Below are 114,196 nucleotides of genomic sequence, written 5' to 3'. Positions count from 1 at the left end.
GCGTTGTCCGCCAAGGAGTTCGCCCGCCGCGTCACGCTGCTGACCCAGTCGCGCCCCACGCCCGGCGGCGTACGGGTGCGCGACGTCGTGGGTTACGGACGGCATCCGCACCGCGGCCGGTTCGGCTCCGGCGACCCGGAGGGCACGGAGATCGTCGAACGGGCCATGCGCCGCACCGGTGTCGCGGACATGGCCGCGCGCCCGGTCGGCGAGCTGTCCGGCGGGGAACTCCAACGGGTCTGGCTCGCCACCTGTTTCGCCCAGGACACCGGCGTGGTGCTGCTCGACGAGCCGACCACGTTCCTCGACCTGCGCTACCAGATCGAAACCCTCGACCTGGTGCGCGAACTCGCCGACGAGCACGGCGTCGCGGTCGGCGTGGTACTGCACGACCTCGACCAGGCCGCCGCGGTGGCCGACGAGCTCGTGCTGCTGTGCCGCGGCGCGGTGCGCGCCACCGGCCATCCGGCCGAGGTGCTCACCCCCGAACTGCTCACCGAGGTCTACGGCCTGCGCATCGACGTACACGTCGACGACGACGGGCACGTACGCACCCGGCCGGTCGGCAAGCACACCACCCGTGCCCGGCCGGCCCGCTCCGCCTGAAAGTCCGGCTCTGCCGAACCCCGTTCGTCCAACGACCGAAGGAAACCGCCGTGTCCCCGCTCCCCCATCCGGCCCGCAGACCGTTCGCGGCGACCGCCGCCGCGCTGGCCGTGCTCCTCGCCACCGCCTGCGGCACCACCGAAGCCCCGGCCGGCGCCGACGGGTCCTCCGCGGCCGCGAAGCCGTCCGGCCCGGTCACGATCACCGACGAACGCGGCACCGTGCACCTGCCCGCCCCCGCGACCAGGATCGTGTCACTGGAGTGGGGCCTGACCGAGAACCTGCTGGCGCTGGGCGTGCAGCCGATCGGCGCGGCGGAGGTCAAGGACTACAACGCCTACGACAAGGTGGCCCCGCTGCCGGAGTCCACCCCGGACGTCGGCACCCGCGCCGAACCGAGCACCGACGCGATCATCGCGCTGCACCCGGACCTCGTGGTGACCACCACCGATCTGCCGGACAACGTCATCGGGCAGATCGCGGGCAAGGTGCCGGTGCTGGCGCTGCGCGGATCGGACGCCGCGGACCCGATCGGCTACCTCCGGCACACCGTCACCACGCTGGCCGAAGCAACCGGAACCCGGCAGCAGGGCGGCAAAATCCTCGCCGGCCTCGACGCGAGCCTTGCCGCGGGGAAGGACAAACTCGCCAAGGCGGGCAAGGCAGGCGCTCCGTTCACGATGGCCGACGGCTACGCCACTTCCGGCACGGTCACCGTCCGGATGTACACGCCGGGCTCGTTCCTCGGCGGCATCGCGAAGGAACTCGGGCTGGCAGGCCAGTGGACCGGCGGCGGCGACAAGGACTACGGCCTGGCCTCCACCGACGTCGAGGGCCTGACCAAGATCACCGACCCGGACACGACGTTCCTCTACCTGGCGAACGACTCCGAGGGTGACGTGTTCGAGCAGGACCTCGCGCAGAACGCCGTGTGGAAGCAGCTGCCCTTCGTGAAGGCCGGGCACGTGCACCGGATTCCGGACGGCATCTGGATGTTCGGTGGTACGAAGGCAGCGTCCGCCTACGTGGACGCCGTCGTCGACGCACTCACCTGATGCCCGTCTCGGTGCAGACACGGGAACAACCGCCCGCCTCCCGGATCCGGCTGGGCGCGCCCGCGGTGTTCCTGGCCGGGATCGCAGCACTGGCCGTGCTGTCGGCCGTGCACCTGCTGCAGGGCAGCGCGCAGATCGGCGTCGGTGAGCTGCTGCACGCGATCCTGCCCGGGACCGGCGACGACGCCAGGACCGAGGCCGTGGCGGTGCTGCTGGCGAGCAGGCTGCCCCGGCTCGCCGCCGCGCTGCTGGTCGGGCTGGCACTCGGGTTCGCAGGCGGTGTCCTGCAATCCGTCGCACGCAATCCGCTCAGCTCGCCGGACACCTTGGCGGTCAACGCGGGCGCGTACCTGACGGTGGTTGCGGTCGCCGCGTTCGGCGTCTCGCTGCCGTTCTACCTCAACGGTTCGGTGGCGTTCGTCGGCGGTCTGGCGGCGGCCGGGCTCGTGCTGCTCGTGGCACGCGGCGGCGTGGGCGGATCGGCCAGGCTGGTGCTCGCGGGTTCGGCGATCGCGCTCGCACTCAGCGCGCTGACGTCCGTGCTGCTGATGGTGTTCCAGGAGAAGACCGCCGGGCTGTTCGCCTGGGGCAGCGGTACGACCGTCCAATCCGGACTGGGCCAGGTCCGGCTCGCCGCACCCGTGGTCGGCGCCGGGATCCTCGGCACGCTCCTGCTCGCGCGGCGGCTCGACGTGCTCGGCCTCGGCGACGACCAGGCCCGCGTGCTGGGCGTCGACGTGCGCCGGGTCCGCGTCGGATCGGTGCTGTCCGCCGTGCTGCTTTCCGCGATCGCGGTGACCGTGGCCGGGCCGATCGGGTTCGCCGGGCTGTGCGCGCCGGTCATCGCCAGGCTGATCGCCGGCCGGGTGCCGGGGCTCGGCAAGCATCCGCTGCTGCTGCCGCTCGCGGGCCTCACCGGGGCGCTCGTCGTGGTCACCGCCGACGTGCTGCTGCGCGCACTCGTGCCCGCGGACCTGGCGACCGCGGTGCCGACCGGCGTGGTGACCACACTGGCCGGGGCGGTCGTGCTGGTGTGGCTGGCCCGCCGCAGGCTCAGCGGCGACGTGCGCACGCCGGGTACGCACGGGACGGTCCGTTCGGGCCGCTGGGTCGCGGTGACCGGCGTGGTGCTCGGCGTCGCGGTCGCCGGCGCGTTCGTCGCGGCCCTGCTGCTCGGCGACCGGCTGGTGCTGCTCGGTGACGTCGCGAACTGGTGGCGCGGCGTTTCCGGCACCGAGGTCACGTTCGTGCTCGATCTGCGCTGGCCGCGCGTGCTCGCCGCGCTGCTCGGCGGCGCGGCGCTGGCCGTGGCGGGCGCGATCGTGCAGGCGGTGTGCCGCAATCCGCTCGCCGAACCGAGCCTGCTCGGGGTCACGCCCGGTGCGAGCGTCGGCGCCATCGCGGTGGTGATCCTGGTGCCGGGCATCGGGATCTGGCCGGTGATGGGTGCCGCGACGGTGGCCGCGCTCGCGACCTTCGCACTCGTCTACCGGCTCGCCGCCGGCGGCCGGCTCTCGTCGGACCGGCTGGTCCTCATCGGCGTCGGGGTCAGCGCGGCGGCCGGTGCGATCACCACGCTCGTCGCGGTGCTGGGCTCGCCGTGGAACACGAATCTCGCGCTCACCTGGCTTTCCGGATCCACCTACGGACGCGAGCCCGGTCAGCTCGTCCCGGCGGTGCTGTGCCTGCTGCTGGCGCTGCCGCTCGCGCTTTCCGGGGCCAGGACACTCGATCTGCTCGCGCTCGACGAGGACGTGCCCCGCGTCCTGGGTGTGCCGATGGACCGGGCGCGCTTCGCGTTCATCACGCTCGCCGCGCTGCTCACCGCGGCCGCCGCGTGTGCGGTCGGTGCGCTCGGCTTCGTCGGATTGGTCGCCCCGCATGCGGCACGGGCACTGGTGGGTGCGCGGCATTCCCGTGCGATCCCGGTAGCGGCGGCGCTCGGGGCACTGCTGGTGAGCGTCGCCGACACACTGGGCCGTACCGTGCTCGCCCCGACGCAGGTGGCCGCCGGACTGGTGACCGCGCTGATCGGCGCACCGTACTTCGGCTGGCTGATGTGGCGTAGCCGCGCGGCTCGCTGAACACCTGCCGACTCCTCGGACAAGCTGAGGGGTGCGACGGCCCACTCCCTGCGCCAGCGGTCGCCGGCACTCCCGTAAGGTCGCCGGCGACCCGTCAGCCGACCGGAGAGGCGATCCGGCATGTCCCCCACGGTCCAGCGGCATCCGCTGGCCGCGCAGACCGCCGCGCACCTGTTGACGCGGGTCCGGTCGGGCGAGTGGCCGCTCGGGCACAAGCTGCCGGGGGAAACCGCGCTGGCCGCCCAGCTGGGCGTCGGCCGTTCGACGGTGCGGGAGGCGATCCGCGAACTGGCCGGCAAGGGAGTGCTGGACTCCCGGCAGGGCGCCGGGGTGTTCGTGACCGCGCTCGACGTCACCGAGGATTGGGATTGCGTCCTGCGGCGCGCTTCCATCGTCTCGGTGCTCGAAGCGCGGATCGCGATCGAAGCCGAGGCCGCCGCGCTCGCGGCACAGCGCCGTACGCCGGCCGACCTGCGCGCCCTCCGCCGTGCGCTGGCCGCCCGCTTGGCAGGCCGGCCGGAGGGCGAAGCGTTCGTGGACGCCGACACGAGATTCCACCGGACCGTGCTCGTCGCCGCGCACAACGACCTGCTGCTCGAGATGTTCGACAGCTTCGTGCCGCGGGTCCACCGCGCGATGACCGAACTGCTGCGGGTGCAGCCGATCCGCTCCCCACACGAAGACCACGCCCGGCACCAGCAGCTGGCCGACGCCATCGCCGCCGGTGACCCGGTGGCCGCCGCCGAACGGAGCCGGGCACACCTGACCACGGTGAAGGAGACGCTTTCATGAGCCCGGCCGAGGTGGTGCTGGAACTGACCGATGTGGTGTTCCGCAGGCAGGACAAGGAAATCCTGCATGGCGTGAGCTGCACCGTGCGGGCAGGCGAGCACTGGGCGCTGCTCGGCCCGAACGGCGCGGGCAAGAGCACCGTCCTCGGTTTCTGCGGTGCGCTCACGCATCCCACCTCCGGCACGGTGCGGGTGCTCGGCGGTCAGCTGGGCAAGGTGGAACTGCAGGCGCTTCGACGCGAAATCGGCCACGTCGATCCGCGGCATCCGCTGCGTTCGCCGCTGAGCGTCCACGACGTCGTGCTCACCGGCCTGACCGGCAGCGTCGACACCCCGCCCCGCTGGCAGCCCACCCCCGAACAGTCCGCACAGGCCACGGAACTGATCGAGCTGCTCGGGCTCACCGCGCTGGCAAACGAGCGGTGGCCCACGCTGTCGCAGGGCGAACGGGGCCGAGCGCTGATCGCCCGCGCACTCATCGGCGAACCCCGGCTGCTGCTGCTCGACGAACCGTCCACCGGACTGGACGTCGCCGCCCGCGAACAGCTGCTGGAGACCGTCGACCTGCTCACCCGCAGTCATCCGGAGCTCGCCTCGATCCTGGTCACCCACCACCTCGAGGAGCTGCCGGAGACCACGACGCACGCGCTGCTGGTCTCCGGTGGTGCGGTGGTCACCGCCGGACCGATCGATCAGGCGCTGACCACTGCCAGCGTGAGCCGGGCGTTCGGGCACCCGATCCGGGTCGCCCGCCACGACGGCCGCTGGAGCGCCCGCGCGGCCCGCCGCGGCGGCGCCGATCCCGCCGAAGAGGTCGCCTGACGCCCGCTCAGCGCGTGCCGAGCACCCGCCGGGCGGCGAAGGCCAGCAGCACCAGTTCCACCGCCGAGAACCCGACGAACGCCACCGGACTGGACACCCACTCCAGCGCGAGCCCCACCGTGAGCACCGGAACCACCAGCCCGGCGTAGCCGGCGAGGAACAGCGCCGCGAGGACCTCGCCGCGGGCGTCCGGATCGGCCAGCGCCGCGACCGTCCCGACCGAGGCACGGAACCCCAGCCCCACCCCGGCGCCGCCGAGCAGGGCGCCGACGAGGAACACCGGCAGCGACGCGAGCAGGGCTGCCACGGAAATCACCGCCAGCCCGACCGGCATCAGGGTGTACCCGATGCGCAGCTGAGCCCGCGACGGCAGTGACGAGAACACCAGCTGTGCGAGCGCGGCGGCACCGAGCAGGGCGAACACCGCGAGCCCCGCCAGCAACGACCCCGGTTCATGCAGCCCCTTGGCGAGCAGCGTCGGGGCCAGTGCGGTGAACAGCCCGGTGATCGCCAACGCGGCGAAGGCACCGATCGCCGCACCGGCGAACACCGGCCGCGCCCCGGACGGCAGCGACACGCGCTGCGGCCGGTACGCCGGGCGTTCCTCGCGCCGTTCGACGGTCTCCGGCACCAGGCTCACCGCCAGCGCCGCCACCAGCAGTGCGCCGAGGAAAGCCTCGAACGTGGTGGTCAGCGGAACGGATGCGTACTCCGCGAACAGCCCGCCGACCAGCGGGCCGAGACCGAGCCCGCCCATGTTCACCACAGTGGCGACCAGTCCGGCCCGGCCACCGTCCTCGTCCGGACGGGAGACCGCACGCAACTCCGACAGATGCGCGGTCGCGGTGGCGGTCAGCGCACCGATCCCGGCCCCGCACACCAGCCGCGCGATGACCAGGCCCGGCACCTCCGGCCAGATCAGGAACAGCGCGGCGGCGAGCGCTTCGGCGAGGGTGGCAGCCAGGATCACGCGACGGCGGCCCAGCCAGTCACTCACGTGGCCGGCGAAGTAGAGGCTCGCTATCACGCCGACCGCGTAGGCGGCGAAGATCACCGTGATCATGAACGTCGGAAACCCGTCGCGGCGCTGGTACAGGGCGTACAGCGGGGTGGGCATGGTGGAAAACGCCAGCGACACGGCGAAGGCGACGGCGATGACGCGGAACCCCCAGCCGTGGCTCAAGCGCGGAAGCCGCCGGGACGGGCGCATGCCGGCCGGGGTGGCGTTGCGAGAGGTTGTCTGCACCCTCTCGACGATCCGCAGTCCGACTGATCCCGTCCAACGAAAAGTACTGGTCACAGTTATCGCCATGAGCGATAATCGGAAGGGTGGAGACCCGTCAGCTGGAGTGTTTCGTCGCGGTGGCCGAGGAGCTGAGCTTCACGCGCGCTGCGCAGCGCCTGTTCGCCACGCAGTCCACCGTGTCCGCCACGATCCGCACGCTGGAGACCGAACTGGGCACCACGCTGTTCGACCGCTCGACGCGAAGGGTCGCGCTGTCCGAGCCGGGCACGTTGTTCCTGCCGGAGGCGAAGGCCGCACTGGAGGCCGTGGAGCGGGCCCGCGCGGTGGTGCAGGAGGCCGCCGCCGGGCTGCGCGGGAGCCTGCGGATCGGCACCATGACCACCATCGCCACGGTCGACCTGCCCTCACTGCTCGGTGCCTTCCACCGTCGCCACCCGCTGGTGGACCTGCACCTGACGGTGTCGATGACCGGCTCCACCGGCCTCGCCGCGGACGTCCGGCACGGCAGGCTCGACGTCGCGCTGCTCAGCCTGCCGGGGTCCGATCTCAGCGGACTCGTCGCACGCCGGCTGGCCGACGTGCCCTACCGCGCCGTGCTGCCCGCCGGGCATCCGCTGTCCGGGCGGGCCGAGCTCACCCTGCGGGAACTGGCCGGCGAGCGGTTCGTGGACAGCCCGCAGGGCTTCGGCAACCGGCTCGCGGTGGACCGCGCCTTCGCCGCACTCGGCATGTCGAGACGGGTCGGCGCCGAGGTGGGCGACATGCCCGCGACGCCGGACTACGTGGCCGCCGGACTCGGCGTCGCGGTGCTCCCGGACGTGCTGCCGATGGACACCAGGCAGGACGTCGTCGCGATCCCGCTCGCCGAACCCGGGCTGACCTGGCCGGTCACCGCGGTCGTCGCGGCGGGGCGCCCGCCGTCCCGCTCGGTGCGTACCTTGCTCGACCTGCTGGGCCCGGCGGAATAGACCGGGCCGTGGGAGTGTCTGCACCAGAGCACTGTGCATTCCGATCCGAACGGGAGACCGATCATGGCGACCGAGAAGGCGCTGCTGGCAGGCGGCTGTTTCTGGGGCATGGAAGAACTGTTCCGCCACCAACCCGGTGTCACCGCCACCCGCGTCGGCTACAGCGGCGGCGACACCCCGAACGCCACCTACCGCAACCACGGCACCCACGCCGAAGCCATCGAAGTCACCTACGACCCCGCGCAGACCGACTTCCGGGCCCTCCTCGAATTCTTCTTCCAGGTGCACGACCCGACCACCCGCAACCGGCAGGGCAACGACATCGGCCCCAGCTACCGCTCGGCGATCTTCTACACCACCGACGACCAGAAGAAGGTCGCCGAAGACACCATCGCCGACGTCAACGCGTCCGGACTCTGGCCGGGCACCGTCGTCACCGAGCTCACCCCGGCAGGCGATTTCTGGGCGGCCGAGCCCGAACACCAGAACTACCTCCAGCACTACCCGCACGGCTACACCTGCCACTTTCCCCGCCCCGGCTGGAAACTGCCCAAACGGGAGAACGCCTGACATGACCGGCCACCCGCCGTCGATCACCGAGACCGGCCACGTCGCACCGGTTGCCCGGCGCGTGCGGGCCGTCCTCGGTGGAGCGACCATTGTGGACAGCGTCCGCGCGAAGTACGTCTGGGAATGGCCGTACTACCCGCAGTTCGTCTTTCCACCGGAAGACGTGCGGGGCGCCGACCTGATCGACGAGGGGTGTTCGGAAGCCCGCCCGAACGGCACCGCCCACCGGCACGGGCTGCGCGCCGCCGGCGTCGAAAAGCCCGGCGCCGCCTGGGTTTACGGTCCGGACGCGGAATCCGGGCTGGCCGGGCACGTGCGGTTCGACTGGGCCGCGATGGACGCCTGGTTCGAGGAGGACGAACAGGTCTTCGTGCACCCGCGCAATCCCTACACGCGAGTGGACGCGCTGCGCTCGACGCGGCAGGTCCGGGTCCGGCTCGGCGGGGTGCTGCTGGCCGAATCGTCGTCGCCGGTGCTGTTGTTCGAAACCGGCCTGCCCACGCGGTACTACTTCAACCGCACCGAGGTCGACTTCGCGCACCTGGTCCCCGCCGAGACGGTGACCGCCTGCCCGTACAAGGGCCGGACCAGCGCGTACTGGTCGGTGCGCGTCGGCGATGTCCTGCACGAGGACCTGGCGTGGAGTTACGACTTCCCGGTCACCGCGGTCGCCCCGATCACCGGTTTGGTCGCCTTCTACAACGAGATGGTGGACATCGAGGTCGACGGCGAGCCACTCCCCCGGCCGGAATCGCCCTTCTCCCGCTGACCTCCCGCGCTCACCGGATGGCGACCAGGACGTGATCGTCGCCGGACTGCCACATCGGGGCCACGCTGCCGAACCCGGCGGCGCGCAACAGTCCGATGTGGTCCTCGGCGGTGAGTCCGTTGCCGTGGTGCCGGTGCTGCTGATGACTGTCGTGCCCGGCACCCGCCGGGCCGGCACCGTCCTGGCCCGTACCATCCTCGGCCGCACTGTCCTTTGCGGACTGCCGGGCGGCGCGGGCACGAGCGAGACCGGCGAACTGCGGGTCCGCGAGAATGGCGTCCCACCAGGGCAGCCATTCCTCGTTGTCCTGCACACCGGCTCGGGTGGCCCGGCGATCCCGGACGGCCAGTGCCAGCTCGTTCAGCCGTTCGTCGGCGAACCCGAGATGATCACCGTCGATCAGCACCCCGCCGGAGGGCATCCGGGCGGCCAGTGCGCGGTAGAGCCGCCCGAGGTCGTCGGCGGACAGCCAGTGCAGTGCGGTGGTGGACACCGCGGCGTGCACGGTGGCGGGCACCGCCGCCGCCCAGGAGTCTCCGCCGAGGTCGGCGTCGACCCATTCGACGGCGGTCCCGTAGTGCGCGCGGGCAAGGCCGAGCAGCAACGGGTCCGAGTCGATCCCGACGACCGTGGCCGACGGCAGGCGCTCCCGCACCCGCGCGGCCAGCGAACCCGGACCGCAGCCGAGGTCGAGCACGACCGGCTCGGCCACCTCCTGCACCGCCAGCTCGACGACGTCGCAGATCACCGCGAACCGTTCCTCGCGGTCCGCGACGTAGCGCTCCTGCTGGGCATCCCAGCGCTGCATCCAGGCAGCCGCCGCTGCGCTCGACACGGTCTCCGCCCCCATGCCGCACCTCCGTGACTGTCGATGAGAAGATTGCCAGTGACGACCCTAGGGTACGAGGAGATGACTGGTCAAGTGAACTTCGACAGTCACACCAGTGAGGTGGTCGCCGCCGCCGTGCTGGCGGTCAACGCACTCACGCCGGGGTACGCACGGGGCCGCGCATACTCCGCCACGGATCCCGCCGAGCAGCTGCGGGAACTGGCGGCCCGGACCCCCCGTCCTCGCCAAGCGTCCACCGCGGACATCGAACAGCTGCGCACGTACGCCGTGCGGTTGCGCGAGGTCTTCACCGCGGTCGACGACGGACGGATCGACGACGCCTGCGAACGGCTCAACGCACTGTTGCGGGACACGCTGGCCGCACCGGTGCTCGCCCGGCACGACGGCGAACCGTGGCATCTGCACTTCCACGCGGTGGACGCGGAATGGGCACGCTCGTGGGCCGCACCGATGGCGACCGGGCTCGCGTTCGTGCTCGGCACCCCGGACCACGACCGGCTCGGCGTCTGCACCGCACCGGCGTGCGACCGGGTGTTCGTGGACGTCTCCCGCAACGGCACCCGGCGGTTCTGCTCCACCGCATGCCAGAACCGGGTCAAGGCGGCCGCTTTCCGCGCGCGGCAACGGGACTGACCCCGAAGGCCGGTGGCACCAAGAGCGTTTCAGCCCAGCCGGTCGAACGCCTCGGTCACCGCGGCGGCCAGCCGGTCGCCGCGGGCAGAGTGGCCCGCGGGCACCGTCACGCACACCGTGAACCGGTCCGCCCAGGTCATCAGGCCGACCGCGACCGGAACCCCGGGGGCGAGCGACAGCACCGGGTACACCGTGCGCACCCGCGCACCGTTCAGCACCACCGGTGCGCGGGCTCCGGGCAGCACCGAGGCGATCACGCTGAACCAGGTGCCGCGGTAGACGAGCCGGGCCAGCCGGTGGTGCAGCCACGGCGGCAGGACGCCCAGTACGCGCACCACGGCGTTGCCCGCGCGCGGTGCCCCGCGGCCGACCTGGGCGGCCAGTAGCTCGTGGGTCGCGCGCACCCGGTCGGGCAACGGCATCGGGCCGGTCGGCAGATCCACCGACGCGGCGCCGGTGTGGTTGCCGAGCTGCCGGAACGTGCCGGTGTCGCGGATCGACATCGGGATCAGCACCCGCATCCGCTCCGGGGCGTCCGCGGCGAGCTCACGATGCAGTGCCTCGGCGACGAGCGCCAGCACGAGATCGGTGGTCGGCACCCCGATCCGCCGCGCGGCGGCCCGCACCTGCGGCGCGGCGAGATGAGCTCGCACGTAATGCCTTCGCGGACCGTCAATCCGCTTCTCCCACCGCACCCGGGGCGCGGCGCCTGCCTTGGCCAGCGCCCACACTCCGCGCGCCAGCTCCGCGGCCGCACCCCGGCGCACGCCGCCACCCGGCGCCGGTTCCGTCCGGGCGCGCACCCGCCGCAAGAAGTTCCGATCCCCGCCCCCCGGCACCGGCTCTCGCCAGGAGCGCAGCCGCCGCAGGAAATCCCGGCGCCGGGGGGCGGGGGGCGGTGCGACCACCGCGACCTTCCCCCTCGCCTGGCCGACCAGCGCGCTGATCACCGCGATACCGTCACTGGCCGCATGGTGCAGGGCGATCAGCAGCGCACCCTGTCCCCCTTCGATCCCGGTCACCAGACGAGCGCGGACCGGATGCTCCGGAGTGACCGCAACGGAGAAGAACTCGTCCATCGCCTCGGTCACCGCGGTGTCCAGCTCCGCGTCGGGACCGACCTGGACGTCGGTGAGCACGTCCGCCGCGGACCGCGCCGGGTCCTCCTGCCACTTCGGCCGCCACAACCCGCTGCCGGGCAGCAGCCGGGCACGCAGGCCGGGCGTCGCCGAGACCAGGTGCTCCGCGTCCGCGCGGGTCACCGGTGAACCGTCGGCCTTCGGATCGAACAGCAGTACCGCGCCGACCTGTTGCGGTACCTCGGGCGTGGCGACGTGCAGGAACAGCGAGTCCTCCGCACGCAGCCGCCGCGGCGCCGGGTTCCGCGCCTCCGAAACGAGTGATTCCAGCGCCCGCACCAGGGGGGTCGCCGTCTCGCTGTGCCGGGCAGCCGCCTCGGCCATCGCCTTGAGCCGCTCCGGTTCGGACAGCAGTGCCCGCACCGTCGCGGTCAGTTCACCGTCCTTTTCGGACACCAGGGCGAGCCCGGCCGCGGCCATCAGCGCGGCGTTCGCCCGCCCGTGCGCGGCGATCGGCCGGTGCATCAGCAGCGGACGGCCACACGCCAGCGCCTCCAGCCCGGTCGCCCCGCCCGCGTTGGTCACCACCACGTCCGACGCGATTGTGTAGCGCGCCATTTCGTCGGTCCAGCCGAGCACGCGCAGCCGGGGTTCCGGCAGCGCGCGCAACCGCTGCGCGAGCGCCTCGTTCCGCCCGCAGACCACGACCGGCAGCACGTCCGGATCCGCGGCCAGCAGCTCGTGCACGGTCTCCTCGACGTCGCCGAACCCGAGCGACCCGCAGGACACGAGCGCGACGAACGCATCCGGCGGCAGATCGAGGTGCTGCCGGGCACCGGTCCGGTCCCCCGGCCGGAACTGCGCGCGCACCGGCGGCGCGGACACCCCGACGTGCGCCGCGGGCGAGCAGCGCAACGCAGGCTCCACCGCGACGTCGTGCATCACCATGGTCAGGTCCGCCGAGCCGTAGACCCAGAACGGATGCGGCGCGAAATCCGAGACCCACGCGCCGATCGGCGCGTCGAGCCTGCCGCGGCGGCGCAGCCAGGCCAGCCCCGCGGTGCCCATCGGATAGGTCGAGAGCACCAGATCCGGCGCGAACCGGGCGACCGGCTTCGCCAGCCGCCGCCCGCACCAGACCGCGGTGCACCAGCGGCTGGCCGCGGCGAACCAGGCGATCCGCCCGATCGCACGGTAGAAGAACTCGTACAGCCACGGGGTGGTCTCGACGTTCGCGACGTAGATGCGGCGGAACAGCGGCCCGAAGCCGGGACCGAGCGCCTCGAGTGCGTCGATCCAGCGCACGGTCGCATCCGGCCAGCGCTGCCGGACCGCGCCCTCCAGCGCCCGTCCGGTGGCGTTGTGCCCTTCCCCCATGTCCGCGGAGACGATCAGCACGCGCTCCACCGTGCCCCCTTCGACTAACAGGTGGACCCGGCCAGACCGTACCCGTCGTCCGGGTCCGATCCCGGGCGTTCCGCCTCGGTGTGTTCGGCGGATTCGCCCGGCTGGTCGACCGACAGGTGCGAGGCCCTCGTCGAGAGCATCGCGATGCCGATCACGATCACCAGGCCGCCCAGTGCCTCGCCGAACAGCGCGAGCGGTGTGCCGTTCGCCGACTCGCCCATCCAGGACAGCCCGATCGCGACCCCGACGAGCGGGTCCAGCGCGGTGATCACGGCGAGCGCCGGGGTGAGGAACCGGCCCTGCTGGAAGGTGTTCTGGCTGAGCAGGAACCCGAGCGGGCCGACAACGCACACGATGTAGAGCGTCCAGTGCTTGAACGGCTCGTCGATGCCCGCCCGGAACTGGCCCGCGACGACCTTCATCAGGCCCGCGGTCAGGCCGTAGAGCACGCCGGTGGCGACCGCGAGGCCGAGCACGCGCAGCGAACCGGACCGGCTGTAGGCGGCGAACCCGAGCCCGATCAGGGTGAGCGCGGCCAGCGCGATGCCCAGCGGCAGCAGCGCCGACCCGGTGAGCAGCACGTCGCCGTTGCCGCTGGGCCGGGCGACCACGAGGAACGCGGCCAGCCCCGCCACGCACAGCAGTCCGCCGAAGCTCATCACCCGGTCGGGACGCCGCCGCTCGAGCCGGGCGGAGAGGAAGCCCGCGAACATCAGCGACGTCACCAGCAGCGGCTGGACCAGCAGCAACGGACCGTAGGCGAGGGCGACGAGCTGCAGGACCAGCCCCAGCACGGTGGCCGCGATGCCGATCAGCCACAATGGTCGTCCGACGAGCCGCCGGAACAGCGTGAGGTCGAGCGGCTTGCCGGTCTCCACCTCCTTGGTGGCCCTCGCCTGTGCGGCGCTCGCGAGCCCCATGCACGCCGCACCCAGCACCGCGGCGGGTACGGCCACGAACAGCGACACCCCCGTGGCGGCAGTCATGGAATACTCACCTCACACCATTCCCATCCGGCGTGCCTATGCTGTGGACGTGCCGGAGCCGTGGAGGGGACCGGTCGACCCGCGCACCGGAGGTAGCTGACACCGCATGCGACACCATCTGACGATCGACCTCCCCTCGTTCCGCAATCTCCTGGTGGGCGGAGGCCGGCATCTCCTGGAGTCGACGCTGGTCCCGGCCGGCCTCTTCTACCTCCTGCTGACCCTGGTGAGCTTCGACAGCGGCGTGCTCGCCGCGCTGTGCTGGTCGGTCACCGTCGTGCTGACCCGGCTCGTGCTGCGCAAGCCGGTGCCCGCCGTGCTGCTGCTGACCACCGCACTGCTGGTCGCGCGCACCGTATTGGGCCTGGTCACCGGCAGCGCATTCCTGTACTTCCTGCAGCCGACCCTACAGAACTTCGTGGTCGCGAGCCTGTTCCTGGTGTCCGCGCCGTTCAACAAACCGCTGCTCGCGCGGCTGGCGGGCGACTTCTGCTCGTTCCCGGACACCCTGTCCGGCCACCCCGGCATGCGGCGGTTCTTCCAGCGGGTCTCGCTGCTGTGGGCACTCGTCTTCGCGGTGAACGGCGCGGTCACGCTGGTGCTGCTGGCGAAGGCCACGGTGGGCAACTTCCTGATGGTCAGCACCGCCGGTTCGTACAGCCTGGTCGGGCTCGCCATCCTCGGCTCGCTGTGGTGGTTCCGGCGTTCGCTGCGCTCGGAAGGCATCGTGCTGCGGATGGGCAGGCGGCCCGCGGCCCTGCCGGTCGGCTGATGCCCGGCTTCGGCACCGCACTGGTCACCGGGGCGTCCGCCGGCATCGGCGCGGCCACCGCGCGGATACTCGCCGCCGGCGGCACGCACGTCCTGCTGCACGGCCGCGACCGGGACCGCCTCGCCGCGCTCGCCACCGAGACCGGCGGTACCGCACTGGTCGCCGACCTCGCCGAACCGGGCGAGGCGACCCGGCTCGCGGACCGCGTGCTGGCCCTGTCCGGTTCGCTCGATCTGCTGGTGCACAACGCCGGACTCGGCTGGGCCGGACCGCTGCCCGAACTGCCCGCCGACCGGCTCACGCGGCTGGTCGCGGTGAACCTGACCGCACCGCTGGAGCTGACCAGGGCACTGCTGCCGTCGATGCTGGAGCGGCGCCACGGCCGAATCGTGTTCGTCACCTCGATCGCCGGGCGCACCGGGGTGGCCGGCGAAGCGGTGTACGCAGCCACCAAATCGGGCCTCGACGCGTTCGCCGACAGCCTCCGCTTCGAGCTCGACGGCACCGGGGTGACGGTGGGCGTGGTCGTGCCGGGAGTCGTCCGCACCGAATTCTTCGAACGCCGGGGCCGTCCCTACACCCGCAGTTCGCCGCGGCCGATCAGTGCCGAACGCGTGGCCGCTGCCGTCGTGCGGGCCGCCGGGAAACCCGGCGACTACTACCTGCCGCGGTGGCTGCGGGTGCCGGTGGCGCTGCGTGGCGTGGTCCCCGGCGCATACCGGGCGCTCGCGACGCGCTTCGGGGCGGAAAGCTGACCGGTCCACCGCACCTCCTCCCACGACGCCGGTTCGGGCATTCCTGAACTTAGCCCTGCTAAGCATCGGGGGCATCAGGGTTATTCCCCAGATCACGCGGGTTCGCCCGGATTTCCGGGTGGCCCCCAGCCCAGTGCCAGCAGCAGGGTGGCCCGCGACGCGGGATCGTCCAGCGACGGCCCGAACAGCTCGTGCAGCCTGCCGAGCCGGTAGGACACCGTCTGCGGGTGGATGTGCAGGTCCTCGGCCACCGCTTTGCGGTCACCCAGATGCAGCAGCCACGAGGTAAGCGTGGTGGACAGCCGTTCCCGCGACGAGTCGTTCAGCTCGGCCAGCGGGGCCAGCACCTGCTCGCGCAGCGCGTCGAGCAGCCGGTCGTCACGGTGCACGATGATCGCGTCGAGGTGCTCGTCGGCGAACACCGGATCGTCGCTGAGCAGGTGGTCCCGGCGCAGCCGGGCGGTGACCTCGGCGATCCGCAGGCTGGCGGGGAGCCGGTCGACCGGCACCGACGCGCCCACCACCGCGCCGGCGCCGCGCAGCGCCCGCGCCAGCCACGCCCGCCGTCCCGGCCCGCCCGGATCGGGCACGATCGTGACCAGCAGGCCAGGACGGCGCAACCGCAGGCAGGTGTCGTCGAGCCGGGACACCAGCTCCCGGCCCAGCTCGTTGTCGTCCTCCACCAGCACGACCGCCGCCTGGCGGGGCAGCCGCCACACCGCCCGCGTCGCGGCGGCCCGGACCGTGGCCATGTCCGCGCGGTCGGACAGCAGCAGTTCGGTCAGATCGTCGCGCAGGCGTTCGCGGACCCGCACCCCGTCGGACTGTTCCTGCAGGTACCCGCGCAACGACGATTCCGACAGCTGGTCCACGAGCGCGAACACGGTGGTGGCCAGCGAGGCGAACAGCTCGGCGGGCACCTCGAGCTCGAGTGCCACCTCCGACACGTGCCGCCACGCGATGCGCGCGCCGACCCGGTAGGCGGACAGCAGGCTGGTGACCCGCCGTCCCTGGCGATACTGGGTGCGGCCGATCTCCTCGAACACCACCTGCTCGACCCCGGAACCGAGCTCCGGCGGGTCCTGCTCGCCCGCCTCGGCGGCAAGGTTGATCAGCCGCCGCACGAACCCCGTGCTCGCGGTGACGATTTCGGCCAGTTCCTCGGTGAGGAATTCCGCGTAATCCGGGTGCTGGTCGACCAACTGGTCGCGGACCTCGTTGAGGATCGCCGGCAGCCGCCTGGTCACGACGGATTCCAGCTCGCCCATCCGGGTCACCTGATCTGGTCCCATCTCCTCCGGGCCGTCCCTCCGTCGATGCCTGCGGGTCCCCGAGCCGCCGCCCTATCCTCACCCCACTTTGTCGTCTCGTGCCAAGTCGAAGCCAGCAAAATTCTCCTTCCGGTTGCAGAAGACGCCCATCCGGGCGCGCCAGACTTGCTTCGATGACATCCACTTCACCCGGCCGTCACAGTCCGGATGCGGACGGTCTGCCGGCGAAGCGGCACGCGGAGAACTTCCCGGTCGCGCTGCGGCTTCTGCCGCGGCGGCTGCGCGACGACCTCGTCGCGGTCTACGGCGTCGCGCGCACCATCGACGACCTCGGCGACGAGGCCGAGGGCGACCGGGTCGCCCAGCTCGAGGCGTTCGACGAGGAGCTGTCCGCGGTGTTCGGCGGTGCCGAGGCCGCACATCCGGCGCTGCGCGCGCTGGTCCCGGCGATCCGGGCGGGGCGGGTCGAGGAGGAACCGTTCCGGCACCTCGTCCAGGCGAACCTGCAGGACCAGCACGTGCTGCGCTACCCGGCCTACGCCGACCTGCGAGCCTACTGCCGGCTGTCCGCCGATCCGGTCGGCCGGATCGTGCTTTCGCTGCTGGACGTGCACGACGAGAAGGCGACCGGGCTGTCCGACCGGATCTGCAGCGGTCTGCAGCTGGTGGAGCACTGGCAGGACGTCGGCGAGGACTACCGCGCCGGGCGGATCTACCTGCCGCAGGAGGACCTCGCCGCGTTCGGGGTCGCCGAGGAGGACCTGGGCGCCGCGCACGCGTCGCCCCGCTTGAAAGAGCTGATGCGCTGGGAAACCGACCGCGCCGCCGTCCTGCTGGGCAGCGGCGCGGATCTCGTCGGGCTGCTGCCGGGGTGGGGGCGGCTCGCGGTGAGCGGCTTCCTGGCCGGCGGGCTCGCCGCGGTGGACGCGCTGCGCGCGAGCCGCGGGGACGTGCTCGCCGCCCCGGCCCGCCCGAGCCGGGCCGGGGTACTGGGCTGGCTGGGCTGGCTCCAGGTGAGCGCGAGGACAGGGAGGCGGTCCGGATGACCACGGTCGAAGACGCGTACACGCACTGCGCGCAGGTCACCAGGGAACAGGCACGCAACTTCTACTACGGGATCCGGCTGCTGCCACCGGACAAGCGGTCCGCGCTGTGCGCGGTGTACGCGCTCGCCCGGATCATCGACGACATCGGCGACGACACCGAGCAGCCCGCCGAGGCGAAGCTCCAGGGCCTCGCCGGGGTGCGCAAGTCGCTCGGCGACCTGTCGGCGAGCACCGATCCGGTCCACCTCGCGGTCGCCGACGCGGCCCGCCGCTACCCGATCCCGCTCGGTGCGTTCGAGGAACTGCTGGACGGCGTCGAGATGGACGTGACCGGCCGCGAGTACCTGCGGTTCGAGGAACTGGTGGAGTACTGCCGCTGCGTCGCCGGTTCGGTCGGCAGGCTGTGCCTCGGCGTGTTCGGCAGCAGACCGGAACCGGATGCCCCGACCTACGCCGACGAACTGGGCATCGCCTTGCAGCAGACCAACATCCTGCGCGACATCCGGGAGGATCTGCTCAACGGCCGGGTGTATCTGCCGAAGGAGGAGCTCGACCGGTTCGGGGTCGGGCTTTCGGTCGGCGAAGACGGCAGGCTGGCCGATCCGGGCGGCGGCCTGACCGCGTTGATCCGGGAAAGCACCGCGCGGGCACGGGACTGGTACGCCCGCGGCCTGCGGCTGGTCCCCTCGCTCGATCGCCGCAGCGCCGCCTGCTGCACCGCGATGTCGGGCATCTACCGCACCCTGCTGGACCGGATCGACGAGCAGCCGTCCCGCGTGTTCGACCGACGGCTTTCGCTGTCCGGCCGGGAAAAGGCGGTGGTGGCGGTCCGCGCGCTCACCGGGATCCGACGATGAGCACCCCGGTCGCGGTGGTCGGCGGCGGGCTCGCGGGCATCGCCACCGCACTCGCCTGTGTGGACGCCGGGCGCCGGGTGACGCTGTTCGAGGCGCGCCCGCACCTCGGCGGGCTCACCCATTCGTTCAGCCGCGACGGCCTGCACGTGGACAACGGCCAGCACGTGTTCCTCCGCTGCTGCACCGCTTACCGCGCGCTGCTGGACCGGCTCGGCGTCGCCGACCGGGTGCTGCTGCAGCCACGGCTGGAAATCCCGATCCGTACGCCCGGTGCGCCGGAGGCGGCCTGGCTGCGCCGCGGTGATCTGCCCGCACCGCTGCACCTGGCGGGTTCCCTGCTGCGGTACGAGCCACTGCGTCCGCTGGACCGGGCCCGGTTCGCCCTCGCCGCGCTCGCGCTGCGCCGGGTGGACCCGGCCGACGATCGCACCGACCGCCAGTCGTTCGGGGAATGGCTGCGCCGGCACGGGCAGAGCGCGGCGGCGATCGAAGCGCTGTGGGACCTGGTCGGCGTGGCAACGCTCAACGCGACCGCGGACGAGGCGTCGCTGAGTCTCGCCGCCACCGTCTTCCAGGAGGGTCTGCTCACCGATCCCGCCGCGGCCGACATCGGCTGGTCGCTGGTGCCGTTGCGGGAACTGCACGGCGATCCGGCGCTCGCCCGGCTCACCGAGGCCGGCGCCGAAGTGCGGACCGGCACGAAGGTCCGCGAGCTCACCGCAGACGAGGGCGCCTGGCGGCTGCGCACCGATGCGGGCCCGGAAACGTTCGGACAGGTCGTGCTCGCCACGCCACCACCGGTCACCGAACGGCTCGCACCGCCGGGTGCGATCCGGCTGCCGGACGGCTGGTCCGGCGGGCTCGGCTCGTCGCCGATCGTCAACGTGCACGTGGTGCTGGACCGGAAGGTGCTCGACGAGCCGTTCGTGGCCGGGGTACGCACCCCGGTGCAGTGGGTGTTCGACCGCACCGCACAGTCCGGGCTGGCCGGTGGGCAGTACCTCGCGATGTCGTTGTCCGCCGCGGACGCCGAGATCGACTTGCCCGCCGCGACGTTGCGGGAACGGCTGCTGCCGGAGCTGACCGGGCTGCTGCCCGAGGTCCGTACCGCGCAGGTGCTGGATTTCTTCGTCACCCGCGAGCGGCACGCGACGTTCCGGCCGGGTCCGGGTACCGCGTCGCTGCGCCCGCCCGCGACGACCGCCGCGGCCGGGCTCTACCTGGCAGGCGCGTGGACCGCCACCGGCTGGCCCGCGACGATGGAGGGCGCGGCCCGCAGCGGTGCGGCCGCGGCCGTCGCCCTCCTCGAACAGAACGTGCCCGAGAAGAAGGAGGGAGTCGGAGCATGACCACCGGCGTGTTTTCTTCCGCGGAGACGGCATCATGACCGCCACCATGCGATCCGCAGCGGCCAGGGCGGTTCCGGACGTGCTCGGCCGCACCCGCGACGTGGTCCAGCCCGCGTTGCGCACCGCTGTCGACCGGCTGGACGAGACCAGCCGTGCGATCAGCGCCTACCACCTCGGCTGGACCGACGCACACGGCGTGCCGTCGCAGGGCAACGGCGGCAAGGCGGTGCGCTCGGCGCTCGCCGTGGTGTCCGCACAAGCCGCCGGCGCACAGCCGGAGACCGGGGTGCCCGGCGCGGTAGCCGTGGAGCTGGTGCACAACTTCTCACTCGTCCACGACGATTTGATGGACGGTGACACCGAACGCAGGCACCGGCCGACGGTGTGGTCGCTGTGGGGCTCGGCGAGTGCGATCCTCACCGGCGACGCCATGCTCGCGCTCGCCCAGGAAGTGGTGCTGGACAGTGGTTCCCCGCAGGCGGTGCCGGCCGCGCGGCTGCTGGCCGAGACCACCCGGCGGCTGATCAAGGGCCAGGTGCTCGACGTCGAGTTCGAACAGCGCGACGACGTGACGCTCGAGGAATGCGTGGAGATGGCAGGCGGTAAGACCGGTGCGCTGCTGTCCGGGAGTGCCGCGATCGGCGCGGTGCTCGCCGGCGCACCTGCCGAGGTGGTCGACGCGCTGGCGGTGTTCGGCGAGGAGATCGGGCTCGCCTTCCAGCTCGTGGACGACGTGCTCGGCATCTGGGGTGACCCCGTGGTGACCGGCAAGCCGGTGTTCTCCGATCTGCGGGCCCGCAAGAAGTCGCTGCCGATCACCTACGCCACGACGCACGGCGGCGAGCCCGGCCGGGAACTGGCCGGATGGCTCGCCGGACCGGAACCCGCCGACGAGACCGACCTGGCCCGCGCGGCCGCGCTCGTGCAGGCCGCGGGTGGCCGCGAGTGGGCCACCGCCGAGGCCGCGCGCCGGGTGGCCGGCGCCGAACAGGCGCTGGCCGCGATCCCGGCGGGACCGCGCGGCGAGCTGACCGACATCGCCCGTTTCATCGTGCACCGGGAGGCGTGATGACCCAGACCGTTCCGGAGACCACAGGCAGTCCCGTCCCCGCGCGGCGGACCCCCGAGCAGACCCTGGCCGCGGGCGTCGGGTTCCTGCGCCGCGAACAGCATCCGGCGGGCTGGTGGAAGGGCGAGCTGGCCACCAACGTCACGATGGACGCCGAAGACCTGCTGCTGCGCCATTTCCTGGGCATCCTCACCCCGCAGGTCGCCGAGGAGTCGGCGCGCTGGATCCGTTCGCAGCAACGCGCGGACGGCACCTGGGCGACGTTTCCCGGCGGGCCCGCCGACCTGTCCACCACGGTCGAGGCGTGGGTGGCGCTGCGGCTGGCCGGTGATCCGCCGGACGCACCGTGGCTGACCTCGGCCGCCGGGTTCGTCCGCGGGCACGGCGGGCTCGAGGGAACGCGGGTGTTCACCCGGATCTGGCTGGCGCTGTTCGGCCAGTGGTCCTGGGACGAGCTGCCGAACCTGCCACCGGAGCTGGTCTTCCTGCCGTCCTGGTTCCCGCTCAACGTTTACGATTTCGCGTGCTGGGCACGGCAGACCATCGTGCCGCTCACCGTCGTCGGCACGCTGCGGCCGGTGCGCGCCCTGCCGTTCGACGTGGCGGAGCTGCGGATCGGGAAGACCCCGGCGAAAACGCGCGCACCGTGGACCTGGGACGGGCTTTTCCAGAACCTCGACACCGCACTGCACGCGTACGCGAAACTGCCGTTCAACCCGGTGCGCAAGGTCGCGCTGAAACAGGCCGCGGAATGGATCCTGGCGCGGCAGGAGGCCGACGGGTCCTGGGGTGGCATCCAGCCGCCGTGGGTCTATTCGATCCTGGCCCTGCACCTGCTCGGCTACCCGCTGACGCACCCCGCGCTCAAGGCAGGGCTGGCCGGGCTCGAGGGCTTCACCATCCGCGAGGAAACCGAGCAGGGCTGGGTGCGCAGGCTGGAGGCGTGCCAGTCCCCGGTGTGGGACACCGCGCTGGCGATGAACGCACTGCTCGACGCCGGGGTCTCCGCCGGCGACGAAACCCTGGTGCAGGCCGCGGAATGGATGCTGGGCGAGGAAATCCGGGTGCCGGGCGACTGGGCGGTGCGCCGTCCGGCGCTGGACCCCGGCGGGTTCGCCTTCGAGTTCGCCAACGACAACTACCCGGACACCGACGACACCGCGGAAGTGGTGCTCGCGGTGCGCCGCATGGGCAAACCCGACCATCTGCGGATCAGGGCCGCGGTCGACCGCAGTGTGCGCTGGCTGGAGGGCATGCAGTCCGGCGACGGCGGATGGGGTGCCTTCGACGCGGACAACACCCGGGTGCTCGCCACGAAACTGCCGTTCTGCGATTTCGGCGCGGTGATCGATCCGCCGTCCGCGGACGTGACCGCGCACGTGGTGGAAATGCTGGCCGCGGAAGGCAAAACCGACAGCAGGCAGTGCCGGCGCGGGGTGCGATGGATGCTGGACAACCAGGAGCCCGACGGATCCTGGTTCGGCCGTTGGGGCGCGAACTACGTGTACGGCACCGGCGCGGTCGTGCCCGCACTGGTCGCCGCGGGCGTCCCCGGCCGTGATCCGCGGATCCGGCGGGCAGTGCAGTGGCTTGCCGAGCACCAGAACGCCGACGGCGGATGGGGCGAGGACCTGCGGTCCTACGACGATCCCGCGTGGGCCGGGCGCGGTGACTCCACGCCGTCGCAGACCGCGTGGGCGTTGCTGGCGCTGCTGGCCGCCGGTGAGCGCGAGTCCGAAGTGGTCACCCGAGGGGTGGCGTGGCTGTGCGACCGGCAGCGGGACGACGGCGGCTGGGACGAGGACAAGCACACCGGCACCGGGTTTCCCGGCGATTTCTACCTCGCCTACCACCTGTACCGCGTGGTGTTCCCGGTGTCCGCACTCGGCAGGTACCTGCGGGGCGGCTCGTGATCCCGGCGCTGGTCTGCACACCGTTGCGGATCGAGCAGCTGGCCGTGCGGGGCGGCGTGCACACCGGACTCGGCCCGCGCCGGTCGGCTGCTGCCGCGGCCCGGCTCCCGGCCGGGCCGCGGCTCGTGGCGGGAATCGGCGGCGGGCTGGCGCCACACGTACGCCCCGGCGACCTCGTGGTCGCCACCGAAGTACGCGCTCCGCAAGGGACGGTCCCGGTGCCGTCCGCCACCCTGCTCGCGGGCGAGCTGCGACGGCTCGGCCTGACCGTCCACACCGGACCGGTAGTCGGCAGCGACCACGTGGTGCGCGAGCGGGAACGGGTGGCGCTCGCGGAGACCGGTGCGCTGGCGGTCGACATGGAGTCGCCGTGGCTCGCCTCGCCCGGCGAACCGTTCGCCGTCGTGCGGGCCATTGTGGACACTGTCGGTGAGCCGCTGCTGCGGCCGGGCACGGTCGCGAACGGGCTCACCGGGCTGCGGCGCCTGCGTGCGGCCGCACCGGCGTTCGCCGCGTGGTCCTCGGCGCTGCGGCCCCGTGCGGTGCTGATGGCCAGCCCGCGGTCGTTCTGCGCCGGGGTGGAGCGGGCGATCGACATCGTGGAACGCGCGCTGGACAAGCACGGCGCGCCGGTCTACGTGCGGCGGCAGATCGTGCACAACACCCACGTCGTCCGCCGGCTGCAGGAGCGGGGCGCGGTGTTCGTGGACGAGGTCGCCGATGTGCCCGAAGGCGCAACGCTGGTGTTCGCCGCACACGGGGTCTCCCCCACCGTCCGGCGGGACGCAGCTGTCCGCGGACTGTCCGTGATCGACGCGACCTGCCCGTTGGTCACCAAGGTGCACAACGAAGTCCGCCGGTACAGCGGCCGCGGCGACACGGTTTTCCTGATCGGGCACGCCGAGCACGAGGAGGTGGAAGGCACCGTCGGCGAAGCACCCGACGACGTCGTGGTGGTCGGCGACGTGGCGACCGCGCGCACCGTCACCGCGCCGGACGCGGCGAAGGTCGCCTACACCATGCAGACCACATTGGCGCTCGACGAGGCCGAGGACATCGCGTCCGTGCTGCGCGAACGGTTCCCCGGGCTCGCCGCGCCCCGCAAAGACGACATCTGTTACGCCACCACCAACCGGCAGCAGGCGCTGCGCGCGATCGCACGCGAAGTGGATCTGGTGCTGGTGGTGGGATCCGGCAACTCGTCCAATTCGCGCCGGCTCGTGGAGGTCGCCGAGCGCGAGGGCACGCGGGCCGTCCTGGTGGACGGCAGTGCCGACGTCGACCTGCGCCTGCTGTCCGGCGCGGGCCGGATCGGCCTCACCGCGGGAGCCTCGGCTCCCCCGCACCTCGTGCGCGAGGTGGTCGCGGGCCTTGCCGGACTGGGACCGGTCACCGTCGCCGAAAGCCGGCTGACGGAAGAGGAAATCACGTTCACCCTACCTCGGGAGGTGCTCTGAGCCATGGCCATGCCGTTACGCCAGTCCATCCGGCTGGGCGGCTATCTGCTGAAGCAGAAGCTGCGGCGCAACGAGAAGTTCCCGCTGCTGGTCGAGCTGGAACCGCTGTTCGCGTGCAACCTCAAATGCGGCGGCTGCGGCAAGATCGCGCAGCCGCACACGCTGCTCAAGCAGCGGATGCCGGTCGAGCAGGCGGTCGGGGCGATCGAGGAGAGCGGCGCGCCGATGGTGTCCATCGCGGGCGGCGAACCGCTGATGCACCCGCAGATCGACGAGATCACCCGGCAGCTGCTGGACCGCAACAAGATCATCTTCCTGTGCACCAACGCGCTGCTGCTGTCCAAGCACATCCACAAGTTCAAGCCGCACCGCAACTTCGCGTGGATGGTGCACATCGACGGCCTCGAGGAGCGGCACGACGCCTCGGTGCGCAAACAGGGCGGGTTCCAGGCCGCGGTCGACGCGATCAAACTGGCCAAGGAAAAGGGTTTCCGGGTGATGACGAACACCACGTTCTTCACCGGGGACACCCCGCAGGACGTGATCGGCGTACTCGACTACCTCAACGATCTCGGCGTCGACAACATGCAGATCTCGCCCGGATACGCCTATGAGAAGGCCCCGGACCAGGACCACTGGCTGGGTGTGCAGCAGACGAGGGAGCTGTTCTCGAAGGCCTTCGGCGGCGGCAACCGCAAGCGGTGGCGGCTCAACCATTCGCCGGTGTTCCTCGACTTCATCGAGGGCAAACGCGATCTGGAGTGCACACCGTGGGGCATCCCGTCCTACTCGCTGCTGGGCTGGCAGCGCCCGTGCTACCTGCTCGACGACGGCTACGCGGAGACCTACCAGGAGCTGATCGAAACGACCGAGTGGGACAAGTTCGGCCGCGGCAAGGACCCGCGCTGCGACAACTGCATGGCGCACTGCGGTTACGAACCGACCGCGGTGATCGCCACGCTCGGTTCGCTGAAGGAGACGGTCCGGGCGGCCGTGGGCCACTGAGTTCCCGGCGTTCCCGGTGAAGGGCCGCGGGTTTCTTCCACCCGCGGCCCTTCACCGGACGCGGAGCAGGACGTCGTGCAGTGCCGCGCCGACGACTGCCGCGCCGGCGCGCGTCATCACGGTGCCCGCGTGGTCGGTTCCGGCGATGCGGCGAGGACGGCCCAGCACCGGCAGCGCTTCGCGGAATTCCGCGAGCGCCTCGGCGGAGTAGGCAGGCGGCGTATCCGCACCGGCACTCCACTCGGCACACACGAGTTCGGTCGGGGTGGCAAGAGCACGCCAGCGGTGTTCGCCGAAGAACACGTCCGTCGCGTCGGCCAGCACCGCTTCCCGGCCGAGCAGCACCCGGCCGTCGTCGAGATCGTGTTCGAGACAGTCGCGCAGCAGCGGATCCCGCGGGTCGAGCAGCGGATTGCTGTGGAGGAAGTACGCCAGGTACTCGTCGACGTCCGCCCAGCGCCGCGAGACCCGTTCCAGCTGCGGCGCGAACGCCGCCGGTAGCGCGTCCGGGGTCAGCCCGGCAGGCACCGCCATCGGCAGCCCGCCGTCGACGAGCACCAGCCCGCGCACCCGCCCCGGCCAGCGCGTGGCCAGCTCCACCGCGACGAAGCCGCCCATGGACATCCCGCACACCGCCACGACGTCCAGCTCCAGCGCGTCGAGCACCCGAACCAGATCTTCGGCGTGCCGGCGGACCGACGACCGCCCGGCGACCCGGTAACTGCCCGCCCGCCCCCGCAGATCCGGCATCACCAACGCGATTTCCGGCGCCTCCGCACGCAGCCAGTTCCACAACCGGCAGTTGCCCGTCAGGCCGTGCACCGCGAGCACCGCCCGCCGCCCGCCGCCGGCGACCTCCACCGCCAGCTCTCCACCCTCGACCGGCACCCGCACGGTCCTGTGTCCCGCCATACCCGCCACGGTAGCGGGTGAGCACAGTGGACGGTCCGGCACACCTCGGCCGTCCGCAGGCGGACACCCGGGCCAAGGCTTTGTCAGACCCCGCCCAGCCCCGAGACCGGCCCGCCGGTGTCCGTTGTGGACCTTCACGGTGGGAGTTCGGCAATCTTCCGGCTCGGGCCGTTCGGCAGTCCACTGGCCCAGGCCACGATCTCCGCCGGCTCGGCGCGCGCATCCGGTGCCGGCGACACCACGGCGACCGCCTCCTCGCCGAGCCGTTCGTCGAGCGAGAAATGGGACAGTTCGGCGAACGGCGCCGCACCCGGGGCCGCCTCGGCGTACGTGCGCGCCCGGCCACCCGCGCGTCCTCCGTCCCGGGTAGTTCGACGATCGAACAATTTGGGTCTAGAGTCGGACCCGTGCCCGACTCCGCCACCACCGGCTCGCCCGCCGCCGATCCTCCCACCGGCCGTACTCCCGCCGCTCCCGCCGGCCGGGGGAATCCCGGCGCCGCTCGCGCCGACCCTGCCTCGCCGGACCCTGCCCACCCCGACCCTGCCTCGCCGGACCCTGCCCACCCCGACCCTGCCTCACGGGATCCTGCCTCACCAGACCCTGCCCACGCCGACCCTGCCTCACCGGACCCTGCCGTGCGGGCGGTCCGCGCGCTGGCCAGGGCGTCCCGGGTGCTGGAGCGGTCCTCGGCCGATCTGCACCTCGCGCACTACCGGGTGCTGGCCGCGATCGCCTCCGGGGACGAGCGGGCCTCGCGGGTCGCGCAGCGGCTCGCACTCGGGCGGCCGGCGATCAGCGCTGCCGTGGACACGCTCACGAAGCGGGGCCTGCTGATCCGCGGGGACGTCGACGGCGACCACCGCGCCACCGCGCTTTCCCTGACCCCGCAGGGAGAACAGGTTCTCGCCGAGACCGAGACGCAGATGGTCACCCGGGTAGCCGATCTCGCCGCCCGCACGCCCGACCCCGACCGGCTCCTGCAGGCACTCGGCTGGCTCGGCGAGGCGATCGACGAGGCCGTCGCCGAGCGGAAGGCGGGCCGGTGACCGCACCGGCCGGTCCGGGCTGGCTGCGCCGGCTGTCGGGATACCTGCTGCGGCACCGCCGCGAAGTGGCGCTCGCCCTCGGCGCGGCGCTGCTCGGCAGCGCCTGCCAGACCGTCGTTCCGCTGCTGGAACGCGAGATCGTCGACAACGTGGTGCTGCGGGACACCCAGTCGCTGTGGCCGTGGCTGGCCGCGCTGCTCGCGGTCGCCGCCGCCGCGTTCGGGTTCGCCTACCAGCGCCGTTACCGCGGCGGCCGGGTCGCCCTGTCGGTGCAGTACGACCTGCGCAACGAGATGCACGCGCACCTGCAACGCCTGGACTTCGCCACCCTCGACCGGATGCCCACCGGACAGGTGGTCGCCAGGGCGACCTCCGATTCGGCGCTCATCCAGGGACTGCTCACGCTGCTGCCGACGATGACCGGCAACCTCCTGCTCGTCCTGCTCTCGCTCACCGTGATGCTCGTCCTCTCCCCGCTGCTCGCACTGGTGAGCCTGGTGATCATGCCCGTCCTGCTCGGGCTGTCCTACCGGATGCGCCGCCGGCTCTTCCCGGCCACCTGGACCGCGCAGCAGCGCGAGGGCGACCTCGTGCAGATCGTCGACGAGGACATCAACGGCGTCCGCGTGGTGAAGGCGTTCGGCCAGGAACACCGTGAGCTGAAGCGGCTCGCGAAAACCGGCGGCGAGGTGTACGGCGCGAACCTGCGGGCGGTCCGGCTGCAGTCGCGGTACCAGCCGCTGCTGCAGGCGATCCCGGCGCTGGGGCAGGTCGCGGTGCTCCTGCTCGGTGGCTGGCTCGCCCTGCACCACGGGCTCAGCCTCGGCACCTTCCTCGCCTTCTCCACCTACCTCGCCCAGCTGATGGCCCCGGCCCGCCAGCTCGCCGCGGTACTCGCGGTCGCACAACAGGCCCGTGCCGGCGTCGAACGGATCTTCCAGCTGCTCGACCTCGAACCCGCGATCGCCGATGCCCCGGACGCGGTGGACCTGCCCCCGGCCCGTGGCGAACTCGTCTACCAGGATGTCCACTTCGGACATTCCGCGGACGCACCCGTGCTGCGCGGGTTCGACCTGCACGTGGCCGCGGGCGAACGGGTCGCGCTCGTCGGTGCCAGCGGCAGCGGCAAGACCACCGCGACCATGCTCGTCTCCCGCTTCCACGACCCGGATTCGGGTGCGGTGCTGGTGGACGGCCACGACCTGCGGACACTGCGCGCACGTTCCCTGCGTGCACAGGTCGGTGTGGTGTTCGAGGAGAGTTTCCTGTTCTCCGACACCATCCACGCCAACATCGCCTACGGACGTCCGGAGGCCACCGCCGAGCAGGTGCGCGCCGCCGCGCAGGTGGCCGCCGCGGACGGGTTCGTTTCGGCGCTGCCACAGGGATACGAAACCGTGGTGGGCGAACGCGGCCTGTCGCTCTCCGGGGGCCAGCGGCAGCGCATCGCGCTCGCCCGCGCGGTACTCGCCGATCCCCGGATCCTCGTGCTCGACGACGCGACCAGTGCCGTCGACGCCGCCACCGAGGAGGCGATCAACGAGGCTCTCCGCACTGTCCTTTCCGGACGGACGACACTGCTGGTCGCGCACCGCCGCTCGACCCTGCACCTGGCCGATCGCGTCGTGGTGCTGGAGCACGGCCTGGTCGCCGACCAGGGCACGCACGAGGAGCTGTTCGCCCGCAGCGCCGGTTACCGGGCCCTGCTCACCGGTCTCGACGACGAGGCTGCCGAGCGGGTCGGCGACCGGATCGAAGCACTGTCCGAAATGGCCGGTAGAACCACGGATTCGGCGTGGCGCGCGGATGATCGGCAGCCGGACCGCGCTACCCGGGCCGTGCGGTCCACCGCGGCGAGTATCGGCGCGGGGCTCGGCGGCTCGGGTGGCCGCAGCTGGCGCGCCGCACTGCCGCCGACGCCGCAGCTGCTCGCCCGGGTGGACCGGCTCCCGCCGGTACGGGATTTCGCCGAACTGGACCTCGCCGCGGAATCCCGGCAGCAGCGCGGATTCTCGCTCGGCACGCTGCTGCGGGAGTTCCGTCGTCCGCTCGCGGCAGGCCTGCTGCTGGTGGTACTCGACGCCGCCGCGTCGGTGATCGGCCCGGTGTTCGTGAAGAGCGGCATCGACGACGGCGTGCTGAAGGGATCACAGGCCGTGCTGTTCGGGGCGGCCGGGCTGTTCCTGGTGATCACCCTGGTCGCGCTACTGGACGGGATGGCCGAGACGTTCGTGACCGGCCGGACCGCCCAGCGGGTGATGCTCTCGCTGCGCGTGCGGATCTGGGCGCAGCTGCAACGGCTCTCCCTCGACTACTACGAACGCGAGCTGACCGGCCGGATCATGACCCGGATGACCACCGACGTCGACCAGTTCGAGTCGTTGATCCAAAGTGGACTGCTGTCCGCACTCGTCGCGCTGGTCACCTTCGCCGGGGTGGGCGTGACGCTGGTGGTGGTGAACCCGGTGCTGGGGCTGTGCACCCTCTCCGTCGTGGTGCCGCTGGCGATCGGCACCGTAGTGTTCCGGCGCCGCGCGGCCCGGCTGTACGACGTGGCCCGTGACCGGGTGGCCGCGGTGAACGCCGACTTCCAGGAAAGCCTTGCCGGCGTACGGGAATCGCAGGCGTTCGCGCACGAGGACGAGACGGTGCGCCGGTTCCGCCTGCTGGGCCGGGACTATCTGCGGGCCCGGTTTTCCGCGCAGCGGCTGGCCGCCACGTACTTTCCGTTCGTGCAGTTCCTGTCCGCCGGCGCGGACGCGATCGTGCTCGGCGTCGGCGCCGGGATGGTCCGCTCCGGCACGTTGAGCGCGGGTGCGCTGATCGCCTTCATCCTCTACATCGACCTCTTCTTCTCGCCGATCCAGCAGCTGTCCCAGGTCTTCGACTCGTGGCTGCAGACCAGGGTGTCGGTCGACCGCATCGCCGAGCTGATGCGGCTGGAAACCCGCACCCCGGCCGCGGCCGCCCCGGTGTCGCCGGGCCGGCCGCGGGGCGCGATCGGATTCCACAGCGTGCGCTTCGCTTATCCGGCCGGCCCCGTCGCTTCGCCCGGTCGGCGCGGTCCCGCCGACCCACGGCTGATGCCCGGTGCGCTGGCCATCGCGAAACCACCGGAAGCACTGCGCGGGATCGACCTGGAAATCGAGCCGGGCGAAACCGTCGCGCTGGTCGGCGAAACCGGCGCGGGCAAGTCGACCGTGCTGAAGCTGCTGGCGCGCTTCTACGACCCGGACGCCGGCGACGTCCGCGTGGACGGCCATGACCTGCGCACCCTGGACCTCGCCGGGTACCGGCGGACGCTCGGGTACGTACCGCAGGAGGCGTTCCTGTTCACCGGCACCGTACGGGACAACATCGCCTACGGCCGGACCGACGCGAGCGACGCCGAGGTGGAGGCAGCCGCCCGCGCGGTGGGGGCGCACGAGTTCGTCGCGTCCCTGCCCGGCGGCTACCTGCACGAGATCGCCGAACGGGGCCGCTCGCTCTCCGCCGGGCAACGGCAGCTGCTCGCGCTGGCCCGCGCGCAGCTCGTCGATCCGGCGATCCTGCTGCTGGACGAAGCGACGTCGAACCTCGACCTGACCGCCGAGGCCGGGGTGTCCGCGGCCATGCGCACGGTGGCCGCCGGCCGCACGACCATCGTGATCGCGCACCGGCTGCACACCGCCCGCTCCGCCGACCGCATCGTGGTGCTCGACCGCGGCCGCGTCGCCGAATCGGGAAGCCACGCCGAACTGCTCGACCGGGGCGGCCGCTATCACGCAATGTGGTCGGCATTCACCTCGTTGAGCGGGGAACCGGGACCGACCGCCGCCTGAGCCCGCCGCCGGACGCTGCGCGAGCGGTCCGGACGTTGCCGGGTAACCAGGCAAAGGCTGCTCTTTGCCACCTGTTGACCTTTCCCCAATGCCGCGGTTATGGTCTAGACCACAATTCCATTCTTCGCTCGACTATCCTCCCCCACCGGACCGCCGCGCAGTGCGGTTCGCGGGTCTCGTCCTGCCCGTGCCGGGGAGGCGAGCACTCCCCGAAGGAGCTGCCATGAAAGCGAACCGGAAACTCGTCGCCGCACTGACCGGGGCCGCGCTCGCGCCGGCACTGGTGCTGATCAGCCCGGCGGGCATCGCCAGCGCGCACGGCTACATCAACTCCCCGCCCAGCAGGCAGGCGCAATGTGCCGAGGGCACCGTCGAATGCGGCCAGATCCAGTACGAACCGCAAAGCGTGGAAGGCCCCAAGGGCCTGCACGAGTGCGACGGCGGGAATGCCCAGTACGCCGAGCTGAACGACGACAGCAAGCCATGGGTGGCCACGCCGACCGGCACCACGGCCGAGTTCACCTGGACCTTCACCGCCCGGCACGCGACCACGAACTACGAGTACTACATCGGCGACGAGAAGGTCGCCGACATCGACGGCGGGGGCCAGCAGCCGCCGGAAACCGTGACGCACGAGGTGGATCTGAGCGGGCACACCGGCCGCCAGACCGTGCTGGCCGTCTGGAACATCGCGGACACCTCGAACGCCTTCTACTCCTGCATCGACCTGCAGGTCGGCTGACCGGAAGCCGGCACTGGAGTGGGCACGGGGCCCGGTGGCGTGGCGGCGCACACCGGGCCCCGTTCCCGTTTCACGGTGCCGGAGAGCCGCCCGGTATCCGGCGTCCCGCGGACGCGGTCCGATTCCGGACCTGCCACGAATGCGGGCGCAACGAAAGTCGTCATCCGAGTGGAGCAGGCACTCCCGTCGGCCACCGTGTCCGCGGGGAAAACCGGACCGCTGCGCCCACCGCAACGCCGGCGCACGGAAATCACCCGACTGGTCCAGACCCTTGCCCGTACCTCCGTTTTCCGGTCGTCATTCGCTGACCGAACGGGCAACTGCACCGTCACTCGTTGACCACGCCGGTGCCCGTGATTAGCGTTCCCGGCACCGAGCAACGGTGCAATCCGAGGAGGCGGTTTTCCTTGATTTCCCGGCGGACTTTCCTGGGCGCATCCGCGGCGGCGGTGACGTTTCCTTGGTGGGGCACGAATCTCGCCTCCGCCGCCACCCCGGACACGGTGCAGGTCGCCTTCGACGACCAGTCCGGCGCCGGCGAAAGCTACGCCTACATCACCGGAACCACCCTGGACAACCGGCTGGTGATCCTCCAGTCCGACGGCACGCCGTACTACCCGGCCGATCCCGGCGGCGAGATGACGCCGCTCGACCGGGACTGCGCGATCCCGCTGAAATCGATGGCGCAGGTGAGCGTCCCGAAGATGAGCAGCGGGCGGATCTACTTCGTGCTCGACGCGAAGCTCGATTTCTTCGTCAACCCCGGACCGGCCCTCGTGCAGCCGGACTTCCTGTCCTCGGGCGATCCCAACTACGGGCGCAACTGGTCGTTCGTCGAATTCACCTTCAACAACGACGAACTGTTCGCCAACATCAGCTACGTCGACTTCGTGGCGATCCCGATCGGGCTGCACCTGAGCACCAGCGGCTCCGGCGACCAGACCGTGCAGGGTCTTCCGGCCCGTTCCCTCGACGGCATCTGCGACGAGCTCGGGCAACAGGGCGGGGCGTGGGGCGAACTGGTGGAAGCGGGTGCGGACGGGAAGCCGCTGCGGGTGGTGTCCGCACAGCACCGCGCCGACAAGTTCGCCGGCTATCTCGACGACTACATCGGCCAGGTCTGGGACACCTACGCCACTGCGAAACTCACCGTCGACTCGCAGAACCCGGACATCGGCAAGCTCACCGGCCAGGTCGGTGCGGACGGCAACCTCACCTTCGACAACGGCGAGAGCTTCGCCAAGCCCGTCACCGCCGACGTGTGGAGCTGTGACAGCGGTCCGTTCGTCATCAAGGAGGGCGACAGCGACGCACGCAAGGCGATCATCCCGCGCCTGGCGGCCGCGCTGAACCGCACCACCCTGCTGGACAACCCGAACCAGCCGACCGACGAGGATCCGGCGAAGTTCTACCAAGCGGAGGCAACCAACCACTACGCCCGTGTGGTGCACAGCAAGCTGCCGGACAACCGCGGGTACGCCTTTCCCTACGACGATGTCACGCCCGGCCCGGATTTCAGCGGCGCGGTACAGGCCGGCGACCCGGACACGCTCACCGTCACGGTCAGCGCGCTGCGCTGATCCGGCAGCTCATCCGGTGAGGTCGCCTTCGCGTTCGTTCTCGGCCGCGTAATGGGCCAGCTTCTCCTCGTCCACCTCGACACCGAGGCCAGGGCCGTCGGGGACGCGAAGGCGACCGCCGGACAGCTGCAGCGGTGCGACGATGTCGTCCGCATGCAGGTAGTACATGCTGTCGATGGCACGCGAGAGCACTGGCGTACTGGCCACCACGGCGAGGTGCGCGGCGGTGGCGATGCCGAGTTCGCCGCCGCTGTGCAGGTTCATGCCCAGCCCGAACGTCTCGCAGTGCGCGGCGAGTGCCTTGGTCGCCGCGATCCCGCCCCACTTGTACACGTCACCGTGCACCACATCGACCGCACCGAGCCGCACGGCCGGGGCGAAGTCCTCGAACCGGACCAGACACATGTTGGTGCACAACGGAATCCGCACCTTCGACCGGACCTGGCTCATGCCCTCGAGGCCGGCGCACGGGTCCTCGAGGTACTCCAGGTCCAGCTCCTCCAGCGCAAGTCCGGCCCGGATCGAGTCCGGTACCGACCAGGCCGCGTTCGGATCCACCCGCAGCTCCACCTCCGGCAACGCCCGGCGCAGCTCGCGCAGGATCTGCACGTCGCCGCGGACGTCCCGGGTGCCCTTGAGTTTCACCGCGGTGAAACCGCCGTCGGCGACCACCTTCGCGGCGTGCCCGGCCAGCTCCTCGGCGAGTTCGGTGCCGTGCGCACCGGGTGCGTCGGCGCGGGTGATCAGTGCGGTGATCGGCACCTCGGTCCGCACCGGCCCGCCGAGCAGATCGGTCAGCGACTGTCCGGTGACGTGCCCGATCAGGTCCCAGCACGCCACGTCCAGCGCGGCGAGTGCGGCGTAGCCGAGGTAGCCGTGGAAGAACGGCACCATGTGGTGGCGCCGGTGGAAGGCCTCCAGCGCGAACGGGCTGGTGCCGATCATCTCCGCGCCGAGTTTCCTGGTCAGCTCCGCGACCGGGCGGCCCCACATGGTCTCGCCCCAGCCCTGTGCACCGGTGTCCGTGCGCAGCCGCACCACAGTGCGGGTCTCGCCGGTCTTGGTTTCGAACGAGCTGGTGAACGGGTTGGTCAACGGCAGGTTCACGACCCACACGTCGACTTCGGTGATCTTCATGCCGTCCCCTCGAGGTGCGCGTGACTTTCCCGGGTGGCCCGGTCGAACGCCCGGATCGCGTCGGCCAGCGCGGAAACCCGCCTGCCGAACAGTTCGGCACCGCCTGCGGTGCTCGCTTCGGTGGCATCGTCGGTGCTGCCGCCCGCGCGTGCCCATTCGCCGTGCCGCTCGACGGTGAGGCCCGGGTACGGCGGTTCGGCGAACAGCGGTGGCGGCGTGACCTCCGGCCGTGGCGCCGGTTCGCGTACCAGGTCCGGATGTGCGGCGAGCATCAGCGAGGTCTCGAACATCCCGGCGTGTCCCGGCGTTGCGGCGTCGGTGCCGAGGGAGAAGTACGAGCACGCGGCCAGCGCGACGTCGGCGCGTAGCGAGTACTGCTTGACCGCGAGCCGCATGATCTCGTCGTTGCCGCCGTGCCCGTTGACGATCAGCACCCGGCGGAACCCGGTGGTGGCCAGTGAATCCAGCACGTCGTCGAGTACCGCCTGCAGGGTCGCCGCGCGCAGCGACACCGCGGCGGCGAACAGATGGTGCGGGCTGTGCCCGAACGGCAGCGCGGGCAGCCGGACCACCTGCGGATCACCGCCGAGACCGGCGAGCGCGCCGTCCACCACGGCTTCCGCGAGCATCGTGTCGGTGCCCATCGGCAGGTGCCCGGAGTGCTGTTCCTGCGAGCCGATCGGCAGCAGCGCGATCGCGGTTCGCGCGGCGCCGCTCGTCTCGCGCCAGGTCATCCGCGTCAGTTCCGGCATCTGGGCTCCCCTCCGGCGTCGGCTCGTGGCATCGTGACCGCATGAGTTCCGGCGAACGCCCGGCCCTGCGGCTGGTCCCGGACCCGGCGCCGGGTCCGGCGGAGACCGTGCTCGGCGCGGTCGAGCTGCTGCCCGGCCGGGTCAGGGCCGCACTGCTCGACCTCACCGGTGCCGTGCGGTGGCGCGCCGAATCGGCCTACCCGCGGGAAACCACCGACCGGGCCGAGATCGGTGCCGCGCTGGCCGCGGCGGTCCGCTTCCCCAGCACCCCGGCCGGGGTGGGTGTGGCCGCCGCCGGGCTGGTCGACGCCGAGGCGGGCGTGATCATCGAGGTGAACGAGGTGCCCGCACTGCACGGGTACCCGGTTGCGACGGTGCTCTCCGACCTGCTCGGCGTGCCGGTGCACGTGGAGCACCGGGCCCGGCTGCAGGTGCTCGGCGACCGCTGGTTCGGGCCGGGACGCGGGCGCAGCACGTTCGCGTCGGTCTCCACCGGCGAGGTGCTCGGCGTCGGGCTGCTCTACGACGGCGAGGTGCTCGCCCCGCCCGGCGGACGCAGCGGCGCGCACATGACCGTCGCGGCGAGCGGCCGCCGGTGCACGTGCGGTGCCCGCGGCTGCTGGAAGACGGTGGCAACCACGCCGTGGCTGCGTGCCGAGGCCCGGCGTCGTGGCCTGGACGCGCAAACGGTGCGAGAGCTGGCCGGCGACCCGCTGCTCGACGAGTACGCCGCCAACATCGCGCTGGGACTGGTGAACATCCAGCAGCTGTTCGCCCCCGGCCTGTTCGTCCTGCACGGCGAGGCGGCCGAGGGCGGCGAACGCTTCCGCGCCCGCATCGAGCGACGGCTGCGTGAGGATTCGTCCTGGGCGACCGGCGCACAGCCCCCGCAGGTCGTGGTGAATCCCGGTCCGGCGGACGACGTCGCCCTCCTCGGCGGCGCGGGCCTGGTCCTGTCGCACCACTGATTCCGGCTTCACGGCACCACCCGCCGCGCCTGCCGCGGGTCCGGGTTCGGCACCGCGTCCAGCAACGCCCGGGTGTACTCGTGCTCCGGTTCGGTGAACAGGCGGCGGGCCGGGGCGAGTTCCAGCACCCGGCCCGCGCGCATCACCGCGACCCGGTCCGCGATCTGCTGGACCACCGCCAGGTTGTGGGACACGAACACGTACGTCAGCCCGAACCGGTCCTGCAGGTCGACCAGCAGGTCGAGGACCTGCGCCTGCACCGAAACGTCGAGTGCGCTGGTCGGCTCGTCGAGCACCACCAGCCGCGGCCGCAGCGCCAGTGCGCGAGCCACCGAAATCCGCTGCCGCTGGCCGCCGGAGAACTCGTGCGGGTAACGGTCCTGGACCTGCGGCGGCAGGCCGACCGCGTCGAGCAGTTCGCTCACCTGCTCCCGCAGCTTCGCCCGGCCGCGCCGGCCGCGCATCCCGCGCTCGTGCGTGACCAGTGGCTCCGCCACGACGTCGGTCACCCGCCAGCGCGGGTTCATGCTGGAGTACGGATCCTGCAGCACCACCTGCATCTCGCGGCGCAGTGCGCGCAAGCGTGCCGGCGGCAGCGAGAACAGGTCCGCGCCGTCGAAGCGCACACTGCCCGCGCTCGGTTCGGCGAGGCGCAGCAGCAGCCGGGTCAACGTGGTCTTGCCCGAGCCGGATTCCCCGACCACCGCCAGGGTTTCGCCGGTCTCCACGTCCAGGTCGACGCCGTCCACCGCGGCCACCGAACCGTAGTCCTTGCGCAGCCCGCGGATCTCCACCAGATTCGTCATGCCCGCTCCAGCTTCGGCGTGGCCCGCAGCAAATCCCGGGTGTAGTCCTCGCGCGGCCGTTCGAACACCGAGACCACGTCCCCGGACTCCACGACCTGCCCGGAACGCAGCACCACCACGCGATCGGCCACTTCGGCGACCACGCCGAGGTCGTGCGTGATCAGCACGATCGCCATCCCGTGCCTGCGTTGCAGATCCACCAGCAGCTCGAGGATCCGCGCCTGCACGGTCACGTCGAGCGCGGTGGTCGGTTCGTCCGCGATCAGCACCCGGGGCCGTCCGACCAGGGCCATCGCAATCATCACGCGCTGGCGCAGACCGCCGGACAGCTGGTGCGGATACTGCCCGGCCCGCCGTTGCGGGTCGGGGATCCCGGCCTCCCGCAACGCTGCCACCGCCGCCTCGCGGGCCGCCGCGCGCGAGGCGGACTGATGCTTCCGCACCACCTCGGCGACCTGCGCACCCACCCGTTTCAGCGGGTTGAGGCTCGTCATCGGGTCCTGGAACACCATCGCGACGTCGTTGCCACGGATCCGCCGAAGGTCCTTTTCGGACACTCGCAGCAGATCGCGGCCGTCGAGCAGCACCTCTCCCCCGGCGTACACGCACGGCGGTTCCGGGTTGAGCCGCAGCACCGACAGTGCGGTCGCGGTCTTCCCGCTGCCCGATTCCCCCACCACGGCAAGGGTTTCCCCGGCCGACACGGCGAGACTCACCCCGTCCGCCGCGGTCACCGTGCCGGTGGCCAGCCGGAATTCGATGCGCAGGTCGGTGATTTCCAGCAGCGGGCTCATGTGCGGTACGCCTTCGGGTCCGCGACGTCGCGCAGGACGTCTCCGGTGAGGTTGACGGCCAGTGCGGTGATCATCAGCGCCAGCCCGGGAAAGACCGCCACCCACCACGACGTGCCGAGGTAGAGCTGACCGTCGCTGAGCATCCCGCCCCAGGTGACGGTCTGCTTCGGCACGCCGAGCCCGAGGTAGCTCAGCGACGCCTCGGCCACGATCGCCGACGCGACCTGCAGGGTGCCGATCGTGGCCAGCGGAGCGAGCACGTTCGGCAGCAGGTGCCGCCGCATGATCGCCGGGTCGGTCACGCCGATCGCCCGTGCCTCGGTGACGAAATCCCTGGTACGCAAGGAAAGCACCTCGGACCGCAGGACACGGGCGTAGGACACCCAACCGGTCAGGCCGAGCACCAGCACCACGTACCAGAGCCCGGAGCCGAGGAAGCCCACGATGGCCAGCGCGAGCAGGATCGGCGGGAACGCCAGCTGGATGTCGGCCAGCCGCATCAGGATCCGGTCGAACCAGCCGCCGAGGAACCCGGCGACCAGCCCGATCACCGCGCCGAGCACCCCGGACAGCAGTGCCGCGCAAGCACCGACCAGCAGCGAGACGCGGGCGCCGTGGATGAGCCTGGACAGGATGTCCCGGCCGAGCTGGTCGGTGCCGAGCGGGTGCGCGGAACTGCCACCGGACGACCACGCCGGCGGGCGCAGCCGGACCAGCAGGTCTTGCGCGTTCGGATCGTACGGCGCGAGCAACGGCGCGAGCACCGCGGCCAGCACGACGAGCGCGAGGACGCTCACCGCGAGCACGCCCAGTTTGTTGCGCAGCACGGCACGCAGCAGTCCCGGCCGGGACACGGCGGCGGGCGCGGCAGTGGTGGTCACGGCAGTCACGACGTCACCCGCACCCTCGGGTCCAGCAGTGTGTAGGACAGGTCCACCAGCAGGTTCACCACCACGAAGGTGGCCGCGAAGAACAGCACTGCGGCCTGCACGAGCGGGAAATCGCGGTTCTGGATGGCTTCCACGGTGAGCCTGCCGAGGCCGGGCCAGGAGAACACCTGCTCGGTGAGGATCGCGCCGCCGAGCAGGGTGCCGACCTCCAGTCCCACCACCGTGACCACCGGCAGCGCGGCGTTGCGCATACCGTGTGCCAGGACGATCCCGCCGGTGCCGAGGCCCTTGGCCCGCGCGGTGCGGATGAAATCGGAGCCGAGCACGTCGATCAGCGACGAACGCAGCAGCCGTGCGATCACCGCCACCGAATACACCGCGAGCGTGACCGCGGGCAGCACCAGGTGTGCCGGCCCGCCGTACCCGGACGCGGGCAGCACCTGCCACTGCACGGCGAACACCAGGACCAGCAGGATGCCGACCCAGAACGCGGGCGTCGACTGTCCGATCAGGACACCGGTCATCACGCCGGTGTCGCCGGCCCGGCCGCGGCGCAGCGCGGCGAACGTGCCCGCGGGGATCGCCAGCAGCAACGCGATCACGAGCGCGGACCCGGCCAGCTCCAGCGTCGCGGGCACCCGCGAGAACAGCACCTCGGCCACCGGCTGGTCGTAGACGAGCGAGTTGCCCAGCTGCAGCCGCGGGAGCCCGCCGAGGTAGTCGAGGTACTGGGTGAGCAACGGCCGGTCCAATCCGAGGCTCGCCCGCAGCGTCGCTTCCTGCTGCCCGGTCGCATCCGGCGGCAGGATCAGCTTCACCGGGTCGCCGGAGAGCCGGACCAGGAAGAACGCCGCGGTGGCCACGAAAAACAGCACCACCACCGCGGTGACCACTTTGGACACGACCGCGCGCAGCACACCGGAGCCGGCCGCGGGCGGCCGGACGGCGGACACCGCGGGGGCGGTCACGAGCGCACCTTCGCCCCGGCCATGGCGAGCACGCCGACCACTCCCGGCTGCCACTGCGGCCGGGTGTCGACCGCGTAGATGTTGTCGATCTGGTAGAGGAACACGAACGGCGCCTCCTGCTTGAGCAGATGCTGGAGCCCGGTGAAGGCCCGTTGCCGGTCGGCAGGCGCGAGGGACTGTTCCTCGGCGTCCACGAGCCGGTCCGCCTCGGCGTTGTGCCACCGGCTCTGCCTGCGGTCGTGCCGGACGTTGGACTGCACCAGGCTTTCCGCGTCCAGCGTCCAGCCGGTGCTGGCGCCGAGGTAGATCGGGCCGAGCGCACCGCGGTTGGCCGAGGTCAGCCTGCTGCTGTAGGTGCCGGTGTCCACCAGCTCCACCCGCGCCCGCACGCCGGCTTTGGCGAGCAGACCGGAGATCGCCTCGGCGACGTTCGCGTCTGCAGTCTGCGCGGTGAGCGTGGTGTCGAAGCCGTCCGGGAAGCCGGCATCGGCGAGCAGCCGCTTCGCCAGCCCCACGTCCCGGGGGTAAGGCGTGATGGCCGGGTCGAAGCCGAACGACTCACGCGGGAACATCGTCGGCACCTCGCGCGCCTTGCCGTCGAGCACTGCTTTGATCAGCAGCGGCACGTCGACGGCGTGGTTGAGCGCTTGCCGCACCCGCACGTCGCGCAGCGGCCCCGCGGTGGTGTCCAGCGACAGGTAGAACGTGCGGATGCCCGGGTAGTGCTTGATCTCGACCCCGCGGTAGCCCTGGATCTGCAGTGCCGCGTCCGGGGTCAGTCCGGCCACGATGTCCACCTCGTCGCTCTGCAGCGCCGCCAGTGCCGACGACGGGTCCGGCATCGGCAGGAACACCAGCTCGTCGTAGTCCGGTTTCCCGCCCCAGTAGGCCGGGTTCGCGCGCATCCGCAGCCGGTGGTCGCGCTGGAACTCGCCGAAGGTGAACGGGCCGGTGCCCACCGGATGTTTCGCGAACCCGGCCGAGCCGACCTGCTGCAGATAGCCGGGTGGCACCGCGACCCCACCGAACAACGACACCTTCGCCGGGATGATCGGGTCCGGCTGGCTGCACTTCAGGTCCACGGTCAGCTCGTCCACGGCGACCGCCTCCCGTACGTAGCGCAGTTCGACGATCGGCGATTTCGTCGCCGGGTCGAGCAGCCGGTTCACGCTGAACGCCACCGCACGGGCGTCGCACCGCTCGCCGTTGTGGAACCGCACCCCCGGACGCAGCCGGAACCGCCAGGTGCGCGGATCGGGTGCGGACCAGGACAGCGCGAGGCCGGGGGCGAGCCGGTTGCCGGTGTCCCGCGTTGTGAGCGTGTCGAACATGTTGACCAGCACGTTCATCGACATCAGATCACCCTGGCGCTGCGGGTCGAGGGTCTTCGGGTCCGCGGTCTGGGCGACCCGCAGGACCCGGCCCGAGCTGCCCGTCGCGGTACCGCACGCGGTGAGCGCACCCGGCAGGGCCAGCGCGGGCAGCGCCAGGCCGCCGAGGCGCAGTGCGGTCCGGCGGCTCAGCGGCGAAGGTCCGGCCACGGGTCGTCCTTTCCGTGGATTGAAATTTGATTCCGTCAGATGGAACGCGATTGCGCTAAGGTAGGCGTCGTGAAGAAGGCTGTCAACGGTCCGCCCGAAGCCGGGCGGACCGAACCTCGCGGCGCGGTCGACAAAGCGCTCGAAATGCTGGCCACCCTCGTGCGGCCGGGCGAACCGCATCGGCTCGCGGACCTCGCACAGGCCTGTGACCTGCCGAAACCGACCGCGCACCGGATGCTGCGGACGTTTGCCGAATCCGGCTTCGCAGTGCATGCCGGCAACGGGAGCTACCGCGTGGGCCCACGGCTGCTCGGCCTGTCCGCCGCCGCGCTGACGGGCAGCCGGGCAATGCGGCCGGCACTTGCCGAACTGCAGCGGCGGACCGGGCACACCGTCCACTACGCGGTGCGCCACGGGGACCGCGCGATCTACCTCGAGAAGCTCGAGCCGGACCAGGCCTACCGGCTGAACACCCGCCCCGGCGGCGAGGTTCCGCTGCACTGCACCGGGGTCGGCAGGGCGATCCTCTCCCGGCTGCCCGCCGCCGAGGTCGCCGCAGTGCTCGACGCCGCACCGTTGCGCGCACTGACCCCGAAAACCCTCACCGATCCGGCCTCGATCCGCCGAGAACTGGCCGCTGTGCACACTCTCGGTTATCTGGTGGACGACGAACAGCACGAACAGCACGTCCGGTGCGTCGCCGCACCGGTGGTGGCCGCGGACGGTTCCGTTGCGGGCGCGGTGAGCGTGGCCGGGCTGACGTTCACGGTGCAGCCGGACAGCATCGCCACGATCGGCCCGCTCGTGGCCGAAGCGGCCAGCCGGATTTCCGCGGCTCTCGGTGGAGCCGCCGTGCGCCTGGTGTCCGATGAGGACTGATCTCGCACGAATCCTCCGGCGGGGCCGGGAAAATCAGGTGTACTCGGCGGCCGCGTGGTCGGTCGGCACCGCGCACGGCGTGCTCGGCCGCGGCCTGCTCGGCACCCGCTGGTGGGGTGGTCCGGAGGTGACCGAGGACAGCCGCTGGGACCTCGCGTCGGTGACCAAACCCGTCGTCGGGATCACGGTGGCCGCACTGGCCGAGCGCGGGCTGCTGTCCTTCGACGACCCGCTCGCCGGGCACCTGCCGGAGTACGCCGGCAGTGCCAAGGCCACCATCACCGTGCGCCGGCTGCTCACCCACACCTCCGGCCTGCCCGGCGCAACCCCGTTGTGGCGCAAGCATTCCACTCGTGAAGCCCTGCTGGACGCGATCCGCACCGGGCCGCTGCGCTCCCCTCCCGGCACGCGGGTCGAGTATTCGTCGCAGGGGTTCATCCTGCTCGGCCTGCTCGCCGAGGCCGCCGGGCGGGCCCCGCTCGACCGGCTCGTGGCCGAGCTGGTCACCGGCCCGGCCGGCCTCGCCTCGACCGGCTTCGGCCCGGTGCACGGCGCGGTCGCCACCGAGGACTGCCCGTGGCGCGGACACCTGGTGCGGGGTCAGGTCCACGACGAGAATGCCGTGGTACTCGGCGGAGTCTGCGGGCACGCCGGACTGTTCGCACCGCTGGCCGACCTCGAACGGCTGGGCCAGGTGCTCGCCGGCGGCGCGACTCCGCTGCTCAAACCCGGCACCCACGCCGAAATGACCGCCTCGCACACCGATGAGCTGAACCTGCGCCGTGGCCTCGCCTGGCAGGGGCTGGACGTACCGGGCTCGCCGGTCGGCACCGCGCCGGCCGCGGATTCCTTCGGGCACACCGGGTTCACCGGCACCAGTCTGTGGATCGAACCCCGGCGCGGCCGCTACTACGTGCTGCTGACCAACCGCGTGCACCCGAGTCGCGAGAAACCGGGCATCGAGGCCGTACGGCGTGAATTCCACGACGCGGCCGTGCGGGTATGAGCCACGCCATGGTTCGATGACCTTGAAACTATGGAGCGTGCGCAACTACTGTCGGAGCCGAGAGCACGTCCGTGCATGAAGTGCCCGACACCTCGGAGATGGCCGTATGAGCACCTTGTTCGAACCGTATTCCCTCCGGTCGCTCTCCGTGCCCAACCGGGTGTGGATGTCCCCGATGTGCCAGTACAGCGCAGCGCCGGAGGGGGCGGACACCGGCGCTGCGAACGACTGGCACTTCGCGCACCTGGCCGCACGTGCCGCCGGCGGCACCGGCCTGGTGTTCACCGAAGCCACCGCAGTCGGACCGGAAGCCCGGATCAGCCCGTACGACCTGGGCATCTGGAACGACGTCCAGGTCGCCGCCTTCCGCCGGATCACCGGCTTCCTGCGCGAGCAGGGCAGTGTGCCCGCCATCCAGCTTGCGCACGCCGGGCGCAAGTCGTCCGTCGAGCGCGCCTGGATCCGCCGCGGTGCGCCGATCCCGCCGGACGCGCAGTACGGCTGGGTTCCGCTGGCACCGAGTGCGCTGCCGTTCCACGAGGCTTCGAACACGCCGGAAGAGCTGACCACGGACGGGATCGCCACCATCGTCGGGCAGTTCGCCGACGCCGCGCGCCGTGCCCGCGCCGCCGGATTCGACGTGGTCGAGGTGCACGGCGCGCACGGCTACCTGATCAACCAGTTCCTGTCGCCGTTCACCAACCGGCGCACGGACGGCTACGGCGGCGATTTCGCCGGCCGCACCCGCCTCGCATTGGAGGTGGTCGACGCGGTGCGGGCCGAATGGCCGGACGAGCTGCCGGTGTTCTTCCGGGTCTCGGCAACCGACTGGCTCAGCGAAAACCCCGGCGACGGCCGCGAAGGCTGGACCGCTGCGGACACCGTGCGGCTGGCCAAGGAACTGCACTCCCGCGGCGTCGACCTGCTCGACGTGTCCACCGGCGGCAACGCCCCGGACGCGAAGATCACCACCGGACCGGGCTATCAGGTGCCCTTCGCCGAGCAGGTCCGCCAGGAGGCGGGCATACCGGTGGCCGCGGTCGGGGAGATCACCGAACCGGCACAGGCGGAGGCGGTGCTGACCGAAGGCCGCGCGGACGCGATCCTGCTCGGCCGGGCGCTGTTGCGTGACCCGTACTGGGCCCGGCATGCCGCCGCCGAACTGGGCGGCGAGGTCGCCACCCCGGTGCAGTACCACCGTTCGTGAACCGGAATTTCCGGTAGCCAGAGGAAAGCATTCACCACGCTCGGGAGGATCTCGATGCAATACCGTCGGCTCGGCCGGTCCGGTCTCCGCGTTTCGGTACTCGCCCTCGGTACCATGACCTTCGGCGGTGCGGGCCAGTTCGGACTGCTCGGCGCCACCGACGTGGCCGGCGCGCGGCGGCAGCTCGACCAGTGCCTCGACGCGGGCGTGAACCTCGTCGACACGGCAAATATGTACTCGGCCGGGCGATCCGAGGAGATCCTCGGCGAGGCGATGGCCGGACGACGGGACCGGGTGCTGGTCTCCACCAAGGTGCGCTTCCCGATGGGCGACGGGCCGAACGACGAAGGCCTTTCCCGGCACCACATCCTCGCGCAGGCCGAGGCCAGCCTGCGCCGGCTCGGGACCGACCACATCGACCTCTACCACGTGCACGAATGGGACGGGCAGACCCCGCTCGAGGAGACCCTCGAAGCTCTCGACACGCTGGTGCGCTCCGGCAAGGTGCGCTACCTCGGCGTGTCGAACTACTCGGGCTGGCAGCTGATGAAGGCGCTCGCGGTCGCCGACGCGCACGGGTACCAGCGGTTCGTCAGCAACCAGGTCTACTACTCGCTGGAATCGCGGGACGCGGAGTTCGAACTGGTGCCCGCGTCGCTGGACCAAGGGCTCGGCGTGCTCGTCTGGAGCCCGCTGGCGGGCGGGCTGTTGTCCGGCAAGTACCGCCGCGGACAGCAGGCCGCCGACGGCAGGCATCTCACCGAATGGTCCGAACCGCCGGTGCGGGACGAGGAAAAACTCTACGACACCATCGAAACGGTGGTCGCCATCGCGGACCGGCACGGTGTCTCCCCGGCCCAGGTGTCCCTGGCCTACCTGCTGGCGAAGCCCGGCGTGACGGCACTGGTGATCGGTGCCCGGCGCGACGAGCAGCTGGCCGCCAACCTCGGCGCCGCCGAACTGCAGCTCAGCACCGACGAGGTGGACCGGCTCGACCGGGTCAGCGCACCGGTGCTCAGGTATCCGTACTGGCACCAGGCAGCCGCGGCGGCCGCCCGGTTCGGCGAGCCCGACCAGGCCTGGTTCCGCCCCGCGCGTTAACCGGGCAACGCGGCCTCGACCACCCGGCGGATCGGAACCAGATCGACGCCGCCGACCGCCGGCCCCGGCACGTCCACCACCGCGTGCTCGACCCCGAACAGCGTACGGAACACCCGCGGCAGCACGGTCCGGCCGATCAGGTCCTCGGCCAGCGCGTCGGCGGCCGCACTGGCCAATTCGTAGTGTTCGGTGAGGTATCCGGCCAGCCGGGCGCGAGTGGCGCCGTACATCGCCTCGAAGTAGGCGAAGGCACTCGCCGGCTGACGCTCGGCTTCGGTCATGGTGAGCCGGGCCGTGCGCACCTGCGGTTCCCACACCATCAGCTGCAGGAACCGCCCGCAGAACCGGGTGACCGCTTCGGCCGGATCCGCCGCGTAGGCGTCCGGGGTCTGCAGCTTGCCCAGGTACAGCTCGCCGACGAGGTCGAGGACCGCGAGGAAGAGCTTGTCCTTGTTCTCGAAATGCGCGTAGAGCGAGCGCTTGGACGTGCCGGCACGGGTGGCGACCGCGTCCATCGAGGCCCGTTCGTAACCGGCCTCCAGGAACACTTCCTTGGCCACCCCCAGGATGTGCCGGCGCAACTGGTCGCCCCGCAGCTGCGCACCGCCTTCTCGCACCATCGGCCTTGCCTTCCCGAAAAGTAAACGGTACAGTGGAGTTTACTTGTTCCACTCCGTCCCGTCCGACTTGTTCCCGACCAGTTTCCCTCCCGGCGAGTTTCCTGGAGTACCGCCATGATCGTCGTCACCACCCCCACCGGCCGGATCGGCAGCCGTCTCGTCCCCCGGCTGCTCGCCGAAGGCAGGCCGGTCCGCGTGATCGCCCGCACCCCCGCTGCCCTGCCCGCCGACGTGCGGGCGCAAGCCGACGTCGTCGAAGGCTCGCACCGCGATCCCGAAGTGGTCGGCCGCGCCTTCGCCGGGGCCGAAGCGGTGTTCTGGGTCTGGCCTGCCGACCGCACCGCGGCCGGCCCCGAAGCCGCGTATGTCGAGCCCACCCGTCCCGCGGCCGAGGCCATCCGGCGGCTGGGCGTCCCCCGCGTGGTCAGCGTGTCCGCGCTGGGTCGCGGCACCCCGTACGCCGGGCGAGCCGGCAACGTCACCGGTTCACTGGCGATGGACGATCTGCTCGCCGACACCGGTGCCGCGTTCCGGGCGCTGGCCATGCCGACCTTCATGGACAATCTGGCACGGCAGGCACCGCTGATCCGGGAGAAGGGCGTGTTCTACGACGTGCTGTCCCCCGGCCACCGCGGTCCGGCCGCCGCCGCACAGGACATGGCCGCCATCGCAGCCCGGCTGCTCACCGACCCTTCGTGGACGGGCACCGAGGAGGTTCCGGTACTCGGCCCGGAAGATCTGTCCCAGGAAGACCTGGCCGCGATCGCCACCGACGTGCTCGGAACCCCGGTGAAGTACGAGCAGATCCCATTGGCCGCGCTGAAGGAACAAATGCGTGCCGGCGGCGCGTCCGAGGCGATGGCCCAGTCCATGGTGGACATGGCGATAGCCAAGGAAAACGGCCTGGACAACGGCATCCGCCGCACCCCACACCACGCCACCGAAGCCCCGACGACCTTCCGCACCTGGTGCACGAACAACCTAAGACCGGCAACACCCGGCTCCTGACCAACACACTCCCGACACCCACCTCCCACCACGCCACAGAACCCCCACCGCGACCCAACGCACCACCACACGTCCGCAGCACCCACCCCCACCACGCCACAGAACCCCACCGCAATCCAGCCCACCACCACACGTCGCGACATCCACCCCAACCCATCCCCCACCACGCCACAGAACCCCCACCGCGACCCAACGCACCACCACACGTCCGCAGCACCCACCCCAACCCACCTTCCACCACCACACGTCGCGACACCGACCCAACCTCCGGCACCAACTTCCCCGAGCCGAACTCCCTCCCCGATCCGACGTCCGGCGCCACACCCAATACCCACCCCAACCCCCAGCACCACGCCCACCCCGCCACTTGCACCCAACGACCGCCCGAACCCAGCTTCCGCTGCAGTTCCCCGGCACCCTCTCCCGCCCACTTCCCCACCAACCAACCCAGCCCGGACTCCACCACAAGTCCCAGCACCCGCCCCCGGTTCTGCTACCGCACCGCCCTCACCTCCCCGGCCCGCTCTCGGGCGCGGTTCCCGAGGTGCACCGCGGCGCAGCCCCTGCCACCACGGGGTCCCGGCAGCCGCCCCGACCCAGTCCCCCGGCAGTACCCCGACCGTCGCCGCGGGCCCGGCACCCACCGCCCCGGCCTTCCCATCCGGCCCCGCCCCGCGTCCCACCGCTAACTCGGCGCCGCCACACAATCCCGACGCCACCTGCATCCTGACTTCCACTACGACTCCCCCCGCACGGTTCGCACCGTCGGCCCGACTTCCACCACGACTCCCGGCCTGCCCCTCCCCCCCCGGCTCTCAGCGCAGTCCCCGCTACCCCGGCCGCCGGACCGGTTCCCGCACGGGACGCCACCGCCATCCACACCAGGGCTCGCCGGCGACTTCGCCACCTCGCCCCGCTCACCGTTCCGGCGCACTCCCGCCGAACACGGACTCACCTTCGAAGACGCCGCGTTCCCTTCCGTGGACGGAATCCCGCTCGAAGGCCGGTTCGTCGTCGCTGACGGCGCCGACACCGTGGTGATCGTGAACCACCCGCCGGTTCAGCAGCTCCGGTCTACCCGACTACCGGGGAACCCCGGCGCTCAGCAACCGCCCAACCGGCTCTACGGCTACGGCTACGGCTACGGCTACGGCTACGGCTACGGCTACGGCTACGGCTACGGCTACGGCTACGGCTACGGCTACGGCTACAGAAGTCGACCCCATCCCCCGACATCGCGATCCTGCGCCGCGCCGGATACCATGTACTCTCCTGCGGCCTACGCACCTTCGGCCATAGCGAAGCAGCGAGCGGCGGTCGCGCCTCAGGCAGCATCCTCGAAGTCCGAGATCTACTTAGCCCCTCTTGTACGCAGAGCGCGCTGCACTACACCAACTCCCGGCCGGACCTGCGCACGCGAAAATCGCACTGTTCAGCGGATGCCTTGGCGCGAAAGCGACCTTCTTCGCCATGACCCGCAACCCTTGCGGCCTTCCAGGACGTCCGCTGTCTGGTCGCCTGCCGGCCCCTGTCCCGCACACCGTGCCGGCAACAAACCCTCACGCGGCTTGGCCTGACCACCCACCTCGCCGAGCTGGGCCGCGAGATCCACCTGCGCACCGGCTTCGTCCTGACCGACACGTCCCCCGTGCCGCCGCCGTCCCCACCCTCGTCCGCTAAGGACGAGACGACCGGATACCCCACCCGCCGACGTCCAGTCCCGCTTCCACGCGTTCCCCACCCCGCTCCCGAAGGACCTCTTCGGATCCGCCCAGCCGGGAAGGCCACCTCCACTTCCAGCGTGCCCCCGGACCGAGTCCTCAACTGGCTGACCCACCTCGCCACCTGCCCGCCCCGTCCGCCACCCAGCCGACGCAGAACCCACCCACCGGGCCACCGGGCCACCGGGCCACCGGGCCAACGGGCCAACGGGCCAACGGGCCAACGGGCCAACGGGCCAACGGGCCAACGACACTATCCGACCCCACCGTCCGCCCCCAGCGCGACGGGTTCCCACCCACCGGCGGCACCCACCCCGGCCAACCCGGCCTCCGCGCCATCCGAACGCAGCGAACCACCGACCGCGCAACCAGCGGTGTGTCAGGTGGTGCAGGCACAAACCGGCGCGGCGCCCGTTCCGGCCTGCGGACCGTCAGCCTTCGCGGCGGAGGACCGTCAGTCTTCGCCGCGGAGGAGGTTCGCCAGGACTGCTGCCTGGCTGTGCGTGGGATCCTTGGTCGCCGTCAGCAGGGTCAGCGGACCGCGGGACGCGCGGGTGTGTAAGCCGGCCAGCGCCTTCGCAGCGGCGGGTTCGGCGAGTTCTGCCCGGTACCGGCGGGCGAATTCGGCGAAGCGCGCCGGATCGTGGCCGTACCAGCGGCGCAGTTCCGTGGACGGCGCGACGTCCCGGCACCAGTCGTCCAGGGCGGCCGCGGCCTTGGCCAGTCCGCGCGGCCACAGCCGGTCGACGAGGACTCGGTCACCACCCTCCGGCGCGGGCGGGTCGTACACCCGGGCCACCTGCACGTCGGGAGAGACCATGCGGCCATTGTGCCTTCCGCGGGCCCGCCGCCGCATGATCCGGTCACCGAATGGCACTGAGTGCACTTATCGTCCGGGCGGACGGCCTTCCGCCGCCCGAAGGGCCGCGCCGACCCGGGTGACCACCTCGTGCAGCGGGGTCTTCGTGCTCAGGACGGCCACCACGGCACCCGTCTCGTCGTCGGCAGCACCGGGTGCCGGCGCCGAAGGCTGGAACGCCGCCACGACCAGGGCGAACGCCTGTCGCGCACTGGCCGCGATGTCTTCGGTGCCTCCGCTGCGCAGCCAGCGTCGCAGGACGTGGTTGTTGGCGGCCGCGATCGCGGCCGCCGCGACGGCCGCGCGCAGGCTCGCCGTCTCGTCGCCCGCCGCGGCGAAGCGCTCGCCCAGGTATCGGGCCAGCACCCGCTGGTAGCGGTCGACGGTCGCGACTTCCTTGTCCCGCAACGAAGGCACCGTGCGGGTCAGGGTGAACCGCTTGAGCGAGACGTCCAGTTCCGCGGCGTAGGAGTCGAGCACCAGCGCGACTGCCGCGCAGGCCACCTCGACCGGATCCTGTGCCGGGTCCGCGGCGGCGAAGACCTGCTCCATCTCGGCGACGATCTCGTCGTGATTGGCGAACAGGACGTCGTCTTTGCTGTCGAAATACCGGAAGAACGTCCGCCGCCCGACGCCGGCGGCGGCGGCGATGTCGTCGACCGTGGTCGCCTCGTACCCGTTGGCCGCGAACAGATCCACCGCCGCGGTGGCCAGGGCACGGCGCAGCTGCCGCCGTCCGGCGGGCGTCGCCCCGGCCCGGGTGGCCGGACCACGGCGCGGCGTCTGGGTCATGACCGGGACGGTAGCAGGAGACTTGCTAGTGGCACTGAGTGCCGTTAGCATGGGGTGGCACCCCTCGTGAGCGGAAGGCGTCGACGATGACACTCGATCAGCAGTTGCGATCAGGCCGCGACACCGGCCCCGAACCCGCCGCCGCCTACTATGGTGGGCTGTTCGGCTGGACGATCCGGCGCCAGGAGACGCGGTTGTTCCTCGCGCTGGAAGGCGGACTGTGTGCGGTGACCCTGCCGAAGCTCACCGCGAGCCCGGCGCTCGCGCACCTGTCGTCGCTCGGTTCCAGGGGCCCGGCGCTGATCCTCCCGACCCCGCACGGCCCGCGGCTGGCCATCCTCGCCGACACGGACGGCCAGCTCCTGTTGCGCGGCACCCTCCCGGAAGACGTCGACGTCCTCGACTGCGGCGCGCTGCTCCCCCTGCCCTCCGGCGTGCACACCCCGGGCGCCGGCCCGGAATGGCTCACCCCGCCCGATCCGAGGCACCGGTGGCTGCCCAGCCTGAGCGCGGTACTGGCCGGAGTCCGCCGCCGCCCCTGACCCAGCCGGCTTCCGGCTTCCGGCTTCCGGCTTCCGGCTTCCGGCTTCCGGCTTCCGGCTTCCGAGGCCACTCGACGCCCCCTGTCTGCAGGCAGATGTCGGCTAACCCCGCTCTCGCCTGATTTCCCTGCGGCGGCTGAAGATCCCCGGCTGCTGCGCGCGGCGCGACGGACCGGTTCCGGCACGCTCCGGGTACCAGGGCAGGCGGTGAACGATCCCGCTACCCGGCGGTCCCGGACGGACGCTCCGAACGCGCAGTCCGCACCCGGCGGTGACAGCGCGCTCCGCGTACAAGAGTCCGGCGGTGATACCCGGCGGGCAGCACAAGCGACCTCGCACAGACTTCCCCGCCCGTCGCCTGGCTCGGCCCTTGACGAACCGGGATCAGGCCCATCCGCCGACGGACCGGGACTGCAGTGGCCGCGGCCGGTCCGACGACCCGGCACCCGCATCAGCCATCCCGAACCATCCCGAACCATCCCGAACGACGCGAACCGCCCCACGCCCGTGCCAAGCCGCCCCGGCACACCCGGCGTCAGCTCGGTACGCAGGCCGGTTCCAGTGCTGCGGTCGCGGCGGCTGCCAGTGCGTCCAGGCCGGTGACCAGGGTGTCGATCTCGTTGCGGCGGCGGCGGTCGCGGTCCGGGGCCGGAACGAGGGAGGTGCCCACGAGCAGCAGCAGGGTGTCGATCTCGTAGGCCAGATCGGCCAGGCGCAGCAACGGTACGTGGTCGCCGGTGCCGTGGCTGGCGGCATGGCGGCAGGTGGCGTGGCCGAGGCTGCGGCAGAGCTCCCGCAGGCGCGACCGGACGGCGTCGGCGTACGGGTCGGCCCTGGGACCGCCGGTGCGGATGTTCCACGCCACCGAGAGCAGGCAGCGGCCGGCGTCGTCCAGTGCGGTGTTCGTCACCGGGTGAGTCTGGGGGGCACCTCGCCCCGGCGGGGGACCCGACACGCGTGACTCACCGCATCGTGTGATCGTCCTCTGTGGACGGTCCGGCGAGCAGCAGCCGCACGGCCGCCTCGACCGGCAGTCCGTCGTCCGCCGCGTGCGCCAGTACGGCGCGGATCCGCCGGGCAGGCGGGGTCAGCTCGCCGGTGTCCTCGTTCACCTCCGCGCTGACCGCGGCCAGTGCGCCGAGACCCGCGTCGTGGTGCGCGTCGCGGACCGCGTTGCGCAGCACGGCCAGCTCGGCGGGCGACGGTCCGCGCTTCTCCTCCCGCAGCCGCGCCACGATCCGTTGCACCTGCGGGGAATGCGCGGCCACGGCCTGCCGTCCGGCGAACGACGCCACCATCCTCGGCGTCGCCCGCGTTTCCGGCGGCGACGGGGCAGCCGGGACCGCGGGCCCGGTCACCCGGAGGCTGTCCAGCGCGGCGGTACGCCGTCGTTCGCTTTCGCGGACCCGCGCCACCGGATCGGGCCTGCCGGTCGCGGCGATCTCCCGTGCCTGTGCCCGCGCCCGCTCCCCCGCCGCGGTCAGCCGCGACGGGCGGCGGTAACCGCCTTCGTCGAGGGTCTGCTTGCGCCTGCGGGCGAACCACGCCTCGAACGTCTGGCCCGGCCGCGGTGGTTCCCGCACCTCGCTCATCGCCGCACCGGGCTCGTCGCTGAACCAGCCGTTCAGCCGCGACCGCAGGAACTCCCCCGGCCGCTCGCCTGCCGAGCGCGGCCGCTGCCGTGCACCGCCGGGCAGCACGCCCACCGCGATCAGCAGTGCGTCCGGGCAATACCCGTTGCCGTACCAGAATTCCAGCTGCCGGTCGACGTCGTCGCGCTCGTCGGCGGTCAGCCGCGCGGTGACCCAGCCGAGGCGGCGGAACAGCACACCGGTCGCCTGGGCGCGTTCGTGCGCGTCGCCGGGCACGACCGTCGCCGGCCATTCCCGGTCCGGGATCCGCACCACGATCGCACCTCCTCGCCCCGGCAGACGGTACGGCGCCCGCCGGGACGCCGGTCAGCCGACACGCCGGAGCACGGTCATCGCGTTCGCCGCCACGATCACCCCGATCGCGGCGAAGGCCGCCGCGTCCAGCCGCTGGTCGAGCACGACCAGCCCGACCAGCGCCGCGAGCACCGGCTGCACACTCATGAACGCCCCGAAGAACGGCGCCGGAACCCGCCGCAGCGCCAGCAGATCCACCAGGAACGGCACTGCCGACGACAGCACTCCCGCGGTCAGCGACGCAAGCACCGCACCGGCCGACGGCGGATGGTGCAGGAACGCGAAAATCCCGACCGGCAGGTAGACCAGACCGGAGGCACCCGCTGCCGCGGCGGACCCCTGCACGCCGGGCAGCCGCCGTCCGACCGTGCGGTTGAGCAGGATGTAGCAAGCCCAGCAGGTGGCAGCGAGCGCCGCCAGTGCGATGCCGAGGTAGTCGGTGCTCGGCCGGGGCCGGGTCAGCACACCGACCGCGGCGGCCGCCGCCAGCGCGCACAGCAGGTCCACCCGCCGCCGCGAACCGGCGAGCGCGATTGCCAGCGGGCCGAGGAATTCCAGCGTCATGGCCAGTCCGAGGCCGATCCGGTCGATCGCGGTGTAGAGCGACAGGTTCATCAGGGCGAAGACCGCCGCCAGCCCGAGCACCGGACGCCACTGCCACGCGGTGAACTCGCGCAGCCTCGGGCGCCCCGCGGCGAGCAGCACCGCGGCCGCCACCCACTGCCGTACGGCCACCACCCCGGCCGGGCCGAGCACCGGGAACGCCAGCGCCGCCGTGGCCGCGCCGACCTGGTTGGACAACGCCCCGCCGAGCAACATCGCCGCGCCGGTCGCACGGGACTGCCGGGCCGGTTCCACCATCGTCATGGGCCGAGCGTGCCGCTCGGGCATCCATGCGCAAAATGCATTGAACACATCATCGATACGCTGGATGCATGGATCTGGAACTGCGTCAGTTGCGTTGCCTCGTCACGATCGTGGACGCCGGCACGTTCACCGACGCCGCTCGTGAACTGGGCGTCTCGCAGGCCGCGGTGTCGCGCACGCTGGCGTCGCTGGAGCAGGCGCTCGGCGTGCTCCTGCTGCACCGCACCAGCCGCAGCCTCACCCCGACCACGGCCGGGGTCCAGGTGCTCGCGCGGGCCAGGCACCTGCTCGCCGAGGCCGACGACCTGGTGCGCGAAGCCACCACCGGGCACACCCGGCTGCGCATCGGGCACGCGTGGTCGGCGATGGGCCGCCACACCGCGGAATTCCAGCGCCGCTGGGCAGCCCGCCACCCGGACGTCGAACTGCTGCTCGTGCGTACGAACAGTGCGACCGGTGGCCTCGCGGAGGGATTGTGCGACCTCGCCGTGCTCCGCACGCCGGTGCCGGCCGGCCGGTTCGCAGACGCCATCGTCGGGCACGAGGACCGCTACTGCGCGATGGCCGCGGACGATCCGTGGGCACGCCGCCGCAGCGTCACGCTGGCCGAGGTCGGCACCCGGGTGCTCCTCGTCGACCCGCGCACCGGTACCACCACCACCGACCTGTGGCCCGGCGACGTCCGTCCGCGGGTGGAGTTCATCCGGGACATCGACGACTGGCTGGCCGCCATCGCCACCGGACGGTGCGTGGGGGTGACCCCACACGGCACGATCACCCAGTACCGCCGCGACGGCATCGTGTACCGGCGGGTGCGGGACGCGCCTCCGGTGCCGGTCGGGCTGGCTTGGCGCCGCACCGATCCACACCCCGCCACGCACGCCGCGGTGGCGCTGCTCGGTGAGCTGTACCGGGGCGAGGTCCGTCCACATGCGACCCATCGGCGCGGGCGGCAGCGCTAAGGTGGGGACATGAAGGGGTTGCTGTTGCGTCTGTCCGCGGTCGACTCCGGCGCGGAAGCCGCGGTGCGGGTGATCGCGTATTTCGACGAACTCGTCGCCCGCCGCGCGACGCCGCCCGATCTTGTGCGCGCGGCAGCGTCACTCGCCGAATGCGCGGCCGGACTGCGCTACCGCGACCAGGCACCGCTGCGGTTCGGCCCGGCCGGGGAGGTCCCAGACACGCCCGGCGCGGCCGCGGTTCCCGACGGCGCACAGGTTCCCGACGGCGCGAGCGTGCCCGGCACCCAGGACCGGCCCGGTGACGACGTCGCGGCCGACGCCGCTGCGGCACCCAACCGCGCGAACGCACCCGTAGGCACAGTCCGGCCCGGCGGGGCGGACGTGCCCGGCGGGGCGGACGTGCCCGGCGGGGCGGACGTGCCCGGCGGGGCGGTCGTGGCGGATCTCGGCGGGGACGTCGCCGGGCAGGTGTGGCTCGAACCGGCGGGCGGTGCCGGACCGCTCGACGACCTCGTGCTGGAGCGGTTCGCGATCGCCGCCCGGCTGCTGGTGCCTGCGCAACCGCGGCCTGCCGCGCCGCACCTCGCCGATCCCGCGCTGGTCGAACTGGTGCTCGGCGAACAGGCCGCGGACGAGGACCGCGCACGGGCACTCGTCCTGCTCGGCCTTGACACCGCTCGGCCGGTGCGGGTCGTGGCGGTCGGCACCGGCGACGGGCGCGATCCGGGCGCCGCCGCGGTCGCACTCGTCGCCAGGGGCGGCAGCCCGCTCGGCGCGCGCGTCGCCGTGGTCGGCGGGGTCGCCGCGGTACTGCTGCAACCGCGCGAAGGCCCGGACTCGGTGGTCACCACCCTCCGCGAGGCGCTCGCGTCCAGGGCACGGGAACACGCGCTGCCCGGCACCGTGCGGGTGGGCGTCGGCGACACCGTCGACGGGCTCGAGGCCCGCCGTTCGTGGCTGCAGGCCCGGCTTGCCGAGCGGTTCACCGTGCCCGGCGCCGAGCCGTTGGCGGTCCACCACGACCTCGGCTCACTGACCCTGCTCGCGCAGATCCCCGCCGACCGGCTCCGCGCCCAGCCGGACGTGCAGGCACTGGACGCGCTCCGCGACACCGGCGATCTCGAAACGCTGGAAGCCTTCTGCCGCACCGGTTCCCTCCGCCAGGCCGCCGTCGCGCTGCACCGGCACCACAGCTCGGTGGCCGCCCGGCTGGCACACGTGGAAGACCTGCTCGGCTGGCACCTGGACGATCCGGCGGGCCGCTTCCGCGCCCGGCTCGCGCTGGTGGCGAGACGGCTGGCCGAAACCGCCTGACCGGCTGCGCCCGGCACAACCCGCCCGCCGTCCACGCCGAACGCCCGGCTCAGCCCGCCCGCACCCGGCTCAGTCTGCCGGCTGTTCCACCCCCAGCACCCGCGCCAGTACCGCACGCAGCTCGGCCGCTTCACGCCTGCTGACCGTGGCGTGCCGGATGAGCCCGGAGCCGTGGAAGGTGCCCGGGAACAGATGCAGCTCCGTGGGTACCTCGGCAGCCAGAAGTGCTTGCGCGTAAGCGATTCCCTCGTCACGCAGCGGGTCGAACTCCATCACCGAGACGTACGCGGGCGGCAGCCCGGACAGGTCGGTCGCGCGGGCGGGCGCGGCATACACCGGGACGTCGGCGGTACCGCGGCGGCCGTGGCCGAGGTAGGCGTCCCAGCTGATCTCGGCGGCCGGGAGGTTCCACAGCGGGGTGTCGGTGAACCGGCGCATGCTCGGCGTTTCCAGCCGGTCGTCCACTTCGGGCACGCCGAGGTACTGGAACGCGATCGCCGGGCCGCCGCGGTCGCGGGCGAGCAACGCGAGCCCGGCGCACAGCCCGCCGCCTGCGCTGACCCCGTGGAGCACCACCTGCTGCGGGTCGACGCCGAGCTCGTCGGCGTGTTTGACCGCCCAGCCGAGCGCGGCGTAGCAGTCCTCCAGTCCGCCCGGGTACGGCGTTTCCGGCGCCAGCCGGTAGTCCACCGAGACCACCACCACGCCGAGTTCGCGGGCCAGCTCCAGGTTCGACTCGTGGTCGAACTCGAGCGCGCCCATCACGAACCCGCCCCCGTGCACGTCGAACAGCAACGCCGACGTCGCGCGCCGCTCCGGGGTGTACACCCGGACGCGGACGTCGGGGCTGCCTTCCGGACCGGGCACGAACTCGTCCCGTACCGCCACACCGGTCTCGTCCACCTCGCCGAGCTGTTCGGCGAACAGCTCGGCCATCCGCGCACGCGCGGCGGGCAGGTCGGTCAGGTCGGACTGCGGAATCAGCGGGATCGCGGCGGCGATTTCAGGATCGTACGGGTAGCTCATCGGATCTCCTCCGGGAGTTCGGCCTCGTTCCCGTCATCCTCCCGGTTCGCCGCGGGCCCGGCACCCGCCACCCGTCGCGGTCCGGCCGGGTCCCGCCCGCCGAACGGCGCGGGGCCACCCGGCCTGCCACCGTCCACAAGGGACGAACACACCGTTCGTCCGGCAGGCGACGCCCGTGCGCCGCACCGGTCAACGGCCCGCCTTCTTCCAGATCAGCACCGCCCCCACCACCAGCACCAGCACCGCGGCGAGCACGATCAGCCCCTTGACCAGCAGATCGGCGAGCAGGTGGTGCAGGAGCTCGTGCCCATCGGCGAGCGCGGTCACCGACGGCCCCGCGGACGGTCGTCCTCGAGCCAGCGCACCGCTTCCCGCGCGACCTGCCCGCCGAGCCGCCCGCGGCCACCCCGCCGCCCGCGCTCGTCCATCGCACGGGCCGCGTGCCGGGCGAGCGCGCTCGCCCCGGCCCGCACCCGGTCGCCCTTGCCCCGCCGGCGCAGCCGGACGATCACCGCGAACGCGGCAAGGCCGAGGACCACGACCACGCCCGCGATGATCCCGAACCGGACCAGCAGGACGGTCAGCACCGTTTCCACCGTGCACCCCTTTCTGTCACACCTGTGATATAAAAATTGGTATCACGAGTGTGCTAGAAAAGTCCAGTGCCAAGGGTGGTGGACGGACAACAGCGGCGGGCGCACATCGCGGACGCGGTGCTGCGCCTGGCCGCCCGGGACGGATTGCACGCGGTGTCCCTGCGTGCGGTGGCTGCGGAAGCGGAGCTGAACATCGGGTCGGTGCGGCACTACTTCGACAGCCAGCACGACCTGATGCGGTTCGCGATGCGTGCCACGATCGACCGGGTGACGGCAAGGCTGGTCGAACGCAGGGAAACGACCGACCCGATCGGGCGCCTGCGTCCGGACGAGCTGGCGGACCGGCTCACCGGGTTCCTGGCCGAACTGCTCCCGCTCGACGAGCGGCGCCGCACCGAGACGACCGTGCTGGTCGAGTTCCTGCTGGCCGCGCGCGCCGATCCCGGCCTGGCCGACCTGGCGGGCGAAGCGATCCGCGGAACCGTGACGCTGGCCAGGCGGGTGCTCGACGCACTGGCTCGTACCGGCGCGTTCGCGGGCGACCCGGACGTCGAGGCCCCGCGGCTGGCCGCGCTGCTCGACGGGCTCGCCTTCCGCGCAGTGCTCCGGCCGGAGATCACCACCGGGGAGGAATGCCTCGCGGTGCTGCGTGCGCACCTGAGGCAGCTGACCCGGACCGGATGACGCCGGCGGGTGTGGCCGCCCCCGGCACCGGGTAACCGGCGATCCCGGGGTGGTGTGTGCCTGCTGTGTTCCCGAAGGGCCCGGACCGCCCCGGCGGTTCCGACCACCACGAGGAGACGGCAGATGACCCGACCAGACCCGGCAGGCACCCCGGCAACCACCACGGACGCCGGTATCCCGGCCGAGAGCGACGAGCACTCCCTCACCGTCGGCCCGGACGGCCCGATCCTGCTGCAGGACCACTACCTGATCGAGCAGATGGCCCAGTTCAACCGGGAACGCGTGCCGGAACGCCAGCCGCACGCCAAGGGCAGCGGCGCGTTCGGCCGCTTCGAGGTGACCGCGGACGTCAGCCGGTACACCCGGGCCGCGGTGTTCCAGCCCGGCACCCGCACCGAGATGGTCGCGCGGTTCTCCACCGTGGCCGGCGAACGGGGCAGCCCGGACACCTGGCGTGATCCGCGCGGGTTCGCGTTGAAGTTCTACACCACCGAGGGCGTGTACGACCTGGTCGGCAACAACACCCCGGTGTTCTTCGTGAAGGACCCGCTCAAATTCCAGCACTTCATCCGTTCGCAGAAGCGGCGCGCGGACAACAACCTGCGCGACCACGACATGCAGTGGGACTTCTGGACCCTGTCACCGGAGTCCGCGCACCAGGTGACCTGGCTGATGGGCGACCGGGGCATCCCGCGTACCTGGCGGCACATGAACGGCTACAGCTCGCACACCTACCTGTGGGTCAACGCCTCCGGCGAACGGCACTGGGTGAAGTACCACTTCAAGACCGACCAGGGCGTCGAATGCTTCACCCAGGAGGAAGCCGACCGGATGGCGGCCGCGGACGCCGACTTCCACACGCGCGACCTGTTCGAGGCGATCGAGCGCGGCGAGCACCCGAGCTGGACGCTGTACGTGCAGCTGATGCCGTTCGAGGACGCCGAGCACTACCGGTTCAACCCGTTCGACCTGACCAAGGTGTGGTCGCACCGCGACTATCCGCTGACCGAGGTCGGCCGGATGACCCTCGACCGCAACCCGACCGACCACCACAGCGAAATCGAGCAGGCGGCGTTCGAGCCGAACAACATGGTGCCGGGCATCGGCCCGAGCCCGGACCGGATGCTGCTCGGCCGGATGTTCGCGTACGCGGACGCGCACCGCTACCGCATCGGCGCGAACTACAAGCAGCTGCCGGTGAACGCATCGAAGTCGCCGGTGCACAGCTACAGCAAGGACGGGGCGATGCGCTACGCGAAGGTCTCCGACCCGGTGTACGCCCCGAACTCGAAGGGCGGCCCGCGCGCCGACGTCGAGCACTACGGCACCCCGGCGGGCTGGCACACCGACGGCGATCTGGTCCGTTCCGCCTACGTCGACCACGCGGAGGACGACGACTGGGGCCAACCGGGCACCATGGTCCGCGAAGTGCTCGACGACGCGGCCCGCGAACGTCTGGTGAACAACATCGTCGGCCACCTTCTCGACGGCGTCAGCGAACCGGTGCTGAAACGCGCCTTCGAGTACTGGCACAACGTGGACGCCGACCTCGGCGCCCGGGTCGAGACCGGAGTCCGCGCGAAGCAGGGTGAGCAGGCGTAGACCACGGGCGATCCGGCTGGGCCGGTGCAGCCGAACCCGGGCGGCGCCGGCTCAGCCGGGCAACCGCAGCTCCGCCCAGGTCGTGGCCTGGGTTCCGTTGGTGGTGGTGGACCAGGCCGAGGCCAGGTCTTCCAGCAGCAGACGGCCCCAGCCCCGTTCCGGCAGCGTCGAAGGGGGCGCCGGATGCGGTGGTTCGGTACGGGTGACCTCGATGCGCAGCCGCGGCGGGGCGGGCAGCAGGCCGAGACGCAGATCCCGGTGCGCGGCGCCGTCGCGGCTCGCGTCGGTGACCAGCTCGTCGAGCAGCAGCACCGCGTCGGCCACGAACGGGCCTTCGACGTGCGCGAGCATCGCTTGAAGCGTGGTGCGGGCTGCGTCGGCGGTATCCGGACCGGCGAACACGGCCATGGTGGCGGCGGGCGGGGATTGGTCGGCCATGGCCGTCCTCCTCGATAGGGGGGTGGCGACCCCTCAACTACCCAGCAGACCCTCGCGTCAACCGCTTCGCGCCTTATCCTTGGCCGGGAGGGAGGTGCGGACATGGCCGACGACCGGCGGACCTGGTCCGATGCGGACCGGGCGGCCTACCGCGAGTTCGTGCGCACCCACCACCCCGACGTCGGCGGCGACCCGGCCGAGTTCGCCGCCGGGCTGCGCCGGTTCCGCGACCGCACCACCACGACGGAGCAGGCGCCGGTGCCGGACGCGCCGGTGATCTTCGTTACCCGCCAGGGCGCGCTCCCCCGGCTCGTGTCCGCGCTCGCGGCGCGGCGCAAGCGCAAGCGGAACCCCCGCGTTCGCTGATCAGAGTCAGAGCGCGCCGGTCAGCGCCTGCAGCCCGAGACTGGACGCGGCGACCGCGATCCACAGCAGAGCACCCAGCAGCAACGGCCGGTGGCCGGCCGCGCGCAGCTCGGCCGGTTTGAGCGAAAGCCCGATCCCGGCCAGCGCCGTGGTGATCAGGAACGTGCCCGCGGTGGCCAGTGGTGCGTGCCAGCCGGCCGGGATCAGGCCGGCGCTGTCCAGCGCTGCGGCGGCGACGAACCCGATCAGGAACGGCGGCACCAGCCGGTGCCACGGCAAGGCGCGCAACGACATCCGGCCGGAGCCGGCGTTGCGGCGAGCGGCGAGCACGGCGAGCACGAGGACGACCGGGATCAGCATGAGCGACCGCGTCAGCTTCACGACAATGCCGTAGGACCCCGCGTCCCCGCCGTAGGCGTAGGCCGCCGCGACGACCGACGACGTGTCGTTCACCGCGGTACCTGCCCACAGTCCGAACGCGTGCGGCGACATCCCGAGCATGTGCCCCAACGGCGGGAAAAGCAGGACCGCGGCCACGTTGAAGGTGAAGATCGTGCCGAGCGCATAAGCGACGTTCGCATCCCGGGGTTTCAGCACCGCGCTCGTCGCGGCGATCGCGGAAGCACCGCAGATACCGGTGCCGACCCCGATCAACGTCTGCGTGTCACCGCGCACGCCCAGCAGCCTGCCGAGCACCCAGGCTCCGCCCAGTGCGACCGCCAGCGTGCCGAGCATGACCGGTAACGACTGCCCGCCCACTTCCAGCACCTGCCGCAACGACAATCCGGTGCCCAGCACCACGATCGACGCCTGCAGCACCGCCCGCGACGCGAACGCGTACCCGGGGCTCCAGCGCACCGCGCGCAACCCGGGCACGGCCGCACCGGCCAGCGCACCGAGCACGATCGCGAGCACCGGTCCGCCGACGACCGGGACGAACCGTCCGCCTGCCGTGGCCACCGCGGCGATCAGCACCGCGACCACCAGTCCCGGCACCGGACGACCGAGCTTCGCCCGCCAGTGCGCGAACACGGCCGGTCCGGCCGCGCCCAGTACGGCGCCGTCCGCAGGCATCCACCCACCTCCCAGATGTACGTACATTCACGCTACAAGATGTACGTACATCTGGCCAGCCCGGTCGGCCGGTATTGTTCCCTGGTCGGAGGAGGTGCCATGGGCGAACGCGAGCTGGACCGTTCCGGCGGGCAGCCGCTGTGGCGGCAGTTGCGGGAACGCCTGCTCGTCCGGATCAACGCCGGTGAGTTCGACGATGCGTTCCCCGGTGAGTTCGCGCTGGCCGAGGAGTACGGCGTGAGCAGGCAGACCGTCCGGCAGGCGCTGCGGGAGCTCCGCGCGGACGGCACGCTCGTCGCCGAGCGGGGCAGGCAGCCACGGGTGGCCACGGCGACCGAGATCGTGCAGCCGCTCGGCGCGCTCTACAGCCTGTTCGCCGCCGTGGAGGCCGCGGGACTCTCCCAGAACAGTGTCGTGCGCACATTGGACATCCGCGCGGACGCGGTGGTGGCCGAACGGCTTTCGCTCGAGGGGTCCACTCCCCTGCTGTATCTCGAACGGCTGCGGCTGGCCGGCGACGACCCGCTCGCGGTCGACCGGGTGTGGCTGCCCGCGGAGATCGCCCGGCCCCTGCTCGGTGCCGACTTCCAGCACACCAGCCTGTACGGCGAACTGCACCGCCGCGCCGGGATCCGGCTGGACCACGGTGAGGAGCAGATCCGCGCGGTGGTGCCCACCGCGGCCGAACGCGCACTGCTCGGCGGAGACCCGGGCACGGCCGCGTTCTCCATCTGCCGCCTCGGCACCAGCGCCGGCACTCCGGTCGAATGGCGGCACACCCTCGTGCGCGGCGACCGGTTCGCGCTCACCGCCGAGTTCTCCGGCCGCACCGGCTACCGGCTGGTCGGCACCCGCACGCTCGCCGCGCTCGGCTGAAAACCGGTCAGCCGAGCCGGATCCCGGCCAGCTGGGTGCCCTGGGCGACCAGCGCTCCGGTGCGGTCCCACACGTGACACGACTCGTCGACCCTGCCGTCGCCGACCAGGTGCGCCCGGTGCAGCACGCGCACCGGACCGGGTTCCGGGCGAGCCCGTACGTAGGAGGTCAGCTCGAGCGTCGGCACCCAGCCCGCGTTCGCCAGGTCGGCGGTCGCCGGAGGCAGCGCGTCGATCGCGAACAGCAGGCTGATCGGGTCGAACGGCTCCTCCGACGGCAGCGCGAGCCAGCCGCGGAGCTCACCGCGGCCGGTCGGTCCGTCGAGCACCGGACGGTCCAGCCGCAGGTCGATCTCGTCCATGATGGCCACCGGGAACTCCGCCGGCGACGAGGACACGCGTGCGCCTTTCGGTGTGTCGAACTGCGGATCCGGCAGGCCGTCCTGCCAGTACGGCTCGCCGTCGCCGAGGATGCCGAACGTGAGCAGGGCTTCGACTTGGGGCACACCGTCCTGCTGCAGCCGCCCGCGCAGCTGGCTCACCGTGCGGCCGGTGCGCACCGCCTCGATCACCACTTCGGCCGGACCGGGTGCCGGCGGACGCAGGTAGTGGGCACTCGCCGCGAGCACGTCGGGCTGCCCGGCGACCAGCCCCGCCGCCCGCGCGATCGTGGCCAGCAGATAGCCGCCGTTGGGTTTGCCACCGATGGTCCACGCCGCGCTGAGGTCGGCGTCGAAGGTGTCGGCCGACCGCTGCTTGACTGCCGACACCGCCGCGAACGTGGTCGTGGTCACGGGCCCTCCCAGGTGAGTCCTTTCCTGCAACCTAACCGGTCGCGACCGTTCCGTCCCGGTCACTGAGACTCACGCCACCCGCCGGGGCCACGGCGGTTGTACGAATCGTGTACGGAACGGCCCCAGACTCCGCCCGATTCGGTTCGCACGGATGAAGGGGAGACCGATCGTGGCCGCGAATGTACTGGTCCGGCGCACGGTGGCGGCGCTGCTCGCGGCGGGCGCCGTCACGGCCGGGAACGCCGTGCCCGCCGCTGCGGCTCCGGCCGGCAGCTGGCGAGTCGATCTGTCCACTGTCGACGGTGACGAGGTGAACGTCGTTGCGGCCGGTGGTGCGCTCACCCTCCGGGATTCCACTTGGCATCGCACGGATCTGCGCACCGCGGGCAGCGAGGGTTACCTGGTCTCGGCCGTGCGGCAGCTCGCCGCGCCGGTGAACCAAATCGGCGCGAAGGTGACCGCGGACCTGCCGAAGGGTACCGATGCCGAGGTCGACGTGCGTGGCCGTACCGGCGCCGGGGACTGGACGGAGTGGGCTCCCGCAGGCACCCGGCCGGCCGTGCTCGACCGTGTCGTGCAGGCGGTCCAAGCGCGGATCTCCTTGTCCAGCAACACGGACGGGCGCACCCCGGCCGTGCGGGAGGTCGATCTCACCGGCACGCTCGGCCCGCAGCCGAAGGTGCTCCGTGCCACCGCCCCGCTCGCCTACCCCATTTACGCCACCCGCGAGGGGCTGGTCGGCCACACCACGGCCAACGGGCACGTGATCACGAGCAACGACCACTTCGTCGCGCTTCCTTCCGGGAAATCCCTGGCCGGCAAGGGAACCGGCACCTACTCGGTGCGGGTGTGCAAGAGCGACGAAAGCCGGTGCGAGTACGCGCCGGTGTGGGATGTCGGACCGTGGAACACCAAGGACGACTATTGGAACCCGGCCTCGGTCCGCGCCGAGTACCAGGATCTGCCGCAGGGACAACCGGGGGCCTACGCCGCCTATCACGACGGCTACAACGGCGGCAAGGACGACCTCGGCTACCAGGTCGGCAACCCGGCAGGCATCGACCTCGCGGACGGCGTCTTCACCACCGGCCTCGGGCTCAGCGACAACACCACGGTGAAAGTGACCTACCTGTGGACCGGACCGGCCGCGGCCACCGGCGTGGTGGGCACCGCGGGCGATCCGGTGAACGTCCGGGCGAGCGCAAGCACGAGTGCCGCGGTCAAGGGCCTCGCGGCGAACTACGCCAAGGTGAACATCGAGTGCTCCGTCGACGGGGACAGCGTGACCGGCAAGTACGGCACCAGCAAGGTGTGGGACCGGCTCGGGCCGGGCAACTACATCTCCGACACCTACGTACAGCCCGAACCGGCCGAGACGGCGGCGCCGCCCTGCTCGTGATCCGCGGTTCGACCGCACCGGGTGGCGGCCTGCCGGTGACGGCCGGACTGGGTGACGGCCGGGCCGGTGGCGACCGGGTTAGTGGCGACCGGACTGGGCCACCACCAGGCCGGTGACGACCGGGCCGGTGGCGACCGGGCCGGTGGCGACCGCACTGGGCCACGACCAGGCCGGTGGCGACCGCACTGGGCCACGACCGGGCCGGTGGCGACCGCACTGGGCGGCGGCCGGACATCCCCGGCCGCCGCCTGCCGGATCACTTGCGGCGCAGCGTTTCCCTGCCTGCGTAGCGGGCTTCGGTGCCCAGCTCCTCCTCGATGCGGAGCAGCTGGTTGTACTTCGCCGTGCGGTCGGAACGCGACAGCGAGCCGGTCTTGATCTGGCCGCATCCGGTGGCCACCGCGAGGTCGGCGATCGTGGTGTCCTCGGTTTCCCCGGAACGGTGTGACAGCACCGCCGAGTAGCCCGCCTTGTGCGCGGTGTCGACCGCGGCCAGCGTCTCGGTCAGCGTGCCGATCTGGTTGACCTTGATCAGGATCGAGTTCGCGATGCCCCGCTCGATCCCGTCGCGCAGGATTTCCACGTTGGTGCAGAACAGATCGTCGCCGACGAGCTGCACCCGGTCGCCGATGCCGTCGGTGAGCTGCTTCCAGCCGTCGAAGTCGTCCTGCGCCAGTCCGTCCTCGATGGACACGATCGGGAACCGCTCGGTCAGCTCGGCCAGGTAGGCCACGTGTTCCTCGACGCTGCGCTTGCGGCCCTCGCCGGTGTAGTCGTAGACGCCGTCGCGGTAGAACTCCGACGCCGCCGGGTCCAGCAGCAGCGCGATGTCCTCGCCCGGCGTGTAGCCGGTCTGCTCGATCGCGCGGACCACGAACTCCAGCGCCTCGTCGGCGGAGCCGAGCTGCGGGGCGAACCCGCCCTCGTCGCCGACGTTCGTGTTGTGCCCGGCCTCGTGCAGCGACTTGCGCAGCGTGTGGAAGACCTCCGAGCCCATCCGCACCGCGTCGGCGAACGTGTTCGCGCCGACCGGGCCGATCATGAACTCCTGGAAGTCGATCGGGTTGTCCGCGTGCGCGCCGCCGTTGACGATGTTCATCATCGGCATCGGCAGCAGGTGCGCGTAGACGCCGCCGACGTAGCGGTAGAGCGGCAGGCGGTTCGCCGCGGCGGCGGCCTTGGCGACGGCGAGTGAGACGCCGAGGGTGGCGTTCGCCCCGAGCCGGGCCTTGTTCGGGGTGCCGTCGAGGGCGATCATCGCCCGGTCGACATCGCCCTGCGCCTGCGCGTCCAGCCCGCTGACCGCTTCGGCGATCTCGCCGTTCACCGCGTCGATCGCCTTGCGCACGCCCTTGCCGTGGAACCGCTGCTTGTCCCCGTCGCGCAGTTCGACCGCCTCGCGGGTGCCTGTGGAGGCGCCCGAAGGCACGGCCGCCCGCCCGGCCGACCCGTCTTCCAGTACCACGTCCACCTCGACGGTGGGATTGCCCCGGCTGTCGAGCACCTCGCGGCCCTTGACCCGGACGATGCTTGTCATAACGCTCCTCGGAATTCCGGCCGAAGCGCTCCGCACATCACCGTGGGCACCGCGGCAGCAGGCGGCACCACGGTGAGCCACACGTCCGGACGAAGGCTAGCAGAAGATCACTGAATCGATCCCGACGAGTACACCGGAATCCGTGGCTCCCGCCCACCTCGTCTCCCCCGGCGATCTCCCACGACCCCGGCGATCTCCCACGACCCCGCCGGTCCGCCTCGGCAATCCGGCAGCCGCGCGAACAGGCCACAGCCGCGGATCGGGCAGTCCGGGCAGGTCTTGCGACGGCTCGACGATGCCGCTCCCGGGGCCCGCCAACCCCTGCCCGGCGCACCCCCACAGTAAACATACCAACCGGTCCGTATGCTATCTTGAACGCCGAAGCCGGTGGCCCGGAAGGGAATTCCCCTTGCCGACCGCCGACCGCCGGCTGCTAGGAGTGTCGATGGATCGCACCGTCCCGCCCCTCGTGCTCGACCCGCTCGCGCGGGACACGCACGGTGAGGGCGCCCGGCTTCGCGCGCGCGGGCCGCTCACCGTGGTCGAGCTGCCGGGTGGCGTGCTGGCCTGGGCGGTGACCAGCCCGCCGCTGCTGCGGAAGCTGCTCGCCGATCCGCGGGTGTCGAAGGATCCACGGCGGCACTGGCCCGCCTACGTCGCCGGCGAGATCCCGGCCGACTGGCCGCTGCACATCTGGGTCTCGGTGCAGAACATGTTCACCGCCTACGGCGACGAGCACCGGCGGCTCCGCTCGCTCGTGTCGAAGGCCTTCGCCAGGGCGCAGATCGCCGAACTGCACCCGGTCGTCACCGAGATCACGCACGGTCTGCTCGACGACCTCGCCGCCGGAGGGGCCGATCCGGACCTGCGGGAAAGCTACTGCTACCGGCTGCCGATCGAGGTGATCTGCCGGCTGGTCGGCGTGCCCGAGCGGACCCGCCCCGGGCTGCGCACCGCGATCGCAGGCCTGTTCGCCACCTCGGCCAGTCCCGCGGACGCCTCGGCGAACGTCGAGCAGCTCTACCGGATCCTGGCCGAACTGGTCGGGCAGCGCCGGGCCGAACCGGGTGACGATCTGGCGACCGCACTCATCACCGCCCGCGACGAGGACGGTTCACGGCTCAGCGAAACCGAGCTCGTGGACACGCTGATCCTGGTGATCACCGCAGGCCACGAGACCACGGTGACCCTGCTGGACCAGTCGGTGGCCGCACTGCTCACGCACCGCGAGCAACTCCGTGAAGTCCTGGACGGCACCCGCCGCTGGAGCGACGTGGTGGACGAGACCCTGCGCTGGCAGTCCCCGGCGGCGCACCTGCCGTTGCGGTTCGCCCGCGAGGACATCAAGGCCGGCGGCACCGTGATCCACGCGGGCGACCCGATTCTCGCCTCGATCGGCCCGGCCGGCCGCGACGAACAGCACTACGGTCCGGACGCCGGCCGTTTCGACCTGGCTCGGGAGGACAAGGCCTCACTGGCCTTCGGACACGGCGTGCACTACTGCCTGGGTGCGCCGCTGGCCAGGATGGAAGCCGAAATCGCCCTGCCCGCGTTGTTCGCCCGCTTCCCCGGCCTGGTGCTCGCGGTCTCGCCCGGCGAGCTGCGGCCGTTGCCGTCCTTCATCACCAACAGCCACCTGGCCCTGCCGGTCCGGCTGTACGGCTGATCAGGCGTCCCAGCCGGTGAGCACCGCCTCGGTGTCCGCGCCGGCAACCGGCGGCGGCGACGGGATTTCCGGCGGAGTACGGGAAAACCGCGGCGCCGGGGCGGGCTGGAGCACCCCGTCGAGCTCGATCAGCCCGGAGCGCGCCGCGATGTGCGGGTGCTCGGCCACCTCGTCCGGCGCGAGCACCGGCGTGACGCAGGCGTCGGTGTCGGCGAACCGGGCGGCCCACTCGTCCCGGGTGCGGGTGAGGAACGCGCGGGTGAAGGCGGTACGCAGCACCGGCCAGCCCGCACGGTCCAGCTGTGGCGGCAACCCGGCGTCGGTGAGCTCGAGACCGGCCAGGAACAGCTCGTAGAACTGGGGTTCCAGCGCACCGACGGCAACGTACCGGCCGTCCGCGCAGACGTAGGTGTCGTAGAACGGGGCGGCGCCGTCGAGCAGGTTGGTGCCGCGTTCGTCGGACCACGAGCCGACGCCCCGCAACGCCCACACCATCTGCGCGAGCACGTTCGTCCCGTCGATCATCGCCGCGTCGACCACCTGGCCGAGTCCGGTGCGTTCCCGCTCCCACAGCGCCGAAAGCACCCCGGTGAGCAGGAACATCGAGCCGCCGCCGAAGTCGCCGACGAGGTTGAGCGGCGGCACTGGGCGCTCGCCCTCCCGTCCGATCGCGTGCAGCACGCCGGCCAGCCCGATGTAGTTGATGTCGTGCCCGGCCCGCTGCGCCAGCGGCCCTTCCTGTCCCCAGCCGGTCATCCGGCCGTAGACGAGCCGAGGGTTGCGCCGGTGACAGTCCTCCGGTCCGACCCCGAGCCGTTCCGCGACGCCGGGGCGGAGGCCCTCCACGAGGACGTCCGCCTTGGCCGCCAGCCGGAGCACGAGGTCACGGCCCTCCGGGGTCTTCATGTCCGCCGCCACCGACCGTCGCCCGCGCAGCAGCGGGTCCGGGCGCCCGCCGGTGAGGTTCAGCGATCCGGACGGCCGCTCCACCCGCACGACGTCCGCGCCGAGGTCGGCAAGCACCATACAGGCGTGCGGGCCGGGCCCGATCCCGGCCAGCTCCACGACCTTCAGTCCGTCCAGCGGTCCCGCCACGTGCCCTCCTCGGCTCCGGTGCCCGGCGGCGTCCGGCCGGCCGCCCGGTGCGCCCGACCCTACCGGCCGGCCGGTCCGCGCCTCTTCGCCCGCGGGGTAACCCACACGGTGCGGTAATCGGCCCTCGACCACGCTCCGCCTCACCCGAACCGGGGACCGGAGGTCTGGTCACCGAGCCGCGCGGGTACCCGGCTGATATCCAGGGCCTCGACGGTCACGAACCAATCAAGGGAGCACATCGTGAGCTTTTTCGACCAGGCCAAGGACAAGATCCAGGAACTCGCCGGGAAGAACCCGGACAAGGTCGGCGAGGGTGTCGACAAGGCCGCCGACTTCGCCGACGAAAAGACCGGCGGCAGCCACGGCGACCAGATCCACCAGGGCGCGGACAAACTGAAGGAACGCTTCGGCGGCAGCGGCGACGACCACGGTCAGCAAGGCGGCCCGCAGCAGGGCGGCGACCAGGGCGGCCAGTAACAGCCCGGCGGTCGGCGGCAGCGCGAGCGGCAAGGCGGCTGAACTACGGCGCCCCCCGTAGCGCTGCGGCCGGACTGCCGTCTCAACCAGCAAACCCGCTGCCACCACCCCGGCAGCGTTGTGGCCGGACTGCCGCCTGAGCGCAGGAAATCCGACGCCCGCGCGGCATTGCCAGCGGCGCGGCCGGACAGCCACCTCAACCACGGCAACCCGGCGCCCACGCGACACCGGCAACGCTGCCGCCGGACCGCCGCCTGAACCCAGGCAACTCGGCGCCGGTGCGGCACCGGCAACGCTGCGGCCGGACCGCCACCTGAACCACGACAACCCAACGCCCACACGACACCGGCAACGGTGCGCCCGGACAGCCGCCTGAACCCGAGCAACCCGGCGCCGGCGCGGCAGCGGCCGCACCGGCACCGTCGATCGGCACCGGCGGATCGCGGGCTGAACTGCGACGACCGGCGGCAAGCCGGCCGGGCACCGCAGCTGAGTGGCGGCCCCTCGTCCGGCCGGGGCCGCCACCGCCACCGCCTGCGCTCCCCCGGTATCGTGGCTGCGGCTCGCGCGGCGGTGGCCGGCGCGGGCCGGAGATGTGGGTCCAACCCCACGCAGTACCGCCCTAACCCGCCGGAGTGTCCACATCGGACCTATCCGCCCGGACGGGTGTGGTTCAGCCGGGCTTGCGTGCGGTGATCAGCAGGTGTTCTTCCGGTTCGGCGCCCGGTTTGTCCGGCGCGAAAAGCTCCGAACGGGTCGCGGTCACCTCCAGGCCGGTCGCGCGCACCCGCTCGACCAGGGCATCGGCGGAAAAGCTCGTGACGCGGATGAGGTGGCCCAGGAAGTCCACCGGCACGTCCTCGACGTCGGACGGCACGGTCACCAGCGCGAGCCGTCCGCCGGGCACCAGCCAGCGAGCGACGTCGGCCAGTACCGTCTCGGTGTCCGCACGGGGCATCTGCAGGAACGGGAAGAACGCGCACACCGCGTCCCAGCTCGCCGGGTCCGAATGCCACTGCCGTACGTCGGCGTGCACGAATTCGGCCTCCGGGACCTGCTCCCGGGCGATGCGCACCATCTCCGCGGACACGTCGATCCCGGTCACCCGGTTCCCCGCCGCGGCGAGGTCCGCGGCGACCGGGCGGCCGGTCCCGCTGCCGAGGTCCAGCACCCGCGCGGACGGCGGCAGCACGTCGATCAGCTCCCGCACCGCCGCGTCCACCATCGGCGGGCGGCCGAACGCGTCCTGGTATCCCGCGCCGATCGCGTCGAACAACTCGGCCGCGCCGGCGCTGCGGACCGGGTCGGTTCCGCTCATCGTCGTCTCCCCTCTTCGTTCGGGGGGTCACGGTAACCCGCGGTAAGTGGCGGCCGCGACCACCAGGTCCTCCCAGGCCATCCCGACGCTCTTGAACAGCCGTGGCCCGGCCGGAACCGGCACCCGTCCGGCCACCAGGTCGGCGAGCGGGACGATGTCCTCCTCGGCCAGCGCACCCGATCGCACTGCCAGCACCACGTCACCCGCCTCCCGCAACCCGGCGGTGACGGCTTCGACGACCACAGTGGACCGTGCGACGGTGGTGTCGTCGACCTCGCGGGCCTCCGGTTCGTGTGAACCGACCGCGACCACCGTGGCGTGTTCCGGCAGCAGCGCACCGTCGAACAGCGGGGTGCGAGCGGTGGTGCAGCACGCGACGAGGTCGGCTTCCGCGACGTCGTCCGGTGTCCCGGTCCTCGCGGACAGCTCGGCGTACTCCGCGGCGAAGGCCCGCGTACGCGCCGGATCACGGCCGACCACCACCAGCTCCCGCACCGGCCGCACCGCACGCAACGCTGCCACGTGGCTGTGCGCCTGCGGACCGGTGCCGAACACCACGAGCCGCGACGCCTCGGGCCGGGCCAGCACGTCGGCCGCCACCGCGGACACCGCGGCGGTCCGCACCGCGGTGATCGCGATCCCGTCCAGCAATGCCAGCGGGCTCAGGGTGGTCCCGTCGAGCAGCAGGTAGTGCCCCTGGATGCGAGGCAGCCCCCGTTCCGGATTCCCCGGTGCGACCGAGGCCAGCTTGACCCCGGCGAACCCCTCCCCGGAGGAGGGCATCAGCAGCAGCTGCCCGGCCGGGACCGCCGCCACCACGCGCGCCGGATCCGCCTCCGGGTCGAGCCCGCCGGCCAGCGCGGCGCGCAGCGCGTCGATGGCCTGGTACACCGTGGGTTTCGCATCCAGCAGCAGTTTCACGGAAACAATCCTGCCGGAAACGGGCCGGCCGGATCAAGGAAGTGCCGCGTGGTACCGGTCAGCCGGGCCGGCCCGGCTGACCGCGGGCACGACCGTCCACAGTGGTTTCCTCCGCTGAACTCGATACCGATTGCGGGAAGCCGGGTGCGACGGGGCAGTACCCGTAGCGACAGCCGGCGATCTCCGATGCACCGGATGATCCTGCTCCCCCACAGTGTCCATGATGGACAGTGCGGCAACGCGCCTTCGCTGGTTCTCCCGGCCGAACGGAATGCCGGTCCGGTTCCACGCCCGCCGGACGGTCGAGGCCCGGTCAGCATCGGACGGGAGCAGCGCGACGGCCTCATCGTGGTGAAACACCGCCGCAGCGCACGGCTCTTCGTGCCCGGAACGCAGGCACCGGGTCCGCCACCCGACCTGGTGCGCCGCCCGTCACAATCGCTTAGATACCAGCTTAGATACATGCTAGCGTCCCAGGCATGATCGCATCGAAACCCCGAGTGCCCGGCGCCGCCGAGCGTGCCTACGAACTCACCAAGGAGCTGGTGCTCTCCGGCGAGCTGCCCGGTGGCCATCTATTCAGCGAAGGCGAGATCGCCGAACGGCTCGGGGTCAGCCGCACGCCGGTTCGCGAAGCGTTCCTGCGGTTGCAGGTGGAGGGGTTGCTCAACCTGATCCCCAAGCGCGGCGCCGTCGTGGTGCCGGTGCCACCGGGCGAGGCCGAGGACGTGCTCGACGCGCGGGAGGCGGTGGAGGCCTCCGCGGTCCGCCGGCTGGCGCGCCGTCCCGAACTGATCGACGACGCGCTCACCCAGCTGCGCCGGGTCCTCGAAACCCAGCGCAGCCACGCGGAAACCGGTGATCTGCACGCATTCGCGGAGGCCGACGAGCTGTTCCACCGCACGATCGTCGCCGCGGGCGGAAACGCACTGCTGCTCGACTTCTACGCCACCCTCGCCGATCGCCAACGGCGGATGAACGTGCACGCGCTCGGCCCGATCAGGGCCCAGCTGCCGGAAATCGTCAGCGAGCACGAGCACCTGCTCGACATCGTCGCGGAGGCGGAGACCGGCGCCGAAGCGTTCGCGCCTGCACTGCGTGCGCACCTGGATCGGGTGCACCGCCGGTGACCGCGACCGCAGACCGCGCCCCCGCACCCGGGGTCACCGCCACCCGGCCCGCCTGGTTCCCCGCCGCCGCCGCGGTGTTCGTGTGCGGCTGGGGCGGCAACCAGTTCACGCCGCTGCTCGTGATGTACCAGTCCGCGGGCTACTCCGCGTTCACCGTCGACACACTGCTGGGCGCGTACGTGCTCGGCCTCGTGCCCGGCCTGCTGTTGTCCGGCAGCCTGTCCACCCGGTTCGGCCGCCGTCCGGTGATGCTCGCCGGCACCGCGCTCTCGCTGCTGGCGAGCATGCTGATCGCACTCGGCCCGCTCGGCGTCGGGTGGATCGCGAGCGGCCGGTTCCTGACCGGGGTGGCCGTCGCGGTCGCGATGGCCGTCGGATCCACCTGGATCAAGGAACTGGCGGAGCTGGACCCGCTGGCCGCGGGCGACCTCGGCACCCGGCGCGCCGCACTGTGCCTCACGCTCGGGCTCGGCGTCGGCCCGGGAGTCGCCGGGGTGCTCGCCCAGTGGGGGCCGTGGCCGATGGTCCTGCCCTACCTCGTCCACATCGGACTCACCATGGTCGCGCTGCCCTACGTCACGCGCGGCACGGAAACCGTCGCCGCCGGCCGGGCACCGGCGCGGCGCGGACTGCCCGGCACCACCCGGCATCCGCGCTTCCGGCGGATCATCCTGCCGATGGCGCCGTGGATCTTCGGCTCCTGCGGCGTGGCGTACGCGATCATGCCGCAGCTCGTGCACGACCGGCTCGGATCGTGGTCGCTCGGCTACTCGACGCTGCTCACCGTGTGCGCGATCGGCGCCGGGGTCGGCGTCCAGCCGATCGCCAAGCGGATCGACCGGGCGACCAGTGCCAGGGCCGTGCTCACCGGCATGACCGTGCTGTGCGCCGGGCTCGTGCTCAGCGCCCTGGCGGCCGCGTCGCGATCGCCGTGGCTCGCCCTGGTCACCGCACTGGTGCTGGGCACCGCGTACGGCATCGCGGTGGTGTCCGGGTTGCTGGAACTGCAGCGGATCGCCCGGCCGGACGAGATCGCGGAGCTGACCGGCGTGTACTACGCGCTGGCCTACCTCGGTTTCCTGCTGCCGTCGGCGCTGGCCGCGCTGAGTGGCGTGGCAGGCTATCCGCTGCTGCTGGGCTGCCTGGCGGTGCTGGCGCTGGCGGGCACGCTCGTCGTCGCCCGGCATTCGCGGCGGCATCTGCCCGCCGCCTGACCGGGTTTCGCGCATTCGCTCCGGTTTGCCGGAATTGTTTCCCACTAATGTCGCTTGTGGATCGTCGCCGGTTCCGAAAGAGTTCTCCGGCAGGGGAATCGCCCGTGGGCGTTTTCCGTCGGGGCCGTGCTTTCCGGATGATCTTTTCGAGCAAGGAAGTGGGAGCTGCCCATGCGGCATTCGTCGCGCTTCGTTCGTGCCCTCGTACTGACCGCGACCGGCGGACTGGCGCTGACCGGGATCGCCCCGCCCGGCGCCACAGCGGCCACCGCCGGATCCGCCCCGCAGTCGGTGATCGTGGTCCTCGCCGACCAGCTGCTCGGTGCACCGCCGACGAAAGCGGAAGCCGCGGGCCGGCGCGCCAAGGCGACCCAGGAACAGGAATCGGTGCTCGCCAAGCTCACCGGCGCGGCCCCGGCGGCGGTGCGGCATTTCGCACTGGGCAACGCCTTCGCCGCCACCGTCACTCCGGCACAGGCCACGCAGCTGGCACAGGACCCGGCCGTGGCGCAGGTGCTACCGGACAGCGAGGTCACGCTGCCAAGCCCGGCATCGGCACCGGCGAGCGGAGCCGCGCCGAAGGCGAGTGGCCGAGCCGAGCCGGCCACGCCGGACGCGACCTGCCCGAGCGATCCGGCCAAGCCGCTGCTGGAACCCGAAGCGCTGACCTCGATCCACGCCAACAGCACGGACGGTTCGAACAGCGCCGCGGAGCTGGCCGACGGTTCCGGTGTCAAGGTCGGGTTCCTGGCCGACGACATGGACCCGGACTACGCCGATTTCATCCGCCCCGACGGCAGTCACGTCTTCTCCGACTTCAAGGACTTCTCCGGAGACGGCCCGGGTGCCACCGATTCCGGCGCCGAGGCGTTCGGCGACGCCTCGTCCATCGCCGCGCAAGGCGTGGTGGTGCACGACCTGTCGAAGTTCGTCAACGAGAAGCACCCGCTGCCCACCGGCTGCACCGTCGTCGTGAAGGGCGTGTCCCCCGGTGCGAGCCTGGTCGGCCTCAACGTGTTCGGTTCCACCGCCACGAACTCCGCGGTGCTGCAGGCGATCGACTACGCGGTGACCGTGGACCACGTCGACGTGCTCAACGAATCACTGGGCCTCAACCAGTATCCGGACGCCAGCTCCCGCAACCTGTTCCAGGTGTTCAACGACCAGGCGGTGGCCGCGGGCGTGACGGTGACCGCATCGAGCGGCGACGCGGGCACCACCTCCACCATCGGCAGCCCGGCCACCGATCCGCTGGTGATCTCCGCCGGCGCGACCACCGACAACCGGCTCTACGCGCAGACCGGCTACGCGGCTTTCCCGTTCTCCAACGGAAAATGGGCGAACGACAACATCTCCGCACTGTCGTCCTCCGGTATCACGCAGAACGGCCGCACGATCGATCTCGTCGCCCCCGGCGAGGGCAACTGGGCCGACTGCGCGCCCGCGTACGACGAATGCCGTGATTTCAAGACCGTGCCACAGCCGACCGATCTGGAATCCTTCGGCGGCACCAGCGAGTCCGCGCCGCTGACCGCGGGCGTCGCCGCGCTCGTCATCCAGGCCTACCGGCAGTCGCACCACGGCGCGTCGCCGACACCTGCGCAGGTCAAGCAGCTCATCACCGGTACCGCACGGGACCTCGGCCTGCCCGCCGACGAACAGGGTTCCGGTCTGCTCGATGCCCGTGCGGCGGTGGAGGCGGCACTCACCTCGCCCGGCGCCGCCGGTGCGCCGGCGGGTGTCTCGTCGAACATCACGGTGTCGGCCGGCCAGCTCACCCTGGAAGGCGCACCCGGAAGCACCCGGCATGCGAAGGTGAACGTGACCAATGTCGGCAGCAAGCCGCTGACCGTCACGGCGGGCACGCGTTCGTTCGAGCCGATCGGCACCCAGACGCAGACCACCGCGTTCGATTCGACGAAACTGCCGACCTTCCCCTACTACGACGGCACGGACTGGGCCTACCGGAAAGTGACCTTCACGGTGCCGGACGGCGCCCAGCGGCTGCTGGCGCGGATGGCCTGGCAAGGCAGCCCGAAGACGGTCGACGGCCAACCGGTCACCCCGGTGGTGCGCCTGACCCTGCTCGCTCCGGACGGCACTTTCGTGGCCAACAGCCGTCCGCAGGGCGGAGCAGCCACGGCGAACTACGCCAATGTGGACCTCGCACGTCCGGCCGCGGGCAAGTGGACTGCGGTGCTGTACTCGGAGTCCGGGCCGTCCGGCTACACCGGTGACATCCAGCTGGCGACCACGGTGCAACGGGCGGTCCCCGAAGGCCAGGTCACACCACCGGTCCTGCAGCTGCGGCCGGGGCAGACGAAGCCGGTGCAGGCTGCGCTGCAGACACCGGCCACCGGTGGCGACGCGGACTACTCGATCGTCCTCGGCAGCTCCGACGGGCACCAGACCACGGTGTCCGCCGTACTGCGCGCGCTGATTCCGACGAAGAACGGCTCCGGCACCTTCGGCGGCACGATCACCGGCGGCAACGCCCGCGCCGTTTCTCCCGCGCAGACGTTCTCGTACGAATTCGACGTGCCGCGCGGTAAACGGGACCTGGACGTGGCCGCGCGGCTGCGCGACGCGGGCACGTTGGTGGACGGCGTGCTGGTGGATCCGAACGGCGAGCTGGCCGACGTGAACAGCAACGCTTATCCGGACGCGGCGGGCAAATTCACCCAGGGCACCGGGCTACAGCTGACCGACGCGAATCCGGTGCCGGGCCGGTGGCATCTGGTGCTGGTGGTGCAGAATCCGGTGACCGGCAAGGAAATCGAGCAGCCGTTCACCGGGACGGTCGGATTCGACCGGGTGGCGGTGCGCGCACCGGCACTGCCCGCATCGGCGTCGGTGAAGCTCCCGGCGGGCAAGCCGGTGACGGTACCGGTGACGGTGCGCAACACCGGCGTGGAACCGCTCGCGCTCGGGGTCGACCCGCGCACGAACGCCCAGCAGACCCTGCAGCCGCAGCCGGTCGGCGGTTCGTCCGAAGTGGACTTGCCCGAGCTGAACGCGAACGCGCCGGTGTACTCGGTCCCGCCGGACACCAGCCGGTTGACCGTGGCCACGTCGTCGACCTTGCCCGCACAGGTGGAACTGCAGAGTTCGGCGGCGGGCATCGACGTGCTCGGCGATCTGAAGGCCGCACAGGCGGGCAGCACGGTGTCCGTGGCGAGCATCGGCGAGAAGTCCGGATCTGTCACCAAGGGCATCTGATACGCCGACGTGCAGGAGATCGGCCCGTTCGGCACTTCGGGCGCCCCGGCCGGGCACGCGAGCTACACGGCGTCGATCCGGACCGCCGGCTTCGACCCGACGGTCACGTCGCCGGCCGGCGACCCGTACGGCGGGTCCGTGGATCCGAACGCCCCCGGCGGCACCCCGGTGCTCGTGGCCCCCGGCGCAACGACGACGATCACGGTCACCATCACGCCGACCGGCAAGCCCGGCACCGTCGTGACCGGCCACCTGAACGTGGTCACCGCGCCGAACCAGCCGACCGGCACCACCGGGCTCCCGCAAGCGGGCACCGGTGAGGTGCTGGCGGCCCTGCCGTATCAGTATCGCGTCGGCTGATCCAGCGGCCGTCCGGTCCACTGTGGACCGGACGGCCCGGTCACGCCTGCCCCGGCACCCTGGTCGCCGCGGCGTGACAGGCGCCGAACCCCTCGGCGCGCACCACGATCCGGCCGCCTTCGATGCGGATCGCGGCCTCGGTCGCGTCGCTCACCGCGGAAATCCCCGCGGCCGCTGCCAGCGCGCCCGTATCGTCCAGCACCACCCGTAGCCGCGGCCACGTCGAATCCGGGCAGGACCGGCGGAGCAGCCCGCGCAGATCGGCCAGCACGAGCGCGACCAGCGGCACCAGCTCCCCGGGCTGTCCGGTCACCACGGCCAGCGTCACCTCGTCGGTGCTGAACGCGGCGCGCACCGCTTCCTCGATCGCGGAAAGCCGGTGCAGGCCGAGTACCGCCACCACCCCGTCACCGTGCAGCCGCACCGGCCCGGCCCGCAACGCGTCGACCGCCTCGGGCGGGGTCCACGGTTGTCCGGCGGCACGCGCTCGCGACACGATCGGCGGCTCCGGCCAGCTGTCCTCGAACCTCAGCGACGGCAACGACTCGCACGCGTGCACCACGTTGAACGGTTCGCCGAACCCCGGCGCGGCGGCGGCCAGCTGGCTCGCCCCGTGCAGCATGGTGAACGCCGCCTCGGCCACGCGGACCAGCCTGCCGTCCTCGCGGTCCGGCGGCGAAAGGCGCTCCAGGACCAGCCCGAACACGATCGCCTCGAACCGGAGCAGCTGGGCATAGGGCCGGTGGGTCAGCTCGTCGGCGAGGATTTCCGGCAGCAGGTCCACGCCGAGGCGGGCGTCCGGGTCGGTGGCCAGCGGCAGCCGCGCCACCCAGGTCCGGGCCAGCGCGCCGAGCACCTCCGCGGCGGAACAGGCCGGCGGGCCGGCCGTCCGCGGTCCGTCCGCGAACCGTCGCGCCTCCTCGGCCAGCACCGCGAAGTAGAGCGCCCGCTTGCCGGGGAAGTTGGAGTACACCGCGCCCCGGGTCAGCTCGGCTCGCTCGGCGATCACGTCGATCTTGGCGTCGCGGAACCCCCGTTCGGTGAACTCGGCCCTGGCCGCGGCGAGCACCTTCGTCCGGTTGCGCTCCTGCGTCTGGGCCCTGGTCAGCCGCGCCATGGTGATCCTCCGATCCGTTCCCGGCCAAAATACCTTCAACATTGATATGATGTGATCATCTGACTTCAACATCTGGAGGTTCCGGTGTCCGCTGTCCCCGAGATCGACCTGGCCGACCCGGCGGTGGCCGCCGACCCGTTCACCGCCTACGGCACCGCCCGCGAGCAGGGACCGGTGGCGAAGCTCGTCGGCCCCGGTTTCGCGCCGATGTGGGTGCTGACCCGGCATGCCGAGGCCCGCGCGATGCTCACCGACGGTCGGTTTGCGCTCGGCGAAGGCACCTACCAACCACTCGACGTGCCCGAGCACTGCCGGCCGTATCTGCGGACGATGCAGGAGACGGAAGGCGAACAGCACGCTCGCCTGCGCCGGCTGACCGCGCCCGCGTTCGCTGCCCGCAGAGCGCTCGACTTCCGCCCGCGGATCGAGCGCGTGGTGACCCGCCTGCTGGACGCCCTGCCTGCGCAGGGCCCGGTGGACCTGCTCACGGAGTTCGCCCAGCCGCTGCCGATGGAGGTCATCTGCGAGCTGGTCGGGGTGCCCGAAGCCGACCGTCCGCGCTGGCACGAGTACGGCACGACGGTGGTGCGGGGCACCGGCTCGGGATTCGCCACCGCGGTGCCCGGCATCATCGACGGTGCGCGCGACCTCGTCGCCCGTCCGGACAGCGACCTGCTCCGTCACCTCACCGGGGACGCCGGACTGACCGAGCAGGAGACCGTGGCGATGGTGTGGCAGCTGGTCCTCGCCGGGCAGACACCGGCGAACTTTCTCGCCAACGCCGTCGAAACCCTGCTCGCGCATCCGGATCAGGCTGCCGTGCTGCGCGCGGAACCACAGTGGTGGCCGAACGCGGTCGACGAACTGATGCGCTGGTGCGGTTCGCAGCTGCTGACCATCCCGCGGCGAACCACCGAGGATGTGGACCTGCACGGCGTCCTCGTCCGGGCCGGTGAGCCGGTGACGGCGTCGATCGCGGCGGCGAACCACGATCCGCGGGCGTTCGACGACCCGGACCGGTTCGACGTGCGCCGGGCCGCGGGGGCGCACCTCGGTTTCGCGTACGGGCCGCATTTCTGCCTCGGCGCCTCGTTCGCACGGGTCCAGGTCGAGGTGGCGCTCAGCGCGATCCTGGACCGCTTCCCCGGCCTGCGCGTGCTCGAGGTGCAGCGGGTCCCCGACCCGGGCACCTGGCGGCTGGCCGCGCTGCCGGTGCTCCGGTGACGCCCTCGATCGAGTGATGCCCCGGCGGGACACCCGCAGCGGCGTTACCGTCGCCGGGTCGCCGTCCTGTCCGGGAGGTACGCATGGCCCCGCATCCTGTCCGTCGCCGGACCGGCCGTGCCGGATCCCCGGCGGATGTGGTTGCCGGCCGCGGTACGCGGGGTGCCGGCCGTGGTGTTCGGCGTGCTGACGCTCGGCCGGCCGGGGGTCACCGTGCCGGCGCCGACGACGCTGGCCTGCGCAGGGGCGGAGATCACCCGGGGGCGGAGATCGTGGCCGCGATCCGGCGGCACAGGCAGCTCATCGGCGGGGCGTTCCTCGTGGTGGCCGCCCTGGTGCCGGTCGTCGCCGGGGTGCCGGTCCGCCCGATCGCGGGGGGCGTTCGGCGTCGCGATCGGGCTCGGAGTCCGGGCACTGCCGGACGGGATCGCACCGGTGGTGCCGGCCCTGCGGCTGCCGCGGCCGCCCGCGGCCGGCCCGGCGGACCAGGCCGGCTAGCGCGACAATCGTCAGGGGACCACCCAGCGGCGGAGGGAGCGGTGATGACGCAGTACCCACGCGACTACGACCAGAACACCCGGCCGGGGGTGGACGCGGCCCGGCTGTGGGCAGGCGGCGTCGCCAGCGCGGTGGTCGCGGCGCTCGTCGCCGTCGTCGGCCTGCTGATCGCGCGGGGGCTGTTCGACGTGCCGGTGCTGGCCCCCAAGGGCGACGGCATCTGGGGCAACGCGAGCACCACCACCTACGCGATCGCCGCCGCGGCCATCGCCCTGCTGGCCACCGGGCTGATGCACCTGCTGAGCGTTGCCACCCCGGCACCCGGTCAGTTCTTCGGCTGGATCATGGCGCTGGTGACGCTGATCGCGGTCGTCCTGCCGCTGACCCTCACCGTGGAACAGAGCGCGAAAATCGCGACCGCGGTGATCAATCTCGTCATCGGACTCGTGATCGCGCTGGTGGTCAGCAGCATGGCCGCGAACGCCCGCACCCTGCACAGCCGCAAACGGGGCCGCCGCGAACCCCCGCCACCGACCCGCCCATGGCCGGGGTCGTCGTACTACGACAGCTGACCCGGGCCACCCCGGGCGCCCGGGTCCGGAAGGACGACGAGCACCCAGTTCTCCGGCCGGCCCGGTCGGGGAAGACCTGGCCGATCCCCCACCGAGGAAACCCGGCGCCGACGGTGCCGACCGCATTCGTTCCCGCCGACGTGCGGCGCAGCCGTGCCGGCAGTCGCCTCGTGGCCCTGCTGGATGCCGTTCCGGTGGTCCGCACCGGCGCAGGGTTCGTGGCGGCACCGGTCTTCGACGACGACACCGCGACCCAGCGCGGCTACTTCAAGCCGGCCGCCTCGAGCCCGGTGACGCCGGCTGATCGCTGCAGGTCCATGGTGGGCTCTCTGCGCCGGCTATGCCGCGGGACGCTCCTCGCGTTCGCCGAACCGGCCCGGAAAGTCCACTGTGGACGGAGGACCGGCGAGGTGCCGCACTGACTGGCCCCGAGCCGCGCTGCTCGTTGCAGTGCACACCGGCTGACGCGTACGGCCGGACCGGCGCGACGTCGCGCCGATCCGGCCTGCGGGGCTCAGTCCTTCAGCAGGTGCCGGGCCATCACCACGCGCTGGATCTGATTGGTGCCCTCGTAGATCTGGGTGATCTTGGCGTCGCGCATCATCCGCTCCAGCGGGAAGTCGCGGGTGTAGCCGTAGCCGCCGAGGAGCTGGACGGCGTCGGTGGTCACGCGCATCGCGACGTCGGAGGCGTGGCACTTCGCGGCGGCCCCGAAGAACGACAGGTCCTTGTCCTGGCGCTCGGATTTCGCGGCCGCGGTGTAGACCATCTGGCGCGCGGTTTCCACGGCCATCGCCATGTCCGCGAGCATGAACTGGATGCCCTGGAAATCGGCGATGTGCTTGCCGAACTGCTTGCGCTCGCGAACGTAGGCCAGTGCGTGCTCCAGGGCACCCTGCGCGATGCCGACCGCCTGGGCGGCGATGGTCACCCGCGTGTGGTCCAGCGTGCGCAGGGCGATCTTCAGGCCCTGCCCCGGCTCGCCCACCAGCCGGTCACCCGGGATGCGGGTGTCCTCGAACAGCAGCTCACGCGTCGGCGATCCCTTGACCCCCAGTTTCCGTTCCTTGGCACCGAAGGTGAACCCCGGGTCCGACTTCTCGACCACGAAAGCGCTCACGTTCGAACCACGCGCACCGTCCGGATCGGTCACCGCCAGCACCGTGTAGTACTCCGAAAAGCCCGCGTTGCTTATCCACGACTTCTGTCCATTCAGGACCCAGTCGTCACCGGAACGGGTTGCACGGCAACGCATCGAGGCGGTGTCCGAGCCGGCGTCGCGTTCGGACAGGGCATACGAGAACGCCGCCTCACCGGAAGCCAGCGGTGGCAGGTACTTCGCCTTGACGTCCTCGCTCGCGGCCAGCATCAACGGCAGGCTGCCCAGTTTGTTGACCGCCGGGATCAGCGAGGACGACGCACACACCCGTGCGACTTCCTCGATCACGATGCAGGTGGCGAGCGCGTCGGCACCTGCGCCGCCGTAGGACTCCGGCACGTGCGGGGCGTGGAAGTCCGACGCGACCAGTGCGTCGTAGGCCGCCTTCGGGAACTCCTCGCGTTCGTCGGTTTCCGCGGCGTGCGGCGCGATCCGTTCATCGGCGACCGCGCGTACCGCCTCGCGGATCGCTTCGTGGTCTTCGGTGATGGTGAACAGGTCGAAAGTCATCCCCGGCTCCTCAAGCGTAGGTGTAGAAACCACGGCCGGTCTTGCGGCCGAGCAAGCCCGCGTCGACCATCCGCGCCAGCAGCGGCGGCGGGGCGTACAGCGGCTCCTTGAACTCCTCGTACAGCGATTCCGCGACCGCCTTCGTGGTGTCCAGTCCGATCAGGTCGGCCAGCGCCAGCGGGCCCTGCGGATGTGCGGCACCGCGCACCAGGCCCTCGTCGATCGCCTCCTTCGTGGCGAATCCGGACTCCAGCATCCGCACCGCGGCGAGGATGAACGGGATCAGCAGCGCGTTGACCACGAACCCGGCCCGGTCCTGGCACAGGATCGCGTGCTTGCCCAGTACGTCCTGGGCGAACGTCCGCGCCCGCGCGGTGGTCTCCTCGCCGGTCAGCAGCGAGGGCACCAGTTCGACCAGCGGCAGCACCGGGACCGGGTTGAAGAAGTGCACGCCGAGCACCTGTCCCGGACGGGTGGTCGCGGTGCCGAGCTTCATGATCGGGATCGACGAGGTGTTCGACGCCAGCACCGCGTCCGGCGCCGCGACGATCTTGTCCAGCCTGCCGAACAGCTCGGCCTTCACCGCCTCGTTCTCCACCACGGCCTCGATCACCAGGGTGCGATCCGCCAGCTCGTCGAGGTCCTCGCCGACCCGGATCCGGTCCAGCACCTCGGCCGCGGAGGCGATCTTGCCCTTGCGCTCGGCCCGCGCCAGCGACGCGGCCAGCCGCTCACGGCCGGCCTCGGCCGCGGCGCGGCTCGATTCGACCGCCACGACGTCCAGCCCCGCCCTGGCGCTCACCTCGGCGATCCCCGCCCCCATCTGCCCGCATCCGACCACGCCGACGAGCTCCACGCGGCGACTCCTCTCCTCTGGTACTAAGTTCCACTTATACGGTACTCAGTACCAGACGGTAACGGAAGCCCGGCCGGTCCCACCGCCTAGGCTGAGCGCAGTGCGCGGAAAGGTGGTCGGATGCCAGCGAAGCCGGCAAGGCAGCGGCTGACCGAGGCCGCCTTCGAGCTGTTCGAGGAACGCGGGTACGACCAGACCACCGTCGACGACATCACCGAACGGGCAGGCGTCGGCCGGACCACGTTTTTCCGCGCGTTCCGGTCCAAGGAAGAAGTGATCTTCCCGGACCACGAGGTGCTGCTGGGCTCGATCGAGAGCAGGCTGGACGGCGCCGATCCGCGGACCGCGCTGGTGGCGGTCACCGAGGCGGCGCGGCTGGTGCTTCGGCACTACGTCGCGGAAGGCGAGCTCGCGCTCGCGCGCTACCGGCTGACCCGCAGTGTGCCCGCGCTGCGGGCTCGCGAGATCGCCGGCACGCAGCAGTACCAGCGGCTGTTCCGCGAGTTCGTGCACCGATGGCTGGGCGGCGGACCGGACACCGCGCTGCGCGCCGAACTGCTCGCCGCGGCAGTGGTGACCGCGCACAACCACGTGCTGCGCCGCTGGCTGCGCGGGCAAGCGCCGGACCCGGAGACCGAGTTCGACGCCGCGATGGCCGACACGGTGGCGTTGTTCGCCGCGCGCGAGGACGAGCCGGGCACCACGGTGGTCGCGTTCCGGACCGGCAAGGACCTCTCCGCCGTGCTGCCCGGTCTGCGCCGGCTGCTCGGCGACGAGGGCGCGCTCGGCTGATCAGTCCGCAGTGGACGGAGCACGGCGCGGGAACCACGGCACCACCGGCGAAGTCCGTCGCTGGTACTGCGCGTACTCCGGATACCGGCCGCGGGTGATGCTCTCGGTGAAGACCGTGGACCCGACGAACAGCAGGGTCAGCAGGATCGCGCCGGCGACGGTCCAGGTGAGTGCGCCCGCCGCGGCCACGCCGATCCCGGCGACGAGCCACCACTGCGCCTGTTCGAAGAAGAAGTTCGGGTGCCGGGAAAACCGGAAGAGCCCGGTCTGGCGGAACTGCGGTTCGGGCGTGCGCCCGGCAGCACGTTCACCGGCCTTCCAGCGGTGGAAGTCCCACTGCTGCTGATCGGCCACGGTCTCCCCGGCAAGGCAGCCGAGAAACGCGACGGCGAGCACCACGTCGGCCACGCCGAAGGGCGTGCGGTGGTCCAGCGCCGTCCATGCGGGCAGCGCGATGAGCAGCAGGATCGCGTTCTGGTAGAGCGTGATGAAGAAGAGGTTGAACAGCTGGAACTGCCACGGCGCCATCCGCGCCCGCAGCACCGCCCAGCGGTAGTCCTCGCCACCGCGCGCATAACCACCCTTGCGCGCGTAGTTGAACGTCAGCCGGGCACCCCACAGGGCCACGAGCGCGAACAGCACGTTCAGCCGAACGTCGGCGAAACCCGCGTGCCCGGCGAAGATCCCGGTGTAGGCCACCGGCACGAGCGACCAGATCCGGTCCACCCACGAGTACTCCCTGGTGAGCACGGAAAGCAGCCAGCAGACAAGGCAGACCGCCGCGAAGACGCACAGGCAGACCTGGAACGCGTTCATACCGACGACTCTACTGACCGCGCCCGGTGCACCTAGGTGCGTGTCCGGCAAGGCCGTGGTCCAGGTGATCACGGCGGGCGAAACTACCGCGGAGCGGTAGACGGTGGCGAGGTTGCTGTGGCGGGTGGCCAAGCGGCGCCCTGGTTGGAGCAGGGTGAAGCCGCGTTCGACGATGCTTGTGGCTGCGATAGTCGAGCGGGTCGAACGCGGGGGCGGCTGCCGCGCGACTCCCGGTGTGTGCGGTGCCCGATCTGATATCCGCTGCAGCGCCGTGTCCCCCATGCCGTCGCCGGTCAGCCGACGACGGGCGACCCCGCCCACCGGCAGTATCCCGGCCACCACCCGCACCGTTTGTCGGACACACCCTAGGGTCAGCGGCCATGTCCGCGAACCTGCCGCTGCGACGACGGGGCATCGACCTCTTCTTCGCGGTCGTGTTCAGTGCCTTCACCGTGACGTCGCTGATCAGCGACCTGCTGCCCACCGTCGGCGTGGACTTCTCCCGGCCGACCGGGAACTTCTTCGTGGACTCCAACTACTGGTACGCCCACGACGCGGATCCGCTGTTCATGCACCCGCCGGACTGGATGCGGATCGTGACCGGGCTGTCCGCGTTCGGCTATCTGCCGTTCTACCTGGTACTGGTGTTCTGCCTGGTCAAGGGCCGCAACGGGATCCAGCTGCCCGCGGTGGTCTACGCGACGATGATCGTCACGCTCACCGGGATCGTGGTGTTCGGCGTGGAGTTCTTCGGGGACCCGGCGACGCGCACCGGCAACCCGGCCAAGTTCCTCGCGTTCAACCTGCCCTACGTCCTGGTGCCGTTGCTGCTGCTGATCCGGATGCGCAAGCCGCTGCCGTTCACCCGCCGGTTCTGAGCACTGTGGACGGATCAGGTTCCGGCCACCAGCGCGGCCACCGCGGCCATCCCCTCGGCGTTCGGATGGTAGGGGACCGGGCCGCCGCGCCGTGGATTGCCGAACCGGAACCCGCCGACCCACGGCTGCGACGAGCCGAGCCCGTGTCCGGCGCTCGCTTCCGACGCCGCCACGAGACGGGCACCGGATTCGTCCGCGGCCCGCGCGAACGCGCCTGCCAATCCTGCGGCCGTCTCGCGGGCCCAGCCCAGCCACGCCTCGTCCAGCGGGACATCGCGGCCAGCCACGGTGTCCGGTCCGATCAGGGTGAGGTAATCGACGAGCAGCACCCGCGCCCGCGGCGCTCGCGCGCGGACCTCGGACACGACCTCGGCAAGCGAAGCGGCGACTGCGCGGTACGCGTCCGGTGAGACCGGCACGGGGGTCCCGGCGACGAGCCCGCGCACCGGACCGGGCAGCCGGCGGGCCACCCATCCGCGGACGCTCGCGGTGATCAGGCCGCCCACGTAGGACAGATCGTTGCCACCCGCGGTGACGGTGACCAGGCGGGCCTCCGGTCCGACCGCTTCCAGCTGCGGGCGGGCCCGGCCCTGCTGTTCCCGCAGCAGGTGCACGGTCGTCGCACCGGAACTCGTCACGTCCACCAGCCGCAGGCCGAGGGTGTCCGCGGCCAGCTGCGGGTAATTCCGCCCGGAACGCAGCGCCGTGCGGTCGAGGACCGGCAGAATCCCCGGACCGGCCGCGAACGAACTGCCCAGCGCCACGTAAACGTCGTCGGTCACCCGACCCATTGTGCCCGGCGCGCGGCGCTCCGGGCCGGCAGCACGCCGGGGTCCGACAGCCGCAGCGGCATCGTCTCCGGGTGGTATTCGAAGTGCCACCACTCGTTGCCGTAGCGGCGGTGCAGGTCGTAGGCGGGGCCGTGCCGTTCCAGCCAGGCCGCGCCCTCGACCGGGCGCACGTCGAGTGCGGTGCCGCGCACGTGCGCGGACTCCTCCGGCGGCAGCACCCGCCGCCGGGCCGCCGCGACCGAACCGGTGCGGTGGACCTCGGCGGTGAAGAGCCGGTGCTGCTCGGCCGCGTCGCGGTGGCCGGAGGTGAGACCGATCAGCTGGCCGTCTCGCCAGAACGCCTCGGTGCGCGCCGTGGTGAACGCCTCGCGCGCCGCGGCGGACAGGCCGGCCAGGTCCTCGGCGGGGAACCGCAGCCCGAGTGCCCACTGGCAGGCCAGGTAACGGGCCCGGCCCGGGGCCCGCACGAAAGTGACCGGGAGTGCCAGCACGGCCAGCAGCCGGGTGATCGTCGCGAGCAACCGGGGACGGAGCAGGAACCTGATCATGCGTCCCAGCCTCTGCCGCGAGTATGTCCGCGCAGTCGCTGCGAGGTCCGGGCTGCCCGACAGCTCGGTAACAGCTCTGTGACACCCGCCGTCCGTTACCCGGCCATGACATTCCGCGGACACCACGGTGAACCGGGGCCCGCACAGTGTCCGGTGGTGTCCGCTGTGGACTGTCCGGGTGCCGGACGGGCGGGCCCGCTGCGCCGCTGGGATAGTGAGAACATGCCCCGGGTACTGCTCATCGAAGACGACCAGGCCGTGCGGGAGGGCCTGCAGATCGCCCTGACCTACCAGGGCCACACCGTCGACGCGGTGGAAACCGGCGAGGACGGCCTTGTCCGGCTCGGCGGCGAGGCACCCGACGTCGTGGTGCTCGACCTGATGCTGCCGGGGATGGACGGATTCGAGGTGTGCCGCCGGATCCGTGCGTCCGGCGATCTGCCGATCATCATGCTCACCGCGCGCAGCGACGACATCGACGTGGTCGCGGGCCTGGAGGCGGGTGCCGACGACTACGTGGTCAAGCCCGCGCAGGCCCGGGTGCTGGAGGCCCGCATCCGCGCGGTGCTGCGGCGCACCGGCGGCGAACCGCGCAAGGCCGGCGCCGGCAGAGCGGAACCGGAGCAGCACGGCGAGCTCACCATCGACCGGCAGGGCCTCGCGGTGCGCAAGCACGGCGAACCGGTCACGCTCGCCCCGACCGAACTGCGGCTGCTACTGGAACTCTCCGCCGCGCCGGGACAGGTACTCAGCCGCCAGCAGCTGCTGGAATCGGTGTGGGACCAGGGATACCTCGGCGATTCCCGGCTCGTGGACGCCTGCGTGCAGCGGCTGCGCTCGAAGATCGAGGACGATCCGGGGGCGCCGCGGTACGTGCAGACCCTGCGGGGATTCGGCTACCGTTTCGGACCGCTGTGAAGCACTGGCAATACTGGGGACTGCGCGCGCGGCTGCTGCTCGCGTTCGCGCTGCTGAGCGTGGTCACCGCGGCCGCGGTCGCGGCGATCGGCTACACGCGGGCGCGGGACGCGATCGTGCAGCGCGCGCAGGACAACGCCGTGATCGAGATGACCGGCCAGATCCAGCAGCTCTACCCGGTGCCGGTGGTGCCGCCGGACCGGGCCACGCTGGCCGGGATCGTGGACGAGCTGAACGGACGGAAGAACGCCGCGCTGGCGGTCAGCGGCACACTACACGAGGGCAACATGCCCCCGGCGGTGCTCACCCCGGAGCTGCGGCGCACGGTGGCGTCCGGCCTGGTGGGCTGGCAGCGGGTGGAGGTCGGCGGCGTCACCCGGCTGGTACTCGGGACGCAGCTGCGGATCGCGGACGGCCACGCCAGGACGGGTACGTCGTATCCCTCCGGCATCGAGGTGTACGAACTGCGCAACCTCGACGGCGAGATCGCCACCATCGACGGCCTCGCCCGGGACGCGTGGCTCATCGGCGGCGCCGCATTGCTGCTGTCGATGCTGCTCGCGCTGCTCGCCGCCCGCAGTGTGCTCGAGCCCGTCCAAGAGCTGCAGCGAGCGGCGCACCGGCTCGGCGACGGCGACCTCGACGCCCGGCTCGCGGTGCGCGGCGGTGACGAACTCGCCGCGGTCGCCGGCACGTTCAACTCCACCGCGGAATCCCTGCAGCGGCACGTCGGCGAGCTGCGCCGGATGGAAGCCGACGCACGCCGGTTCGTCGCCGACGTCTCGCACGAACTGCGCACCCCGCTCGCCGCGATGACCGCGGTCACCGACATGCTCGACGCCGAGGCGGAGCAGCTACCCGAGGTGGCCGGCCAGGCCGTGCGGCTGGTCAGCCGCGAAACCCACAACCTGACCCGGCTGGTGAACGATCTGATCGAGGTCACCCGCTTCGACTCCGGCACGGCTTCGCTCGCGCTCGACGACGTCGACGTGGCCGAAGCCGTGCGCGCGACGTTGCGCACCCGGGGTTTCACGGATTCGGTGACCCTGCAGCTGCCCGCCGGGATCCGGGCCACGCTGGACCCGCGACGGCTGGACGTGATCGTGGCCAACCTGGTCGGCAATGCGCTGCGGCACGGCGCCGCACCGGTCACCGTCGGGCTGGACCAGGACGAGTCCGGGATCGCGCTCGAGGTCACCGACACCGGCCCCGGACTCGACGAGGAGGTGCTTCCGCACGTGTTCGATCGCTTCTACAAGGCCGACACCGCACGCAGCCGTTCCGCGGGAAGCGGGCTCGGGCTCGCGATCGCCTGGGAGAACGCACGCCTGCACGGCGGGCGGCTCACCGCGGCCAACCGCACGGGTGGTGGCGCGGTGTTCACCCTGTGGCTGCCGCAGCATCCGCCGGCGGTCCGGTGATCCGCCGGGCCGGGTGCGCGCTGGCCGTCGTCGCGCTGCTGGCCGCGGGCTGCGGGGTGCGGCCGAGCGGCGTGATCCAGGGGCTGGAAGCACCGAGCGGGCCGCCCGTCCCGTCGGCCGGCGGCCACGGGACGGGAGCGCCGAGCAGCCCGCCCGCGGCCGTCTCGCTGTACTTCGTCTCCGGCGGTTCGGTGGTCCCGGTGACCCGGCCGGAGGTCGCAACGGCCCCGGCCGGGCTCCTCACCCTGCTCGCCGGCGGACCGGACGAGTCGGAACGCGCGAACGGCCTCACCACGGAGGTGCCGCGAACGATCGCGCCCGCCACCGTGACGACGTCCGGCACCACGGTCGAAGCGATGCTGGGCACCGACGTCACGGCGCTGTCCCCCACCGCCGTCAACCAGATCGTGTGCACACTGCTGGCCGCGAACAGCCTCGCCGACGCCGGAACGGCCCTGCTGCGCAGCGGCGGCCACTCACTGCACGCCCACTCCTGCGCCGGCTGAGCGGCACCGTGGATCGGTAAGCCCGGCGAGCGTGGCGCTCAGCGCGGCCTGATCGCCGGGGCGAAGACCACCGCCAGCGCGCAGAGCCCGAACGGCACCGCGAACGTGACGTTCAGCGGCATCCAGCGGGTCAGCCCGCCGATGATCGCCGGTCCGGCGAGGAGACCGACGTAGCCGAGCCCGACAACCCGTGCCATCAGTGCGCCCGACGCGCGGGTGTCGAGGTTGCCCGCCGCGGTGAACAGCTGCGGTACCCCACCGGAAAGGCCGAGCCCGAACAGCGCCCAGCCGGCCAGTGCGAGCGGCACCCACGGCGACAGCGACACGATGGCCACCCCGAGCGCCGCGAGCGCCGAACCGTAGCGGACCACCGCGACCGGCCCGGCGAACCCGGCGACCCGGTCGGTGGCGAACCGGCCTGCGGTCATCGCCACCGCGAACGAACCGTAGGCCAGCGCCGCGGTGCTCTCCGAAGTACCCAGCACGTCGCGCAGGTGCAGCGCCGCCCAGTCGTTCGCGACGCCCTCGGACAGCATCAGCGCGAGCGCGAGGATCCCGAGCAGCCAGACGATCCGCATCGGCGGACGACGTGTTCCGGTGTCCACAGTGCCCTGTTCGGCCGAACTTTCCGTCGAGGACAGCAGGAACCGGCCGGCGATCGCGATGATCAGCACGCACAGCAGGCCGGTACCGCCGAGCGAGAGGGCAGTGGGCACACCGGCGCCGAGCACCGCCGCACCCACTGCCGCGGCGAGCGCGCCGCCGATCGACCACATCGCGTGGAACGCCGCCATGATCGGCCGCGGATAAGCCCGTTCCACCACCACGGCCTGCGCGTTCATCGCCACGTCGAGCGAACCGTTGAAGAAGCCGAAGGCGATCAGCGCGAGCCCCAGCGTCCACCAGTTCACCGCCAGGCCCGGCAGGGTGATGGCCACCCCGAGCAGCACCCCGGCGGCGGGCACGATCCGGTGGTTGCCGAACCGGTCGGTCAGCGGACCGCAGATCTGCATGCCGGCGAACGCCGCGCCGCCGAGCACGAGCAGCAGCGCACCGAGCGTGCTGTGCGAAATCCGGGTGGCATGTTCCACCACCGGGATGTGCACGACCCACATGCCGACCGCGAACCCGTTGAGCGCGAACACGGTCCAGGTCGCCGCGCGCGCGGCGCGGGGCGGCGGTGCGGTCCGCGCGGTGGGCGGGGACACCTCGGTCATCGGCTCCGTTTCCTCCTCCGGGTCCGGCCCATGGTCGCACGACGGGTCCCGCCGCGGGCGATGCCCGCGCGGCTGGGGCATGATGGGCGGATGCCCGCCGCCGAACCGATCGCCGCCCCGTGAGCGGGGGCTATCTGAAGGGCCGGATCCGCCGGGAGGACATCATTTCGGCGGCGGCCGTGGTGTACGGCGAAGCCGGCTACCACGGCGCTTCGCTGCGGGAAATCGCGAAACGCGTCGGCATCAGCCACGCCGGCCTGCTCTACCACTTCCCCACCAAGGAAGCACTGCTCGCCGCCGTACTGGAACGGCGCGACGCCGAGGACGCCGAACGCGAGCAGCTCGGCGTGCCGCCGGGACTCGAGGTCCTGCGCCGGTTCCTCGCGCTGGCCGAGCACAACGTGCGCCACCCGGGGATCGTCGAGGTGTACTCGCGGCTGGCGGCCGAGGCGGTCGCACCGGGGCATCCGGCGCACGAGTACTTCGACCGGCATTACCGGCAGGCCCGCGAACGCGTGCGGGACTCGTTCCGAGTGCTCGCGGAAACCGGCGAGCTGCGCGCGGGCGTCGACCCCGCCGAGGCGGCACTCACCTTCATCGCGCTGATGGACGGCCTGCAGGTCCAGTGGCTGACCGCGCCCGCACAGGTCGACCCGGTCGGCACACTCCGTTGCTGCCTGCAAAATCTGCTCACCGTACCCCTGTTCCCTTGAGCCGCAACCGGTTCAGAGAGTAAGCGCGTACGGGTCCCATGCCGCGGGCAGCGCGGGCGGCAGATCCACCGTGCCGGTCAGCTCGACCGAGTGGCCGTCGGTGATCGATTCGCCGATCGCCAGCATCGCGTCCAGCACGTGGAACGCCAGTTCCCCGGACGCCCGCTCGGGCACCCCGGCCCGGATCGCCCTTGCCAGTTCGAGCACCCCGGTGCCGCGCGAGGCGGCGTGCCCGAGCGCGGGCAGTGTCTCCGGCGCGTCCCGGCCGGCCAGGTGCAGCACGGTGCTGCCGTCGAAGCGGTTCGGATCGGGCAGTACCGCCGTGCCGCGCGTTCCGGACACCTCGACGAAACCGGTGCGGGACAAGGCCGAGTCAAAACTCAGCACCACCTGCGCACTGCCACCGCCGGCGAATTCGACGAGCGCGGTCACCGTGGTCGGCACGGTCACCGGGAATCGCGTGCCCGTCCGCGGGCCGGATCCGATCACCCGGGTGTCGCGGGCCCGTCCGCCGGCTCCGGTGACCTTCCGGATCGGGCCGAACAGCTGGACCAGTCCGGTGAGGTAGTACGGGCCCATGTCCAGCAGCGGTCCCCCGCCGGTGCCGAACAGGAACTCCGGCGCGGGATGCCAGCTCTCCGGCCCCGGCGTCTGGAACAACGCGAGCGCGGTGCGCGGCTGCCCGATCCGGCCCGCGTCGATCGCCCGTCGCGCGGTCTGCAACCCGGCGCCGAGCACGGTGTCCGGGGCGCTCGCCACGCGCAGGCCCTTCTCCCTGGCCGCGGCAAGCAGTTTCGCGGCGCTCTCCCGGTCCAGTGCGAGTGGCTTCTCCGCCCACACGTGCTTGCCCGCCGCCAGTGCGGCGAGCCCGACGTCCACGTGCGCGGCCGGCGTGGTCAGGTTGACCACCAGCTCGACGTCCGGGTCGGCGAGCAGTTCGGCCACCGTGCCCCCGCGCGGCACACCGTGCTTGTCCGCCTGCCCGCGAGCGCGCCCGACGTCGAGGTCGGCGACCGCGTGCACCCTCAGGTCCGGGAAGGCGGTGAGGTTTTCCAGGTAGGTGTCGCTGATGACGCCCGCGCCGAGCACACCGACGCCGACCGGTCCGCCGGTCACCTCCCCGCGCCGGTGAGGTGCGCGAAGCTCGCGGCGATGCCCTCGAACACGTCGCCGTCGTACTGGTCGAACTCGACCACACGCAGTGCGTCCGGCGCCGCGGCCAGCACTTCGGCCAGCGGGATCCGGCCCTGTCCTGCGGGCACCTGTCCAGTGGCGTCGGTGGCCAGCGAACCGTCCTTCACGTGGATCGCGTGCACCCGCCCGCCCAGCCGGCGCAGCAGCGCGGGCGCGTCCTCGCCGCCCGCGGTGGCCCAGTAGGTGTCGACCTCGAGCACGATCTCCGGGTCCAGCTGCTCGGCGAACACCTCGAACGCACTGCGGTCGCCGATCCGGTTTTCCAGCTCCCACCAGTGGTTGTGGTAACCGACGCGGACGCCGTGCCCGGCCGCCGCGCCGACCGCCGCGTTGAGTGCCGCGGCGGTGGCCGAGATGTCGCGCTCGTCCTGCCACAGCTCGGGTTTCACGAGCGGATCGATGACCACACCGATGCCCAGTTCGCGCGCAGCGGCGAAAACCGCGTCCTGGTCCTCGCCGATCAGCTTCGCGTGCGCGGTCGGCGCGGTCAGCCCGTTCGACGGCAGGCCGGTGCGGAGCACTTCGACGTTGCCCACCACACCGTACGGTTCGACCTCGGTGAACCCGATCTCGGCCAGCCGGCCCAAGGTGCCCACCGGATCGGCCGCGAAGGCGTCGCGGACCGAGTACAGCTGCACGGAAGGCTTGCCCATTCGCGCTCCTTGGCTCAGGTGGTCGTGCCGGAACCCCCGCGACAATTTCTACCACCTGGTCAGTATTGGCACCAGGCGTCGCCGTCCGGTTCCCCCGCGATGACGCACCGATCAGGCCGGGGCCAGGTCCTTGTGGTAGATGAGGAATTCGCACGGAACGGCCGACCGCCCGGCGAGGCGCGGGAAGGCCGCTTCGAGCGTCGAGGTCCGCACCACCCGGTAGCCGAGCCGCTGGTACCAGCCCGCGAGGAACTCCTTCATCGGATGGGTTCCCCGCCGGGGCACGAGCAGCTCCAGCTGCATCCGGCGGTGCCCTGCGGTGCGGGCCCGCTCCTCGGCGAAACGCACCAGCGCCCGGCCGAGACCGGCGCCGCGCACCTGCGCAGATGCAGCGAGCATGCCGAATTCGCCGGTGTCGTCGGCGAGGCGCCGGACCCGCACGCAACCGACCACGCGGCCGTCGAGCCGGGCCACGACGATCTCCCCCGCCGCGACGAGCCCGGCGACCTCCGTGGTCGTCGTGCGTTCGAGCGGACCGGCCCACAGTCCTTCCTCGGCCCGTGCGTAGACGCTGTTGACCAGTTCGGTCACCGTGGCCACGAGCGCAGCGTCTTCGGCAGCGGACGAGGGCAGCAGCGTGATTTCCGGAACCGGCACCGGGCACCTCCGCATTGCAGGGTAACCTCGTTCAGCCCGCGGCCGAACCGGAAATCTCCGGCCGGGCTTCGCCGAACCCGCCGTAGCGACCCGCCTTGGCCCGCTTGCGCACCTCGTCGAAGTGCCGGTGCACGGCGGCCTCCGCGGCGTCCTCGTCCCGCCGGACGAGTGCGTCCACGATGGCCTGATGACGTTTCGCGGTCCCCGCAACCGACGCGGCCGCCGGCCCGCCCAGCTCCGTCTCCGCGGCGCGGTAGACGTCCCAGAACAGCCCGGTGAGCTCGCGGGCCAGGTCGAACCCGGCCTCCGCGCAGATCAGGTCGTGGAACTCCCGGTCCGCGACCGCCACGTCCGGGCCCTTCCGGCGCATCCGCGCCACGCAGGCCTCCAGCCGGCCGATCAGCTCCGGCCGGTGGTCGCGCGCGACACGGCGGGTCAGCTCGGTTTCGAGCATTTCACGCACCTCGAGCAGATCACGCAGCCGGCCGGCGTCGGTCGTACCGCGGGTGCGGGTGCGAAACAGCAGCCACGTCTGCAGTGCCTCCGAACCGGCGGACCCGACGAAGGTGCCGTAGCCGTGCCGGATCTCCACGATACCCAGCGCCTGCAGGGCCTTGACCGCTTCGCGGATCGAGTTGCGGCTGACCCCGATGGCCTCGGCAAGGCTCAGCTCGGTGGGCATCGGCGCACCCGGCGGCAACCTGCGCTCGACGATCAGGTCGATGATCCGCTTGGTGATCTCTTCACTGCGTTGCGCGCGCGCCACCACTGTCTCCCGGAGGTCTTTCGTCCACTGGCACGTCGCCATCACCGGACATCCTACGTCATGCCGTCGCGGTACCGGCGTTACGACGTCAGGACATCAGGGCCCGGACAGCCGCGGAATCCCTCTTGACCGGCGGATCCGCGCGGCTTAGGGTTCGGCCCAGTCATAGGACGTCCCACGTCCTACTTCTGGGGTCGTGCCGGCGGTTCTCCCCCGCCAGTCAGGAGACGCGATGTCGCGAACCAGCACCGGGGCCGGTTCTCCGTTCGATCGGCGCGCGCTGCTGCGCTACGCCGGACTCGCGGGCGCGGCCGCGGCGTTTTCGCCGGTCCTCGCCGCCTGCGGCGGACCCCCTTCGACCATCAAGGTCGGCAATTCCGCGAGCCTGATCACCGCGGTCGTCGGCTACGGCAACAACCAGTCCTGGGACCCGCTGCAGACCGCCTCCGCGTTCTCCATGGCGGCATTTCTGCACAGCTACGAATCCCTCGTCGAAGGCGACCCGGTGACCCGCGATTCGTACGCGGGGCTGGCCAAAGCGCTGCCCGCCGATCTGCACGGCACGAGCCTGCGGTTCGACCTGCGGGAGGGCGCGAAGTGGCACGACGGTCAGCCGGTGCTCGCCGACGACGTGATGTTCACCTACGCGCGCGTACTCGATCCGGAGGAGAACGTGCTCATCCACAGCTTCTTCTCGCAGTGGCTGCGCGAGGTGCGCAAGATCGGCGACCGCAGCGTGGAGTTCGTCCTCAAATTCCCGTTTCCCTATGCACTGCAACGGATCCAGATGTGCAAGATCGTGCCGGAGCACGTCTTCGAGAACAACTGGGGCGCTGCCGCGGCGGGCAAGGTCGTCGGCTCCGGGCCGTACCGGGTGACCGAGCAGGCGCCGATGTCGCACACCTCGTTCGAGAAGTTCGAGGGGTACAGCGGCCCGCGTCCGGCCGCCTACCGGAAGATGATCTGGAAGTCCGTGGTGGACGCCGCACCGCGGGTGGCGGCGATCTCCGGTGCCCGTCCGGACGCGCAGATCGTGGAGAACATCCCGGCCGCCAACATCGGCCAGCTGCGCGCAGCGGGCCGCACGGTGGAGTTCGCCGACGGCGGGAACAACCTGTACCTGATGTTCAACAGTGCGCACCCGCCGTTCGACGACAAACGCGTGCGCCAGGCCCTGCACTACGCGATCGACAAGAAGAAGCTGATCGAGATCGGGCTGCGCGGCGCCGGCACCGCGGGCACCTCGTTCATCAACCCGAAACTGCCGCAGTCGCAACCGGCCGCGCACGACTTCCGCTACGACCCCGGCAAGGCTCGGCAGCTGCTCGCCGAGGCCGGGATCAGCACCCTGAAAGTCTCGTTGTCCACCACGAACACCTCACTCGTGCTCGACTGTGTGAAAGTGGTCAAGGAGGGCTGGGACGCGGTCGGCGTGGAGACCACTTTGGACTCCCAGGACACCAAGGCGCTCTTCTCCAAACTGGACAACGGCGGCGATTTCCAGGTCGTGTCCACCACGAACAACGCGATGCAGTTCGGCAACGACCCGGATCTGCTGATCCGCTACTACTACGACGCGCAATCGCTGATGATGACGAAGTACGCGCGCTGGACCGGCCCGGACGCGCAAGCCCTGCTCACCCTGCAGGACCAGGCCGCCGCGGAACCCGACGAAGCCCGGCGGGCCGGCCGGTACCGGCAGCTGCTCGACCTGATTTCCGAGGAAGCGGTGATCTACCCGATCGCCTTCACCCGGATGGGCACGGCATGGGATCCGCGGGAGCTCGCCGGCGTACGGGCCCAGGGCTACCCGGGCATCAACCTCAACCAGGCCGATCCGGCCTGATCCGCGGGAGGTCCACGTGATCGTCGTCGTACGGATGCTGGCCGGCCGCATCCTCGCCCTGATCCCGCTGCTGCTCGGCGTGATCCTGTTCGTGTTCGTCGTGATGCGGTTCTCCCCGGTCGATCCGGCGCTGGCCGCGTTCAACGGCGCCAACGCCAGCCAGGCGCAGCTACAGCAGTTCCGCGCGCAGAACGGCCTGCTCGACCCGCTTCCGCTGCAGTACGTGCACTTCGTGTGGCACCTGCTGCACGGGGACTTCGGCACCAGCGTGATCACCAAGGAACCGGTGGGACAGACCATCGCCACCGCGCTCCCGCTGACCGTGCAGCTCACCCTGCTCGGACTGGTGCTCGCGCTCGTGCTGTCGCTGGTGCTCGGCGTGACCTCGGCACTGTTCCGCGGCCGATGGCCGGACCAGCTGATCCGGGTGCTCACCCTCGGCGGGCTGGCCGCGCCGGCGTTCTGGATCGCACTGCTGCTCGTGCAATGGCTCGCCGTGGGCAAGGGCCTCTTCCCCACCAGCGGCTACATCAACCCGGCCGATTCGCTGTCCGGCTGGCTGAACTCGCTGACCCTGCCCGCGATCTCGCTGTCGCTGCCGGTGGCCGCACAGCTGACCAGGGTGATCCGCACGTCCATGGTCGAGGAGCTGGACAAGGACTACGTGCGCACCGCACGGGGCGGCGGGCTGCCCCCGGTCGTCGTGGTGGGCCGCAACGTGCTGCGCAACGCGCTCACCACGCCGCTGACCGTGCTCGGTCTCCGGATCGGCTACCTGCTCGGCGGCGCGGTGGTGATCGAGACGATGTTCGCGCTGCCCGGTATGGGCCAGAACATGATCCAGGCCGTGCAGGACGGGGACACCGCGAAGGTGCAGGGCTTCGTGCTCACCATCGCGATCGCCTTCGTCCTGGTCAACCTGGTGGTCGACGTGCTGTCCCTCGTCGTGAGCCCGCGCCTGCGGAGCCGGTCGTGATGCGCCCGGTGCTGCGCCCCGGCCTGACCGCCCGGCTGTCCCGCCCCGGCGTCCGGTTCCGGCGGCTTCCGCTGTCCTCCTGGATCGCGCTGGCCGTGCTGCTGGTGCTCGTGCTGGCCGCGGTGGCGGGTCCGCTGCTGGCGACGCACGATCCGGACGCGCTGAGCACCGACACCGGCGGGCCGGGCGCGGCGCACTGGTTCGGCACCGACCAGTCCGGCCGCGACATCTTCTCCCGGCTCGTGGCCGGCACCCGGTGGTCACTGGCGATCGGCCTCGGCGCGACCGTGCTGGCGCTGGCCGCGGGTGTGCTGATCGGCTCGTTCGCCGCGACCACCGGACGCCGCACCGATTCCGTGCTGATGCGCGTGCTCGACGTGATCATGGCGTTTCCCGGGGTCGCACTCGCCGCGGTGCTGGTCGCGGTGTTCGGCCGCGGGATCCTGGTGCTGATCCTCGCCATCGGATTCCTCAACATGGCCCCGGTCGCCCGCGTGGTGCGGGCGAACGTCCAGGCCCAGTACGGCGAGGACTACGTGGCCGCGGAACGGGTGCTCGGCGCGAAGCGGCTGTTCATCCTCGCCCGGCACGTCGCGGTCAACTGCGCGGCACCGGTCCTGGTCTACTGCACGGTGACGGTGGCCGACGCGATCGTGTTCGAGGCGTCGCTGTCGTTCATCGGCGCGGGTATCCAGCCGCCGAACCCGTCGTGGGGATCGGTGCTGTCCGACGGCAAGGACATGGTGCTCACCGGCGGCTGGTGGGCCACGCTGTTCCCCGGCCTGCTGATCCTGATCACCGTGCTGGTGCTGAACATCCTGTCCGAGGGGATCTCCGATGCCTGGGCCGCGCCCTCGGCCCGCACCGCCAAAGCGGGCGAAGCGGCGCACCTGGTCGAGAAGGCAGTCGAGAAGGCAGCCGAGAACGCTGCCCCGGTGCTTCCGTTGCGCGGATTGCCGGAAGCCGGACGGCGGCTGTCGGCGAAAGCGCGGGATCTCTCCGGCCGGCCCGCCGTGCTGGAGGTCGACAACCTGACCGTCTCGTTCCCGGACCGGCACCGCGGGGTCAACGTGGTCGACGGTGTCTCGTTCACCGTGCGGGCCGGGGAAGTGCTCGGCCTGATCGGCGAATCCGGCTGTGGCAAATCGCTGACCGCATTGTCGATCATGGGGCTGCAGCCCGACGCGGCCCGCCTCGGCGGGGAAATCCGGTTCGCCGGCGAGGATCTGCCGAGCATGCGGGCGGCCGCCCGGCGCAGGCATCTCGGGCACGACATCTCGATGGTCTACCAGGACGCGCTCAGTTCGCTGAACCCGGCGATGACGATCCGCGCGCAGCTCAAGCAGTTCACCCGCAGGGGCGGCACCCGCACCCCGGCGGAGCTGCTGGAGCTGGTGAACCTCGACCCCGGCCGCACGCTGCGGGCCTACCCGCACGAACTGTCCGGCGGCCAGCGCCAGCGCGTGCTGATCGCGATGGCGCTCTCGCGCAGCCCGAAGCTCATCGTGGCCGACGAGCCGACCACCGCACTCGACGTGACCGTGCAGGCACAGATCATCGCGCTGCTGCTGCGCTTGCAGGAGGAACTGGGCTTCGCGCTCGTGCTGGTCTCGCACGACCTCGCGCTGGTTTCCGACGTCGCAGACCGCGTGGTCGTGATGTACGGCGGGCAGGTGGCCGAAACCGGGTCCACCGCGCAGGTCGTCGGCGCACCGCAGCACCACTACACCCGCGGGCTGCTGAGCGCGGTGCTATCGCTCGAAGAGAACGAAGCGAAACTGACCCAGATCAAGGGAGTCGTGCCCGCACCCGCGGACTTCCCGCCGGGCTGCCGGTTCGCCGAGCGCTGCCCGGCCGCCCGCGGGCACTGTTTCGAGGTGCCGCCGCAACGCCGGGGCGAAGACCATCTGGTGGCCTGCCACTACCCCGCCGAAAGCGCGATCCCGGTGGTCGCGGAAGGAGCCGAGGCATGAACCTCGTCGAAGTCGACGGCGTGCACGTGGTGTACCGGATCCGCGGCGCGAGCCTGTTCGGCCGTGCGCAGGTGGATGCGCTCACCGATGTGAGCCTGACCATCGAGGCCGGGGAAACCGTCGGCGTGGTCGGGGAATCCGGCTGCGGGAAGTCCACTTTGGCCAAGGTGCTGGTCGGGCTCCAGAAGCCGTCCGCGGGCACCGTGCGGTATTCCGGTACGCCGCTGGACCGGCTGCGGGCCGCCGAACTCGGCCGCACGGTCGGCATGGTGTTCCAGGATCCGGCCACCGCACTGAACCGGCGGCTGTCCGTCGGGAAGATCCTGCGCGACCCGCTCGACGTGCATCGCCGCGGCAAGCCCGCGGAACGGGACGAACGCGTGCGGGAGTTGATGAACCTGGTCGGGCTGCCCCCGAGCGTGGCCGGCGCACTGCCCGCGCAGCTGTCCGGCGGGCAGCGCCAGCGGGTGGCGATCGCCAGGGCGCTCGCCTTGCACCCGGCGCTGCTGGTGGCCGACGAACCGACGTCCGCACTCGACGTGTCGGTCCGCGCGCAGATCCTGAACCTCCTGCTGGATCTGCGGGAACGGCTCGGCCTGGCGATGGTGTTCGTGTCGCACGACATCCAGACCGTGCGCCGGATGAGCGACCGCATCGTGACCATGTACCTCGGCCGGGTCGTCGAACAGGCGCCCGCAGCGGAACTGCCGGCGCAGGCGCACCATCCGTACACGCGGGCGTTGTTCTCCGCCACACCGAGCCTGCTGCATCCGGTCGAGCCGATCGTCCTCAGCGGACCGGTGCCGTCGGCCACCGCACCGCCGCCGGGCTGCCCGTTCCACACCCGCTGTCCGAAGGCCACCCCCGAGTGCTCGATCGGCCTGCCCCCGACGGACGGTCCGCCGGAACACACCTACCGCTGCATCCACCCAGAGATCCCGACCGGAGTGAGCCCCTCATGACCCCGCCGAAGTTCGCCGGCATCATCCCGCCGCTGTGCACGCCGCTGCACGACGACTTCACCGTGGACACCGATTCCCTGCGACGGCACATCGAATACCAGCTCGGCGCGGGCGTGCACGGCATCTTCGTGCTCGGCTCGTCGAGCGAGGTCGCCTTCCTGCCCGGCGAACAGCGCCGGAGCACCGTCGAGACCGCGGTCGACCAGGTCGCGGGCCGGGTTCCGGTGCTGGCCGGATGCATCGACATGACCACGCTGCGGGTGGCCGAGCACGTCAAGACCGCCGAGGCCGCAGGCGCGGACGCCATCGTGGTGACCGCGCCGTACTACACCCGCACGCACGCCGCGGAGATCGACCGGCATTTCCGGCTGCTGCACGAGCGGACGTCGCTGCCGATCTTCGCCTACGACATCCCGGTCGCGGTGCACACGAAACTCGACCGCGAGACGGTGCTGGCGCTGGCCGCGGACGGGGTACTCGCCGGGATCAAGGATTCCAGCGGTGACGAGGCGGGATTCCGCTTCCTGCTCAAGGCCCGCCGGGAACGCGGTCTCGATTCCTTCGCCGTGTTCACCGGGTCCGAGCTGCTGGTGGACTCCGCGCTGGCACTCGGTGCGGACGGTGCGGTACCCGGCCTCGGAAACGTCGATCCGGCCGGGTACGTGCAGATCCACGACCACTGCCGCGCGGGCGACGCGACGGCCGCGCGCCGGGAGCAGGAACGTCTGCTGTCGCTGTTCACCATCACCGACGTCGCGCCGCCGGAACGGATGGGCCGCGGTTCGGCCGCACTCGGTGCGTTCAAGGCCGCGATGAAGATGCGCGGGTTCATCGACAACGCCGTGCTGGCCCCGCCGCAGCTGCCGCTGAATGCCGACGAGCTGTTGCAGATCAAGGAAAAGCTGGCGGAGACGGGGTTGCTCTGAGATGGATCGGCTGTACTACGGCGGGGATTACAACCCCGAACACTGGTCCCCCGAGGTGCACGACGAGGACTTGAAGCTGATGGCCGAGACCGGCGTGTCGATGGTGACCGCCGGGATCTTCTCCTGGGCACAGGTCGAGCCGCGGCCGGGCGAGTACGACTTCGGCTGGTTCGACGAGGTGCTGGACAAACTCGCCGCGGGCCGGGTTTCGGTCTGCCTCGCGACGATGACCGCCTCACCGCCGCCGTGGCTTTCGCACCGGCATCCGGAAATCCTGCCCGTGCGGGCGGACGGCACCCGGCTCTCCGCGGGCGCACGGCAGCAGTTCTGCCCGTCCAGCCCGGTCTACCGCGAGCACGCCGTGCGGCTCGTGGAGCAGCTCGCCACCCGCTACGCCGGGCATCCCGCGCTGGCCATGTGGCACATCGGCAACGAGTTCGGCTGCCACATCCGTGCGTGCTACTGCGCAGTTTCGGCCGAGGACTTCCGCCGCTGGCTGCGCGAGCGCTACCGCAGCATCGACGCACTCAACGCGGCGTGGAGCACCACGTTCTGGTCGCAGCGCTACGACGACTGGGCCGAGATCGAGCCGCCGCGCGTCGCGCCGACCTTCCCGAACCCGGCACAGCAGCTGGACTACCACCGGTTCTCCTCGGACGCCTCGCTCGGCTGTTACCGCGCCGAACGCGAGGTGCTGGCCAGGGTGACCCCGGACGTCCCGGTGACCACGAACTTCGTCGGGCTGGTGCAGAAGGCACTCGACTGGCACACCTGGACCCCGCACGAGGACGTGGTGAGCCTCGATTCCTACCCCGATCCGCACGATCCGCGCGGGCATCTGGAGGCGGCCTTCGCCTACGACCTCGTCCGCTCCGCCAAGGACGGCAAGCCGTGGCTGTTGCTGGAGCAGGCGCCGAGCGCGGTCAACTGGCGGACCCGCAACGGGCCGAAGCCCCCCGGCGCCATGCGGCTGGGCAGCTGGCAGGCGGTGGCACGGGGTGCGGACGCGGTGCTGTTCTTCCAATGGCGGCAGACCACGGGCGGCGCGGAGAAGTTCCACTCGGCGATGGTGCCGCACGGCGGCCGTGACACCCGGACCTTCCGCGAGGTGCGCGAGCTCGGCCGTGAACTGGCTTCGGTGCCGCAGATCGCCGACAGCCGTGTGCACGCCGACGTGGCCATCCTGCACGACTGGAACAGCTGGTGGGCGCTGGAACTGGATTCGCACCCGTCGGACGACCTGCGCCAGCTGGACACCCACCTGGCGCACTACGCCCCGCTGTTCGACGCCAACGTGACCTGCGACGTACGGCATCCGGCGCGTGAGCTGTCCGGGTACCGGCTCGTGGTGGTGCCCAACCTGTACCTGATGGACTCGGCGGTGGCGGCGAACCTCCGGTCCTATGTGGAGGGAGGCGGGCATCTGGTGGTGTCCTTCTTCTCCGGCATCGTGGACGAGAACGACCGGGTGCACCTCGGCGGATACCCGGCGCCGTTGCGGGCCCTGCTCGGCCTGCGCGTGGACGAATTCTGGCCGCTGCCCGAAGGCGGCGAGACCACTGTGGACCTCGACGGCATCCCGGCGCCGGCGACGATCTGGTCGGAGTGGATCGAACCCGAGGGCGCCGCGACGGTGGCCACCTTCGCCGAGGGCGCGCTGGCCGGCCGCCCGGCCGTGACCCGGCACGAGTTCGGCGAGGGCGTCGCCTGGTACCTGGGCACCCGGCCGTCCCCGGACACGATGCGCCTGCTGTTCGACCGGATCACCGCCGAGGCCGGCGTGACACCGGTGCTGCCCGGACTGCCCGACGGGGTGCAAGCCGTGCTGCGCCACGGCGAATCGGACTACCTGTTCCTGCTCAACCACGGCACGGAAGCGGTCACCGTGTCCGTGCCGGAACCTGCCGCGGACCTGCTCGCCGATCCGGGACAGCCGGTTTCGGAGGTACCGCTGGCCGCCGGCGGGGTGGCGGTGCTGGCACTGGCGGGCGGGGAGGAAGTCCGGTGAGACGGCTTTCCCTGGCCGCACTGGCCTTCCTGCTGCTGGTATTCGGCGTCCAGGGGGTCGCACGCGCGGCCCCGGCCCTCGACCAGCAGGCGGTTTTCAACCCGCACCAGGAGACCGGTTACGCCTGTTTCCGCATTCCGGCGATCGTTCACAGCGCGTCGGGCACACTGCTCGCCTTCGCCGAGGGCCGCCGCGACAACTGCGGCGACACCGGCGACATCGACCTGGTGCTCAAACGATCCACCGACGGCGGCAGCACCTGGTCGCCGCTGCAGGTGGTCAACCGCGGCGGTGGCGACACGCACGGCAACCCGGTGCCCATTGTGGACACTGCAACCGGCCGGATCGTGCTGATCACCACGTACAACAAGGGCCGCGACGACGATCAGGCGTGCGATGTCCCGTGCCCGCGCGCACCACATTCGCAGTACAGCGACGACGACGGCCGCACCTGGTCCGGCCCGGTCGACATCAGCGCGCAAGCGAAGCTGCCGGAGTGGGATTCGTGGTACGCATCCGGTCCGGTGCACGGAATCCGGCTGGCATACGGCAGGCACGCCGGACGGCTGGTGTTCGGTGTCAATGCGGAGCGCAGTGACGGCACCGACTCCGTGCAGAACTACGCCGCGCTGGTCTACAGCGACGACCACGGCCGGAGCTGGCACGTGGGCGCGGTGGACAGCTATCCGCATCCGGCCGGCCGGAGCTACGCGCAAAAGCCTTCGGAGGTCAGCGTTGCCGAACTTCCGGACGGCACGATCTACGCCGGTGGCCGGGAACAAGACGGTACCGACGTCGGCAACCGGGACTACGCGCTGAGCCGCGACGGCGGGGAAACCTTCAGCGGGCCGTTCACCGCGATCCCGGACCTCGTCACGCCGATGGTGCAGGGTTCGCTGCTGCGGCTGGAACGCCCCGGCGGCGAGCGGCTGCTATTCGCCTCGCCCGCCGACACCGACCACCGCCGTTGGATGACCATCCGCTCGTCCTACGATCACGGCCGCAGCTGGGAGAACGCGGACCAGGGCACGCGGATCACGTCCGACTGGTCCGGCTATTCCGACCTGGTGCAGTTGAGCGGTCCGCAGGAACCGAACGCGAGGATCGGCCTGCTGTACGAAGGCGGCGCGGTCGACGCTCGCGACGAAATCCGCTTCGCCCGCTTCGACGAACACGACCTCGGCTGGCGTCGTTCCGCCGGACCGTCCACTCCGGACATTTCGACCGGTCACACCGGCGCCAACCTGGTCGGCGGGACGAACGTGGCGCCCGGCCGGTTCGGCGGCGCGGTGCAGCTGGACGGCGTCGACGATTTCGTGCGTGCGCGGTATTCGCCGGCACAGCTGGTGGGCGCGGGTGACTTCACCTTCAGCACCTGGTTCCGTTACGGCGCTTCGAAACAGCCACAGGCGTTGCTCTGGCTGGGCGGCATGGGAACCACGGCGCCCCAGCTGTGGCTGCGTGGCGAACCTGCGGACCACCGGCTGCTCGCGAGCATGACCACCGCATCCGGAAACCGCTCGGTGACCACTCCGCAGGCCTACGACGACCAGCAGTGGCACCACCTCGCGCTGCAGCGTTCCCGGGGACAGCTGCGGATCCTGGTGGACGGAGCGGTCGCCGCCACCGGTCCGGACGTTTCCGGCTCGGTCAGCGAGACCGTCTCGTTCCAGCTGCTGCTCGGCGAACGGCTCGACGGCAGCCAGCATCTCGCCGGTGCCCTCGACGACACCCGGCTCTACCGGAGGGCCCTCACCGGTCCCGAGGTGGCCAGGGTGGCCACCGGCGCCGCGGTGCCCGGTGCGGTGTGCTGGCTGCCGTTCGACCGGGCGGGCTGACCACGCGATTCCGGCCGGTTTGTCCCGGCTTGCCGGTCGTCCGGCGGTGCGCCGGGGTAATCGGGCTGCGCGGAACGGGCCGGATCTGGCACGCTCGGGTTCGTGAAGATCCTGTTCGCCTCTGCGCCCGGTTACGGGCTCACGCTGCCGCTCATCCCGCTGGTCTGGGCCGCGCGTGCCGCCGGGCACGAAATCCTGCTCGCGACCACCTCCGAGATGACCGAAGCGGGTGCCCGAGCCGGGCTGCCGGTGTTCGACGTGTTCCCGCAGCGGGACGTCTGGCGCGACCTGATCACCACGGTCACCGGGGAGGGGGACGAATCGGATCTTCCGGCGGAATACCGGAACATCCCCCGCGGCAACGGCCCGTTCGGGCTCTTCACCGTCACCATGACCGAGGGCACGATCGAGGTGGGCCGCGCGTTCGGCCCGGATCTGGTGGTCACCACCTCCGACCACGCCGCGGGCTCGCTCGCCGCGGCCGCGCTCGGGGTGCCCCAGCTCGAGGTGGGCAACCGGATCTCCTGGTCGGTGCGCGACGCGGACTGGCGGGCCGGGCACGGCACCTTCAGCGAGAGCGAAGGTGCCATGACGGTGCGGGAGAAGCTGGGCATCGGCCGTGCCGGCCCGCGCACCCTCGCCAGGATCGACCCGCGCGCACCCAGCATGGGCGGGCTCCGCGCGGACCAGGACCACCCGGACGAACGCGACGGCGTGCCGTGGTGGCCCATGCAGTTCGTGCCCTACAACGGCGGCGCGGTGGTGCCGGAGTGGGCACTGCACCGTCCGGAGCGGCCGCGGGTCGCGGTCACTCTCGGCACGGTGGTGCCGACCGTGAACGGGGTCAGCAGCCTGACCGTGGTGCTGGAGGCGCTCGGCGGGATGGACGTCGAGGTGGTGCTGGCCGCGGGCACGGCGGATCTGACCGAACTGGGCGAGCTGCCGCCGAACGTGCGCTCGGTCGGCTACCTGCCGCTGTCGGTGTTCCTGCCGACCTGCTCGGCGATCGTGCACCACGGCGGCTCCGGAACCACGGCCGCGCCGCTGTTCTACGGCATCCCGCAACTGGTCCTGCCGGGCTTCGCGGACAACCCGATGTCCGCCCAGCGCGTCGCCGACCGTGGCGTCGGCCTGACCCACGACCCGGCCACGGCCGACGTCGCCACCCTGCGATCGATGGTCGGCCGGCTGCTCACCGAGGACGCCTTCCGCACCGCGACCGCGGAAGTCCGCGCGGAAATGGCCACCCAGCCGAGCCCGGCCGACGTACTGGCACGCACGATCGACGCGCTGAACCGCCCGTCCTGAGTACGCACCGGGCCACACCGACCCGGTCGAGGGGATGGCGCTCGGCGAGCTGGGGCAGCGCGGTGACGGGGTCCTCGATCCCCGGCCCGGGGTTGCCGCGTCCGTCGAGGGCGACGGTGGCGAAGCCGAGCGCCGTGTAGGCCACGTCCATCTGCTGCCACGGCGGGATGCCCGCCAGATGCCGGTGTCGCGTAGCGTCCGGGGCCGGCTGCGTGATCGACTCGTCGGAATGCCACCACGCGCTCCGGTAAAGACCGATCAGGTACTCGCTCGACTCGTCGGCGCGGGCCCACATGTCAGCACTTTCCCAGACGGAGCCGTCCGCCATCCACGGCAGCCGGACCGGCGCCGGCGGCCAACGCAGTCGCCGAGGTAGCCGAACTCGATCCCGGCCAGATGTCTGACCAGGCCGAGCAGGCTGGTGGCGGTCATCGGACGGCGCAGCTCGTATTCGCCGAGGCCGTCCGGTGCGGCGGCCACGCTCTCCCTGGACTCCCGCAGAGAGCGATGCAGCTCGGCGGTGCGCACCGCGGCGATCCTAGATTGCCGATTCTCCCTTGCCCAGTACCACGATCCCGAACGGGCTCACGTGGTAGTGCTCGCGGTCGCGGGCCAGGTCCACGCCGATGTGCGCGCCTGCGGGGACGACCACGTTCTTGTCCAGGATCGCTCGTCGCACCACGGCGCCGCGGCCCACCCGTGCCCCGTCCAACAGCACCGAACCCTGTACCACCGCGCCGTTTTCCACGAACACGTCCGGCGACAGCACCGAATCGACCACCTGTGCACCGGAAATGATGCAGCCGTTGCTCACGATCGACTGGGTCGCCGTGCCGCCCTCCACGAACTTCGCCGCCGCACGCTGGCCGGGGTGCGCCAGGATCGGCCATTTCCGGTTGTAGAGGTTGAAGATCGGGGACGTCGAGATCAGGTCCGTGTGCGCGTCGTAGTAACTGTCGATCGTGCCCACATCCCGCCAGTAGCCGTGGTCCCGGTCGGTTTCGCCGGGCACGACGTTGCCGGTGAAGTCGTAAACCGCCGCCTCGCGCTTGTCCACCAGCGCGGGGATGATGTCGCGGCCCATGTCGTGCTTCGAACCGACGTTGCGCGAGTCCGCCAGCAGCGCGTCGATCAGCACCTGCGTGGTGAACACGTAATTGCCCATCGACACGTACGACTCGTCCGGCGAATCCGGCAGGCCCGGCGGGTCCTGCGGCTTCTCCAGGAACCGCTCGATCCGCTCGCCGTCGGCGGTCTCGATCACGCCGAACGCGCTCGCCTCCGCCTGCGGCACCCGGATGCCGGCCACGGTGACCCCCGCGCCGGAGGCGATGTGCGCGTCGATCATCTGCCGCGGGTCCATCCGGTAGATGTTGTCCGCACCGAACACCGCGATGTAGGCGGGCGATTCGTCGTGCACCAGGTTGAGGCTCTGGTGGATGGCGTCCGCGCTGCCCTGGAACCAGCGCGGGCCGAGCCGCTGCTGCGCGGGCACCGGCGTGACGTACTCGCCGGTGAGCGCCGACAGCCGCCAGGTGGTCGAGATGTGCCGGTCCAGCGAATGCGATTTGTACTGCGTGAGCACGCAGATCCGGCGGATCCCGCCGTGCACCAGGTTGGACAGTACGAAGTCGATCAGCCGGTGCACACCGCCGAAGGGCACCGCGGGTTTCGCGCGGTCCGCGGTCAGCGGCATCAGCCGTTTGCCCTCGCCGCCGGCGAGGACGATGCCCAGCACATCGGATCCGTCGATCACGAAACCCTCCCGCACGCCTCGTAGACGGCGACCGTCGCGGCGGCGATCGCGGCCCAGCCGAACTGTCCCACAGCACGGTCCCTTCCGGCCAGGCCCAGCCGGGCGGCACGGTCGCGATCCGCGGCGAGCCCGTTGATCCCGGCGGCGAGCCCGGCTTCGAACGCGGCCGGATCGTCCTCGTCGTAGTGCACGAGCACGCCGGTCGCACCGTCGTCGACCACCTCCGGGATCCCGCCGACGTCGCTGGCCACCACCGCGGTGCCGCACGCCATCGCCTCCAGGTTCACGATGCCGAGCGGTTCGTAGACCGACGGGCACACGAACACCAGCGCGTGCGTGAGCAGCTGCACGACCTCGGCGCGGGGCAGCATCTCCGGGATCCACCGCACGCCGGACCGCTTCGCCTGCAGATCCGCGACGAGCCCGCGGAACTCCGCGTCCAGCTCCGGGGTGTCCGCGCCGCCGGCGCACAGGACCAGCTGCACGTCCTCGTCCAGCTCCGCCCCCGCGCGCACCAGGTGCGGCACCCCCTTCTGGCGGGTGATCCGCCCGACGAACAGCGCGTACGGCCGGTCCGGGTCGATGCCGTGCTTGGCGAGCACGTCACTGCCGGGGTCCGGACGGTACAGAGCGGTGTCGATGCCGTTGTGCACCACGTGCACCCGCGCCGGATCGACCTCCGGATACGCGGACAGCACATCGCGGCGCATGCCCGCGCTCACCGCGATGATCGCGTCCGCCGCTTCGTAGGCCTCGCGCTCGATCCACGACGACACCCGGTAACCGCCGCCGAGCTGTTCGGCCTTCCACGGCCGCAGCGGTTCGAGCGAATGCGCGGTGATCACGTGCGGGATGCCGTGGGTCAGCTTCGCCAGGTGCCCGCCGAGGTTGGCGTACCAGGTGTGACTGTGCGCGAGATCGTGCCCGGCGAGCGCGTCCGCCATCGAGACCGCGATGTCCATGGTCGCGAACGCGGGCTGGGAGTAGCCGTGCGCGTCGCGGTGCCCGTGCGCGCCGTCCGGCCGGTCGGAGCCCCAGCAGTGCACCTCGAGATCGACCAGCGACCGCAGTTGCGTGGCCAGGAACTCGACATGCACCCCCGCTCCCCCGTAGACGTCCGGCGGGTACTCCCGGGTGAGCAAGCCGACCTTCATGCCCCGACCCTAGACGGCCCGGCCACCGCGGCGCAGTACGGAAAGCGGGCGAAGATCACCGGCCGCCGAGCACCACCGTCGCATCGAGTTCGTCGTCGTGTTCGACGGTGCCGCCCAGCCCGGCCCGGCGCACCTCGCGCGCCGCGGCCGGTGCCTGCCGTTCGCTCGTTTCGAACAGGAGGTGCCCGCCGATGGCGAGCCACGACGGCGCCTCGGCGAGCACCCGGCGCAGCACGGCCAGCCCGTCGTCACCACCGTCGAGCGCGGTCCGCGGCTCGTGCTCGCGTGCTTCGGGAGGCAACAGCCGGATGTCTCCGGTGGGCACGTAGGGGACGTTCGAGATCAGCACGTCGACCCGGCCGCGCAATCGCGACGGCAGCGGTTCGCAGAGATCGCCCTCGTACACCTGCCCCGGAACGTTCCGCCGTGCGCACCGGACCGCGGCCGGCTGCACGTCCGACGCGTGCAGCTCGATCCCCGGCACCTGCGCGGCGACGGTGGCACCGAGTGCACCCGACCCACAGCACAGGTCCAGCACCACCGAGCCGGTCCGGGCGAACCCGGCGGCCAGCCGGACCAGCAGTGCGCTGCGGTGCCGTGGCACGAATACACCCGGCTCCACCAGGAACCGCCGCCCGCCGAACTCCGCCCAGCCGAGTACGTGTTCCAGCGGCTCACCCGCGGCGCGCCGTTCGACCATCGGACCGAGCGGTGCGCCCGATTCCACCAGCAGCCGCGCCTCGTCCTCGGCGAACACGCAGCCGGCCGCCCGCAGGCGCACCACGACATCCGCGAATTCCACAGTCCTCATCCCTCGCGGTGCCCGGGGCCCGGCTCCGGGGTGACGTTCGCCGTCGTGATCTCCGCGCCGCAGCGGTGACACACCAGCCAGGGCTCGACGGGTTCGCCGCACGGTGCGTGCCGCAGCACCAGCGGCGGACCTTCCGGCAGCGGCAGGTGCTCGTCGCCCCACCGCATCAGCACGACCAATGCCGGGAACAACTCCCTGCCCGCCGCGCTGAGCCGGTACTCGTGGCGATCCGGTCCGGTCGCGTAGGCCACCCGTTCCAGCACGCCGAGCTCCACCAGGCTCTTCAGCCGCGCCGACAACGTGGGCCGCGGGATGCCGAGGTTGCGCGCGAACTGCCCGTAGCGGCGCACGCCGAAGAACGCCTCGCGCACGATCAGCAACGTCCACCGCTCCCCCAGCACCGCCAGCGACCGGCCGACGGACTCCTCGGTGAACCGGTGCTCCAGGTCGTTCACCGGGCCACCTCCCGCAGCAACCGCCGCCCGCCGGGATCCTCGGCGGTCGCCGGGACGAGACCGACATGCCCGGCACCCGCTTCGTGGTAGGCCGCGATCCGCTCGCGGATCTCCGCGGGTCCGCCGAACGCACCGATCACGCGCAGCAGACCGGCAGGTACCGCAGCGGCCAGCCCGGCTCTCGGTACGCCGGACCGGGCGGCCTCGACGAGCTCCCGGTACCCGAGCGCGGAGAACAACTCGCCGTAACCGGGTGGGCTCAGGTACACGCTGACCTGAGCGGCGAGCTGACGCAGCGCAGCCGTTCCCGGTTCGAGCGCGGCCGGGACCCACACCGCGAGCGGCGGCGGGGTCCGGCCGACCGCACGCGCCTGCTCGTCCAGCTGCTCGCGCACCCTCGCGACATGTTCGACCGGAACCAGGTTGAGCACCACCTCGTCGGCCACCTCCGCGGCCACCCTTGTCATCGCCCGCCCGAACGCGGCAACCGTGATCGGTATCTCCGGCAGCGCTTGCCGCAGCCGGAAACCGTTGCTGCGCACGTGGTCCCCGGATACGGCAAGCCGCTGTCCACTCAGGACGGTGCGCACCGCGGCCACGGTCTCCCGCATCCGCGGGGCGCCGTGCTCCCACGGCCGGTCGTGCCACCCGTGCACGATCGCCGGGCTCGACCCGCCGAGCGCGAGACCGACCGGAGCGCGGCCCAGGGTGGCGACCGAGGACACGCCCAGCGCCAGCGAAACCGGCGAGCGCACCCCCGCGGGCAGCGGGCCGATCCGCAGCCCGATCCGTTCGGTACCCACGGCGACCGCGGTGGCGAGCGCGAACGCGTCGAACGTCGCCATCTCGCCGATCCACAGCTGCCCGAACCCGTGTTCCTCGGCGGCGAGCGCGATGTCGAGTGCTTCGCGGTCCGGCCGATCCAGCCAGAACGGTGTGACGATCCCGAGCGCGTTCACAGCTGCGTGGTGTCCGCCGGCAGGCCGAGCAGCAGCCGGCCGGGCAGTTCGTAGGTGGCGGCGTTGACCTGGAAGTGCGCGGTGGCAGTGTGCGCGTCGCGGAATCGCCGCTGCAGCGGGGAAGTCTCGTAGATCGCCGTTCCGCCACCGAGATCGTAGGCGGTGCGCGTGATCTCCGCGGACACCCGGACCGCGTGCGTGCAGGCCAGTCGCAAGGCGAGCCGGACCGGGTCGGGGACCACCGCCGATTCTTCGGCGGCCAGCCAGGCATCGTCGATCGCGCGGTAGTAGAACTCGCGGGCCGCCCGCAGCGCTGCCTCGGCCGCACCCAGCGCGCCTTGGGTGCCGCTCCGTTCGGCGAGCGTGCGCCGGGAGCCGGACGGGCGCTTGGCGACGGCCAGTTCGAGCAGGTCCGTGATCGCGCCGCGGGCGTTGCCGAGCGCGGCCGCGGCGATCGAAGCGGCGAAGAACCCGAAGATCGGGAATCGGTGCAGCGGACCGGCATCTGCCGGCGGACCGTCCACAACGGACAGCAGGCGCCGGGCAGGCACGAAGACCTCGTCCGCGCTCGTGTCGTGGCTGCCGGTGCCGCGCAGGCCCGAGGTGTGCCAGGTGTCGTGGATCGTCAGCTCCGCGGCGGGCATCGCGGCGACCACCAGCTGCCCGGTATCCGCCCGTACCCCGCCGAGGAAACCCCAGTCACAGTGCGGCACACCACTGCAGAACGGCCACCGCCCGGACACCGTCACCCCGCCTTCGGCCGGGGTGAGCCTGCCCTGCGGCGCCCACACCCCGAACGCGACGGCGGCCGGATCACCGAAGACCTCCTGCCCGCCGTCCTCGGGCAGGTAGGCGCCGAGCAGGCTGCTCGTGGCCGCGATCGACACGCACCAGCCTGCCGACGCATCGGCCTCGGCCACGCGTTCGGCCGCCCGCAGCACGGCCGCCGCAGTGGGCTCGGACCCGCCGAGCCGCGCGGGCAGCCCGGCCCGCAGCAGCCCGGACGTCTTCGCTGCGGCCACCACCTCGGGCGCGAGTGCACCGGCCCGCTCCGTGTCCTCGGCACAGCGCGCCGCGACCGCGGCCAGGTTCGCCACCTCGTCCGGCAACCCGTCCATCCACCCTCCAACCGGTTCATATTTCTTACCGGTACAGATTCTTTACCGAGTTTCGGGCACATGTCAACGACGCGCTCCGGACACCACAGATCAGGACACCACAGATCAGGGCACCACGACGACCGGCCAGGTCGCGGCCCGGACCAGGCGGTTGCCGATCGAGCCGACCAGCCGGTGCCCGCCCTGTTCGGACGCTCCGACCACGACCAGATCGGCGCTCTCGTCGAGCGCGGCCTGGCGCAGTTCGGGGAAAGTCTCGCCGCGGCGCACGGTGAAGGTGACCGGCAGGCACAGTTCGTCCGCGCTGCCGCGCAGCTCCGCCCGCAGCTGCTCGATCTCCTCCTCGAAGGTCTGCTGCTGCATGT

The 114,196-nt window shown here is 71.7% G+C and carries 108 protein-coding genes (2 of these 108 cut by a window edge); 59 read left to right on the top strand and 49 right to left on the bottom strand.

Going from position 1 to position 114,196, the window contains the following annotated elements; translation table 11 throughout:
• The 5 genes from ABD793_RS01700 to ABD793_RS01680 all read left to right on the top strand — a co-directional run.
• Positions 1–606, top strand: partial view of an ABC transporter ATP-binding protein gene (locus ABD793_RS01700; protein WP_344854468.1) — the 3' portion only. The gene continues 240 nt to the left of window position 1, outside the view; the window shows 606 of its 846 coding nt (coding positions 241–846); its start codon lies beyond the left edge, outside the window; its stop codon occupies positions 604–606.
• A 50-nt stretch (positions 607–656) separates the two neighbouring features.
• A complete protein-coding gene (locus ABD793_RS01695; protein WP_344854466.1) occupies positions 657–1,661 on the top strand; it encodes an ABC transporter substrate-binding protein in 1,005 nt (334 codons plus the stop codon).
• On the top strand, positions 1,661–3,745 hold the full coding sequence (locus ABD793_RS01690; RefSeq protein WP_344854464.1) for an iron ABC transporter permease: 2,085 nt from the start codon (positions 1,661–1,663) through the stop codon (positions 3,743–3,745). The genes ABD793_RS01695 and ABD793_RS01690 overlap by 1 nt, the downstream gene beginning before the upstream one ends.
• Positions 3,746–3,865: 120 nt before the next feature.
• Positions 3,866–4,537, top strand: coding sequence for a FadR/GntR family transcriptional regulator (locus ABD793_RS01685; protein ID WP_344854462.1), 672 nt, complete (start codon positions 3,866–3,868; stop codon positions 4,535–4,537).
• Positions 4,534–5,358, top strand: coding sequence for an ABC transporter ATP-binding protein (locus ABD793_RS01680; protein WP_344854460.1), 825 nt, complete (start codon positions 4,534–4,536; stop codon positions 5,356–5,358). The genes ABD793_RS01685 and ABD793_RS01680 overlap by 4 nt, the downstream gene beginning before the upstream one ends.
• A 7-nt stretch (positions 5,359–5,365) precedes the next feature.
• On the opposite strand, the gene ABD793_RS01675 is transcribed toward ABD793_RS01680, so the two are convergent.
• On the bottom strand, positions 5,366–6,604 hold the full coding sequence (locus ABD793_RS01675) for an MFS transporter (protein ID WP_425548641.1): 1,239 nt from the start codon (positions 6,602–6,604) through the stop codon (positions 5,366–5,368).
• A gap of 83 nt (positions 6,605–6,687) precedes the next feature.
• Here ABD793_RS01675 and ABD793_RS01670 point away from each other — a divergent pair, with 83 nt between their 5' ends.
• The 3 genes from ABD793_RS01670 (at position 6,688) to ABD793_RS01660 (ending at position 8,911) form a co-directional block, all read left to right on the top strand.
• Positions 6,688–7,572 (top strand): LysR family transcriptional regulator, encoded by an 885-nt coding sequence (locus ABD793_RS01670; protein WP_344854458.1) that lies wholly within the window; start codon positions 6,688–6,690, stop codon positions 7,570–7,572.
• A gap of 63 nt (positions 7,573–7,635) precedes the next feature.
• Positions 7,636–8,142, top strand: a complete 507-nt coding sequence (gene msrA / locus ABD793_RS01665) for a peptide-methionine (S)-S-oxide reductase MsrA (RefSeq protein ID WP_344854456.1) — start codon at positions 7,636–7,638, stop codon at positions 8,140–8,142.
• Position 8,143: 1 nt separating this feature from the next.
• Positions 8,144–8,911 carry a DUF427 domain-containing protein gene (locus ABD793_RS01660; RefSeq protein ID WP_344854454.1) on the top strand — a complete coding sequence of 256 codons (768 nt, stop codon included), beginning with the start codon at positions 8,144–8,146 and terminating at the stop codon, positions 8,909–8,911.
• Between the two features lie 10 nt (positions 8,912–8,921).
• Here the strand turns inward: ABD793_RS01660 and ABD793_RS01655 are convergent, their stop codons facing one another.
• Positions 8,922–9,761, bottom strand: a complete 840-nt coding sequence (locus ABD793_RS01655) for a class I SAM-dependent methyltransferase (RefSeq protein ID WP_344854451.1) — start codon at positions 9,759–9,761, stop codon at positions 8,922–8,924.
• A 60-nt stretch (positions 9,762–9,821) separates the two neighbouring features.
• Here ABD793_RS01655 and ABD793_RS01650 point away from each other — a divergent pair, with 60 nt between their 5' ends.
• Entirely contained in the window at positions 9,822–10,394 is a 573-nt protein-coding gene (locus ABD793_RS01650; RefSeq protein ID WP_344854449.1) for a CGNR zinc finger domain-containing protein, read from the top strand.
• 29 nt (positions 10,395–10,423) lie between these two features.
• Here the strand turns inward: ABD793_RS01650 and ABD793_RS01645 are convergent, their stop codons facing one another.
• The gene (locus ABD793_RS01645; RefSeq protein ID WP_344854447.1) at positions 10,424–12,880 is read right to left on the bottom strand and encodes an MGDG synthase family glycosyltransferase; all 2,457 of its coding nucleotides are present in this window, start codon (positions 12,878–12,880) and stop codon (positions 10,424–10,426) included.
• A 14-nt stretch (positions 12,881–12,894) separates the two neighbouring features.
• Positions 12,895–13,866, bottom strand: coding sequence for a DMT family transporter (locus tag ABD793_RS01640; protein ID WP_344854445.1), 972 nt, complete (start codon positions 13,864–13,866; stop codon positions 12,895–12,897).
• 106 nt (positions 13,867–13,972) lie between these two features.
• On the opposite strand from ABD793_RS01640, the gene ABD793_RS01635 reads away from it, so the two are divergent.
• Positions 13,973–14,638: a VC0807 family protein gene (locus ABD793_RS01635; protein ID WP_344854442.1), complete on the top strand. Its 666-nt coding sequence runs from the start codon at positions 13,973–13,975 to the stop codon at positions 14,636–14,638.
• The gene (locus ABD793_RS01630; protein ID WP_344854439.1) at positions 14,638–15,393 is read left to right on the top strand and encodes an SDR family NAD(P)-dependent oxidoreductase; all 756 of its coding nucleotides are present in this window, start codon (positions 14,638–14,640) and stop codon (positions 15,391–15,393) included. The genes ABD793_RS01635 and ABD793_RS01630 overlap by 1 nt, the downstream gene beginning before the upstream one ends.
• 92 nt (positions 15,394–15,485) lie before the next feature.
• Here the strand turns inward: ABD793_RS01630 and ABD793_RS01625 are convergent, their stop codons facing one another.
• Positions 15,486–16,661 (bottom strand): PucR family transcriptional regulator, encoded by a 1,176-nt coding sequence (locus tag ABD793_RS01625; protein WP_344854437.1) that lies wholly within the window; start codon positions 16,659–16,661, stop codon positions 15,486–15,488.
• Positions 16,662–16,837: 176 nt separating this feature from the next.
• On the opposite strand from ABD793_RS01625, the gene hpnC reads away from it, so the two are divergent.
• Genes hpnC through hpnH form a run of 7 tightly spaced genes read left to right on the top strand, consistent with a single transcriptional unit; the run spans position 16,838 to position 25,360 of the window.
• Positions 16,838–17,710: a squalene synthase HpnC gene (hpnC, locus tag ABD793_RS01620; protein WP_344854435.1), complete on the top strand. Its 873-nt coding sequence runs from the start codon at positions 16,838–16,840 to the stop codon at positions 17,708–17,710.
• Positions 17,707–18,567 carry a presqualene diphosphate synthase HpnD gene (gene hpnD / locus ABD793_RS01615; RefSeq protein ID WP_344854433.1) on the top strand — a complete coding sequence of 287 codons (861 nt, stop codon included), beginning with the start codon at positions 17,707–17,709 and terminating at the stop codon, positions 18,565–18,567. Before hpnC ends, hpnD begins: the two co-directional genes overlap by 4 nt.
• The gene (gene hpnE, locus ABD793_RS01610) at positions 18,564–19,916 is read left to right on the top strand and encodes a hydroxysqualene dehydroxylase HpnE (RefSeq protein ID WP_344854431.1); all 1,353 of its coding nucleotides are present in this window, start codon (positions 18,564–18,566) and stop codon (positions 19,914–19,916) included. The genes hpnD and hpnE overlap by 4 nt, the downstream gene beginning before the upstream one ends.
• Positions 19,917–19,950: 34 nt before the next feature.
• Positions 19,951–20,985 (top strand): polyprenyl synthetase family protein, encoded by a 1,035-nt coding sequence (locus tag ABD793_RS01605; RefSeq protein WP_344854429.1) that lies wholly within the window; start codon positions 19,951–19,953, stop codon positions 20,983–20,985.
• Positions 20,985–22,898, top strand: a complete 1,914-nt coding sequence (gene shc, locus ABD793_RS01600; RefSeq protein ID WP_344854427.1) for a squalene--hopene cyclase — start codon at positions 20,985–20,987, stop codon at positions 22,896–22,898. The genes ABD793_RS01605 and shc overlap by 1 nt, the downstream gene beginning before the upstream one ends.
• Positions 22,898–24,355, top strand: a complete 1,458-nt coding sequence (gene ispH, locus ABD793_RS01595) for a 4-hydroxy-3-methylbut-2-enyl diphosphate reductase (RefSeq protein WP_344855747.1) — start codon at positions 22,898–22,900, stop codon at positions 24,353–24,355. The genes shc and ispH overlap by 1 nt, the downstream gene beginning before the upstream one ends.
• 3 nt (positions 24,356–24,358) lie before the next feature.
• Positions 24,359–25,360: an adenosyl-hopene transferase HpnH gene (gene hpnH / locus ABD793_RS01590; protein ID WP_344854425.1), complete on the top strand. Its 1,002-nt coding sequence runs from the start codon at positions 24,359–24,361 to the stop codon at positions 25,358–25,360.
• Positions 25,361–25,411: 51 nt separating this feature from the next.
• Here the strand turns inward: hpnH and ABD793_RS01585 are convergent, their stop codons facing one another.
• The gene (locus ABD793_RS01585; protein WP_344854423.1) at positions 25,412–26,272 is read right to left on the bottom strand and encodes an alpha/beta fold hydrolase; all 861 of its coding nucleotides are present in this window, start codon (positions 26,270–26,272) and stop codon (positions 25,412–25,414) included.
• Between the two features lie 134 nt (positions 26,273–26,406).
• A complete protein-coding gene (locus ABD793_RS01580; protein ID WP_344854421.1) occupies positions 26,407–26,658 on the bottom strand; it encodes a hypothetical protein in 252 nt (83 codons plus the stop codon).
• Positions 26,659–26,910: 252 nt separating this feature from the next.
• On the opposite strand from ABD793_RS01580, the gene ABD793_RS01575 reads away from it, so the two are divergent.
• The 4 genes from ABD793_RS01575 to ABD793_RS01560 all read left to right on the top strand — a co-directional run bounded on the left by ABD793_RS01575 (position 26,911) and on the right by ABD793_RS01560 (position 33,464).
• Positions 26,911–27,321, top strand: coding sequence for a MarR family winged helix-turn-helix transcriptional regulator (locus ABD793_RS01575; RefSeq protein WP_344854419.1), 411 nt, complete (start codon positions 26,911–26,913; stop codon positions 27,319–27,321).
• Positions 27,318–31,142, top strand: a complete 3,825-nt coding sequence (locus ABD793_RS01570) for an ABC transporter ATP-binding protein (protein WP_344854417.1) — start codon at positions 27,318–27,320, stop codon at positions 31,140–31,142. Before ABD793_RS01575 ends, ABD793_RS01570 begins: the two co-directional genes overlap by 4 nt.
• Positions 31,143–31,365: 223 nt before the next feature.
• Positions 31,366–31,884 carry a lytic polysaccharide monooxygenase auxiliary activity family 9 protein gene (locus ABD793_RS01565; protein WP_344854416.1) on the top strand — a complete coding sequence of 173 codons (519 nt, stop codon included), beginning with the start codon at positions 31,366–31,368 and terminating at the stop codon, positions 31,882–31,884.
• A 449-nt stretch (positions 31,885–32,333) separates the two neighbouring features.
• A complete protein-coding gene (locus ABD793_RS01560) occupies positions 32,334–33,464 on the top strand; it encodes a glycoside hydrolase family 64 protein (protein ID WP_344854415.1) in 1,131 nt (376 codons plus the stop codon).
• A gap of 9 nt (positions 33,465–33,473) precedes the next feature.
• Here the strand turns inward: ABD793_RS01560 and ABD793_RS01555 are convergent, their stop codons facing one another.
• Complete coding sequence (locus tag ABD793_RS01555) at positions 33,474–34,601, bottom strand: mandelate racemase/muconate lactonizing enzyme family protein (RefSeq protein WP_344854414.1); 1,128 nt, start codon at positions 34,599–34,601, stop codon at positions 33,474–33,476.
• The gene (locus ABD793_RS01550; protein WP_344854413.1) at positions 34,598–35,353 is read right to left on the bottom strand and encodes a creatininase family protein; all 756 of its coding nucleotides are present in this window, start codon (positions 35,351–35,353) and stop codon (positions 34,598–34,600) included. The genes ABD793_RS01555 and ABD793_RS01550 overlap by 4 nt, the downstream gene beginning before the upstream one ends.
• 41 nt (positions 35,354–35,394) lie before the next feature.
• Between ABD793_RS01550 and ABD793_RS01545 the strand changes: the two genes are divergently transcribed.
• Positions 35,395–36,321 (top strand): ROK family protein, encoded by a 927-nt coding sequence (locus ABD793_RS01545; RefSeq protein ID WP_344854411.1) that lies wholly within the window; start codon positions 35,395–35,397, stop codon positions 36,319–36,321.
• A gap of 8 nt (positions 36,322–36,329) precedes the next feature.
• Here the strand turns inward: ABD793_RS01545 and ABD793_RS01540 are convergent, their stop codons facing one another.
• From ABD793_RS01540 to ABD793_RS01520, 5 genes are read right to left on the bottom strand one after another with little or no spacing between them, the layout of a single operon-like run.
• Positions 36,330–37,127: an ATP-binding cassette domain-containing protein gene (locus ABD793_RS01540; protein ID WP_344854410.1), complete on the bottom strand. Its 798-nt coding sequence runs from the start codon at positions 37,125–37,127 to the stop codon at positions 36,330–36,332.
• Positions 37,124–37,921 carry an ATP-binding cassette domain-containing protein gene (locus ABD793_RS01535; protein ID WP_344854409.1) on the bottom strand — a complete coding sequence of 266 codons (798 nt, stop codon included), beginning with the start codon at positions 37,919–37,921 and terminating at the stop codon, positions 37,124–37,126. The genes ABD793_RS01540 and ABD793_RS01535 overlap by 4 nt, the downstream gene beginning before the upstream one ends.
• The gene (locus ABD793_RS01530) at positions 37,918–38,811 is read right to left on the bottom strand and encodes an ABC transporter permease (RefSeq protein WP_344854408.1); all 894 of its coding nucleotides are present in this window, start codon (positions 38,809–38,811) and stop codon (positions 37,918–37,920) included. Before ABD793_RS01530 ends, ABD793_RS01535 begins: the two co-directional genes overlap by 4 nt.
• Entirely contained in the window at positions 38,808–39,779 is a 972-nt protein-coding gene (locus ABD793_RS01525; RefSeq protein WP_344854407.1) for an ABC transporter permease, read from the bottom strand. Before ABD793_RS01525 ends, ABD793_RS01530 begins: the two co-directional genes overlap by 4 nt.
• Positions 39,776–41,320: an ABC transporter substrate-binding protein gene (locus ABD793_RS01520; RefSeq protein ID WP_344854406.1), complete on the bottom strand. Its 1,545-nt coding sequence runs from the start codon at positions 41,318–41,320 to the stop codon at positions 39,776–39,778. The genes ABD793_RS01525 and ABD793_RS01520 overlap by 4 nt, the downstream gene beginning before the upstream one ends.
• A 69-nt stretch (positions 41,321–41,389) precedes the next feature.
• Here ABD793_RS01520 and ABD793_RS01515 point away from each other — a divergent pair, with 69 nt between their 5' ends.
• The 4 genes from ABD793_RS01515 to ABD793_RS01500 all read left to right on the top strand — a co-directional run bounded on the left by ABD793_RS01515 (position 41,390) and on the right by ABD793_RS01500 (position 45,513).
• On the top strand, positions 41,390–42,199 hold the full coding sequence (locus tag ABD793_RS01515) for an IclR family transcriptional regulator (protein ID WP_344854405.1): 810 nt from the start codon (positions 41,390–41,392) through the stop codon (positions 42,197–42,199).
• Positions 42,189–43,205: a serine hydrolase domain-containing protein gene (locus tag ABD793_RS01510; RefSeq protein ID WP_344854404.1), complete on the top strand. Its 1,017-nt coding sequence runs from the start codon at positions 42,189–42,191 to the stop codon at positions 43,203–43,205. The genes ABD793_RS01515 and ABD793_RS01510 overlap by 11 nt, the downstream gene beginning before the upstream one ends.
• A 106-nt stretch (positions 43,206–43,311) precedes the next feature.
• Complete coding sequence (locus tag ABD793_RS01505; RefSeq protein WP_344854403.1) at positions 43,312–44,412, top strand: NADH:flavin oxidoreductase/NADH oxidase; 1,101 nt, start codon at positions 43,312–43,314, stop codon at positions 44,410–44,412.
• Positions 44,413–44,466: 54 nt separating this feature from the next.
• Entirely contained in the window at positions 44,467–45,513 is a 1,047-nt protein-coding gene (locus tag ABD793_RS01500; protein ID WP_344854402.1) for an aldo/keto reductase, read from the top strand.
• On the opposite strand, the gene ABD793_RS01495 is transcribed toward ABD793_RS01500, so the two are convergent.
• Positions 45,510–46,133 (bottom strand): TetR/AcrR family transcriptional regulator, encoded by a 624-nt coding sequence (locus ABD793_RS01495; protein WP_344854401.1) that lies wholly within the window; start codon positions 46,131–46,133, stop codon positions 45,510–45,512. The two genes, ABD793_RS01500 and ABD793_RS01495, sit on opposite strands and share 4 nt — an antisense overlap.
• A gap of 114 nt (positions 46,134–46,247) precedes the next feature.
• Here ABD793_RS01495 and ABD793_RS01490 point away from each other — a divergent pair, with 114 nt between their 5' ends.
• A complete protein-coding gene (locus ABD793_RS01490; protein WP_344854400.1) occupies positions 46,248–47,141 on the top strand; it encodes an NAD(P)H-binding protein in 894 nt (297 codons plus the stop codon).
• Positions 47,142–49,316: 2,175 nt separating this feature from the next.
• On the opposite strand, the gene ABD793_RS01485 is transcribed toward ABD793_RS01490, so the two are convergent.
• Complete coding sequence (locus ABD793_RS01485; RefSeq protein ID WP_344854399.1) at positions 49,317–49,682, bottom strand: DUF488 domain-containing protein; 366 nt, start codon at positions 49,680–49,682, stop codon at positions 49,317–49,319.
• 66 nt (positions 49,683–49,748) lie between these two features.
• The gene (locus ABD793_RS01480; RefSeq protein ID WP_344854398.1) at positions 49,749–50,513 is read right to left on the bottom strand and encodes a TetR family transcriptional regulator; all 765 of its coding nucleotides are present in this window, start codon (positions 50,511–50,513) and stop codon (positions 49,749–49,751) included.
• A gap of 86 nt (positions 50,514–50,599) precedes the next feature.
• On the opposite strand from ABD793_RS01480, the gene ABD793_RS01475 reads away from it, so the two are divergent.
• On the top strand, positions 50,600–51,055 hold the full coding sequence (locus tag ABD793_RS01475; RefSeq protein ID WP_344854397.1) for a bifunctional DNA primase/polymerase: 456 nt from the start codon (positions 50,600–50,602) through the stop codon (positions 51,053–51,055).
• 535 nt (positions 51,056–51,590) lie between these two features.
• Here the strand turns inward: ABD793_RS01475 and ABD793_RS01470 are convergent.
• Genes ABD793_RS01470 through ABD793_RS01460 form a run of 3 tightly spaced genes read right to left on the bottom strand, consistent with a single transcriptional unit; the run spans position 51,591 to position 53,868 of the window.
• Positions 51,591–51,965 (bottom strand): hypothetical protein, encoded by a 375-nt coding sequence (locus ABD793_RS01470; RefSeq protein ID WP_344854396.1) that lies wholly within the window; start codon positions 51,963–51,965, stop codon positions 51,591–51,593.
• A 52-nt stretch (positions 51,966–52,017) separates the two neighbouring features.
• Complete coding sequence (locus tag ABD793_RS01465; protein ID WP_344854395.1) at positions 52,018–52,962, bottom strand: hypothetical protein; 945 nt, start codon at positions 52,960–52,962, stop codon at positions 52,018–52,020.
• A gap of 51 nt (positions 52,963–53,013) precedes the next feature.
• Positions 53,014–53,868, bottom strand: a complete 855-nt coding sequence (locus tag ABD793_RS01460) for an EamA family transporter (protein WP_344854394.1) — start codon at positions 53,866–53,868, stop codon at positions 53,014–53,016.
• Positions 53,869–53,936: 68 nt separating this feature from the next.
• On the opposite strand from ABD793_RS01460, the gene ABD793_RS01455 reads away from it, so the two are divergent.
• Both ABD793_RS01455 and ABD793_RS01450 read left to right on the top strand, forming a co-directional pair.
• On the top strand, positions 53,937–54,830 hold the full coding sequence (locus tag ABD793_RS01455) for a LysR family transcriptional regulator (RefSeq protein ID WP_344854393.1): 894 nt from the start codon (positions 53,937–53,939) through the stop codon (positions 54,828–54,830).
• Between the two features lie 9 nt (positions 54,831–54,839).
• Positions 54,840–56,144 carry a PucR family transcriptional regulator gene (locus ABD793_RS01450; protein WP_344854392.1) on the top strand — a complete coding sequence of 435 codons (1,305 nt, stop codon included), beginning with the start codon at positions 54,840–54,842 and terminating at the stop codon, positions 56,142–56,144.
• 69 nt (positions 56,145–56,213) lie between these two features.
• Here ABD793_RS01450 and ABD793_RS01445 read toward each other — a convergent pair whose 3' ends face one another.
• From ABD793_RS01445 to ABD793_RS01435, 3 genes are all read right to left on the bottom strand, one after another.
• Positions 56,214–57,170 carry an alpha/beta hydrolase gene (locus ABD793_RS01445; protein WP_344854391.1) on the bottom strand — a complete coding sequence of 319 codons (957 nt, stop codon included), beginning with the start codon at positions 57,168–57,170 and terminating at the stop codon, positions 56,214–56,216.
• Between the two features lie 189 nt (positions 57,171–57,359).
• Positions 57,360–57,497: a hypothetical protein gene (locus tag ABD793_RS01440; RefSeq protein ID WP_344854390.1), complete on the bottom strand. Its 138-nt coding sequence runs from the start codon at positions 57,495–57,497 to the stop codon at positions 57,360–57,362.
• A complete protein-coding gene (locus ABD793_RS01435) occupies positions 57,494–57,766 on the bottom strand; it encodes a hypothetical protein (protein ID WP_344854389.1) in 273 nt (90 codons plus the stop codon). Before ABD793_RS01435 ends, ABD793_RS01440 begins: the two co-directional genes overlap by 4 nt.
• A 75-nt stretch (positions 57,767–57,841) precedes the next feature.
• Between ABD793_RS01435 and ABD793_RS01430 the strand changes: the two genes are divergently transcribed.
• Together ABD793_RS01430 and ABD793_RS01425 are read left to right on the top strand one after the other, a co-directional pair.
• Positions 57,842–58,450 carry a TetR/AcrR family transcriptional regulator gene (locus ABD793_RS01430; protein WP_344854388.1) on the top strand — a complete coding sequence of 203 codons (609 nt, stop codon included), beginning with the start codon at positions 57,842–57,844 and terminating at the stop codon, positions 58,448–58,450.
• 123 nt (positions 58,451–58,573) lie between these two features.
• Entirely contained in the window at positions 58,574–60,052 is a 1,479-nt protein-coding gene (locus tag ABD793_RS01425; RefSeq protein WP_344854387.1) for a catalase, read from the top strand.
• Positions 60,053–60,103: 51 nt separating this feature from the next.
• Here the strand turns inward: ABD793_RS01425 and ABD793_RS01420 are convergent, their stop codons facing one another.
• Complete coding sequence (locus ABD793_RS01420) at positions 60,104–60,490, bottom strand: hypothetical protein (protein ID WP_344854386.1); 387 nt, start codon at positions 60,488–60,490, stop codon at positions 60,104–60,106.
• A 102-nt stretch (positions 60,491–60,592) separates the two neighbouring features.
• Here ABD793_RS01420 and ABD793_RS01415 point away from each other — a divergent pair, with 102 nt between their 5' ends.
• Positions 60,593–60,856 carry a hypothetical protein gene (locus ABD793_RS01415; protein ID WP_344854385.1) on the top strand — a complete coding sequence of 88 codons (264 nt, stop codon included), beginning with the start codon at positions 60,593–60,595 and terminating at the stop codon, positions 60,854–60,856.
• Positions 60,857–60,862: 6 nt separating this feature from the next.
• Here ABD793_RS01415 and ABD793_RS01410 read toward each other — a convergent pair whose 3' ends face one another.
• The gene (locus ABD793_RS01410) at positions 60,863–61,930 is read right to left on the bottom strand and encodes a YeiH family protein (protein WP_344854384.1); all 1,068 of its coding nucleotides are present in this window, start codon (positions 61,928–61,930) and stop codon (positions 60,863–60,865) included.
• A 99-nt stretch (positions 61,931–62,029) separates the two neighbouring features.
• On the opposite strand from ABD793_RS01410, the gene ABD793_RS01405 reads away from it, so the two are divergent.
• On the top strand, positions 62,030–62,806 hold the full coding sequence (locus ABD793_RS01405) for a GntR family transcriptional regulator (RefSeq protein ID WP_344854383.1): 777 nt from the start codon (positions 62,030–62,032) through the stop codon (positions 62,804–62,806).
• A 7-nt stretch (positions 62,807–62,813) separates the two neighbouring features.
• Here ABD793_RS01405 and ABD793_RS01400 read toward each other — a convergent pair whose 3' ends face one another.
• Complete coding sequence (locus ABD793_RS01400) at positions 62,814–63,599, bottom strand: thioesterase family protein (protein WP_344854382.1); 786 nt, start codon at positions 63,597–63,599, stop codon at positions 62,814–62,816.
• A 169-nt stretch (positions 63,600–63,768) separates the two neighbouring features.
• Here ABD793_RS01400 and ABD793_RS01395 point away from each other — a divergent pair, with 169 nt between their 5' ends.
• The gene (locus ABD793_RS01395; RefSeq protein ID WP_425548640.1) at positions 63,769–64,998 is read left to right on the top strand and encodes a hypothetical protein; all 1,230 of its coding nucleotides are present in this window, start codon (positions 63,769–63,771) and stop codon (positions 64,996–64,998) included.
• 256 nt (positions 64,999–65,254) lie between these two features.
• Here ABD793_RS01395 and eno read toward each other — a convergent pair whose 3' ends face one another.
• Positions 65,255–66,535 (bottom strand): phosphopyruvate hydratase, encoded by a 1,281-nt coding sequence (eno, locus tag ABD793_RS01390; protein WP_344854380.1) that lies wholly within the window; start codon positions 66,533–66,535, stop codon positions 65,255–65,257.
• Between the two features lie 445 nt (positions 66,536–66,980).
• Between eno and ABD793_RS01385 the strand changes: the two genes are divergently transcribed.
• Positions 66,981–68,201, top strand: a complete 1,221-nt coding sequence (locus tag ABD793_RS01385) for a cytochrome P450 family protein (RefSeq protein ID WP_344854379.1) — start codon at positions 66,981–66,983, stop codon at positions 68,199–68,201.
• Here the strand turns inward: ABD793_RS01385 and ABD793_RS01380 are convergent, their stop codons facing one another.
• Positions 68,202–69,296: a CaiB/BaiF CoA transferase family protein gene (locus tag ABD793_RS01380; RefSeq protein WP_344854378.1), complete on the bottom strand. Its 1,095-nt coding sequence runs from the start codon at positions 69,294–69,296 to the stop codon at positions 68,202–68,204. It abuts the gene before it with no gap.
• A gap of 240 nt (positions 69,297–69,536) precedes the next feature.
• On the opposite strand from ABD793_RS01380, the gene ABD793_RS01375 reads away from it, so the two are divergent.
• Positions 69,537–69,773 carry an antitoxin gene (locus ABD793_RS01375; protein WP_344854377.1) on the top strand — a complete coding sequence of 79 codons (237 nt, stop codon included), beginning with the start codon at positions 69,537–69,539 and terminating at the stop codon, positions 69,771–69,773.
• Between the two features lie 673 nt (positions 69,774–70,446).
• Here the strand turns inward: ABD793_RS01375 and ABD793_RS01370 are convergent.
• A complete protein-coding gene (locus tag ABD793_RS01370; RefSeq protein ID WP_344854376.1) occupies positions 70,447–71,091 on the bottom strand; it encodes a class I SAM-dependent methyltransferase in 645 nt (214 codons plus the stop codon).
• A gap of 27 nt (positions 71,092–71,118) precedes the next feature.
• Complete coding sequence (locus ABD793_RS01365; protein ID WP_344854375.1) at positions 71,119–72,012, bottom strand: ornithine cyclodeaminase family protein; 894 nt, start codon at positions 72,010–72,012, stop codon at positions 71,119–71,121.
• Positions 72,013–72,491: 479 nt separating this feature from the next.
• Between ABD793_RS01365 and ABD793_RS01360 the strand changes: the two genes are divergently transcribed.
• The 4 genes from ABD793_RS01360 (at position 72,492) to ABD793_RS01345 (ending at position 77,935) form a co-directional block, all read left to right on the top strand.
• Positions 72,492–73,142: a GntR family transcriptional regulator gene (locus tag ABD793_RS01360; RefSeq protein WP_344854374.1), complete on the top strand. Its 651-nt coding sequence runs from the start codon at positions 72,492–72,494 to the stop codon at positions 73,140–73,142.
• On the top strand, positions 73,139–74,356 hold the full coding sequence (locus tag ABD793_RS01355) for an MFS transporter (protein WP_344854373.1): 1,218 nt from the start codon (positions 73,139–73,141) through the stop codon (positions 74,354–74,356). Before ABD793_RS01360 ends, ABD793_RS01355 begins: the two co-directional genes overlap by 4 nt.
• A 171-nt stretch (positions 74,357–74,527) precedes the next feature.
• Positions 74,528–77,575 (top strand): S8 family serine peptidase, encoded by a 3,048-nt coding sequence (locus tag ABD793_RS01350; RefSeq protein ID WP_344854372.1) that lies wholly within the window; start codon positions 74,528–74,530, stop codon positions 77,573–77,575.
• 9 nt (positions 77,576–77,584) lie between these two features.
• Positions 77,585–77,935, top strand: a complete 351-nt coding sequence (locus ABD793_RS01345; protein ID WP_344854371.1) for a hypothetical protein — start codon at positions 77,585–77,587, stop codon at positions 77,933–77,935.
• 40 nt (positions 77,936–77,975) lie between these two features.
• Here ABD793_RS01345 and ABD793_RS01340 read toward each other — a convergent pair whose 3' ends face one another.
• Complete coding sequence (locus ABD793_RS01340) at positions 77,976–79,052, bottom strand: TetR/AcrR family transcriptional regulator (protein ID WP_344854370.1); 1,077 nt, start codon at positions 79,050–79,052, stop codon at positions 77,976–77,978.
• Between the two features lie 84 nt (positions 79,053–79,136).
• On the opposite strand from ABD793_RS01340, the gene ABD793_RS01335 reads away from it, so the two are divergent.
• The 3 genes from ABD793_RS01335 (at position 79,137) to ABD793_RS01325 (ending at position 81,768) form a co-directional block, all read left to right on the top strand.
• A complete protein-coding gene (locus ABD793_RS01335; RefSeq protein WP_344854369.1) occupies positions 79,137–80,276 on the top strand; it encodes a cytochrome P450 family protein in 1,140 nt (379 codons plus the stop codon).
• Positions 80,277–80,818: 542 nt separating this feature from the next.
• Positions 80,819–81,346 carry a DUF6069 family protein gene (locus ABD793_RS01330; RefSeq protein ID WP_344854368.1) on the top strand — a complete coding sequence of 176 codons (528 nt, stop codon included), beginning with the start codon at positions 80,819–80,821 and terminating at the stop codon, positions 81,344–81,346.
• A 113-nt stretch (positions 81,347–81,459) separates the two neighbouring features.
• Positions 81,460–81,768: a hypothetical protein gene (locus ABD793_RS01325; RefSeq protein WP_344854367.1), complete on the top strand. Its 309-nt coding sequence runs from the start codon at positions 81,460–81,462 to the stop codon at positions 81,766–81,768.
• A 92-nt stretch (positions 81,769–81,860) separates the two neighbouring features.
• Here ABD793_RS01325 and ABD793_RS01320 read toward each other — a convergent pair whose 3' ends face one another.
• Both ABD793_RS01320 and ABD793_RS01315 read right to left on the bottom strand, forming a co-directional pair.
• Positions 81,861–83,015 carry an acyl-CoA dehydrogenase family protein gene (locus ABD793_RS01320; protein ID WP_344854366.1) on the bottom strand — a complete coding sequence of 385 codons (1,155 nt, stop codon included), beginning with the start codon at positions 83,013–83,015 and terminating at the stop codon, positions 81,861–81,863.
• Between the two features lie 10 nt (positions 83,016–83,025).
• Positions 83,026–83,838 carry a 3-hydroxybutyryl-CoA dehydrogenase gene (locus ABD793_RS01315; RefSeq protein ID WP_425548648.1) on the bottom strand — a complete coding sequence of 271 codons (813 nt, stop codon included), beginning with the start codon at positions 83,836–83,838 and terminating at the stop codon, positions 83,026–83,028.
• 153 nt (positions 83,839–83,991) lie between these two features.
• Here ABD793_RS01315 and ABD793_RS01310 point away from each other — a divergent pair, with 153 nt between their 5' ends.
• Positions 83,992–84,663, top strand: coding sequence for a TetR/AcrR family transcriptional regulator (locus ABD793_RS01310; protein ID WP_344854364.1), 672 nt, complete (start codon positions 83,992–83,994; stop codon positions 84,661–84,663).
• Here ABD793_RS01310 and ABD793_RS01305 read toward each other — a convergent pair whose 3' ends face one another.
• Complete coding sequence (locus ABD793_RS01305) at positions 84,664–85,479, bottom strand: DUF1295 domain-containing protein (RefSeq protein ID WP_344854363.1); 816 nt, start codon at positions 85,477–85,479, stop codon at positions 84,664–84,666.
• Between the two features lie 380 nt (positions 85,480–85,859).
• Here ABD793_RS01305 and ABD793_RS01300 point away from each other — a divergent pair, with 380 nt between their 5' ends.
• Positions 85,860–86,357 (top strand): EXPERA domain-containing protein, encoded by a 498-nt coding sequence (locus tag ABD793_RS01300; protein WP_344854362.1) that lies wholly within the window; start codon positions 85,860–85,862, stop codon positions 86,355–86,357.
• A gap of 14 nt (positions 86,358–86,371) precedes the next feature.
• Here the strand turns inward: ABD793_RS01300 and ABD793_RS01295 are convergent, their stop codons facing one another.
• Together ABD793_RS01295 and ABD793_RS01290 are read right to left on the bottom strand one after the other, a co-directional pair.
• Positions 86,372–87,139 carry an SGNH/GDSL hydrolase family protein gene (locus ABD793_RS01295; protein ID WP_344854361.1) on the bottom strand — a complete coding sequence of 256 codons (768 nt, stop codon included), beginning with the start codon at positions 87,137–87,139 and terminating at the stop codon, positions 86,372–86,374.
• On the bottom strand, positions 87,136–87,696 hold the full coding sequence (locus ABD793_RS01290; protein WP_344854359.1) for a M15 family metallopeptidase domain-containing protein: 561 nt from the start codon (positions 87,694–87,696) through the stop codon (positions 87,136–87,138). The genes ABD793_RS01295 and ABD793_RS01290 overlap by 4 nt, the downstream gene beginning before the upstream one ends.
• Before the next feature lie 222 nt (positions 87,697–87,918).
• Between ABD793_RS01290 and ABD793_RS01285 the strand changes: the two genes are divergently transcribed.
• The 3 genes from ABD793_RS01285 to ABD793_RS01275 are packed head-to-tail and all read left to right on the top strand — an operon-like array spanning position 87,919 to position 90,541.
• The gene (locus ABD793_RS01285) at positions 87,919–88,614 is read left to right on the top strand and encodes a response regulator (protein WP_344854358.1); all 696 of its coding nucleotides are present in this window, start codon (positions 87,919–87,921) and stop codon (positions 88,612–88,614) included.
• Positions 88,611–90,035: an ATP-binding protein gene (locus ABD793_RS01280; protein WP_344854357.1), complete on the top strand. Its 1,425-nt coding sequence runs from the start codon at positions 88,611–88,613 to the stop codon at positions 90,033–90,035. Before ABD793_RS01285 ends, ABD793_RS01280 begins: the two co-directional genes overlap by 4 nt.
• Complete coding sequence (locus tag ABD793_RS01275) at positions 90,002–90,541, top strand: hypothetical protein (RefSeq protein WP_344854356.1); 540 nt, start codon at positions 90,002–90,004, stop codon at positions 90,539–90,541. The genes ABD793_RS01280 and ABD793_RS01275 overlap by 34 nt, the downstream gene beginning before the upstream one ends.
• A gap of 38 nt (positions 90,542–90,579) precedes the next feature.
• On the opposite strand, the gene ABD793_RS01270 is transcribed toward ABD793_RS01275, so the two are convergent.
• On the bottom strand, positions 90,580–91,758 hold the full coding sequence (locus tag ABD793_RS01270) for an MFS transporter (protein WP_344854355.1): 1,179 nt from the start codon (positions 91,756–91,758) through the stop codon (positions 90,580–90,582).
• Positions 91,759–91,877: 119 nt separating this feature from the next.
• On the opposite strand from ABD793_RS01270, the gene ABD793_RS01265 reads away from it, so the two are divergent.
• Positions 91,878–92,471: a TetR/AcrR family transcriptional regulator gene (locus ABD793_RS01265; RefSeq protein ID WP_344854354.1), complete on the top strand. Its 594-nt coding sequence runs from the start codon at positions 91,878–91,880 to the stop codon at positions 92,469–92,471.
• A gap of 12 nt (positions 92,472–92,483) precedes the next feature.
• Here ABD793_RS01265 and ABD793_RS01260 read toward each other — a convergent pair whose 3' ends face one another.
• The 4 genes from ABD793_RS01260 to ABD793_RS01245 form a co-directional block, all read right to left on the bottom strand.
• Positions 92,484–93,587 carry a Gfo/Idh/MocA family protein gene (locus tag ABD793_RS01260; RefSeq protein ID WP_344854353.1) on the bottom strand — a complete coding sequence of 368 codons (1,104 nt, stop codon included), beginning with the start codon at positions 93,585–93,587 and terminating at the stop codon, positions 92,484–92,486.
• Positions 93,584–94,318, bottom strand: a complete 735-nt coding sequence (locus ABD793_RS01255) for a sugar phosphate isomerase/epimerase family protein (protein WP_344854352.1) — start codon at positions 94,316–94,318, stop codon at positions 93,584–93,586. The genes ABD793_RS01260 and ABD793_RS01255 overlap by 4 nt, the downstream gene beginning before the upstream one ends.
• Positions 94,319–94,429: 111 nt before the next feature.
• A complete protein-coding gene (locus ABD793_RS01250; RefSeq protein WP_344854351.1) occupies positions 94,430–94,975 on the bottom strand; it encodes a GNAT family N-acetyltransferase in 546 nt (181 codons plus the stop codon).
• Between the two features lie 31 nt (positions 94,976–95,006).
• Positions 95,007–95,783, bottom strand: a complete 777-nt coding sequence (locus tag ABD793_RS01245; protein ID WP_344854350.1) for a FadR/GntR family transcriptional regulator — start codon at positions 95,781–95,783, stop codon at positions 95,007–95,009.
• A 190-nt stretch (positions 95,784–95,973) separates the two neighbouring features.
• On the opposite strand from ABD793_RS01245, the gene ABD793_RS01240 reads away from it, so the two are divergent.
• From ABD793_RS01240 to ABD793_RS01205, 8 genes are all read left to right on the top strand, one after another.
• Positions 95,974–97,587 (top strand): ABC transporter substrate-binding protein, encoded by a 1,614-nt coding sequence (locus ABD793_RS01240; protein ID WP_344854349.1) that lies wholly within the window; start codon positions 95,974–95,976, stop codon positions 97,585–97,587.
• Between the two features lie 16 nt (positions 97,588–97,603).
• Positions 97,604–98,563 (top strand): ABC transporter permease, encoded by a 960-nt coding sequence (locus tag ABD793_RS01235; protein ID WP_344854348.1) that lies wholly within the window; start codon positions 97,604–97,606, stop codon positions 98,561–98,563.
• Positions 98,563–100,536: a dipeptide/oligopeptide/nickel ABC transporter permease/ATP-binding protein gene (locus ABD793_RS01230; RefSeq protein ID WP_344855745.1), complete on the top strand. Its 1,974-nt coding sequence runs from the start codon at positions 98,563–98,565 to the stop codon at positions 100,534–100,536. Before ABD793_RS01235 ends, ABD793_RS01230 begins: the two co-directional genes overlap by 1 nt.
• A complete protein-coding gene (locus ABD793_RS01225; RefSeq protein ID WP_344854347.1) occupies positions 100,533–101,498 on the top strand; it encodes an oligopeptide/dipeptide ABC transporter ATP-binding protein in 966 nt (321 codons plus the stop codon). Before ABD793_RS01230 ends, ABD793_RS01225 begins: the two co-directional genes overlap by 4 nt.
• Entirely contained in the window at positions 101,495–102,424 is a 930-nt protein-coding gene (locus ABD793_RS01220) for a dihydrodipicolinate synthase family protein (protein WP_344854346.1), read from the top strand. The genes ABD793_RS01225 and ABD793_RS01220 overlap by 4 nt, the downstream gene beginning before the upstream one ends.
• 1 nt (position 102,425) lies before the next feature.
• Positions 102,426–104,432 carry a beta-galactosidase gene (locus ABD793_RS01215; protein WP_344854345.1) on the top strand — a complete coding sequence of 669 codons (2,007 nt, stop codon included), beginning with the start codon at positions 102,426–102,428 and terminating at the stop codon, positions 104,430–104,432.
• A complete protein-coding gene (locus ABD793_RS01210; protein WP_344854343.1) occupies positions 104,429–106,270 on the top strand; it encodes an exo-alpha-sialidase in 1,842 nt (613 codons plus the stop codon). The genes ABD793_RS01215 and ABD793_RS01210 overlap by 4 nt, the downstream gene beginning before the upstream one ends.
• A gap of 102 nt (positions 106,271–106,372) precedes the next feature.
• Positions 106,373–107,578 (top strand): nucleotide disphospho-sugar-binding domain-containing protein, encoded by a 1,206-nt coding sequence (locus tag ABD793_RS01205; RefSeq protein ID WP_344854342.1) that lies wholly within the window; start codon positions 106,373–106,375, stop codon positions 107,576–107,578.
• A 258-nt stretch (positions 107,579–107,836) separates the two neighbouring features.
• Here the strand turns inward: ABD793_RS01205 and ABD793_RS01200 are convergent, their stop codons facing one another.
• The 8 genes from ABD793_RS01200 to ABD793_RS01165 form a co-directional block, all read right to left on the bottom strand.
• On the bottom strand, positions 107,837–108,106 hold the full coding sequence (locus ABD793_RS01200) for a mycothiol transferase (protein WP_344854341.1): 270 nt from the start codon (positions 108,104–108,106) through the stop codon (positions 107,837–107,839).
• Between the two features lie 10 nt (positions 108,107–108,116).
• A complete protein-coding gene (gene glgC / locus ABD793_RS01195) occupies positions 108,117–109,334 on the bottom strand; it encodes a glucose-1-phosphate adenylyltransferase (protein ID WP_344854340.1) in 1,218 nt (405 codons plus the stop codon).
• On the bottom strand, positions 109,331–110,488 hold the full coding sequence (gene glgA / locus ABD793_RS01190; protein ID WP_344854339.1) for a glycogen synthase: 1,158 nt from the start codon (positions 110,486–110,488) through the stop codon (positions 109,331–109,333). The genes glgC and glgA overlap by 4 nt, the downstream gene beginning before the upstream one ends.
• A 55-nt stretch (positions 110,489–110,543) precedes the next feature.
• Positions 110,544–111,299, bottom strand: coding sequence for a putative protein N(5)-glutamine methyltransferase (locus ABD793_RS01185; protein ID WP_344854338.1), 756 nt, complete (start codon positions 111,297–111,299; stop codon positions 110,544–110,546).
• Positions 111,296–111,754 carry a winged helix-turn-helix transcriptional regulator gene (locus tag ABD793_RS01180; RefSeq protein WP_344854337.1) on the bottom strand — a complete coding sequence of 153 codons (459 nt, stop codon included), beginning with the start codon at positions 111,752–111,754 and terminating at the stop codon, positions 111,296–111,298. The genes ABD793_RS01185 and ABD793_RS01180 overlap by 4 nt, the downstream gene beginning before the upstream one ends.
• Positions 111,751–112,713 (bottom strand): LLM class F420-dependent oxidoreductase, encoded by a 963-nt coding sequence (locus ABD793_RS01175; protein ID WP_344854336.1) that lies wholly within the window; start codon positions 112,711–112,713, stop codon positions 111,751–111,753. The genes ABD793_RS01180 and ABD793_RS01175 overlap by 4 nt, the downstream gene beginning before the upstream one ends.
• A complete protein-coding gene (locus tag ABD793_RS01170; RefSeq protein ID WP_344854335.1) occupies positions 112,710–113,831 on the bottom strand; it encodes an acyl-CoA dehydrogenase family protein in 1,122 nt (373 codons plus the stop codon). The genes ABD793_RS01175 and ABD793_RS01170 overlap by 4 nt, the downstream gene beginning before the upstream one ends.
• 105 nt (positions 113,832–113,936) lie before the next feature.
• Positions 113,937–114,196, bottom strand: partial view of a universal stress protein gene (locus ABD793_RS01165; protein ID WP_344854334.1) — the 3' portion only. It continues 226 nt past the right edge of the window; only the last 260 of its 486 coding nucleotides appear in the window; its start codon lies beyond the right edge, outside the window; its stop codon occupies positions 113,937–113,939.

The sequence above is a fragment of the Amycolatopsis ultiminotia genome, assembly GCF_039536925.1.
Lineage (GTDB): Bacteria > Actinomycetota > Actinomycetes > Mycobacteriales > Pseudonocardiaceae > Amycolatopsis > Amycolatopsis ultiminotia.
Note: the sequence above shows the minus strand (reverse complement) of the source record. Positions and strands in the feature narration are given on the sequence as shown.

Coding starts and splice junctions, on each gene's coding strand:
- ABD793_RS01185 (WP_344854338.1), bottom strand. CDS start 111,299: ATGAGGACTGTGGAATTCGCGGATGTCGTGGTGCGCCTGCGGGCGGCC.
- ABD793_RS01540 (WP_344854410.1), bottom strand. CDS start 37,127: ATGACGAATCTGGTGGAGATCCGCGGGCTGCGCAAGGACTACGGTTCG.
- ABD793_RS01625 (WP_344854437.1), bottom strand. CDS start 16,661: ATGGGCGAGCTGGAATCCGTCGTGACCAGGCGGCTGCCGGCGATCCTC.
- hpnC (WP_344854435.1), top strand. CDS start 16,838: ATGACATCCACTTCACCCGGCCGTCACAGTCCGGATGCGGACGGTCTG.
- eno (WP_344854380.1), bottom strand. CDS start 66,535: ATGACAAGCATCGTCCGGGTCAAGGGCCGCGAGGTGCTCGACAGCCGG.
- ABD793_RS01240 (WP_344854349.1), top strand. CDS start 95,974: ATGTCGCGAACCAGCACCGGGGCCGGTTCTCCGTTCGATCGGCGCGCG.
- shc (WP_344854427.1), top strand. CDS start 20,985: ATGACCCAGACCGTTCCGGAGACCACAGGCAGTCCCGTCCCCGCGCGG.
- ABD793_RS01650 (WP_344854449.1), top strand. CDS start 9,822: ATGACTGGTCAAGTGAACTTCGACAGTCACACCAGTGAGGTGGTCGCC.
- ABD793_RS01425 (WP_344854387.1), top strand. CDS start 58,574: ATGACCCGACCAGACCCGGCAGGCACCCCGGCAACCACCACGGACGCC.
- hpnE (WP_344854431.1), top strand. CDS start 18,564: ATGAGCACCCCGGTCGCGGTGGTCGGCGGCGGGCTCGCGGGCATCGCC.
- ABD793_RS01635 (WP_344854442.1), top strand. CDS start 13,973: ATGCGACACCATCTGACGATCGACCTCCCCTCGTTCCGCAATCTCCTG.
- ABD793_RS01215 (WP_344854345.1), top strand. CDS start 102,426: ATGGATCGGCTGTACTACGGCGGGGATTACAACCCCGAACACTGGTCC.
- ABD793_RS01255 (WP_344854352.1), bottom strand. CDS start 94,318: ATGGGCAAGCCTTCCGTGCAGCTGTACTCGGTCCGCGACGCCTTCGCG.
- ABD793_RS01290 (WP_344854359.1), bottom strand. CDS start 87,696: ATGATCAGGTTCCTGCTCCGTCCCCGGTTGCTCGCGACGATCACCCGG.
- hpnD (WP_344854433.1), top strand. CDS start 17,707: ATGACCACGGTCGAAGACGCGTACACGCACTGCGCGCAGGTCACCAGG.
- glgA (WP_344854339.1), bottom strand. CDS start 110,488: ATGAAGGTCGGCTTGCTCACCCGGGAGTACCCGCCGGACGTCTACGGG.
- ABD793_RS01230 (WP_344855745.1), top strand. CDS start 98,563: ATGCGCCCGGTGCTGCGCCCCGGCCTGACCGCCCGGCTGTCCCGCCCC.
- ABD793_RS01485 (WP_344854399.1), bottom strand. CDS start 49,682: ATGGTCTCTCCCGACGTGCAGGTGGCCCGGGTGTACGACCCGCCCGCG.
- ABD793_RS01480 (WP_344854398.1), bottom strand. CDS start 50,513: ATGACCCAGACGCCGCGCCGTGGTCCGGCCACCCGGGCCGGGGCGACG.
- ABD793_RS01605 (WP_344854429.1), top strand. CDS start 19,951: ATGACCGCCACCATGCGATCCGCAGCGGCCAGGGCGGTTCCGGACGTG.
- ABD793_RS01490 (WP_344854400.1), top strand. CDS start 46,248: ATGATCGTCGTCACCACCCCCACCGGCCGGATCGGCAGCCGTCTCGTC.
- ABD793_RS01495 (WP_344854401.1), bottom strand. CDS start 46,133: ATGGTGCGAGAAGGCGGTGCGCAGCTGCGGGGCGACCAGTTGCGCCGG.
- ABD793_RS01315 (WP_425548648.1), bottom strand. CDS start 83,838: ATGGGGGCGGGGATCGCCGAGGTGAGCGCCAGGGCGGGGCTGGACGTC.
- ABD793_RS01655 (WP_344854451.1), bottom strand. CDS start 9,761: ATGGGGGCGGAGACCGTGTCGAGCGCAGCGGCGGCTGCCTGGATGCAG.
- ABD793_RS01680 (WP_344854460.1), top strand. CDS start 4,534: ATGAGCCCGGCCGAGGTGGTGCTGGAACTGACCGATGTGGTGTTCCGC.
- ABD793_RS01510 (WP_344854404.1), top strand. CDS start 42,189: ATGAGGACTGATCTCGCACGAATCCTCCGGCGGGGCCGGGAAAATCAG.
- ABD793_RS01420 (WP_344854386.1), bottom strand. CDS start 60,490: ATGGCCGACCAATCCCCGCCCGCCGCCACCATGGCCGTGTTCGCCGGT.
- ABD793_RS01585 (WP_344854423.1), bottom strand. CDS start 26,272: ATGGCGGGACACAGGACCGTGCGGGTGCCGGTCGAGGGTGGAGAGCTG.
- ABD793_RS01640 (WP_344854445.1), bottom strand. CDS start 13,866: ATGACTGCCGCCACGGGGGTGTCGCTGTTCGTGGCCGTACCCGCCGCG.
- ABD793_RS01690 (WP_344854464.1), top strand. CDS start 1,661: ATGCCCGTCTCGGTGCAGACACGGGAACAACCGCCCGCCTCCCGGATC.
- ABD793_RS01385 (WP_344854379.1), top strand. CDS start 66,981: ATGGATCGCACCGTCCCGCCCCTCGTGCTCGACCCGCTCGCGCGGGAC.
- ABD793_RS01410 (WP_344854384.1), bottom strand. CDS start 61,930: ATGCCTGCGGACGGCGCCGTACTGGGCGCGGCCGGACCGGCCGTGTTC.
- ABD793_RS01550 (WP_344854413.1), bottom strand. CDS start 35,353: ATGCCGGAACTGACGCGGATGACCTGGCGCGAGACGAGCGGCGCCGCG.
- ABD793_RS01545 (WP_344854411.1), top strand. CDS start 35,395: ATGAGTTCCGGCGAACGCCCGGCCCTGCGGCTGGTCCCGGACCCGGCG.
- ABD793_RS01630 (WP_344854439.1), top strand. CDS start 14,638: ATGCCCGGCTTCGGCACCGCACTGGTCACCGGGGCGTCCGCCGGCATC.
- ABD793_RS01270 (WP_344854355.1), bottom strand. CDS start 91,758: ATGACCGAGGTGTCCCCGCCCACCGCGCGGACCGCACCGCCGCCCCGC.
- ABD793_RS01475 (WP_344854397.1), top strand. CDS start 50,600: ATGACACTCGATCAGCAGTTGCGATCAGGCCGCGACACCGGCCCCGAA.
- ABD793_RS01505 (WP_344854403.1), top strand. CDS start 43,312: ATGAGCACCTTGTTCGAACCGTATTCCCTCCGGTCGCTCTCCGTGCCC.
- ABD793_RS01350 (WP_344854372.1), top strand. CDS start 74,528: ATGCGGCATTCGTCGCGCTTCGTTCGTGCCCTCGTACTGACCGCGACC.
- ABD793_RS01220 (WP_344854346.1), top strand. CDS start 101,495: ATGACCCCGCCGAAGTTCGCCGGCATCATCCCGCCGCTGTGCACGCCG.
- ABD793_RS01305 (WP_344854363.1), bottom strand. CDS start 85,479: ATGAACGCGTTCCAGGTCTGCCTGTGCGTCTTCGCGGCGGTCTGCCTT.
- ABD793_RS01245 (WP_344854350.1), bottom strand. CDS start 95,783: ATGGCGACGTGCCAGTGGACGAAAGACCTCCGGGAGACAGTGGTGGCG.
- ABD793_RS01685 (WP_344854462.1), top strand. CDS start 3,866: ATGTCCCCCACGGTCCAGCGGCATCCGCTGGCCGCGCAGACCGCCGCG.
- ABD793_RS01450 (WP_344854392.1), top strand. CDS start 54,840: ATGAAGGGGTTGCTGTTGCGTCTGTCCGCGGTCGACTCCGGCGCGGAA.
- ABD793_RS01370 (WP_344854376.1), bottom strand. CDS start 71,091: ATGAGCGGAACCGACCCGGTCCGCAGCGCCGGCGCGGCCGAGTTGTTC.
- ABD793_RS01285 (WP_344854358.1), top strand. CDS start 87,919: ATGCCCCGGGTACTGCTCATCGAAGACGACCAGGCCGTGCGGGAGGGC.
- ABD793_RS01170 (WP_344854335.1), bottom strand. CDS start 113,831: ATGGACGGGTTGCCGGACGAGGTGGCGAACCTGGCCGCGGTCGCGGCG.
- ABD793_RS01500 (WP_344854402.1), top strand. CDS start 44,467: ATGCAATACCGTCGGCTCGGCCGGTCCGGTCTCCGCGTTTCGGTACTC.
- ABD793_RS01360 (WP_344854374.1), top strand. CDS start 72,492: ATGATCGCATCGAAACCCCGAGTGCCCGGCGCCGCCGAGCGTGCCTAC.
- hpnH (WP_344854425.1), top strand. CDS start 24,359: ATGGCCATGCCGTTACGCCAGTCCATCCGGCTGGGCGGCTATCTGCTG.
- ABD793_RS01320 (WP_344854366.1), bottom strand. CDS start 83,015: ATGACTTTCGACCTGTTCACCATCACCGAAGACCACGAAGCGATCCGC.
- ABD793_RS01415 (WP_344854385.1), top strand. CDS start 60,593: ATGGCCGACGACCGGCGGACCTGGTCCGATGCGGACCGGGCGGCCTAC.
- ABD793_RS01330 (WP_344854368.1), top strand. CDS start 80,819: ATGACGCAGTACCCACGCGACTACGACCAGAACACCCGGCCGGGGGTG.
- ABD793_RS01565 (WP_344854416.1), top strand. CDS start 31,366: ATGAAAGCGAACCGGAAACTCGTCGCCGCACTGACCGGGGCCGCGCTC.
- ABD793_RS01225 (WP_344854347.1), top strand. CDS start 100,533: ATGAACCTCGTCGAAGTCGACGGCGTGCACGTGGTGTACCGGATCCGC.
- ABD793_RS01405 (WP_344854383.1), top strand. CDS start 62,030: ATGGGCGAACGCGAGCTGGACCGTTCCGGCGGGCAGCCGCTGTGGCGG.
- msrA (WP_344854456.1), top strand. CDS start 7,636: ATGGCGACCGAGAAGGCGCTGCTGGCAGGCGGCTGTTTCTGGGGCATG.
- ABD793_RS01310 (WP_344854364.1), top strand. CDS start 83,992: ATGCCAGCGAAGCCGGCAAGGCAGCGGCTGACCGAGGCCGCCTTCGAG.
- ABD793_RS01460 (WP_344854394.1), bottom strand. CDS start 53,868: ATGACGATGGTGGAACCGGCCCGGCAGTCCCGTGCGACCGGCGCGGCG.
- ABD793_RS01300 (WP_344854362.1), top strand. CDS start 85,860: ATGTCCGCGAACCTGCCGCTGCGACGACGGGGCATCGACCTCTTCTTC.
- ABD793_RS01455 (WP_344854393.1), top strand. CDS start 53,937: ATGGATCTGGAACTGCGTCAGTTGCGTTGCCTCGTCACGATCGTGGAC.
- ABD793_RS01555 (WP_344854414.1), bottom strand. CDS start 34,601: ATGAAGATCACCGAAGTCGACGTGTGGGTCGTGAACCTGCCGTTGACC.
- ABD793_RS01535 (WP_344854409.1), bottom strand. CDS start 37,921: ATGAGCCCGCTGCTGGAAATCACCGACCTGCGCATCGAATTCCGGCTG.
- ABD793_RS01445 (WP_344854391.1), bottom strand. CDS start 57,170: ATGAGCTACCCGTACGATCCTGAAATCGCCGCCGCGATCCCGCTGATT.
- ABD793_RS01660 (WP_344854454.1), top strand. CDS start 8,144: ATGACCGGCCACCCGCCGTCGATCACCGAGACCGGCCACGTCGCACCG.
- ABD793_RS01340 (WP_344854370.1), bottom strand. CDS start 79,052: ATGGCGCGGCTGACCAGGGCCCAGACGCAGGAGCGCAACCGGACGAAG.